General features: G+C 37.0%; 120 protein-coding genes and 1 other annotated feature (2 of these 121 cut by a window edge). Of the genes, 4 read left to right on the plus strand and 116 right to left on the minus strand.

From position 1 onward, the window contains the following. From ACIQX2_RS00570 to ACIQX2_RS00935, 74 genes are all read right to left on the minus strand, one after another. On the minus strand, positions 1-696 hold the 5' portion of the coding sequence (locus ACIQX2_RS00570; RefSeq protein WP_402845906.1) for an undecaprenyl pyrophosphate synthase. 99 nt of this gene lie to the left of the window's left edge; the window shows 696 of its 795 coding nt (coding positions 1-696); it begins with the start codon at positions 694-696; its stop codon lies beyond the left edge, outside the window. Between the two features lie 191 nt (positions 697-887). Next, positions 888-1,445, minus strand: coding sequence for a ribosome recycling factor (gene frr / locus ACIQX2_RS00575; protein WP_093060160.1), 558 nt, complete (start codon positions 1,443-1,445; stop codon positions 888-890). Next, a complete protein-coding gene (pyrH, locus tag ACIQX2_RS00580) occupies positions 1,445-2,170 on the minus strand; it encodes a UMP kinase (RefSeq protein ID WP_402845908.1) in 726 nt (241 codons plus the stop codon). The genes frr and pyrH overlap by 1 nt, the downstream gene beginning before the upstream one ends. A 233-nt stretch (positions 2,171-2,403) precedes the next feature. Further along, positions 2,404-3,288, minus strand: coding sequence for a translation elongation factor Ts (tsf, locus tag ACIQX2_RS00585; protein ID WP_402845910.1), 885 nt, complete (start codon positions 3,286-3,288; stop codon positions 2,404-2,406). 102 nt (positions 3,289-3,390) lie between these two features. Beyond that, positions 3,391-4,113 carry a 30S ribosomal protein S2 gene (gene rpsB / locus ACIQX2_RS00590; protein WP_093060154.1) on the minus strand — a complete coding sequence of 241 codons (723 nt, stop codon included), beginning with the start codon at positions 4,111-4,113 and terminating at the stop codon, positions 3,391-3,393. Positions 4,114-4,264: 151 nt separating this feature from the next. Beyond that, entirely contained in the window at positions 4,265-4,741 is a 477-nt protein-coding gene (locus ACIQX2_RS00595) for a DUF6115 domain-containing protein (protein ID WP_402845913.1), read from the minus strand. Between the two features lie 8 nt (positions 4,742-4,749). Beyond that, complete coding sequence (locus ACIQX2_RS00600) at positions 4,750-5,049, minus strand: RNA polymerase subunit sigma (RefSeq protein WP_402845915.1); 300 nt, start codon at positions 5,047-5,049, stop codon at positions 4,750-4,752. Between the two features lie 266 nt (positions 5,050-5,315). Beyond that, the gene (locus tag ACIQX2_RS00605) at positions 5,316-6,089 is read right to left on the minus strand and encodes a FliA/WhiG family RNA polymerase sigma factor (RefSeq protein WP_402845916.1); all 774 of its coding nucleotides are present in this window, start codon (positions 6,087-6,089) and stop codon (positions 5,316-5,318) included. A 112-nt stretch (positions 6,090-6,201) separates the two neighbouring features. Continuing rightward, positions 6,202-6,513, minus strand: coding sequence for a hypothetical protein (locus ACIQX2_RS00610; protein WP_402845918.1), 312 nt, complete (start codon positions 6,511-6,513; stop codon positions 6,202-6,204). After that, the gene (locus tag ACIQX2_RS00615; protein ID WP_402845920.1) at positions 6,510-7,007 is read right to left on the minus strand and encodes a chemotaxis protein CheD; all 498 of its coding nucleotides are present in this window, start codon (positions 7,005-7,007) and stop codon (positions 6,510-6,512) included. The genes ACIQX2_RS00610 and ACIQX2_RS00615 overlap by 4 nt, the downstream gene beginning before the upstream one ends. Position 7,008: 1 nt before the next feature. Further along, positions 7,009-7,638, minus strand: coding sequence for a chemotaxis protein CheC (locus ACIQX2_RS00620; protein ID WP_402845922.1), 630 nt, complete (start codon positions 7,636-7,638; stop codon positions 7,009-7,011). A gap of 3 nt (positions 7,639-7,641) precedes the next feature. After that, positions 7,642-8,097, minus strand: coding sequence for a chemotaxis protein CheW (locus ACIQX2_RS00625; protein ID WP_402845924.1), 456 nt, complete (start codon positions 8,095-8,097; stop codon positions 7,642-7,644). A 33-nt stretch (positions 8,098-8,130) separates the two neighbouring features. Beyond that, a complete protein-coding gene (locus ACIQX2_RS00630) occupies positions 8,131-10,191 on the minus strand; it encodes a chemotaxis protein CheW (protein ID WP_402845926.1) in 2,061 nt (686 codons plus the stop codon). A gap of 14 nt (positions 10,192-10,205) precedes the next feature. Next, positions 10,206-11,303: a protein-glutamate methylesterase/protein-glutamine glutaminase gene (locus ACIQX2_RS00635; RefSeq protein ID WP_402847459.1), complete on the minus strand. Its 1,098-nt coding sequence runs from the start codon at positions 11,301-11,303 to the stop codon at positions 10,206-10,208. After that, positions 11,303-12,175 (minus strand): MinD/ParA family protein, encoded by an 873-nt coding sequence (locus tag ACIQX2_RS00640; RefSeq protein WP_402845928.1) that lies wholly within the window; start codon positions 12,173-12,175, stop codon positions 11,303-11,305. The genes ACIQX2_RS00635 and ACIQX2_RS00640 overlap by 1 nt, the downstream gene beginning before the upstream one ends. Further along, complete coding sequence (gene flhF, locus ACIQX2_RS00645) at positions 12,159-13,274, minus strand: flagellar biosynthesis GTPase FlhF (RefSeq protein ID WP_402845930.1); 1,116 nt, start codon at positions 13,272-13,274, stop codon at positions 12,159-12,161. Before flhF ends, ACIQX2_RS00640 begins: the two co-directional genes overlap by 17 nt. Continuing rightward, positions 13,271-15,304 carry a flagellar biosynthesis protein FlhA gene (flhA, locus tag ACIQX2_RS00650; protein ID WP_402845931.1) on the minus strand — a complete coding sequence of 678 codons (2,034 nt, stop codon included), beginning with the start codon at positions 15,302-15,304 and terminating at the stop codon, positions 13,271-13,273. Before flhA ends, flhF begins: the two co-directional genes overlap by 4 nt. A 25-nt stretch (positions 15,305-15,329) precedes the next feature. Further along, the gene (flhB, locus tag ACIQX2_RS00655; RefSeq protein ID WP_402845933.1) at positions 15,330-16,415 is read right to left on the minus strand and encodes a flagellar biosynthesis protein FlhB; all 1,086 of its coding nucleotides are present in this window, start codon (positions 16,413-16,415) and stop codon (positions 15,330-15,332) included. 1 nt (position 16,416) lies between these two features. Continuing rightward, positions 16,417-17,193: a flagellar biosynthetic protein FliR gene (fliR, locus tag ACIQX2_RS00660; protein ID WP_402845935.1), complete on the minus strand. Its 777-nt coding sequence runs from the start codon at positions 17,191-17,193 to the stop codon at positions 16,417-16,419. A gap of 4 nt (positions 17,194-17,197) precedes the next feature. Beyond that, on the minus strand, positions 17,198-17,467 hold the full coding sequence (gene fliQ, locus ACIQX2_RS00665; RefSeq protein ID WP_402845937.1) for a flagellar biosynthesis protein FliQ: 270 nt from the start codon (positions 17,465-17,467) through the stop codon (positions 17,198-17,200). A gap of 12 nt (positions 17,468-17,479) precedes the next feature. Beyond that, positions 17,480-18,145 (minus strand): flagellar type III secretion system pore protein FliP, encoded by a 666-nt coding sequence (gene fliP / locus ACIQX2_RS00670; RefSeq protein WP_093060126.1) that lies wholly within the window; start codon positions 18,143-18,145, stop codon positions 17,480-17,482. Further along, positions 18,138-18,788, minus strand: a complete 651-nt coding sequence (locus ACIQX2_RS00675; RefSeq protein ID WP_402845939.1) for a flagellar biosynthetic protein FliO — start codon at positions 18,786-18,788, stop codon at positions 18,138-18,140. The genes fliP and ACIQX2_RS00675 overlap by 8 nt, the downstream gene beginning before the upstream one ends. Before the next feature lie 43 nt (positions 18,789-18,831). Further along, positions 18,832-19,194, minus strand: coding sequence for a response regulator (locus ACIQX2_RS00680; RefSeq protein ID WP_093060122.1), 363 nt, complete (start codon positions 19,192-19,194; stop codon positions 18,832-18,834). A gap of 19 nt (positions 19,195-19,213) precedes the next feature. After that, the gene (fliY, locus tag ACIQX2_RS00685) at positions 19,214-20,380 is read right to left on the minus strand and encodes a flagellar motor switch phosphatase FliY (RefSeq protein WP_402847460.1); all 1,167 of its coding nucleotides are present in this window, start codon (positions 20,378-20,380) and stop codon (positions 19,214-19,216) included. After that, on the minus strand, positions 20,373-21,371 hold the full coding sequence (gene fliM, locus ACIQX2_RS00690) for a flagellar motor switch protein FliM (RefSeq protein ID WP_402845942.1): 999 nt from the start codon (positions 21,369-21,371) through the stop codon (positions 20,373-20,375). The genes fliY and fliM overlap by 8 nt, the downstream gene beginning before the upstream one ends. A gap of 30 nt (positions 21,372-21,401) precedes the next feature. Next, positions 21,402-21,833, minus strand: a complete 432-nt coding sequence (gene fliL / locus ACIQX2_RS00695) for a flagellar basal body-associated protein FliL (RefSeq protein WP_402845943.1) — start codon at positions 21,831-21,833, stop codon at positions 21,402-21,404. Beyond that, a complete protein-coding gene (locus tag ACIQX2_RS00700; RefSeq protein WP_093060115.1) occupies positions 21,823-22,044 on the minus strand; it encodes a flagellar FlbD family protein in 222 nt (73 codons plus the stop codon). The genes fliL and ACIQX2_RS00700 overlap by 11 nt, the downstream gene beginning before the upstream one ends. A 295-nt stretch (positions 22,045-22,339) precedes the next feature. Beyond that, positions 22,340-23,260 (minus strand): flagellar basal body rod protein FlgG, encoded by a 921-nt coding sequence (gene flgG / locus ACIQX2_RS00705; RefSeq protein ID WP_402845945.1) that lies wholly within the window; start codon positions 23,258-23,260, stop codon positions 22,340-22,342. An 84-nt stretch (positions 23,261-23,344) separates the two neighbouring features. Beyond that, entirely contained in the window at positions 23,345-23,725 is a 381-nt protein-coding gene (locus tag ACIQX2_RS00710) for a TIGR02530 family flagellar biosynthesis protein (RefSeq protein ID WP_402845947.1), read from the minus strand. A 15-nt stretch (positions 23,726-23,740) separates the two neighbouring features. Beyond that, positions 23,741-24,400 carry a flagellar hook assembly protein FlgD gene (flgD, locus tag ACIQX2_RS00715; protein ID WP_402847461.1) on the minus strand — a complete coding sequence of 220 codons (660 nt, stop codon included), beginning with the start codon at positions 24,398-24,400 and terminating at the stop codon, positions 23,741-23,743. Positions 24,401-24,412: 12 nt separating this feature from the next. Next, positions 24,413-25,603: a flagellar hook-length control protein FliK gene (locus tag ACIQX2_RS00720; protein ID WP_402847463.1), complete on the minus strand. Its 1,191-nt coding sequence runs from the start codon at positions 25,601-25,603 to the stop codon at positions 24,413-24,415. Positions 25,604-25,639: 36 nt separating this feature from the next. Then, positions 25,640-26,239 carry a MotE family protein gene (locus ACIQX2_RS00725; RefSeq protein ID WP_402845949.1) on the minus strand — a complete coding sequence of 200 codons (600 nt, stop codon included), beginning with the start codon at positions 26,237-26,239 and terminating at the stop codon, positions 25,640-25,642. A gap of 8 nt (positions 26,240-26,247) precedes the next feature. Next, a complete protein-coding gene (gene fliJ / locus ACIQX2_RS00730; protein WP_402845952.1) occupies positions 26,248-26,697 on the minus strand; it encodes a flagellar export protein FliJ in 450 nt (149 codons plus the stop codon). Continuing rightward, complete coding sequence (gene fliI, locus ACIQX2_RS00735; RefSeq protein WP_402845954.1) at positions 26,698-28,020, minus strand: flagellar protein export ATPase FliI; 1,323 nt, start codon at positions 28,018-28,020, stop codon at positions 26,698-26,700. Positions 28,021-28,025: 5 nt separating this feature from the next. Then, entirely contained in the window at positions 28,026-28,805 is a 780-nt protein-coding gene (fliH, locus tag ACIQX2_RS00740) for a flagellar assembly protein FliH (RefSeq protein WP_402845956.1), read from the minus strand. Beyond that, a complete protein-coding gene (gene fliG / locus ACIQX2_RS00745) occupies positions 28,789-29,802 on the minus strand; it encodes a flagellar motor switch protein FliG (protein ID WP_090562587.1) in 1,014 nt (337 codons plus the stop codon). Before fliG ends, fliH begins: the two co-directional genes overlap by 17 nt. A 119-nt stretch (positions 29,803-29,921) precedes the next feature. After that, positions 29,922-31,511, minus strand: coding sequence for a flagellar basal-body MS-ring/collar protein FliF (gene fliF, locus ACIQX2_RS00750; protein WP_402845959.1), 1,590 nt, complete (start codon positions 31,509-31,511; stop codon positions 29,922-29,924). Between the two features lie 59 nt (positions 31,512-31,570). Further along, positions 31,571-31,837: a flagellar hook-basal body complex protein FliE gene (gene fliE, locus ACIQX2_RS00755; protein ID WP_483880196.1), complete on the minus strand. Its 267-nt coding sequence runs from the start codon at positions 31,835-31,837 to the stop codon at positions 31,571-31,573. 59 nt (positions 31,838-31,896) lie between these two features. Then, positions 31,897-32,358 (minus strand): flagellar basal body rod protein FlgC, encoded by a 462-nt coding sequence (flgC, locus tag ACIQX2_RS00760; RefSeq protein ID WP_402845962.1) that lies wholly within the window; start codon positions 32,356-32,358, stop codon positions 31,897-31,899. Between the two features lie 2 nt (positions 32,359-32,360). Continuing rightward, a complete protein-coding gene (gene flgB / locus ACIQX2_RS00765; RefSeq protein ID WP_402845964.1) occupies positions 32,361-32,753 on the minus strand; it encodes a flagellar basal body rod protein FlgB in 393 nt (130 codons plus the stop codon). A 293-nt stretch (positions 32,754-33,046) separates the two neighbouring features. After that, complete coding sequence (gene codY / locus ACIQX2_RS00770) at positions 33,047-33,826, minus strand: GTP-sensing pleiotropic transcriptional regulator CodY (RefSeq protein WP_402845966.1); 780 nt, start codon at positions 33,824-33,826, stop codon at positions 33,047-33,049. Positions 33,827-33,910: 84 nt separating this feature from the next. Continuing rightward, positions 33,911-35,302, minus strand: coding sequence for an ATP-dependent protease ATPase subunit HslU (gene hslU, locus ACIQX2_RS00775; RefSeq protein ID WP_402845968.1), 1,392 nt, complete (start codon positions 35,300-35,302; stop codon positions 33,911-33,913). Beyond that, a complete protein-coding gene (gene hslV / locus ACIQX2_RS00780; protein ID WP_093060085.1) occupies positions 35,299-35,847 on the minus strand; it encodes an ATP-dependent protease subunit HslV in 549 nt (182 codons plus the stop codon). Before hslV ends, hslU begins: the two co-directional genes overlap by 4 nt. An 18-nt stretch (positions 35,848-35,865) precedes the next feature. Further along, entirely contained in the window at positions 35,866-36,765 is a 900-nt protein-coding gene (gene xerC / locus ACIQX2_RS00785) for a tyrosine recombinase XerC (RefSeq protein ID WP_402847464.1), read from the minus strand. Positions 36,766-36,836: 71 nt separating this feature from the next. Beyond that, positions 36,837-38,147: an FADH(2)-oxidizing methylenetetrahydrofolate--tRNA-(uracil(54)-C(5))-methyltransferase TrmFO gene (gene trmFO / locus ACIQX2_RS00790; protein WP_402845971.1), complete on the minus strand. Its 1,311-nt coding sequence runs from the start codon at positions 38,145-38,147 to the stop codon at positions 36,837-36,839. Positions 38,148-38,162: 15 nt separating this feature from the next. After that, positions 38,163-40,238 (minus strand): type I DNA topoisomerase, encoded by a 2,076-nt coding sequence (gene topA / locus ACIQX2_RS00795; RefSeq protein ID WP_402845972.1) that lies wholly within the window; start codon positions 40,236-40,238, stop codon positions 38,163-38,165. A gap of 110 nt (positions 40,239-40,348) precedes the next feature. Continuing rightward, the gene (gene dprA, locus ACIQX2_RS00800; RefSeq protein ID WP_402845974.1) at positions 40,349-41,230 is read right to left on the minus strand and encodes a DNA-processing protein DprA; all 882 of its coding nucleotides are present in this window, start codon (positions 41,228-41,230) and stop codon (positions 40,349-40,351) included. Between the two features lie 301 nt (positions 41,231-41,531). Continuing rightward, positions 41,532-42,434, minus strand: a complete 903-nt coding sequence (gene sucD, locus ACIQX2_RS00805) for a succinate--CoA ligase subunit alpha (RefSeq protein ID WP_093060077.1) — start codon at positions 42,432-42,434, stop codon at positions 41,532-41,534. Positions 42,435-42,452: 18 nt separating this feature from the next. Beyond that, positions 42,453-43,613, minus strand: a complete 1,161-nt coding sequence (sucC, locus tag ACIQX2_RS00810) for an ADP-forming succinate--CoA ligase subunit beta (protein WP_093060075.1) — start codon at positions 43,611-43,613, stop codon at positions 42,453-42,455. A gap of 130 nt (positions 43,614-43,743) precedes the next feature. Next, positions 43,744-44,028: an EscU/YscU/HrcU family type III secretion system export apparatus switch protein gene (locus ACIQX2_RS00815; RefSeq protein WP_402845976.1), complete on the minus strand. Its 285-nt coding sequence runs from the start codon at positions 44,026-44,028 to the stop codon at positions 43,744-43,746. After that, a complete protein-coding gene (locus tag ACIQX2_RS00820) occupies positions 44,025-45,872 on the minus strand; it encodes a hypothetical protein (RefSeq protein ID WP_402845978.1) in 1,848 nt (615 codons plus the stop codon). The genes ACIQX2_RS00815 and ACIQX2_RS00820 overlap by 4 nt, the downstream gene beginning before the upstream one ends. A 4-nt stretch (positions 45,873-45,876) precedes the next feature. Further along, positions 45,877-46,647, minus strand: a complete 771-nt coding sequence (locus ACIQX2_RS00825; RefSeq protein ID WP_402847465.1) for a ribonuclease HII — start codon at positions 46,645-46,647, stop codon at positions 45,877-45,879. A gap of 128 nt (positions 46,648-46,775) precedes the next feature. Beyond that, positions 46,776-47,627: a ribosome biogenesis GTPase YlqF gene (gene ylqF, locus ACIQX2_RS00830; protein ID WP_402845980.1), complete on the minus strand. Its 852-nt coding sequence runs from the start codon at positions 47,625-47,627 to the stop codon at positions 46,776-46,778. A gap of 14 nt (positions 47,628-47,641) precedes the next feature. Then, positions 47,642-48,205: a signal peptidase I gene (lepB, locus tag ACIQX2_RS00835; RefSeq protein WP_402845981.1), complete on the minus strand. Its 564-nt coding sequence runs from the start codon at positions 48,203-48,205 to the stop codon at positions 47,642-47,644. Between the two features lie 761 nt (positions 48,206-48,966). Further along, a complete protein-coding gene (rplS, locus tag ACIQX2_RS00840; RefSeq protein WP_090562635.1) occupies positions 48,967-49,311 on the minus strand; it encodes a 50S ribosomal protein L19 in 345 nt (114 codons plus the stop codon). A gap of 276 nt (positions 49,312-49,587) precedes the next feature. Next, positions 49,588-50,316: a tRNA (guanosine(37)-N1)-methyltransferase TrmD gene (trmD, locus tag ACIQX2_RS00845; RefSeq protein WP_402847466.1), complete on the minus strand. Its 729-nt coding sequence runs from the start codon at positions 50,314-50,316 to the stop codon at positions 49,588-49,590. Then, the gene (rimM, locus tag ACIQX2_RS00850; RefSeq protein ID WP_402845983.1) at positions 50,316-50,834 is read right to left on the minus strand and encodes a ribosome maturation factor RimM; all 519 of its coding nucleotides are present in this window, start codon (positions 50,832-50,834) and stop codon (positions 50,316-50,318) included. The genes trmD and rimM overlap by 1 nt, the downstream gene beginning before the upstream one ends. Before the next feature lie 305 nt (positions 50,835-51,139). Continuing rightward, on the minus strand, positions 51,140-51,373 hold the full coding sequence (locus ACIQX2_RS00855; protein WP_402845984.1) for a KH domain-containing protein: 234 nt from the start codon (positions 51,371-51,373) through the stop codon (positions 51,140-51,142). A 14-nt stretch (positions 51,374-51,387) separates the two neighbouring features. Continuing rightward, complete coding sequence (gene rpsP / locus ACIQX2_RS00860) at positions 51,388-51,660, minus strand: 30S ribosomal protein S16 (protein WP_093060059.1); 273 nt, start codon at positions 51,658-51,660, stop codon at positions 51,388-51,390. 104 nt (positions 51,661-51,764) lie between these two features. Then, positions 51,765-53,120 carry a signal recognition particle protein gene (gene ffh / locus ACIQX2_RS00865; RefSeq protein ID WP_402845987.1) on the minus strand — a complete coding sequence of 452 codons (1,356 nt, stop codon included), beginning with the start codon at positions 53,118-53,120 and terminating at the stop codon, positions 51,765-51,767. A gap of 13 nt (positions 53,121-53,133) precedes the next feature. Beyond that, entirely contained in the window at positions 53,134-53,463 is a 330-nt protein-coding gene (locus tag ACIQX2_RS00870; protein ID WP_402845989.1) for a putative DNA-binding protein, read from the minus strand. Between the two features lie 71 nt (positions 53,464-53,534). After that, on the minus strand, positions 53,535-54,557 hold the full coding sequence (gene ftsY / locus ACIQX2_RS00875; RefSeq protein ID WP_402845991.1) for a signal recognition particle-docking protein FtsY: 1,023 nt from the start codon (positions 54,555-54,557) through the stop codon (positions 53,535-53,537). A 14-nt stretch (positions 54,558-54,571) separates the two neighbouring features. After that, the gene (gene smc, locus ACIQX2_RS00880; protein ID WP_402845993.1) at positions 54,572-58,126 is read right to left on the minus strand and encodes a chromosome segregation protein SMC; all 3,555 of its coding nucleotides are present in this window, start codon (positions 58,124-58,126) and stop codon (positions 54,572-54,574) included. A 3-nt stretch (positions 58,127-58,129) separates the two neighbouring features. Then, a complete protein-coding gene (rnc, locus tag ACIQX2_RS00885; protein ID WP_402845994.1) occupies positions 58,130-58,888 on the minus strand; it encodes a ribonuclease III in 759 nt (252 codons plus the stop codon). Positions 58,889-59,015: 127 nt separating this feature from the next. Next, positions 59,016-59,252: an acyl carrier protein gene (gene acpP / locus ACIQX2_RS00890; RefSeq protein ID WP_090562659.1), complete on the minus strand. Its 237-nt coding sequence runs from the start codon at positions 59,250-59,252 to the stop codon at positions 59,016-59,018. A 685-nt stretch (positions 59,253-59,937) separates the two neighbouring features. Beyond that, on the minus strand, positions 59,938-60,684 hold the full coding sequence (fabG, locus tag ACIQX2_RS00895) for a 3-oxoacyl-[acyl-carrier-protein] reductase (RefSeq protein ID WP_402845996.1): 747 nt from the start codon (positions 60,682-60,684) through the stop codon (positions 59,938-59,940). Further along, complete coding sequence (fabD, locus tag ACIQX2_RS00900) at positions 60,677-61,627, minus strand: ACP S-malonyltransferase (protein WP_402845998.1); 951 nt, start codon at positions 61,625-61,627, stop codon at positions 60,677-60,679. The genes fabG and fabD overlap by 8 nt, the downstream gene beginning before the upstream one ends. Next, a complete protein-coding gene (gene plsX / locus ACIQX2_RS00905; protein WP_402846000.1) occupies positions 61,620-62,615 on the minus strand; it encodes a phosphate acyltransferase PlsX in 996 nt (331 codons plus the stop codon). The genes fabD and plsX overlap by 8 nt, the downstream gene beginning before the upstream one ends. Positions 62,616-62,630: 15 nt before the next feature. Next, positions 62,631-63,197, minus strand: coding sequence for a transcription factor FapR (gene fapR / locus ACIQX2_RS00910; RefSeq protein ID WP_402846002.1), 567 nt, complete (start codon positions 63,195-63,197; stop codon positions 62,631-62,633). Between the two features lie 96 nt (positions 63,198-63,293). Continuing rightward, complete coding sequence (recG, locus tag ACIQX2_RS00915) at positions 63,294-65,336, minus strand: ATP-dependent DNA helicase RecG (protein ID WP_402847467.1); 2,043 nt, start codon at positions 65,334-65,336, stop codon at positions 63,294-63,296. Further along, positions 65,332-66,231, minus strand: a complete 900-nt coding sequence (gene sdaAA / locus ACIQX2_RS00920; protein ID WP_402846004.1) for an L-serine ammonia-lyase, iron-sulfur-dependent, subunit alpha — start codon at positions 66,229-66,231, stop codon at positions 65,332-65,334. The genes recG and sdaAA overlap by 5 nt, the downstream gene beginning before the upstream one ends. A gap of 12 nt (positions 66,232-66,243) precedes the next feature. Continuing rightward, the gene (sdaAB, locus tag ACIQX2_RS00925; protein ID WP_402846006.1) at positions 66,244-66,906 is read right to left on the minus strand and encodes an L-serine ammonia-lyase, iron-sulfur-dependent subunit beta; all 663 of its coding nucleotides are present in this window, start codon (positions 66,904-66,906) and stop codon (positions 66,244-66,246) included. Positions 66,907-67,085: 179 nt separating this feature from the next. Then, positions 67,086-68,741 carry a DAK2 domain-containing protein gene (locus ACIQX2_RS00930; RefSeq protein WP_402846008.1) on the minus strand — a complete coding sequence of 552 codons (1,656 nt, stop codon included), beginning with the start codon at positions 68,739-68,741 and terminating at the stop codon, positions 67,086-67,088. 16 nt (positions 68,742-68,757) lie between these two features. Beyond that, a complete protein-coding gene (locus ACIQX2_RS00935) occupies positions 68,758-69,120 on the minus strand; it encodes an Asp23/Gls24 family envelope stress response protein (protein WP_093060031.1) in 363 nt (120 codons plus the stop codon). A gap of 1,177 nt (positions 69,121-70,297) precedes the next feature. On the opposite strand from ACIQX2_RS00935, the gene rpmB reads away from it, so the two are divergent. Beyond that, positions 70,298-70,486: a 50S ribosomal protein L28 gene (rpmB, locus tag ACIQX2_RS00940; RefSeq protein ID WP_093060029.1), complete on the plus strand. Its 189-nt coding sequence runs from the start codon at positions 70,298-70,300 to the stop codon at positions 70,484-70,486. A 49-nt stretch (positions 70,487-70,535) separates the two neighbouring features. Here the strand turns inward: rpmB and spoVM are convergent, their stop codons facing one another. The 13 genes from spoVM to gmk form a co-directional block, all read right to left on the minus strand. Beyond that, positions 70,536-70,670 (minus strand): stage V sporulation protein SpoVM, encoded by a 135-nt coding sequence (gene spoVM, locus ACIQX2_RS00945; protein ID WP_235753847.1) that lies wholly within the window; start codon positions 70,668-70,670, stop codon positions 70,536-70,538. Beyond that, positions 70,643-71,299 carry a thiamine diphosphokinase gene (locus ACIQX2_RS00950; protein ID WP_402846012.1) on the minus strand — a complete coding sequence of 219 codons (657 nt, stop codon included), beginning with the start codon at positions 71,297-71,299 and terminating at the stop codon, positions 70,643-70,645. The genes spoVM and ACIQX2_RS00950 overlap by 28 nt, the downstream gene beginning before the upstream one ends. Beyond that, positions 71,296-71,964 carry a ribulose-phosphate 3-epimerase gene (gene rpe, locus ACIQX2_RS00955; protein WP_093060025.1) on the minus strand — a complete coding sequence of 223 codons (669 nt, stop codon included), beginning with the start codon at positions 71,962-71,964 and terminating at the stop codon, positions 71,296-71,298. Before rpe ends, ACIQX2_RS00950 begins: the two co-directional genes overlap by 4 nt. Before the next feature lie 3 nt (positions 71,965-71,967). Continuing rightward, the gene (gene rsgA, locus ACIQX2_RS00960) at positions 71,968-72,849 is read right to left on the minus strand and encodes a ribosome small subunit-dependent GTPase A (protein ID WP_402846015.1); all 882 of its coding nucleotides are present in this window, start codon (positions 72,847-72,849) and stop codon (positions 71,968-71,970) included. A 23-nt stretch (positions 72,850-72,872) separates the two neighbouring features. Beyond that, the gene (gene pknB / locus ACIQX2_RS00965; protein ID WP_402846017.1) at positions 72,873-74,858 is read right to left on the minus strand and encodes a Stk1 family PASTA domain-containing Ser/Thr kinase; all 1,986 of its coding nucleotides are present in this window, start codon (positions 74,856-74,858) and stop codon (positions 72,873-72,875) included. Positions 74,859-74,860: 2 nt separating this feature from the next. Beyond that, positions 74,861-75,598 (minus strand): Stp1/IreP family PP2C-type Ser/Thr phosphatase, encoded by a 738-nt coding sequence (locus ACIQX2_RS00970; RefSeq protein ID WP_402846019.1) that lies wholly within the window; start codon positions 75,596-75,598, stop codon positions 74,861-74,863. A gap of 40 nt (positions 75,599-75,638) precedes the next feature. Further along, positions 75,639-76,991, minus strand: a complete 1,353-nt coding sequence (rsmB, locus tag ACIQX2_RS00975; RefSeq protein ID WP_402846021.1) for a 16S rRNA (cytosine(967)-C(5))-methyltransferase RsmB — start codon at positions 76,989-76,991, stop codon at positions 75,639-75,641. Beyond that, positions 76,988-77,929 (minus strand): methionyl-tRNA formyltransferase, encoded by a 942-nt coding sequence (gene fmt / locus ACIQX2_RS00980; protein WP_402846023.1) that lies wholly within the window; start codon positions 77,927-77,929, stop codon positions 76,988-76,990. The genes rsmB and fmt overlap by 4 nt, the downstream gene beginning before the upstream one ends. Continuing rightward, positions 77,926-78,414: a peptide deformylase gene (gene def, locus ACIQX2_RS00985; RefSeq protein ID WP_402846025.1), complete on the minus strand. Its 489-nt coding sequence runs from the start codon at positions 78,412-78,414 to the stop codon at positions 77,926-77,928. Before def ends, fmt begins: the two co-directional genes overlap by 4 nt. A 23-nt stretch (positions 78,415-78,437) precedes the next feature. Beyond that, positions 78,438-80,849 carry a primosomal protein N' gene (priA, locus tag ACIQX2_RS00990; RefSeq protein WP_402846027.1) on the minus strand — a complete coding sequence of 804 codons (2,412 nt, stop codon included), beginning with the start codon at positions 80,847-80,849 and terminating at the stop codon, positions 78,438-78,440. After that, positions 80,846-82,051 (minus strand): bifunctional phosphopantothenoylcysteine decarboxylase/phosphopantothenate--cysteine ligase CoaBC, encoded by a 1,206-nt coding sequence (gene coaBC / locus ACIQX2_RS00995; protein WP_402846029.1) that lies wholly within the window; start codon positions 82,049-82,051, stop codon positions 80,846-80,848. Before coaBC ends, priA begins: the two co-directional genes overlap by 4 nt. A 109-nt stretch (positions 82,052-82,160) precedes the next feature. Next, complete coding sequence (rpoZ, locus tag ACIQX2_RS01000; protein WP_402846031.1) at positions 82,161-82,385, minus strand: DNA-directed RNA polymerase subunit omega; 225 nt, start codon at positions 82,383-82,385, stop codon at positions 82,161-82,163. Beyond that, positions 82,386-83,006 carry a guanylate kinase gene (gene gmk / locus ACIQX2_RS01005; RefSeq protein ID WP_402847468.1) on the minus strand — a complete coding sequence of 207 codons (621 nt, stop codon included), beginning with the start codon at positions 83,004-83,006 and terminating at the stop codon, positions 82,386-82,388. 167 nt (positions 83,007-83,173) lie between these two features. On the opposite strand from gmk, the gene ACIQX2_RS01010 reads away from it, so the two are divergent. Further along, positions 83,174-84,859: an Rqc2 family fibronectin-binding protein gene (locus ACIQX2_RS01010; protein ID WP_402846033.1), complete on the plus strand. Its 1,686-nt coding sequence runs from the start codon at positions 83,174-83,176 to the stop codon at positions 84,857-84,859. A 70-nt stretch (positions 84,860-84,929) separates the two neighbouring features. On the opposite strand, the gene ACIQX2_RS01015 is transcribed toward ACIQX2_RS01010, so the two are convergent. Beyond that, on the minus strand, positions 84,930-85,295 hold the full coding sequence (locus ACIQX2_RS01015; RefSeq protein WP_402846035.1) for a hypothetical protein: 366 nt from the start codon (positions 85,293-85,295) through the stop codon (positions 84,930-84,932). A 291-nt stretch (positions 85,296-85,586) separates the two neighbouring features. On the opposite strand from ACIQX2_RS01015, the gene ACIQX2_RS01020 reads away from it, so the two are divergent. Together ACIQX2_RS01020 and ACIQX2_RS01025 are read left to right on the plus strand one after the other, a co-directional pair. After that, positions 85,587-85,859 carry an alpha/beta-type small acid-soluble spore protein gene (locus ACIQX2_RS01020; protein ID WP_402846037.1) on the plus strand — a complete coding sequence of 91 codons (273 nt, stop codon included), beginning with the start codon at positions 85,587-85,589 and terminating at the stop codon, positions 85,857-85,859. Between the two features lie 256 nt (positions 85,860-86,115). Further along, positions 86,116-86,961 (plus strand): hypothetical protein, encoded by an 846-nt coding sequence (locus tag ACIQX2_RS01025; RefSeq protein WP_402846039.1) that lies wholly within the window; start codon positions 86,116-86,118, stop codon positions 86,959-86,961. Positions 86,962-87,152: 191 nt separating this feature from the next. Here ACIQX2_RS01025 and psiE read toward each other — a convergent pair whose 3' ends face one another. The 28 genes from psiE to ACIQX2_RS01165 all read right to left on the minus strand — a co-directional run. Further along, positions 87,153-87,605, minus strand: coding sequence for a phosphate-starvation-inducible protein PsiE (gene psiE, locus ACIQX2_RS01030; RefSeq protein ID WP_402846041.1), 453 nt, complete (start codon positions 87,603-87,605; stop codon positions 87,153-87,155). 245 nt (positions 87,606-87,850) lie between these two features. Continuing rightward, positions 87,851-88,765, minus strand: coding sequence for an HPr(Ser) kinase/phosphatase (hprK, locus tag ACIQX2_RS01035; protein WP_402846043.1), 915 nt, complete (start codon positions 88,763-88,765; stop codon positions 87,851-87,853). Positions 88,766-89,519: 754 nt separating this feature from the next. Continuing rightward, a complete protein-coding gene (pyrE, locus tag ACIQX2_RS01040) occupies positions 89,520-90,152 on the minus strand; it encodes an orotate phosphoribosyltransferase (protein ID WP_402846045.1) in 633 nt (210 codons plus the stop codon). After that, complete coding sequence (pyrF, locus tag ACIQX2_RS01045; protein ID WP_402846046.1) at positions 90,149-90,859, minus strand: orotidine-5'-phosphate decarboxylase; 711 nt, start codon at positions 90,857-90,859, stop codon at positions 90,149-90,151. Before pyrF ends, pyrE begins: the two co-directional genes overlap by 4 nt. Further along, entirely contained in the window at positions 90,856-91,770 is a 915-nt protein-coding gene (locus ACIQX2_RS01050; RefSeq protein WP_402846048.1) for a dihydroorotate dehydrogenase, read from the minus strand. Before ACIQX2_RS01050 ends, pyrF begins: the two co-directional genes overlap by 4 nt. Beyond that, on the minus strand, positions 91,767-92,543 hold the full coding sequence (locus ACIQX2_RS01055; RefSeq protein WP_402846050.1) for a dihydroorotate dehydrogenase electron transfer subunit: 777 nt from the start codon (positions 92,541-92,543) through the stop codon (positions 91,767-91,769). Before ACIQX2_RS01055 ends, ACIQX2_RS01050 begins: the two co-directional genes overlap by 4 nt. After that, a complete protein-coding gene (gene carB / locus ACIQX2_RS01060; RefSeq protein WP_402846051.1) occupies positions 92,540-95,737 on the minus strand; it encodes a carbamoyl-phosphate synthase large subunit in 3,198 nt (1,065 codons plus the stop codon). Before carB ends, ACIQX2_RS01055 begins: the two co-directional genes overlap by 4 nt. Continuing rightward, entirely contained in the window at positions 95,730-96,830 is a 1,101-nt protein-coding gene (locus ACIQX2_RS01065; RefSeq protein ID WP_402846053.1) for a carbamoyl phosphate synthase small subunit, read from the minus strand. Before ACIQX2_RS01065 ends, carB begins: the two co-directional genes overlap by 8 nt. Further along, positions 96,827-98,107 carry a dihydroorotase gene (locus tag ACIQX2_RS01070; protein ID WP_402846055.1) on the minus strand — a complete coding sequence of 427 codons (1,281 nt, stop codon included), beginning with the start codon at positions 98,105-98,107 and terminating at the stop codon, positions 96,827-96,829. The genes ACIQX2_RS01065 and ACIQX2_RS01070 overlap by 4 nt, the downstream gene beginning before the upstream one ends. 1 nt (position 98,108) lies before the next feature. Next, on the minus strand, positions 98,109-98,987 hold the full coding sequence (locus tag ACIQX2_RS01075) for an aspartate carbamoyltransferase catalytic subunit (RefSeq protein WP_402846057.1): 879 nt from the start codon (positions 98,985-98,987) through the stop codon (positions 98,109-98,111). Positions 98,988-99,136: 149 nt separating this feature from the next. Next, complete coding sequence (locus ACIQX2_RS01080) at positions 99,137-100,456, minus strand: uracil-xanthine permease family protein (protein WP_402846059.1); 1,320 nt, start codon at positions 100,454-100,456, stop codon at positions 99,137-99,139. Between the two features lie 29 nt (positions 100,457-100,485). Beyond that, positions 100,486-101,025, minus strand: coding sequence for a bifunctional pyr operon transcriptional regulator/uracil phosphoribosyltransferase PyrR (gene pyrR, locus ACIQX2_RS01085; RefSeq protein WP_402846061.1), 540 nt, complete (start codon positions 101,023-101,025; stop codon positions 100,486-100,488). A gap of 206 nt (positions 101,026-101,231) precedes the next feature. Next, entirely contained in the window at positions 101,232-102,158 is a 927-nt protein-coding gene (locus ACIQX2_RS01090; protein WP_402846062.1) for an RluA family pseudouridine synthase, read from the minus strand. Then, a complete protein-coding gene (lspA, locus tag ACIQX2_RS01095) occupies positions 102,158-102,634 on the minus strand; it encodes a signal peptidase II (RefSeq protein WP_402846064.1) in 477 nt (158 codons plus the stop codon). Before lspA ends, ACIQX2_RS01090 begins: the two co-directional genes overlap by 1 nt. Positions 102,635-103,300: 666 nt before the next feature. Then, positions 103,301-106,057, minus strand: a complete 2,757-nt coding sequence (gene ileS, locus ACIQX2_RS01100) for an isoleucine--tRNA ligase (RefSeq protein WP_402846066.1) — start codon at positions 106,055-106,057, stop codon at positions 103,301-103,303. Between the two features lie 62 nt (positions 106,058-106,119). Continuing rightward, positions 106,120-106,342, minus strand: a binding site (T-box leader). A gap of 49 nt (positions 106,343-106,391) precedes the next feature. Then, positions 106,392-106,901 carry a DivIVA domain-containing protein gene (locus ACIQX2_RS01105; RefSeq protein ID WP_402846068.1) on the minus strand — a complete coding sequence of 170 codons (510 nt, stop codon included), beginning with the start codon at positions 106,899-106,901 and terminating at the stop codon, positions 106,392-106,394. Between the two features lie 98 nt (positions 106,902-106,999). Continuing rightward, complete coding sequence (locus tag ACIQX2_RS01110) at positions 107,000-107,788, minus strand: YlmH family RNA-binding protein (RefSeq protein WP_402846070.1); 789 nt, start codon at positions 107,786-107,788, stop codon at positions 107,000-107,002. A gap of 47 nt (positions 107,789-107,835) precedes the next feature. Continuing rightward, positions 107,836-108,099, minus strand: a complete 264-nt coding sequence (locus ACIQX2_RS01115) for a YggT family protein (RefSeq protein WP_402846072.1) — start codon at positions 108,097-108,099, stop codon at positions 107,836-107,838. An 18-nt stretch (positions 108,100-108,117) separates the two neighbouring features. Continuing rightward, positions 108,118-108,594: a cell division protein SepF gene (locus ACIQX2_RS01120; RefSeq protein ID WP_402846074.1), complete on the minus strand. Its 477-nt coding sequence runs from the start codon at positions 108,592-108,594 to the stop codon at positions 108,118-108,120. After that, positions 108,591-109,283 (minus strand): YggS family pyridoxal phosphate-dependent enzyme, encoded by a 693-nt coding sequence (locus ACIQX2_RS01125; RefSeq protein WP_402846076.1) that lies wholly within the window; start codon positions 109,281-109,283, stop codon positions 108,591-108,593. The genes ACIQX2_RS01120 and ACIQX2_RS01125 overlap by 4 nt, the downstream gene beginning before the upstream one ends. A gap of 79 nt (positions 109,284-109,362) precedes the next feature. Then, entirely contained in the window at positions 109,363-109,596 is a 234-nt protein-coding gene (locus ACIQX2_RS01130; RefSeq protein ID WP_402846078.1) for a YlmC/YmxH family sporulation protein, read from the minus strand. Between the two features lie 80 nt (positions 109,597-109,676). After that, complete coding sequence (gene sigG, locus ACIQX2_RS01135) at positions 109,677-110,456, minus strand: RNA polymerase sporulation sigma factor SigG (protein WP_402846080.1); 780 nt, start codon at positions 110,454-110,456, stop codon at positions 109,677-109,679. An 89-nt stretch (positions 110,457-110,545) separates the two neighbouring features. After that, entirely contained in the window at positions 110,546-111,253 is a 708-nt protein-coding gene (gene sigE, locus ACIQX2_RS01140; RefSeq protein ID WP_093059952.1) for an RNA polymerase sporulation sigma factor SigE, read from the minus strand. Further along, a complete protein-coding gene (locus ACIQX2_RS01145; RefSeq protein WP_402846083.1) occupies positions 111,253-112,095 on the minus strand; it encodes a sigma-E processing peptidase SpoIIGA in 843 nt (280 codons plus the stop codon). The genes sigE and ACIQX2_RS01145 overlap by 1 nt, the downstream gene beginning before the upstream one ends. A 268-nt stretch (positions 112,096-112,363) precedes the next feature. Next, entirely contained in the window at positions 112,364-113,521 is a 1,158-nt protein-coding gene (gene ftsZ, locus ACIQX2_RS01150) for a cell division protein FtsZ (RefSeq protein ID WP_402846085.1), read from the minus strand. 42 nt (positions 113,522-113,563) lie between these two features. Then, positions 113,564-114,853: a cell division protein FtsA gene (ftsA, locus tag ACIQX2_RS01155; protein WP_402846087.1), complete on the minus strand. Its 1,290-nt coding sequence runs from the start codon at positions 114,851-114,853 to the stop codon at positions 113,564-113,566. A 99-nt stretch (positions 114,854-114,952) separates the two neighbouring features. After that, positions 114,953-115,303 carry a small basic family protein gene (locus ACIQX2_RS01160; RefSeq protein ID WP_093059944.1) on the minus strand — a complete coding sequence of 117 codons (351 nt, stop codon included), beginning with the start codon at positions 115,301-115,303 and terminating at the stop codon, positions 114,953-114,955. A 1-nt stretch (position 115,304) separates the two neighbouring features. Further along, positions 115,305-115,343, minus strand: the 3' portion of a protein-coding gene (locus ACIQX2_RS01165) for a DUF881 domain-containing protein (RefSeq protein ID WP_402846090.1). The gene runs 684 nt beyond the window's last position; the window shows 39 of its 723 coding nt (coding positions 685-723); its start codon lies beyond the right edge, outside the window — the gene reads right to left on this strand; its stop codon occupies positions 115,305-115,307.

A 115,343-nucleotide genomic window follows, 5' to 3' on the forward strand; every position in this document is an offset into this window, starting at 1 on the left:
TAGTGTATCAGTAAACCAAAACTCAGTGTAAGCAAGCTGCCAAAGCATGAAATTACTCAATCGAACCTCGCCACTCGTTCGAATAAGTAGATCTGGTTCAGACAAATCTTTCGTCATTAAATGATCTGTCAGTAATTGTTCAGAAATTTCTTCCTCAGAAATTTCATTTTGCTGTACTTGCTGGGCAATTCGCTTAACTGCCTGCACAATCTCGTCTCTGCTACCATAATTTAAAGCAAAATTAAGTATAAGTCCGTCATTTTTTGCTGTTTCAACCATTGCTTTGTTAATAGCTCTTTTTGTATGCTCTGGAAGCACATCTAAATTACCCATCATCCGTACTTGAACATTTTGCTCGATTAACTCTGGTAAATACGTACCTAAAAACTCTTCAGGAAGTCGCATTAAAAATTCTACTTCCATTTTTGGACGTTTCCAATTTTCTGTAGAAAAAGCATACAAGGTTAATGTATCTATTCCGACTTCATTTGCAAAACGAGTTATTTTCTTTACAGTCTTCATACCTTCATGATGACCAGCAATACGGGGAAGTGACCTCTTTTTAGCCCATCTTCCATTACCATCCATTATAATTGCAATATGGCTGGGCAATTGTTCCTTTTGGGCATTTTCTTTTCGTTCATCTAAATGAATATCGATCATTTTATCATTTTTACGAATTAGTTTTTTAAACATTTAGAAACCCCCAATCTACCAAGTCGAACGTCTATATCTATCATATCAAATAACCGAACATATAAAAAGACGTCCCTTTCAAAGGACGCCTTTTTTAAATAAAGGTTCAGAAATACTTAACCTAGACAACTCATTTGAAGAAGATGTTGGTACTCATGGAATTATTAACCCTAACCATCTCTTCTTAAAGGTTAAACGTCTAAAATTTCTTTTTCTTTTTCTTTTGTAATTGCATCGATTTTTTCAATGCTAGAGTCTGTAAGCTTTTGAATTTCATCTGTATAATTTCTTAACTCGTCTTCTGTAATTTCACCAGATTTTTCAAGTTTTTTCAGATCATCATTGCCATCGCGGCGAACATTACGAACATTTACTTTCGCTTCTTCCGCTTCTTTTTTTACTTGTTTAACTAATTCTTTACGACGTTCTTCCGTCAAAGCTGGAATGGCAATACGAATTAACGTTCCATCATTAGTCGGAGTAATCCCTAAATCAGATTTTAAAATGGCTTTCTCAATATCTCCAAGAATTGTCTTGTCATATGGAAGGATCGTTATTAAGCGAGCCTCAGGTACTGATATACCAGCCATTTGATTGATGGGAGTAGGTGCACCGTAATAATCTACTGATATTTTATCAAGCAAAGCAGCACTAGCACGTCCAGCACGGATAGTAGATAATTCTCTACTAAAAACGGATATCGTTTTTGCCATTTTATCGTTTGTTTGCTCTATCACTTTTTTCGGCATTAAGAATTCCTCCTAACGACTGTACCAATGGTCTCCCCTAACACAGCCTTTTTAATATTACCTTTTTCCATTATAGAGAATACAATAAGTGATATATCATTGTCCATACATAAAGTAGATGCAGTAGAATCCATTACTTGAAGTCCTTGTTGAATAACTTCGATAAATGAAAGATTATCATATTTTACTGCAGAAGTATCCGTTTTAGGATCTGCGGAGTAAACACCATCTACATTATTTTTAGCCATTAATATAACATCCGCTTCTATTTCAGCTGCTCTTAAAGCTGCTGTTGTATCTGTTGAGAAGTATGGATTTCCTGTCCCTGCTGCAAAAATAACAACTCGTTTTTTTTCTAAATGTCGAATAGCTCTTCTACGTATGTAAGGCTCTGCAACTTGTCGCATTTCGATAGATGTTTGGACGCGTGTTTCGACACCTGCTTTTTCAAGAGAATCTTGTAGTGCAAGTGAATTCATAACTGTAGCAAGCATACCCATATAGTCAGCAGTAGCACGATCCATGCCCATTTCACTACCAACTTTTCCTCGCCATATATTTCCTCCACCAACAACTACTGCAACCTCTACGCCCAGATCTACAACTTCTTTCACTTGATCGGCTACAGATTTAATAATATCAGGAGATAAACCGAAACCTTGTTCTCCAGCTAATGCCTCGCCACTTAATTTTAAAACGATTCTTTCGTATTGTGGTTTGCTCATAGGTATCCTCCATCTCTTTCTTGAAAAATAGGGAACACAAATTGCGTGCTCCCCAGTTGTTATTGTATGTTAGTTCTAGCAAAGATGCACTTAAGCACATGCGCTTTTCTTATTGTCCAGCTCCAGACGCCAGCTGCTCGAACGCTTCAGCCTTGTAGAAAAGGCAAAGTGCACCTTTTCCCTCAAGTCTTCCAGCGCTTTTCACAGCTAACCGGCGTCTTCCGCTTTTCTTATTAGTTCCCTTTTACTTGGCTCATAACTTCTTCAGCGAAGTTGTCTTCACGTTTTTCGATTCCCTCACCAACAGCATAGCGAGTGAATGAAACTAGTTTACCACCAGTTGACTCAACAAATACTTTAACTTTTTGGTCTGGGTTTTTAACAAATGATTGTTCTAAAACACAAACTTCTTCAAAGTATTTACTTAGGCGACCTTCTACCATTTTAGCAACGATATTTTCAGGTTTACCTTCGTTTAGAGCTTGTTCTGTTAAAATTTTGCGCTCGTGTTCTACTTCATCAGCAGAAACCTCATCGCGTGAAATATAAGTAGGGTTTAAAGCCGCAATGTGCATTGCAACATCTTTAGCTGCTTGCACATCTGTTGAACCTTCTAATACAGTAAGAACCCCGATACGTCCTCCCATGTGTAGGTATGGACCAAATGCATCTGCATCTGTTTTTGTTTCAATAACAAAACGACGAAGTGTAATTTTTTCTCCAATTTTAGCAACTGCGTTAGAGATTAGGTTTTCTACTGTTACTCCTTCTTCAACATTTGAAGCTAATGCTTCTTCTACTGAAGCTGGTTGTGTAGCTAATAAATGAGAAGCTACTGTTTGTACTAATTGTTGGAAAGATTCGTTTTTAGAAACGAAGTCAGTTTCCGCATTCATTTCTAACAATACAGCTTTGTTTCCTTCCACTTGAATGAAAGTAGTACCTTCTGCTGCGATACGATCAGCTTTTTTAGCTGCAGAAGATAGACCTTTTTCACGTAAAAAGTCGATTGCTGCTTCTAAATCACCATTTGTTTCTACTAAAGCTTTTTTACAGTCCATCATACCTGCACCAGTTTTTTCACGCAATTCTTTTACCATTTGTGCTGTAACTGCCATTATAAATTCCTCCTAGTACAATTAGTGTCGTTTTCTCAAAAAAAGGTGATAAGAGGGTTGGCCGCTTATCACCTGTTAATTACAATTCGTATTACTCAGGTCTTACTCAGCTGCAACTTCAACAGAAGCTACTTCTTCGTCTTCACCTTGTCTTGCTTCAAGTAATGCATCCGCCATTTTAGCTGTTAATAATTTAACTGCGCGAATTGCATCATCATTTGCAGGAATTACATAGTCGATTTCATCTGGATCACAGTTTGTATCAACGATTCCTACTAACGGAATGTTCAATTTGCGAGCTTCTGCTACAGCAATACGCTCTTTACGTGGATCTACAACGAACATCACATCTGGAATAGCTTTCATATCACGGATACCGCCTAAGAATTTAACTAGACGTTCGTGTTGTTTTTTAAGTTGAACAACTTCTTTTTTAGGAAGTACTTCAAAAGTACCGTCTTCTTCCATTTTTTCAATCGCTTTTAAACGAGCTACACGCTTTTGAATAGTACCGAAGTTTGTTAAAGTACCACCTAACCAACGTTGGTTGATGTAGTAGTTACCTGAACGTTCAGCTTCTTCTTTAATAGCTTCTTGTGCTTGTTTTTTAGTTCCTACGAAAAGAACTTTTCCACCGTCTTGACCTACTTGACGCATGAAATCATAAGCTTCTTCTAATTTTTTCACCGTTTTTTGAAGATCGATGATGTAAATTCCGTTACGTTCAACAAAAATGTATTTTTTCATTTTTGGATTCCAACGGCGAGTTTGGTGACCGAAGTGTACACCAGCCTCTAATAATTGCTTCATTGAGATTACTGACATGATTTATTTCCTCCTGGTTTGGTTTAGTCTTCCGCATCCTTCATTTTTCATTAGCTACTCTATAAATAGAGCACCTGCTAAGTCCATCAGAAATGCGTGTGTATTCATACCGTTTTCTAATATAACATATGAATTTTATACTTTCAACTATTTAGTCGTTAAATTTTAGGAAAAGTTCCACTTCTGTCTTTCCTATTTGTAACATTTTAGCTATTTCGTCAGAAGTTTTTCCTTCTTCAAAATGAAATATCACTTTTTCTCTCACCGTTTCAGGGACTTTTTTTGTAGTCGATTGAGCCGTTTTCATATAGCTGCTTGCAGCAATTTGTTTAGATACAAAAGAAAAAGGAGGTTCAAAGACTTCAGCTTCTTTTTCTGACGGCTTTACTTGATTTTTCAAAAGTACTTTCTTAGGTACCTCTGTATTTTTCAACTCCTGTATAAGCCGATTATTTTCATCTGTAATTTCAGCAATATACGCACTAAAAGAATTTTCAATATCCATTAATACTTGCTGTTGCTTTTGTTCCATATTATCAAATCTTGAAATCTTGGCATTCAATAGAGCAATAAAGTAAAAACTTATAACTTGCATTAAGAATAATATTATTAAAATAGTCGTTATCATAACTGCTCCTAACCACTAAAATCTACAAAGTTCCCTTTAAATGGATGCTTTGTTTCTTTTGCTTCCCGTTCTTTCTTTTCTCTATTCTTTCGTTCTTGCTCTTGTCGTTCTCTATCTTCTTTAGAAGTAGTCTCTGACGTTTCATTAGATTTTGTAACAGTCTCTCTGGTTTTTTCTAGTTGCTTTTCTGATGCTGCTTGAGCGTTAGCTTGACTGATCGCACTTTGTTGTTGGATTTGATCAGCTACTTTTCCTGCATCAAACGTTTTAGGAATAGCTATTTGAAGTTCTGCTAATTTTAAGCTCATCGTAATATCCCCTTTTGCTATACTAAAGCAAATTAAAATGGCGAAATCTAAATGACTCTGATTTCTGCTCCAGGTGGACGCTTTCCGCGGGCACGGCTCGAGCCTGTAGTCTCTCGCTCGCGCTGTTCCCTCTGGTGTCGCTGCATCCGCTTTAATGTACAGAATTAACTTGTATAACGAGAAAGAAGTTAGTTCGCGTTTCAAAGTTAAATAAGTAACATCTTATAGTTATGTCTTATATTAAAATAAATAGCTATAAAATAAACTCAGACATTCATCATTTCATTCATTAATAATTTTCTCAGTTTAAAAAGGGCTTTCGAATGAATTTGAGATATTCTAGAAGTAGACAGACCTAGCATCTCTCCAATAACTGTGAGTGTCAATTCTTCTGTATAAAACAAACTTAACACTAATTGTTCATTTTCATTTAATTGTTGAATTTGCTCGGCTAAGTCCCCTATGAGTTCACTTTTGACCATTTGTTGTTCAGGTGTTTTCTGAGAATCATCTCTAATGACATATGATTTGTTCTCTGTTTCTTCGCTTTCTTGCAGTTGCTCATCTATTGATAGGACATTCGAAAAAAAGTGCTCCTGGACTGTATGATATACGTCCTCGACAGGCATTTCGACATAATCTGCTATTTCTTCAGCTGATGCATGCCTCATTAACTTTTGCTCTAATTCTTCAATTTTAGTTTCCAGTTTCTTCGCTTTTTCTCGCGATGAGCGTGGTAGCCAATCTTCTTTTCTCAATCCATCAATGATAGCACCTCTTACGCGAAAAGATGCATAAGTGTCAAATTTCAGCTCTCTACTATAGTCAAATTTATTTAAAGCATCAAATAGACCCATCATTCCTAAACTCTTAAGCTCTTCTCTAGATATATTTTTAGGGATACCTGCACCGATTCTTTGCACATGATAGTTTACTAAAGGTAAATATTTTCTCAAGAGTAAATCCCCGGCTTGAGGATCTTTGCTTTCAGTCCAATTCTTCCAAAGAAGCTGCTCATCAGTCGAATCTTGATATGCCAAATTTATCCCCCTTTCCAATATATCTCTTCATTATGGTTATTATAACAAAATTCTCACTAAAAAGGGGAGCCGAAACTATCGACTCCCCCGTTTTTCCATTCATTTATGTCTATTAGTTAATCTGTGAGCTAGTCTGCTCATCTTCCTTTAACATAATCTTTACGAGTTCCGCATAATCCTCTGGAGAAATTTCGGATTTCAAAATTTCCGCATCCTCCTCTGTAGGATTTCCTTCAATTCGATTACTTATTATATAACTAATAATGGCTCTAGCAAAAAATGTTACAAGAAAAAATATAATCGCAACTATTAGTGCATCAAGAATAATTCCCTTACCTTCTATAAACGGGAACGAAAGCAAAAAATAAACACTAAAAGCAATAAGCGCTACCCAAAAATTTGAAAGAATAGTTCCTACCATCATATATCTCTCACTCCTTGGTTCACTGTTCGAATATTTAATAGTTTGGTAGTCGGATCAAACTCAATCGTTCTACCACTATTTCCCCCTGTATCTTCTGCAACAATAGGAATAGAATACTTATCCAAATATTCTTTTACTGCCTCAATATTGCGTGGTCCAATTCGCATAGTATCTTTACTCGAAGTAAACTGAAACATTTGAGCTCCTCCAGCTATTTTAGCTTTTAACTTATACGGCTGGATTCCCTCTAATTTTAACTGCTCCACCATGGCTGTAATTCCTGTATCTGCAAATTTGGCAAGATTTATGTTATTTGTTCTTCCAAGACTAGAATCTGGAAGCATAACATGTACCATACCTACCGTAGTAGATCTCTCGTCATATAGAACAACGCCCACACATGAACCGAGTCCAGAAGTACGTATTTTGTCTGGGGCCTTTGCAATATTCATATCTGCAATACCTACTTTTACTATTTGACCTTGTGCGTTCATATTAGTTAACTCCTAGAGCTTTAAAAATAGCATCAAATGATTCTGGATCTGGCAACAAAAAGAAATGTCCTTTCACACTTTCCTCATTTGGAACATCCTCTTCATTAATAGCTGTATCAATCACAATTACATAATCACTTATATGAGATAACTCTACCAATCCGAAACTAATGATAGCTCCAACCATGTCTACACTAAGTGCTGGTACAGTAGGGTATATTTTTAACTTTGTAAAATCTGATAGGGCAGACAGGTATGAACCAGAAAGTATATTACCAAGCTCCTGCATTGCAGAGACACCAATTTCAGATACTTCACCTGATTGAAAGTCAAAAGTCTCATCCTGTACCAGTCTTTGTATGAATCGATTGGCTTGCACTACTGGTAAGACAAAAAACATACTGCCAGTTACATCACCTTCAATACGAAGGTAAATGCCAGCAACTACACTTTCTGGCCCCCCTGCTAAATCCATCATATCGTCAAATGATACCATTTCCACTTTCGGTACTTTCATATCAATTTTCTTGCTTAGCAATGTCGATAAAGCTGTCGCAGCATGCGCAGCACCAATATTCCCAATTTCCTTTAAAACGTCTAGATGGAGGGAGGTAATTTTACTGTCATACATAAGTTAAACTCCTGACTTAATAGGATTTAAAACGTGGTTTAAGTGAAGCAGGATTAACAGACGGCTATCGATTTTCACTACTCCAGCTATAAAGTCTTGCTCCATACCTCCAACAACCTCGGGCTGTGGTTCAATTGAATTGACCGGAATATCTAATACATCATTAGCCGAGTCTACAATTACTCCGACATCCATATCATCCAGCGTGATGATAATAATACGAGTTGACTCACTCAGCTCACTTTCGCCAAGTCCAAAGCGATTTTTCAAATCTATAATAGGAGTAACTACTCCACGTAAGTTGATAACACCTTTCACAAATGAAGGAGTTTTAGGGACACGCGTAATATATATGAGCTTTTCAATACCTTGAACCTGGCTTACAGGTATAACATATTCCTTATCTGCCAATTGAAAAACTACTACTTTCAAATTTTGTAAATCCACTGCTTCTACCATTATGCTCTCTCATCCTTTCTTATAGATGCTAATTTAGCTGATTAATGCATTACAATCGACAATTAGTGCTACTTTACCATTTCCTAAAATAGTTGCACCTGAAATTGCAAATACACTTGATAAATAGGCACCAAGTGATTTTAAAACGATCTCTTGTTGACCAATGAACGAATCTACTACAAGACCAGCCATTTTATCTCCTTTGCGAACAAGAACAACAGAATGAAATTCATCATCAGAACTTTCTCTAGGAACATCAAAAACATTTTCTAAAAATACTAATGGAACAACCTTTCCACGGAAATCAATCACTTTTTGGTTATGTGCATTTAATATATCCGAAGCTCGAATGATTGCAGTCTCGATGATCGAAGAAAGTGGTATAGCGTAAATTTCCTCACCAAGCTCCACTAACATGACAGAAATAATGGAAAGTGTTAATGGTAATTGAATAGAGAATAATGACCCTTTCCCTTCCGTGGACGAAATATCAATAGTACCACCAAGTGATTCAATTGTCGTTTTTACTACATCTAATCCAACACCTCTGCCGGAAACGTCTGAAATGACATCTGCTGTAGAGAACCCGGAAGAAAGAATTAACTCTGCCACTTGTTTGTCGTTTAACGTTTGAGCCACTTCATTTGAAACTATTCCTTTGGATATAGCTTTTTTCAGTACTTTTTCACGGTTGATCCCAGCACCATCATCTTCAATCTCAATAAACACATGATTGCCGCTATGGTATGCACGAAGTACGACTGTGCCTTCCTCTGGTTTACCATTAGCTAAACGGATTTCAGGGCTTTCTACTCCATGATCTAAGGAATTTCTTATTAAATGTACAAGTGGATCTCCAATCTCATCAATAACTGTTCGGTCTAATTCCGTTTCAGCACCGACCACTTCTAAATTAATTTTTTTGTTTAAATCTCTCGCTAACTGACGTACCATTCGCGGGAATCTATTAAATACTGTGTCAACAGGAACCATACGCATATTTAGTATAATATTTTGTAAATCACCAGTTATACGTGACATGCGCTCTACTGTTTCATCTAATTCGCTATTATGTAAATCTTCTGAAATAGACTGCAAGCGACCGCGGTCAATTACTAACTCTTCAAATAAGTTCATCAATATATCTAATCGCTCAATGTTCACTCGAATGGTTTTACTAGATTGAGCTTGGTTGTTTTTAGATGAAGTTGATTTTTCAGCAGATTTTACTTCCTCTGTCTGTTGTTTCTGCTCTACTAGGACAACTGAATTTTCAATGACTGGAGTCTCTTCTACATTGTTCAACTCTAAATTATTACGTTTTTTAAGCTGTTCTATTGTCACTGACTTCACGAGTACTTCTGTTACTTCGGAGACTTTCATTAATTTCTTTTGTACATCTTCTGAAGGCTCATTTGTAACTAAAGCTACATAGAAGATTTCATCAAAATCTTCAGCCTCAAGCTTTTCTACAGATGGAGAGGATTTTATAACGTCTCCCATTTTCTCTAACAATTCAAAAACCATATATACCCTTGCAGCTTTTAATAAGCAATCTTCACGCAGCTTGACAGAAATTTCATACGTATAGAAATCCTGTTCAACTGATTGTTCAATGACTGTCATTTCATAATCGTCATAGGATAACCAGTTATCTTGAGCAACCTCATTTATAACAGCGGGTTCTGCCGTAGTAGCAGCAACTGGGATTTCTTCACCAGTTTCTATTTTATGTAATTTTTGAACAGTATCAGTTACATCCAGCTTACCTTTTCCACCTGCCGCGATATCTAATACCATTGCTTCCAGCTGATCGACTGCAACGAAAACAACGTCTAATAATTCTGCTGTTACATGTAAACGGCTATTTCTAATTTCATCTAAAACATTTTCCATCTTATGCGTTAAATTTGCGATATCTTCATAGCCCATAGTTGCAGACATACCTTTTAAAGTATGAGCAGAGCGGAATACTTCATTAACAATTGCTATGTTTTCAGGATTTTTTTCTAATTCTAATAAATGTTCATTACAAGCTTGTAAATGTTCCTTACTTTCTTCTATAAACATCTCCAAATATTGATTTGTATCCATGGTTAAACACCCCTTTAAGGTAGATATTGTATGATGGTTTTTGCAATTTGATCTAAATCCACTACTTCATTTACTAATTTTGTTTCCACTGCCGCCTTAGGCATCCCGTAAACAATACATGTACTCGCCGCTTCTGCAATTGCCACGACATTTCCGCTCTTTTTTAATTGTTTTAAACCAAGAGACCCATCAGATCCCATTCCTGTCATAATAACAGCAATTTTATCGAAATCATTAAACTGGCTATTATCCTCAAAAAGAACATCGACAGCTGGTCTATGGCCCGCTCGTGGGGCCACTTTGTCATCTAGTACAATATAATAAGAGGAAATTCTTTTCTGGATGCGCATATGAAAGCCTCCAGGTGCAATATAGGCATGTCCATTTTGAAGTAAATCACCATCCTCGGCTTCTTTCACCTCAAGTTCGGATAACTGATTAAGCCTTTGTGCCAATGATTTTGTAAACCCAGCGGGCATATGTTGAACGATTAAAACTGGTGCCTGCATATCACCTGGCAGTTTTGTTATTACTTCTTGAAGAGCTCGTGGACCACCTGTTGAAGTTCCTATTAGGACCATTTTCTTATTCGCCATGTCCCATTTGATAGCATTAGAAGTGTTTGATATGCTTTTTACTTCCATACTTTTCGGTGTACTATTAATTAAAGGTATTGGTGAATGTTTCTTCATTTTATGGATGGATACTTGCGCTGCATTTTCTACTTTTTCCACTAATTCCTCTTTAATCTTATGTAAATCTAATGAAATGGTCCCACTTGGCTTTGCGATAAAATCAACTGCTCCATATTCCATCGCTTGCATAGTACTTTCCGCTCCACTTTTTGTTGTACTTGATAGCATAACAACAGGAACTGGCGTATCTGTCATTATTCTGCGTAGTGCCTCTAAACCATTCATCACGGGCATTTCAACGTCCAGTGTGAGAACATCCGGCTGTAGCGCTTTTATCTTTTCTATTGCGTCCTGGCCATTCCTAGCGATTCCAATAACTTCTATCAATTTGCTATCAGTAAAGAAATCACTAATAAGCTTTCGCATGAATGCAGAATCATCTACTATTAATAGCTTCTTTTTTAATGCAACGTTCATCATCTCACGCCCTTCTGAGAAAAAAGACTTTTTAATCGAGATATGAATTTATTGTGCTTCGGAATAGATTCTTCCGTATATTCAAAATCAGTAAATGCAGCTGCAATTTGTTTTAGTTTTTTAGTAATTTCAGCTTGGGGATATAAAATAGAAAATGGTATTTGCTCCCTTACAGCTTTTCGAACAATTGTATCCTCTGGCAGGACACCAAGTACAGTAATCTCTTTGGAAAGAAACTTGGACATTGCCTGCTTTAATCGTTCAGTTGTTTCTACTCCCTCCTCATCAGTAAATGCCCTATTGCAAATAAGGAAGAAGTTTTTATCAGAATCTTTATAGTAAATAAATTTCATCATAGAATAGGCATCAGTGATAGATGTTGGTTCTGCCGTTGTTATTACAATAATATCGTCAACAGAAACTAACAAATTCAATGTCTGACTTGTCGCACCCGCTCCCATGTCAAAAACAATATAATCGAAGGTTTTCTGTAAGTATTCAAATGCCTCGATTAAACGCTCAAACATTTCGTCGGTCCATTCCATTACGCCATTTAACCCTGACCCACCTGATATATATTGTAGGTCGTTTGGTCCTTCAAAGATTACTGATTCTAATGGCTGATCTCCGACTAAGTAATCTTTTAAATTAGTAGGAACAGATTTTCCGAGTAATATATGAATATTTCCCATACCAATATCCATATCAATTAGCACAACTTTTTTTCCTTGCCCACTTAATGTTGTAGTAAAATTTATCGAAAAATTACTTTTCCCCACTCCACCTTTACCACTAACTACCGCTATTGATCGTCCAAGCTTATTTTGGTTTCTTAGCATTTTCATTCTAAGTTCTTCAGCTTGATCTCTCATGACGAATCCCCTTTAAAAATAATGTGAGTAATTCTTCGTGACTAGCTTCCATGATATCTTCCGGGACTTCTTGACCATCTGTATAGTAAGCAAGTCCTTTATTATATTTAACCATTAAATTGATAAGAGAACCAATAGTATTTGTTTCATCTACTTTAGTAAATATAAATTTTTCAATAGGAAATTCACTAAATTGTTCGATGATTACTTCCATGTCCTTTTGTTTAGAGGTCGACGAGAGTACTAAGAAGGTTTCTGTATCCACTTCAAACTCTATTAATTTTTGCAAATCTCTTACAAATTTAGTTTCTTTATAGTTTCTTCCTGCAGTATCTATAAATACAATATCTAACTTTTCAAACTTTACCATTGCTTCTTGTAAATCCTTTTCACTATAGACAATTTCAATAGGAGCTTGAAGTAAACCTGCATAAGTTTTAAGTTGTTCAATTGCAGCTATCCGGTATGTATCCGTTGTAATAAAGCCAACTTTTTTCTTTTTTTCTAAAACTGCTCTTGCAGCCATCTTTGCGATCGTCGTCGTTTTACCTACACCTGTCGGTCCGAGTACATTAATGTACTTTTTCGTATACGATATTCCACCGAATGGTAGATGCTCCAATTGAGTTTTTAGAAAGTTTTTGATTACGGCAATTTGAGTTTCCATTTCAAAGTCTGCCGAATTTCTTTTCCAATGTACAAAAAGCTCATCACTAACAGGTGTGATAAGCTCCTCTGACAATTCTTGCTCTTGTAAAAAATCCATAAGAGTTTTCATTTCTGTTGGATATGGACTTAACATTTCAGGACGCCCTATATTTTTTACTAATTGTTTTAAGTCTTCTAGTTCTTTTTTTATCTCTACAGAAACATTTTGAGATTCTTGAGGCACAATAGCAGGCACCTCAAATGTATTATTTGACTGTTCTAATGTATCCATCCCAGCTAATACTTCAATCGATTTTTTCTTAAACAAACCTATAAACCCTTTCGAAAAGACAACCTTTGAACTTAATATTACTGCCTCATCCCCTAGTTCTTTTCGGATTAACTTCATAGCTTCTGGCATTGTACTAGCTGTATATTTTTTCATCTTCAATCTACATTCACCACCCCGACACTTTGTACCTCAATTGAGGATTCTAGTTCATTATAAGAAAGAATTGGTACATGTGGGAAATATCTTTCTGTCATTTGTCTAACATACATTCTTACAGCAGGCGAACAAAGAATAATTGGTGACTGCTCCATCATAGAAGCACGTTCTATTTCTTTTGCCATAGACTCTAAAATTGCCTGAGAATCACTTGGATCTATAGATAAATAATTACCATGTTCCGTTTGCTGAATGCTGTCCGCAATTAGTTTTTCTACTCTCCCAGATACCGTTAACACTTTTAGCACATTACTCGAACCAGCGTATTGTGCTGTAATTTGCTTCGCTAAAGATTGTCGAGAGTATTCAGTTAATACATCGGCATCCGAGGTCATTTTTGAATAGTCTGCAAGGGTTTCAAATATAATTGGCAAATTTCGAATAGATACATGCTCTCTTAGAAGATTGCTCAATATTTTTTGAATTTCTCCTACTGTCAATGGCGTTGGTGTTAATTCGTCTACTAGTATTGGGTAAGTCTCTCTTATATGATCGATTAATTGTTTTGTTTCTTGGCGACCTAATAATTCATGAGCATTATTTCGAATAATTTCAGTCATATGAGTTGAAACAACGCTAGGAGGATCGACAACTGTATATCCAAGTATTTCCGCTTCTTCCTTCACTGACTCCGTAATCCATTTCGCAGGTAATCCAAAGGAAGGTTCTACAGTATCTATCCCTTCGATCGTATCATCGTCACCAGGACTCATAGCCAAGTAATGATCTAAAAGGAGCTCTCCTCTTGCCATTTCATTGCCTTTAATCTTAATACGATATTCGTTTGGTTGAAGCTGTATATTATCACGTATTCGAACTACGGGAATAACTACCCCTAATTCCAGTGCAAGCTGTCTTCGGATCATTACCACACGATCTAATAGATCTCCACCCTGTGCAGCATCCACTAGTGGTATTAATCCATAACCAAACTCGAATTCGATTGGATCCACATTTAATAGATTGATAACATTTTCTGGACTCTTCATACTATCTGTTGTTACTTCCTCTTCAAATACTTCTATATCATCTAGATCTTCTTTATTTGCCTTACTTATCATAAATGCTCCTACCGCGAGTACTATTGCAATAGGCAATGTTAGAACTAAGCCAATCGGCGTAACGATACCTAGTAGTGTAATTGTCGCAGCAGCAACATACAGAAGTTTAGGCTGATTAAATAGCTGATCTGTAATATCCCCGCCAAGATTACCTTTAGATGCTGCTCGCGTAACGACAATCCCAGTAGCAGTGGATATTAATAATGCTGGAATTTGTGAAACGAGCCCGTCACCGACTGTGAGTGTTGAAAATAGTACAGCAGCTTCACCAAAAGGTAGACCGAATTGTACAACCCCGATAATTATACCGAATAGCAAGTTGATAATAACAATGATGATCCCTGCAATAGCATCTCCTTTTACAAACTTAGTAGCCCCATCCATTGCACCGTAAAAGTCTGCTTCACCACTAACCTTTTCACGTCTTTCACGAGCTTCTTTCTCGGAAATCATTCCAGCGTTTAAATCTGCATCGATACTCATTTGTTTACCCGGCATCGCATCTAATGTGAAACGAGCGGCAACCTCAGAAACACGCTCAGCACCTTTTGTAATTACGATAAAGTTTATTATTACTAAAATAGCAAATACAACTAAACCAACGAGCATATTCCCACCCGTAACAAATGTACCGAAGGTTTCAACTACTTTACCCGCATCACCCTCTGCTAAGATTGCTCTTGTGGTGGAAATATTCAATGCAAGTCTAAACAATGTAACGAGTAAAACGATCGTTGGAAATACAGAGAACTCTAAAGCCTCTTTCATATTCATAGCAGTCATCAATATTAATAAGGCAATCGTAATATTTATAATAATAAGAAAACTTATTAACCAATGAGGAAGAGGTATTACGAGCATCGCCACAATAGATATTACAGCTGCCAATACGGTTATATCGCGGACTTGCATATACTTCCACCTCTATCTTTACCATTTAAATTTTTTGTTTAATACGATATACGTAAGCTAAAACTTCCGCCACTGCTTTGAAAAATTCGTCTGGAATCCGTTGACCAACTTCTACTTGGTCATACATCGAACGAGCAAGAGGTCTATTTTCCACCATGACGACATTATTTTCCTTTGCAATTAACTTGATCTTTTGTGCTACAAAATCTGCACCCTTCGCTACTACCGTTGGAGCATCCATCGATTCATCATCGTATTTTAAAGCTATTGCAAAGTGAGTAGGATTCGTTATGACCACATCGGCTGTCGGTATTTCTTGCATCATACGACGCATTGCCATCTCTCTTTGCCTTTGCCTAATACGCGATTTAATAATTGGATCTCCATCCGAGTTTTTATGTTCATCTTTAATATCTTGCTTAGACATCTTAAGATTTTTTTCATAGTCAAACTTTTGATAAAAGAAATCCAAAATGGAAATAAATAATAAAACACAAGAAGCAGTGATACCCATCATTCCAGTTAACCAACCAACAGTGGCCAGTGTATCCCAAGCTGATTTGAATGATAGAGATAAGACCTTTTCCAAATTAGTCCACAATATTAAAGTAGTTACAGAACCAATAAATGATATTTTCAAAATCGATTTTAATAGCTCTATAATTGCTTTAAGCGAAAAGATTCTTTTAAGACCTTTTATAGGATCAATCTTCTTCAAATCGAACTTCAATGGCTCAGTAGTAAACAGTAAACCAAACTGAAAAAAGTTTGCAGCTACTGCAGCTACCACAGCTACCAACATTATTGGCAATAAAATTACCGCCATTTCAAGAAGCATATCCTTATAAATGATTATGGCTGTATCAATTGTCAACGTTTCTATTAACATATACTTCGTAAACGTTACACTGAAGAATGAAAAAATCTCAGTTCTTAAAAAACTAGCAAAGAAAAATAAAAATACGAAAACAGTGAGTAATACAATCGCACTAGTCACATCAGGACTTTTTAATACTTGTCCTTTTTTACGAGAATCCTGCCTCTTTTTAGGAGTAGCTTTTTCTGTTTTTTCTCCCGCAAAATACTGGAGATCTAAGCGCAGATTAATCATATTAGCCACCACCTAAAATTATCATTAAGTCCCGCATAGCAATAACCAAAATTTCAAAAACCTTCTGTACAACAGCCAATAGCACTCCCATCATCACGAGAAGAACTAAAAACCCTACTCCAATTTTTATCGGAAATCCTATAACAAAGATATTCAACTGAGGTACAGTCCTAGCGGTAATACCAAGGGCTATATCCACAAGAAATATTGTTGCGACTATTGGTATGGACATTTGAAATGCTACAGCAAAAACCCCTGCAAAAGTTTTCATAATGAATTCTACATAATTTTCCTGGCCAAATGCTGGCCAAGTCATTTCCATCGGCATAAATTGATAGCTATAGAAAATACCATCTAACAATAAATGATGTCCATTTAAAGCCAATAATAGCAACAATGCTAAAGTATTTAAAAATTGACCAATTAACGGACTTTGAGCACCTGTCTGTGGATCAATTACATTGGCCATCGCAAATCCCATCTGAAAGTCGATAAATCCACCTGCAATTTGAACAGCTGACATAATGATATAAGCAAGCAAACCAATAAATAATCCGAAAATAACTTCTTTAATAATTAATAGAATATAGTCTCCATTTACCTCAAACGGCTCTACATCAAGGGTATAATACATCATCCAGGAGAGCACTACAGCAAAGGCTATCCTATGACTTGCGGGTATTGTTCGATGCGAGAAAAGTGGTAATACGACAAAAAATGCAGAAACACGAGCAATAATAAGTAATAATACAGTTAAATTTGGTAAGATGGCATCCATTGAATCAACCAATGTATCGAATTAAATTCTCAAAAATATCTGCTGCATACGTGGTTACTTGGGAAAGCATCCAGGGACCAAAGAAAACAAGAGCGACAAGTACAGCTATAATTTTCGGAACAAATGCAAGTGTTTGTTCTTGAATTTGTGTAGTTGCCTGAAAAATACTCACTGCAAGACCTGTAATTAAAGCAACTAAAAGAAGAGGACCTGATGCAAGAAGAATGACCCAAATTGCTCGTTCTGCAATTGAAATTACCATTTCATTATTCAATACTTTCAGCTCCTAAAAACTTTGTAATATAGACTTCATAACTAAATACCAACCATCCACCAAAACGAATAATAATATTTTAAAAGGTAGAGAAATCATAACTGGCGGTAACATCATCATACCCATTGACATCAGTACACTCGCCACGATCATATCAATTACTAAAAAAGGGATAAAAATCATAAAACCAATTTGAAATGCTGTTTTAATTTCACTTAGTGCGAAAGCAGGTACCATAACAGTTAAAGGGATATCCTCAAGCGTTTCAGGTCTTTCAGCTTCTGAATATCGTAAGAAAAGTTCTAAATCTTTTTGCCTAGTGTGCTTACTCATAAATTCTTTGAAAGGTCCACTAGCATTTTCATATGCTTGTTCTAACGTAATATCTTCATCGAACAAAGGTGTTAATGCTTGTTCATTTACTTGTTGTAACGTTGGTGCCATGATAAAAAAAGTTAAAAATAAGGCTAAACCTACAATTACTTGGTTCGGCGGCATCTGATTAGTAGCCAGTGCTGTTCGAACAAATGATAGAATAATAACTATTCTAGCAAAGGACGTCATCAATATTAAAATACTTGGAGCTAAAGATAAAACCGTCAGCAATAGCATTAATTTTATAGAAGTGGAGAGATTTGATGGGTCGCTGTCCGAGAAAAACTGGACAAATTCATTCATTGTTATCGCGCTCCTTCGTCTTCCAATCCTTTAATACATTACTACGGTCTTTTTGAATTTCTTGTAATCTTTTCTGAAAGGTCTCGTCAAACGAAGGTTCCTTACTCTCTCTCTTCGTATTGGTAGTTCCTTTCTCTCTCAAGCGACCTATAAGTTCAGATATATATGGAATACTATTTCCAATATCTACTTTTTCTTCGTATATTTTATTTAGATTTTCTATTTCTGCTGGATCAGTTATTTCTTTTAACAAAGTAATATCTTCTCCAATGCCTACTAAGTAGATGTAATTACCTACTTTCATTAGCTGTAGTGATTTCCCTTGTCCAACTCCAACACCACCTAGATTTTGAATCAGCTGATTGGTTTGAAAGGTTTTATTTCTGCTATTTACAAAACGAAGTAATCCATATAACAAAGCTATAACAAATAAAAGTGCAAAAATCATTTTAATATAATCCCAGGCTGTAACAGAAACACCCACAGAAACGGGTTCATCGGTCGTTTCTGGAGCTTCTTCTAGATTTGATTTAGACTCTTTTTCATTATTTTCATCCTTGTTCAAATTCTTTAAGTATTCATCTATACTCTCATTCGAATCTGACACTGCTCTTACATCTAGCTGATTTGCGAATGTTAACAAAAAAAGAACACTTAATATTAAGGAAAATTTCCTCATCATTTCATTACCCTAATGCTTTGGAAATTGCTTCAATTACACGATCAGCTTGGAATGGTTTTACGATGAAATCTTTTGCCCCAGCCTGGATTGCATCAATTACCATAGCTTGCTGCCCCATTGCAGAGCACATAATGATTGTAGCAGATGGATTTTTTGCTTTAATCTCTTTTAAAGCCGCAATTCCGTCCATTTCCGGCATTGTAATATCCATTGTTACTAAATCCGGTTTAAGCTCATTGTACTTTTCGATTGCTTGAACACCATCAGCTGCTTCTCCTACAACTTCAAAGCCATTTTTACTTAAAATATCTTTAATCATCATTCTCATAAATGCTGCATCATCTACTATTAAAATTCTTTTCGACATAGTATGTCTCCTCCAGTGCTTATCTTAAATTATTTATACGTTCTGCCTGACTTAAAATATCTGTAATTCGAACGCCAAAATTCTCATCTATAACAACGACTTCTCCTTTAGCTATATGTCGATTATTAACTAAAATATCTACTGGCTCACCAGCTAGTTTGTCGAGTTCAATAATAGATCCACTTGTTAGTTCCAAAATATCTTTAACAGTTCTCTTAGTACGACCTAATTCTACTGTTACTTGAAGAGGAATATCAAGTAGCAAATTCAAATTTCTTGACTCATTTTGCGTCAAACTTGGTGCGTCAAAGCTTGCAAACTGAGCTTGCTGTACTTCCACTGGTGGTGCTTGTGGTCGTGATGGCTGCTGAGTAAATTGCATAGGAGCTTGCGGCGACATTGCTGTCACTTGCTGTGCTTGGGTAGTAGGCTGCTGTTGTTCAGGCGCTTGATATACTTTTTCTTCTGTAATTGTAGCAGCGACCTCTGGTTCCTCTTCACCTAATAATGATTTCACTAAGTTAAGTCCAAACTCTAAAGGCAACAGCTGCATAATATTTGAATCTATTAACTCCCCAATCTTAAGACGGAAGGATACTTTAATCAGCATTTCATCTGCTGGAATTGCTTCCGTTCCTTCATCTTGCATAAGGTTCATAAGGTCGATAGTAGGTGGCGAAATATCCACTTTCTTATTGAAAACAGTGGACATGGACGTAGCGGCTGAACCCATCATTTGGTTCATAGCTTCCTGAACTGCGCTTAACTGAATTTCACTTAGCTCGGGTCTTGGAGCTAAACCATCTCCACCAAGCATTAGGTCAGCTATAATAGCAGCGTCTGACTGCTTTATAACGAGAAGATTCATACCGATTAGTCCAGTAGTATATTGTACCTGGACTGCAACATATGGATGTGGAAATTCTTCTTTCAATTTTCTTCGGTTAATCATACTAAGATTAGGTGTCGTGATATCTACTTTTTGTCCTAAAAGAGAAGAAAGGGCTGTAGCGGAACTACCAAAGGAAATATTACCGATTTCTCCTAGTGTATCTTGAGCAAATGAATCTAAGTAATCGTCTATTTTAATATCTTCTGTACCATTTTCTTTTGTAGCTTCCTCATTTATATTTGTTCCTCTAAGGAGGGCCTCAATTTCTTCTTGGGAGAGCATATCATCACTCATCATCATCCTCTCCTCCTTTCACAGTTTCAATGACTTGTACAGCCATTCGTTTTTTTAGTTTACCAGGTTGACCAATAAATTTAGGCATACCGCCAACTTTAACAGTTAGTGGGTCATCAATTTTAGTGTTTAATTGAATTACGTCACCTAATTGTAAGTACAATAGATCTTCTATCGAAATATCAGTTGTGCCAATCTCTGCAACAATAGGAATTTCTGCTGCTTTTACACGTTTTTGCAGAACAGCTAGCTGTTCGGGTGATACTTCTTTTTTATTTGTTTGCATCCAGTAACGTACAGATAGATTAGGAACAATTGGTTCAAGTACTACGTGTGGGATACATATATTAATCATTCCACTAGTTTCTCCGATAATAGTGTTAAATGAAATTACAACAACTGTTTCATTTGGAGAAATCATTTGTAAAAATTGAGGATTTACTTCTAACTCTGTAAGAATGGGATCTATATCTGCAATATTTATCCATGCTTCTCGTAAATTATCAAACGAACGCTCAAACAAGTTCGTCATTATTTTCGTTTCTATTTCCGTTAAATTATCCACTTTTGTATGTGCTTGTCCTTTTCCACCCATCATTAGATCAAGCATGGAATATGCAATATTAGGATTAATCTCCATCAATATATTCCCTTCAAGTGGTGGAACTTCAAACACATTGATCAATGTCATATGTGGAACCGAGCGGATAAACTCTTCGAACGGAATTTGATCGACTGAAACGACCGAAATTTGCACATATGATCTTAACTGGGCAGAAAAAAATGTAGTTAATAGACGAGCAAAGTTTTCATGGATTCTCGTCAAGCTTCGAATCTGATCTTTTGAAAAGCGAAGTGCTCTTTTAAAATCGTACGTTCTTACTTTCTTTGCTTCTTGCTCACTTTTCATTTCATCTGCTGTCATTTCACCTGTTGAGAGTGCACTTAACAACGCATCTATTTCTGATTGAGATAAAATATCTCCTGCCAATCTGCCCACCTCCATCTTAAAAAAATTGCTTTATTGAATAATATAAGAAGTTATATAAACTTGTTGAATTTCTCCACTATCCATTAGCTCACCTATTTTTGTTTTTAAAGCAGATTCAAACATCGCTTTACCCTCTTTACCACTTAAGTCTTCAGGAGTCATTTCTGAAAGCTCTGTAATAACAATATTTTTCACTTGGAAATCTCTTTTCGTTAACTCTTCTGCAGCCTCTACACTATCCGTTTGAACCTTTAGGGAAATACGGATAAATTTATTGGCAGCTAGATTCGTAGTTATTTCCGGTATATCTACAGAGGATTCGATAATTTCGTCAATGGTAGGTTCCTTGGAATCCTCTGTTTTGTTTAACTGCATTACGATTAGTAAAGCGACTACACCTACTAATGTGATCGAAACTAAAATAATAAGCATAATGGTTAATAGTTTGTTTTTACTCTTCATCTTGTTCACCTCTTATATGGGGGTTCGATAATATATGTATTTCTTTGTAAAACTGAGAAATTTTGAAGTATACTTCTTCCCTAGATTCCAACGCAACATATTTATGACCATTTGTGAGTGTAATCGTCGTATCTGGGAAAGACTCCACAGTCTCTATGTACAGAGCATTTAACGAAAACTCCTTGCCGTTTAAACGAGTCAGATTAATCATTATGAAGGGCCGGGCCTTTTAAGGAACGGCCCAACCCTCCCTTGCAATAAGTTTAAAGTTTAATAGATTGAATCAATTTCATATAATGTTCAATAGTGTACCCTTTTGCAGCTGATTTCCGTTCTAGGAGGACGCTTTCCGCGGGCACGGCTCGAGCCTGTAGCCTCTCGCTCGTGTACCTGTCGCTTCGCTATCGGGACAGAAAACATTTGCTGTTCCCGCTGGAGTCGCCGCCTACCGCTCCAATCAACTGCGTCAACTTTATTTAAAAAAAGTGATCGAAAATTGACTCATTTTAACGTTTTAGGTTAATAAGCTCTTCTAAAATCGAATCAGAAGTTGTGATAATACGAGTGTTCGCTTGGAATCCACGCTGCGCAACAATCATGTCTGTGAATTCTTCAGATAGATCAACGTTAGACATTTCTAGGAAACCAGAGTTTATCGTACCAGCACCATTTTCTGATGCAAATGTGTACAATGCTGTTCCAGAATTACTACTTGGAGTATAGTAGTTACTGCCAGATTTCTCTAAACCTCCTGGATTAGGAAACTTAGCAGTCACTAATTTACCAGCGTTTTGAAGATTATTATTTGCATCTACAAAAGTTACAGTACCATCTTGAGATACAGACATACTCTTAGCATTTGTTGGAATACGAATTGGACCTACTCCATTTGTTGGTAAAGTCCCACCAGTTGGAACTGAGTATGTTGGCGGACCTGTTACTGGAGTTGATGTCGCACCAGTATTGGCGCTATTTTCAGTGAAGCCATACACATATTTCCCATCCCCATTAACTAAATAACCATTCGCATCCATATAGAAGTTCCCAGCCCGGGTATATTGTAAATTATCTAGAGTAACGTTAGTTCCCGGTGCTGGTTTTGCTGAAGATTCACCAACTATAAAAAAACCATCTCCCGATAAAGCAAGGTCAAGAGTATTACCTGTTGATTGTAAAGAACCTCCGGTATGAATTGTATCAATAGAAGCTAATTGAGACCCTAATCCTACTTGTTTTGGATTTACCCCACCTTGATTAGCAGAGGCACCAGATGCTCCAGATGTCGTCTGTGAAATAAGATCTTTAAAAACCGTACGACCTTTTTTAAATCCATATGTGTTTACGTTAGAGATGTTGTTCCCTATTACATCCAATTTTGTTTGGAAGTTTTTTAAGCCTGAAATACCTGAGTACATTGAGCGAATCATTAATTTTTTCTCCCTTCAATTTGTGTGCTAGCTTCAATCAGTCGGCTGCACATAGCATCCTTTACAGGTCCTGCTATAATTTTTTTAGTTTAGTACGATTGTACCGTCAATATTTGTGAATAATTGGTCTTTCGCTTCCGTGCGATTCATTGCGGTAATGACAGTGGAGTTCTTCGCACTGACGATTAATGCTGCTTGATCCATCAAAACTAGTGAGTCGTTCACACCTTTAGAGCGCGCTTCTGAAACTTTTTCGCTTACTATTTTCCACTCGGCTTCTGAAATATATATATTTCTTTCCTGCAAGCGCTGATTTGCATGCTTGCTTACCTTTAGCTCAGTGTTGACAGATGCTTCATGTAAATGCTGTAAGAAAGATTGTTTTTGTGAAGCTACTTGGCTTGATGTGATTGGTTGACGGATATTTGTATGCAGCGGAACACGATTTACAGAAATGTTGTCCATTGCATGTCTCCGTTCTTATTTACTTATGGATGTTATTTGATCTGCCGTTATGGATGTACCATTACTTAAGTTATAAACGATATTTCCACTTTTTTTGCTCACTGATTCAACAGTTGCGGAAGTTTCACTTGGTGTTTCTGTATCTGTGCCAGCAGGAGTATAACTTATTATTTTACCAATTAACAGGCTAGCGTCAACTAAACTATTAGAATTAGAGTTTAAACCACCAGAAAGTACTTCGGATATATTACCCGGGTTAATAACTTTCCCGCCTACCAAAGTGAATTCAACTTTTCCGTTTATAAATCTAATACCTGTAATCGCCCCAGTACCCTCACTTGTAATCGGATTACCATTTTCATCTTTTTTGTCTGTCAGTTCATGCCATTTTACGTTTTTACCAACAAAGCTACTGAATTCAATCATTTGACTTTGCTCTTGCACAGCAGCGAATTCCTTAAATGCTTCCGTTAAATTTGTCATTTGTTCTAATGAAGAAAATTGCGCCATCTGAGCAATGAATTGTGAATCATCCATTGGTTTCGTTGGATCTTGGTTTTGAAGCTGTGTCATTAGAATTTTTAAAAATGCATCCTTTCCTAATGTACTATTTCCAGTCGTAGTAGTTTTTTTCACCTGATTGGATAAATACATACTGTCGGTAATTTTAGTCATTTCAGCCACTTTCTAGACCTCCATTTCTTCTAAGAATTCTTGGAATGAAAACTGTTCTTCTATTTCTTCTTTACTATTTTCTTGTCGTTCTTGCTGTTGATTGAATGATTGTTGGAAATCTTGGTTCTTTTCTTGCCTTGTAGAATCTTGTAAAGCTTGTGTTATTTCTAGCTTCTCTAATTGTATATTTTGACCAGCAAAACCTTGTCGCAATTGACTTGAATTTGAATCTAACATTTCTTTGCCAAGTGCTGTTGAAGCTAATATTTTTGCAGTAAGCATTCCGTCTTTTTGAATCAACTCAATACGAATGGTACCAAGCTGCTCTGGAAATAGTTTTAAAACTAGTCTGTTAGCTCCACCTGCAAATCCAAATTGCACACGGTTCATCACTTTTTGTAATTCTTTTATGAATTCTTCTGACTGTGCGGCCTTATCCGTTGGTAATGTTAGGGAAACTGTTTCAACTTTCGTTTGAATAACTGTAGTAGTACTACCTTGTATATTTGTTGTAATTTCTTTCACTTCTGTTACTAGCTCTGGTTGAGCAGAGTTAGCAGTCGGTTTAACTACCATTTGCGTTTGAATAATCGGCTGTTTTAATAATTGTGGTATTAAAGCTGTATCATTTGTTGGTATTTTGCTTATGGTTTCTTTCATATTTACAAGTAGTTGCTTGAGATCAAAAAGTGTAGATTCTTCTTTGATGCCTAAATCTGATTTGTTTCCGATTAATTGAACCGTTTTTAATAGCTCCACTGCTTGTCTAGCTTCAGTTTCACTGCTCGGTCCTTGTCCCTTCAGAGAAGAAATGAGCGCATCTATAATTTTAGTTGCTTGTTCATTTATTCCAGCAAGTAAATCCCAGACATTTGACTCTATTTCACCATTAGAATCAGTATTATTATCTACATCAAGAATTTTATCTAAGAGCCCTTTTAATTCCTTATGGCTAACAGTTAATTCATCTGTACCTAGTAATGATTTAAGCTCTTCAATCGAATTTACATTAAGGATTGGCAGCATATCCTGCAGATCATTTCCTTCAACGTTTGCTTGTGGTGTAGAAATTGGTTGAATCTGTGAATTGGATAAGATTTGTCCAAATACAGAACCAAATTTCTGACTGCTATTCATATTAGTTTGCAGCTTGCTACCTACTTGAGTATTTGCATTTATAGTTGGGTTAACGATCAATGGCATTTTCACGTTTTTTCACCTCCCCTCAATGGATTATTATTACTGTTTCGACATCAATTCTGTATACTTGGCAGCATCTTCTGGCGTCATTTTCTCGTATATACTCGCCACTGTATCTGGTTTAAGACTTGTTAAAATTCGTAAAGCCTCTGCGTCACTCATTTTTGTAATTACAGGAGCGGCAGTTTTTGCTGACATTTTTTCAAAAGTTGAAACGATTTCTGCATAATCTCGCTTTGCACTCTCTTGGTCTCTAGTTAATTTTGCAATTTCATTTAATAATCGTTCTTGTTCTATTAAGAGGGCTTCTTTCTCATTTGCAGAATTCTGTAATTCTGTTTGAACTTTGTCAATTTGTGCTTCTTTTTGTTGAATCTCTGCTTGTAGGGTAACAACCCGCTCTTCTAGTACTTCTGTCTTTTTGTCTTCAGTTAAAACTTGTTCTTCACTAAAACCAGTGATCTCTTTTGCTTTTTCAAAAACATTAATATTAGCTATTTGAGCAATTACTAGTATGAGAAGTAAAGCAAATAAAAAAGGAATGATAAACAAATAAAAAAACATTTTTATTTTACTTATACCTTTTGTTTCGCCACTATTTTGTTCAATGCTTTTATTTGGTTTGTTCCGTTTAGCCATGCTTCTACTCACCTAATCTCTTTGTTTTGAAACTTCAAAGAAGATATTTCATCTAATTGAATGGTTTCTAGTCTTTGTTGCTCTTGTTGGAACTGTTCATGGTCTTTTTCTTGTATCTTTTCGAACTTTCTCACTTCTAATGATTTTTCGAGAAGTCTCTCTTCCATCCAATTCATTTTTGATCTTGCTTGGATAACTTCCTTTTGAACAATGTCTATTCTTTTTTGAAGTCCAACAATATAATTGGAATAATGATGGATACTGTCAACGGAAAGTCCTGAAGTCAGAAGGTTATTCTGATTGTCTACTGTATCTTCTTTTTTTTTCAACAAATTATAAAGTTCAGATGCAACTTTTTCAAAAGCCGATACCGATTCTTTGTAAGCTAACTCGGTTTCAGATTTTTCTTGTTCACGAATTGTTAAAACCTTTGCAAATTTAAACTGATAGGCAACCATTTATGAAACACCACCTGATAATTTCACTAATTCATCTACGGAGGATTCTAAAGACACTTTATCCAAATATCCTTGTTTTAGAAAAGATGTTATTAAAGGTTCATACTGTATCGCTTCATCAATTTCACGAGAAGTACCACGTTTATAGGCACCGATATTGATTAGATCTTCTGATTTATTGTACGTAAAATACAAGTCTCTCAACCTCTCTGCAGCCTTCACATGATCTTCATCTGAAATATGATTCATCAATCGACTGATGCTTTTCAAAACATTGATCGCAGGATACTGTCCTTTATTGGCTAGGGACCGATCTAACACAATATGACCGTCTAAAATACCACGGACTGTATCGGCTATTGGTTCATTCATATCATCACCATCAACCAATACTGTGTAAAACGCAGTGATCGTTCCATTTTCATTTGTGCCTGTGCGTTCTAGCAGCTTAGGTAAAATAGAAAATACGGAAGGTGTATAACCTCTTGTAGCTGGCGGCTCTCCAACCGCAAGACCTACTTCACGCTGTGCCATTGCTACACGAGTAACGGAATCCATCATGAGCATGACGTTTAATCCTTTGTCACGGAAATACTCTGCAATTGCTGTAGCAGTAAAAGCTCCTTTAATGCGCATCAAAGCTGGTTGGTCAGAGGTAGCAGCTACAACGATGGATTTTTCCAATCCTTCTTTTCCTAAATCTCTTTCGATAAACTCTCTAACTTCTCTGCCTCGTTCACCGATTAGCGCGATGACATTTAAGTCTGCATTAGTATTTCTAGCGATCATGCCCAGTAATGTACTTTTTCCTACTCCAGATCCAGCGAAAATACCTACCCTTTGACCTTTTCCGACCGTTAGCATACCATCTATCGCCTTTACACCCACTTCGATTTGTTCTTCTATAGGCGGTCTTGTTAACGGATTAGGGGAATCTTTCTCGGTTCCCACTGTCATTAACCCTTTAGGCAATACAGATCCATCTATTGGGTTTCCCATCGAATCTAATACTTTTCCAATTAGTTCCGGACCGACCTTAATCTCTAATGGATTATTTGTTCCTTCGACTAAACAACCTGTAGAAATTTCTCTAATATTTGTGTAAGGCATTAATACGACTATTTCTTCCTTAAATCCGACCACTTCAGCAAGAATTACGGAGGCTCCTGATTTCGTTGAGTTAATGTGAATTTTACAAACATCTCCAACTGAACTTTCAGGACCTTGTGACTCAATCATTAACCCAACTACTCGACTAACTCGACCATATTTTTTAAAGGTAGGTACGTTCGAAATTTGTTGAATCAAATCTACAGCCTTCATCACATTCACTCCATACTATCTAGAATATCTACTAGCTTACTTCGCAATTCTTGAACTTGCTCATCAATACTGACGACAATTCTTCCATGATTCGTTTCAATATAACAATCCGTATCATTCATATCTTCATCAACAAATATCATAAAAGGAACATCTATCGGAAAAATGGAGGAAAGTTCTTCCCTATTATTAGAAACAAGTTCAAAGTAAACTGGAGAAACATATAGTTTAATCTCTTTCATTTCTCTTGCTTCTTTTAAGCCTCTTTTAACAATGGATAAAAACAATTCATCATTTTCATCTAACTTCGTTGCAATAATTCTCTCTGCAGTTCGTATCGCTAGTTCTAGAATGACATGCTCTTGCTGCTGTAAGTAATTTGCAGCATTTTCATGTGCAGTTTTCATTGCATCATTAGCTAATTTCAATGAATTTTGCATATCTGCTTGCGCTTTTAAGCGACCTTCTTCTATACCTTGCATAAAGCCTTCATCATACGCTTGTTGTTGATAAGATACCTTCTCTTGCTCCCAATCATTTAACTGACTTTCGATATATAATTTAGTCTCTTCTATGTCTTTAGTTAAGAAAGATCTTTTCTCAGCGATCTCTTCGTTTACTTCTTCCATCATTTTATTTCGTTCTTGTGTAAGAACATCTAGAGTCAATGGCTCGTCTGTTTTCATCATTTCTTGAACTCGTAAATTCCTTATTTGAATGGGCTTTGAGTTTTCTTTTGTTTCATCCAAATATACATTTCGGAAAATTTTAGACAATGATGTCATCTCCTCCGCCACGAGCAATTATTATTTCGCCTGCGTCTTCCAACCTTCTAATTACAGTAACAATACGAGATTGAGCTTCTTCAACATCACGAAGGCGAACAGGTCCCATAATTTCCATTTCCTCTTTGAACGTTTCGGCCATACGTACCGACATATTTCGGAATATTACATCTTTAACCTCTTCACTAGAAACCTTCATAGAAAGAAGTAAATCTTCGTTTTCACAGTCACGAATAACTCGTTGAATAGAGCGATTATCAAGCGTAACGATATCTTCGAATACGAACATTCTTTTCTTGATCTCTTCGGCAAGCTCTGGATCCTGAATTTCTAATGCATCCAATATTGTTTTCTCTGTTGTTCGGTCTACACCGTTCAGTACTTCGACTACTGCATCGATACCGCCAGTTTCTGTGTAATCCTGCGTTACAGTTGAAGATAGCTTTCTTTCCAGTACAGACTCTATTTCACTAATTACTTCAGGCGAGGTGGAATCCATTGTAGCTATTCTTTTTGCAATATCCGCTTGTACTTCCTGCGGCAATGAAGAAAGAATGATTCCAGCCTGCTGCGCCTCTAAATAAGAAAGGATCAAGGCAATCGTTTGCGGATGTTCATTTTGTATAAAATTAAACAGCTGAGCTGGCTCTGCACGTCTGGCAAAATCAAATGGTCGAACTTGCAAGGAAGAAGTAAGACGATTAATAATAGCCTGTGCATGATCTGTACCTAAAGCTTTTTCTAGAACTGTTTTCGCGTAACCAATCCCACCCTGCGAAATATAGTCCTGCGCTAATGCAATATTGTGAAATTCTTCTATTATATCTTCTTTAATTTCAGGCTCTACTTTTTTTACACCTGAAATTTCAAGAGTTAAACGCTCAATTTCTTCTTCATTCAAATGCTTATAAATAGAAGCAGACACTTCTGGTCCGAGAGAAATTAATAAGAGCGCGGCTTTTTGTTTCCCACTTAAATCTTTTTCTTTCTTATTCATAGCCGTCCTCCCAATTAATTACGACACGGCGTAATCGTATCCAGATGTTGTAACCAGCGAGCCTGGTCTAAAATCTGTGACACCCGCCCGAGGCTTTAACATAATATTGAAAATAATAGTTAATCCTCTGCTATCCAAGTACGTAATAACTTTGCAAATTCTTCTGGCTTATCTTTCGCCATTTTCTCTAATTGTTTTCGTCTTAAAGTAGATTCAGTTTCTTTTTCTGTATTAATATCATCTACTTTTAGCTCTTCACGTTGCTCTTCTAGAATAAACATTTCTTCCTCATCGGTTTTTCTAGAGCGAAGTAAAGATACTACTAGAAGTATTATGGCAACAAGTAAAATTCCTCCGATTACATAGATCCACCAAGGAATTGTAGATTGTGTACTTGCAACAGTAGTTGCTTTTCCATTAAACGGTTGTACCGATACGACAATTTTTTCCTGCAATAATTCCTCTGTCAAATCTCCACCAGCTTCTTCATCAATAGAAGTCCGGATAATTGTTGCAAGAATTTGCTCTATATCTTGCTCTACACCGTCCGGCATAGTTGTTACATCCTCAGGATTAGGAGGTTCTACCATCACTTGAATCCCTATATCTCTAATTTTATATGGACTTTCTACTATTTCTTTTCGGATACGATTTACTTCACTATTAATCGTATCTTCATTTCGCTCATAATCACCGTTTGATGTGGAACCTTCAACATAGTTAGTAAAGTTATCAGTAGCATCTTCTGTTGTTGGAGTACCACCTGCTACAGGATTTTCACCTGTAAAGGTTTCAGAAATACGCTGCGCACTAATTTCAATTCCCACCATATTTTCTTCGTCAACAGGTTCTACTAAATTTTCTTCTCTATTTTCCTGTTTGAAGTCAATATCCGTAGTAACAGAGACAACTACTTTATCCTGCCCCATTAAAGTACCTAACATTGTTTGTACCTGACGTTGCAAATCACGTTCAATCGTTTTCTTGATCGACATTTGATCGCTGACGTTTGCACCTGCTGTGTTTGTATTTGCTTGTTCTAAGTCAAAGTACTCTAAGTATTGGTTTCTAATACTAATTTCCTCGGTAGGAAGATTCGGAATTGACTTCGAAACTAGGTTATACAAGGATAGAATCTGTGAATCCGTAAATTTGTACCCAGGCTCTGTGTTCAAAACAATCGCTGCACTTGCAGTTTCATTGCTTTGTGAAAGGAATACTCCCTCTTCCGGCAGAGTAATCATTACTTGGGCATCCTTTACCCCTTCCACACCTTTAATCAATTTTGCAAGCTCTGTTTGCATGGAAGCTAGCTTCAATACATTAAACTCGTTATCTGTCATACCAAATCCAGCATTTTGAGAAAAGAAGCTATAATCTATCATTCCCGACTGTGGATAGCCTTCTGCTGCTAATTGGACTAACAATGCATCAACCTGCTCTGCTGGTACTAAGATGGAGGTTCCGCCCGGTGCAATTTCATTTGGCACTCCTTGAGCATCTAACGTTTCTTTAATTCGTCCAATTTCAGATGGTGATACGTCTGTATATAGTGGAACAAAGTTAGTTCTATTCATCATAAATGTAATAATAATAGCTAGAATAATAATCGCTAACAAACTTCCAATCATTGTTCCTTTTTGCATTTTAGTGCGACTCTTCCAAAATGTTGTTACATCGCTCGTCATTTTTTTTATACGTTCATTCATTATTATCCTCCGGCTATGGTGAATATTTTTGCTCGATATTTAGCGATAACCGAGAGAGGTTACACTTGCATACGCATTATTTCTTGATAAGCTTCTACTACTTTGTTTCTAATTTCTAATGTTGCATTTAGTGTAATACTAGCTTTCTGTGAAGCAATCATAACATCGTGTAACTCAATATTCCCACCATTTATAAGTTTTTCAGTAGCTACATCGGAGGCTTTTTGATTTTCATTTACTGATTGAATTGCAGTCTTTAAAAAATCTCCAAAATCAGCTTGTGCTTCTGCTGGACTAACCTTTGAGGTTGTCGAAATTGGAGTTATTTGTGAAGGATTAAATAACGAAATGGATTCTATTGGCAATTTAAACTACACCCTCTTTCTTATTTTCCTATTTCTAATGCCTTAGACAACATAGCTTTGTTCGCATTAAAAACTGTTACATTCGCCTCATAAGATCTAGTTGCAGATATTAAATCAACCATTTCTCTTAGGGGATCAACATTTGGCATTTCTACATACCCATTTTCATCTGCATCAATATGTGTCGGATCATACACTAGTTTAAATGGCGTTTTTGTATCCTCTTTTATATCACTAACTTTCACACCATTACCGACACTTTTTTTATCAGAAGAACCAATAGCGACATTTAAAAAATTTGAAAAATTACCTTCTAGCGGCTTAAATGTTACTGATTTTCTTCTATATGCTTGCCATTCACCATTTACTTGCTTTGCTCTGGTTGTATCTACATTCGCCATATTGGAAGATATTACGTCCATTCTAAGTCTTTGAGCTGTTAATGCTGAAGCTGTTGTATTCATCCCGTGAAATATGGACATAATTAACCTCCTCCTTTTATAACTGTTTGTAGAGTATTTAACTTACCGCTCATTCTATCGATTAACGCGTTATAGTAAATTTGATTGGTTGCAAGATTCGCTTGCTCTTTATCCATGTCTACCCCATTGCCATTATGGTTATATCTAAGGTTGGAATAATCGAATACACCAGAAGAACTAGTTTTTGTTTCGAAATTTATATGTTTTTCTTGCGTTCTATGTGCTGAAATAGTGGATTGTTTAGCATTGGACAAATATTCCCCAAAGCTTACACTTTTCGCTTTATAGTTTGGCGTGTCGATATTTGCTATATTTTGCGCAATTGCCTTTTGTTTTGCCGCCGAGAAATCTAATCCTTTTTCTAAACTTGAAATTGCTCCACCAAATATACTCATTCTTTCACCTCATTACGTAAATAAATATTCGACATTTTTTTATTAATTATCTTTGAATATCACAATAATTTCATTGTAATGTTTATGTAACATTGTGTCTATTGAATTTTCACTATTTTAATAGGACTATATTCCTTTTAATTTGATAAGTATCGACATTTTGTGTCAATACTGGTCAATAATTAGAATTCTCTAAACTTTCTAGTAAAAAACAACTAGTATGAAGTAATTTTTTTCTCCTATAAAAAAAATCTCTTCCACTATAAGCGGAAGAGATTTTTTAAGTAATTTACTTACTTCATTTTAAGTTGAGCTAACTCTGCAAGAAATTTATCATTTAATACTTTAATATATGTCCCCTTCATCCCAAGAGATCTTGACTCAATTACACCAGCACTTTCTAGTTTGCGAAGCGCATTAACGATTACAGATCTTGTAATTCCGACGCGATCAGCAATTTTAGATGCTACGAGAAGACCTTCACTGCCATCTAACTCTTCAAAGATATGTTCAATTGCTTCTAATTCACTGTAAGACAATGAATTGATAGCCATTTGTACAACTGCTTTGCTACGAGCTTCCTCTTCGATTTCTTCCGATTTTTCACGTAGTATTTCCATACCAACAACTGTTGCACCATATTCGCCTAGTATTAAATCATCATCCTCGAACTCTTGTTTAAGACGTCCAAGGATTAATGTGCCTAAACGTTCTCCGCCACCAATAATTGGTACTATTGTTGTTAAACCATCTTTAAACAAATCACGGTTCTCTTCTGGGAACACAGAGTGCTCACTAAAAACATCTAAATTAGACGATGTTTCATCAACATGGAAAAGGTTCTTCGTATATTGTTCAGGGAATTGACGTTCTTCCATCATTTTAATCATACGATCATTTTCAATTTGTTGATGCACTTCAAAACCTAATAATTTCCCTTTTCTCGAAACGATGAAAGCATTACACTCGATTACTTCACTTAATGTAGCTGCCATTTCTTTAAAGTTTACTGGTTTACCAGCAGATGCTTGTAACATCGAGTTAATCTTTCTTGTTTTAGTTAATAAATTCATGAATAAAGTCCTCCAGTTAATTTTCTTAGTTATTTTAATATTCTAAAGGTTTTTAATTGTTTTAGATACTAATTTGATTTAGATTTATAAAATAAATTGAGATAAATCTCTATTTTTCACAATTTTGTCAAGTTTTCCGTCAATATATGCAGGTGTAATTTGAATATGAGCTGGCGAAATGTCAGAAGCTTCGTAAGAAAGGTCCTCTAATATTTTTTCTAAAATTGTGTGTAAACGTCTCGCTCCTATATTATCTGTCTCCTGATTGACTTCATAAGCAATTTCACCAATTAATTCAATAGATTCTTCTGTGAACGTAATTGTTACTCCTTCTGTTTCCAAAAGAGCTTCATATTGTTTTATAAGCGATTGGCGCGGCTCTTTTAAAATACGGACAAAATCTTCTTTTGTCAATTTTTCTAATTCTACACGAATTGGGAAACGCCCTTGTAACTCAGGTATCAAATCCGAAGGCTTTGCCATATGAAAAGCTCCCGCTGCAATAAACAATATATAATCCGTTTTTACAGCACCATACTTTGTCGTAACAGTAGATCCTTCTACAATTGGAAGAATATCTCGTTGAACACCTTCTCGTGAAACATCCGCAGAAGAACTAGCACTATTTTTACTTGCTATTTTGTCCATTTCATCGATAAATATGATACCAGTTTGTTCTGTTTTTTCAATTGCTATTTGAGAAAGTTCGTCTTTGTCTATCAGTTTGTTCGCTTCTTCTTGCATTAATACTTTTCGTGCATCTTTTACTTTCATTTTACGTTTTTTCTTTTTCTTCGGCATTAGATTTGATAAGGCGTCCTGCATATTCATACCCATACTCTCCATACCCGCTGGTTGTAGAGCATCAAACAATGAAGGTGATTGTTCTACTACCTCCACAGTGATAAACTCATCTTCTAATTTCCCGTCTCTTAAATCCTCGGCAATTTGCGAGCGTTTTAAACGTACATCTGTATCTTCTACATCTGTAGTCTCTTCTTCTTTCCCTCCAAATAATGCTTCAAATGGATTGGAACTAGCATTCTTTTTCTTCAAGGAAGGAACGAGTAATTTAACGATCGCATCGTTTGCCAAACGAATCGCTTGATCTTTTACTTCTTCCATCTTCTCCTCTCGAACAATTCGAATTGCTGCTTCTACTAAGTCTCTTACCATCGACTCTACATCTCTACCGACATAACCTACTTCGGTAAATTTTGTTGCCTCTACTTTTATAAAGGGAGCCTTCGTTAGTTTAGCAATCCTTCTAGCAATTTCTGTCTTTCCAACACCTGTAGGTCCAATCATTAAAATATTCTTCGGAATTACTTCGTTTTTCATCTCGTCATCCAGTAATTGTCGACGATATCGATTCCGAAGTGCAACGGCTACTGCTTTTTTGGCAGCGTCTTGACCAACGATATATTTATTTAAATGCTCTGTAATTTGTTTTGGGGTTAAGTTAGCTTCCTTCATTCACCTAATACCTCCACAATAATTTGATGGTTTGTAAATACACATATATCTGCAGCGGTAGTAAGCGCCGCTTTTGCAATTTCCTGTGCTGTCATATTCTCACCTGCATATTGCTTTAGAGCTCTACCAGCAGCTAATGCATAATTTCCACCAGAACCGATAGCTAGTATACCATCATCTGGCTCAATTACTTCTCCCGTTCCGGAAACAAGTAGCAAACTATTTTTGTCCATCACGAGTAGCATTGCCTCTAATTGACGTAGCATTTTATCTCCTCGCCATTGCTTAGCAAGCTCCACTGCTGCTCTTTGTAAATTCCCGTTATATTCTAAAAGCTTTCCTTCAAACATTTCAAAAAGTGTAAAAGCATCAGCAACGGAGCCTGCAAACCCTGCCACAACTTGACCGTTAAAAAGTCTTCTAACTTTTTTCGCGGTGTGCTTCATCACTACTTGGTTACCTAATGTCACCTGGCCATCCCCTGACATTGCCTGGCTTCCATTGTGACTAACTGCGAAAATCGTGGTTGCATGAATATTACCCATTTTTTATACCTCCAATATTTACGCACGCGGATGCGCATTCATATAAGTTTTACGTAAATGCTCTTTTGTAACATGTGTATAGATTTGAGTGGAAGACAAGCTGGAATGCCCCAGTAGCTCCTGCACACTTCTAAGATCTGCTCCATTATTCAGCAAATGAGTAGCGAATGTATGTCTGAGCATATGTGGATAAATAGTGGAATTAATAGAGGCTTTTTTCAACATTTGGTTTAAAATATACCTTATCCCATCAGTTGTTATATGTTCTCCTCTGCTATTGACGAATAAAAAAGTATGCGCAGTATTCTTCATTAGCTTCGGTCTACTATTTTGCAAATAATCGTCTATCGCTGCCAATGCAAAATCGCCTACTGGAATATATCGCTCTTTTCTTCCTTTCCCCATCACTCTTACAACTCCATAGCTCTCATCTATATGACGTAGTTCAATGGCTGTAAGTTCACTTACACGCATACCAGTCGCGTATAGTAATTCTAATATAGCTATATTTCGGATTGATAATGCATCAGTTCCTCTGTTTCCTTCAAACAACTGCTTTATTTCCTCTTCATAGAAAAAATGGGGAAGTTTTTTTTCTTTTTTAGGATGAAACAAAGATTGAAATGCATCATCTCGAATACTATATTCTTGATGTAGAAATTTATAATAAGAGCGAACGGAGGATATCTTCCTAGAAATCGAAGTTCTTGCAAGTTTCTGATCATATAATTTCGTTACGTACAATCTAGCATGAATATACTCAACCTCATTTAAATGAGTGACTCCCTCAATTTCTAGAAAAGACAGAAACTGCTTTATATCATTTTCGTACTCCTGAACTGTATGATTCGAATAATTTCTTTCTAATAGTATGTATTCCATAAAAGCATGAAGTTCTTCTAACCCTATAATGATTATCAACTCCACTCCAATATTTCTCCATTGTAAAAGCCTCTAAAAGTATACAACTTTTTTGAGGCTTTTAGCAATTATAACGCTGTACTTTTCATAAAATTTTGAATTGTCGACAACGCACGATTTGCTAATTGTTCGACTTTCGCTTTTTTATCTCTTACTTTTGGTTGCAATTCAGGGAATAAACCAAAGTTAATATTCATAGGTTGGAAGTTTTTTGGATTCGCTTCTGTAATATATCTCGCCATGCTTCCAAGTGCTGTTTCAGCTGGAAAAACGACTAATTCTTCCCCTTTGGCTAGCCTTGCTGCATTAATGCCAGCTAATAATCCACTGCCTGCTGACTCCACATACCCTTCAACACCCGTCATTTGACCGGCAAAGAAAATTTGTTTATTAGCTTTTAGCTGATAAGTTGGTTCTAATACATATGGCGAATTAATGAACGTGTTACGATGCATGACACCATAACGCACAATTTCCACATTTTCAAGACCAGGTATTAGCTTCAATACCTCTTTTTGTGGTCCCCATTTTAAATGTGTCTGGAAACCAACAATATTATAAAGTGTCCCAGCACCATCGTCCTGTCTTAGCTGAACTACGGCATATGGGCGTTTGCCTGTTTTAGGATCTTCTAGTCCCACAGGTTTCATCGGGCCAAATAGTAATGTCTTACGCCCACGCTCAGCCATTACCTCAACTGGCATACAGCCTTCAAAGTAAATTTCTTTTTCAAATTCTTTTAGTGGCACTACTTCCGCAGCTATCAATGCATCGTAAAAGCGATTAAACTCATCCTCAGTCATTGGACAATTTAGATAAGCAGCTTCCCCTTTATCATATCTTGATTTTAGATAAACTTTATCCATATCAATGCTATCTTTTTCTACAATAGGAGCTGCTGCATCATAGAAATACAAATAGTCTTGCCCAGTCATTTCTTTCACTTTTTCAGCAAGAGCTGGAGAAGTTAATGGACCAGTGGCGATAACAGTAATTCCTTCTGGGATTTCTGTTACTTCTTCATTAACAATTTCTATTAACGGATGATTGCGTATAGCTTCTGTAACTCTACCAGAGAAATCATGCCTGTCAACAGCAAGCGCGCCACCGGCAGGTACACTACTATTATCTGCAGATTGTATAATAAGCGAGTCCAGCATACGCATTTCTTCTTTAATAACGCCTACAGCATTCGTTAAGTTGTTTGCTCTAAGCGAATTGGAGCACACCAATTCAGCAAATTTGTCCGTATGATGCGCTGGCGTTTGTTTAACAGGTCGCATTTCATAAAGACGTACTTTTATACCTCTTTTAGCTATTTGCCACGCTGCCTCACTTCCTGCAAGTCCTGCGCCAATAACGTTTACTATTTCAGTCATGTCGTATCCTTCTTTCTAACTTTGCGGATCTTCTTTATAATCACACGCAACACATTGTATTTGTATACCTTTTTTTAATTTCTTTTCGACTAACATTTCATTACATTTCGGACATGGTCGGCTGATCGGCTTGTCCCATGAAACAAAATCACATGTTGGATATTGGTTACATCCATAAAACAAACGCTTTGTTTTACTTTTTCGTTCCACAATTTGACCTTCTCCACACGCTCGACAAGGGACACCTATTTCCTTAATGATTGCCTTTGTATTACGACATTCCGGAAAATTACTGCAGGCCATAAATTTACCATATCGCCCTAGTTTATATACCATTGGTGAACCACAGTTTTCACAATCTTCCCCTGTTGGTTCATCTTTAATAACGATTTTCTCCATCTCAGCATCTGCATACACAACCCGCTTCTCAAAATCTTGATAGAAGCCATCAATAACTTCCACCCATTTTACCTGTCCCTCTTCAACACTATCCAAATCTCTTTCCATCTGGGCAGTGAACTCTATATCTAAAATTTCTGGGAAGAATTCTAATACGAGGTGATGGACAATTGTTCCAAGTTCAGTAGGAACAAAACGCTTCGTCTCTAAAGCAACATACCCACGTTTTTGTATAGTATCTAAAGTTGGAGCATAAGTAGAAGGTCTACCTATCCCTAACTCTTCTAAAGTCTTTACAAGTCTTGCCTCCGAGTATCTTGGAGGGGGTTGAGTAAAATGTTGCTTCGGATCAATGGACAACGCATTAACTTTATCTCCAACTTCTAGAACTGGTAATAACTTATCCTTATCGTCTGTTTGATCATCAGAACCTTCTACGTACACCTTCATAAATCCAGGGAATTTGACTTGTGAACCATTTGCTCTAAAGTAAACTTCTCCATTTTTAAGGTCAACAGCTACTGTGTCTAGTATAGCAGATGCCATTTGGCTTGCTATAAAACGTTCCCATATTAGCTTGTATAATTTTAGTTGGTCACGAGATAGAATAGCTTTTAGCTCATTAGGAGTTCTTAGGACACTTGTAGGTCTGACAGCTTCGTGGGCATCTTGTGCCTTTTTCGATTGCTTTTCCACCTTCTTCGTAGAAATGTAATCAGAACCAAATTCATTTTTGATATATTCTTGCGCCTCAGCTTTAGCACTATCCGAAATTCTTGTTGAATCTGTTCTCATATAGGTAATCAACCCGATCGTCCCTTGTTTTTTACCTAAGTCGATTCCCTCATATAATTGCTGTGCTAGCATCATTGTTTTTCTAGCTCTGAAATTTAGTTTTCTTGCTGCTTCCTGTTGAAGGGAAGATGTCGTAAAGGAAGGTGCTGGATTACGTTTTCGTTCTTTTTTCACAACATTTGCAACTTCAAACTTCTTGCCCTTCATTAACTTCAGTACTTCTTTTACTTCTTCTTCATTAGAAAGTTTTCTTTTTTCTTTCTCACTTCCATAATAAAGTGCATCAAAGGCTTTCTTATTTTTATCAAATTGTCCTTCAATTGTCCAATACTCTTCTGGTGTGAAATTATTAATTTCATTTTCTCGATCAATGATCAAACGAAGAGCTACAGATTGCACTCGGCCTGCTGAAAGGCCTTTTTTCACTTTCTTCCATAAAATAGGACTTATATTGTATCCTACAAGTCTGTCTAAAATTCTTCTTGCTTGTTGAGCATCTACTAGATCCATATTTATTGGTCTAGGATGTTTAAACGATTCTAAAATCGCTTCTTTAGTAATCTCATTAAATACTACGCGGCAATCTGATTCAATATCAACATTTAATGAGTTTGCCAAGTGCCATGCTATTGCTTCTCCTTCTCTGTCGGGGTCAGCCGCGAGATAAATTTTCTTCGCTTTTTTTGCTGCTGTTTTTAATTCTTGTAGTACCGGGCCTTTACCCCTGATTGTTATATACTTTGGTTCGTAATTATTTTCCGTATCGACACCCATTTGACTTCTAGGTAAATCACGAACGTGACCAATCGATGCTTTGACTTTATATTTTTTTCCAAGATATTTTTCTATTGTTTTTGCCTTTGCTGGCGATTCAACAATTACCAAATAATCCGACATAAATCTGCCTCCTTATAGAAGGTAACTCGCTTTAATCTTCAAAACAAATACCTGTTGCAAAATGTATACCAGTTTTCTCATAAAAGCAAGACTTTTCATTTTTTTGTTTTTTATTTATTTAACTCTTCTAGTATTTGATGACCATTCCACACTGGTTTTGCGCCTTCTAATATTAGCAAATGCGGGCCAATAGAAAGTGGCGAGTGTATAGATCCCGGAATCGCAAAAATCTCCTTACCATTTTCTAATGCGTGCTCCATTGTGGAAACTGTACCACTCTTTTTTGTCGCTTCTGTAATAATGACTCCTTTGGAAAGCCCACTAATAATTCGATTTCTCATTGGAAAATTCCACTTTTGGGGTGTTATATAGGGAGGGTACTCTGTTAATAATAGCTGATTTTTCTCCATTTCGTTAGCTAATTTAAGATTTTGTTTAGGATATACATGAAATAATCCGGTTCCGAGGACTGCAATCGTATTTCCACCTAAGCTCATCGTTATTTGATGGGCCAATGTATCTGCACCCTTGGCCAGACCACTAATAATTACATACTCTTCGTTTATTAAGGGAGGTAGTATTACCTTAATACTTTCAGCGGAATAACTAGTCGCCTCTCTTGAACCTATAATTGCTATTTTTTTAGAGTTCGCAAGTAATTCTAACCTACCCTTTACGTATATTACGGTGGGAGGATCATATAAATCTAGTAAACTTTTAGGATAGTTGGGATCAGAAAACAGAATGGGGGTAATCGAATGTTTTTCATACATTTGACGCATCGGAGTTTCGACAAATTCTCGAAACATTTTTTGGAGTTTAATCGCGCGTTCGAGGGAAATTTTAAATAATTTCGACAAAAAATGAGGGGATATTTCTTCTAAATCAGCTAGTTTGGGGTCATATTCAAGTAAAGGTTGTAGCTTATTTAAAGGTACTGGAAAAACATAATGTAAAGCTAAAAGTCGGTTAATAAATTGATTATTATTCATTGGTTTCCTCCTTTATTTATATAACTAGTTTAGTATTGTTTGTCCTTCCAAGCGTAGGATTTTTTTAAGAAAAACCGAGCAAAATAGACGCCCGGTCCTTTAATAACCTAGATATGCCATTGATTTCTGCTCCGGGCGGACACTTTCCGCCGGCATGGCTTTACCTGCGTCCACCTGAAACGAAAATCAGTAGGATTCTTCATTCTCGAAAGACCCATGAATCCAGTGTTTACGTTACACTTTTATATATTTTTTCTTTTAAAAAAATACGGCAACATCAGAGATGTGCCGTACTTTTCTATTAATGTGTTTTACAAGAATCGTAAATACCTGCTTCTTTAATTGCTTCGATTAAAGTTTCACCAATAACAGATGGAGTTGCTGCAACCTTCATGCCTGCTGCTTCCATTGCTTTGATTTTACCTTCTGCAGTACCTTGACCACCGGAAATAATAGCTCCTGCATGACCCATACGTTTACCAGGAGGTGCAGTTTGACCACCGATGAATCCAATGACAGGTTTTGTCATATTTGCTTTGATCCACTCCGCTGCCTCTTCTTCTGCAGTTCCACCAATTTCCCCGATCATTACTGCTGCATATGTGTCTGGGTCATCGTTGAATTCTTTTAGAACATCGATGAAGTTAGTTCCGTTAACAGGATCTCCACCAATTCCTACAGAAGTAGATTGTCCAATACCTGCGTCAGATAATTGAAGAACTGCTTCATATGTTAGTGTTCCTGAACGTGAAACAACTCCTACATGACCTTTAGTGTTAATGTAGCCTGGCATAATACCAATTTTACATTCATCTGCAGTAATTACACCTGGGCAGTTCGGTCCGACTAGACGAGTTTTCTTACCTTCCATGTAACGTTTTACGTTAACCATGTCTAGTACTGGGATATGCTCTGTAATACAAATAGTCATATCTAAGTCTGCATCAACAGCTTCTAAAATTGCATCTGCAGCAAATGGTGCTGGAACGTAAATTACTGAAACGTTTGCGCCAGTAGCTTTAACAGCATCTTCAACTGTATTGAAAACTGGAACTCCTTCTACTTCTGTTCCACCTTTACCAGGTGTTACCCCAGCAACGATTTTAGTTCCATATTCTAACATTTGTTTTGTATGGAAAAGAGCAGTTGAGCCCGTAATTCCTTGTACAATTACTTTAGTATCTTTATTAATATATACGCTCACTTTTTGTCCCTGCCTTTCTTATCCTACAAGATTAACGATTTTTTGAGCACCGTCTGCCATTGAGTCTGCTGCAACGATATTTAAGCCTGATTCATTTAATAATTTTTTACCTAAATCTACATTAGTACCTTCTAAACGAACTACAAGTGGCACTTCTAAACCTAATTCTTTCGCTGCAATAATAACACCTTCAGCGATAATGTCACACTTCATAATTCCACCGAAGATATTAACAAAAATACCTTTTACGTTTTTATCAGAAAGGATGATTTTGAATGCTTCTGTAACTTTTTCAGCAGTCGCGCCGCCCCCAACGTCAAGGAAGTTTGCGGGTGATCCGCCGTAATAGCTAATTGTATCCATTGTTGCCATAGCTAGTCCAGCTCCATTAACCATACAACCAATATTTCCATCTAAAGAAATATAGCTAAGGTCATATTTTGAAGCTTCGATTTCTTTTGGATCCTCTTCATCATAATCACGCATTTCTAAAATGTCTTTATGACGATATAATGCGTTACCATCGAAATTGAATTTTGCATCAAGCGCTAAAACATTGTCATCAGCAGTTACTACTAATGGATTAATTTCAACAATTGAAGCATCTTTTTCTTTATAAACTTGATATAATCCAAGCATAAATTTAGCTGCTTTGTTCACAAGTTTAGCTGGAATATTCATATTAAATGCCATACGACGTGCTTGGAAGCCTGTTAAGCCTACAACTGGATCGATCTCTTCATAGAAAAGTTTTTCAGGAGTATTTGCAGCCACTTCTTCAATGTCCATACCGCCTTCTTCAGAGCCCATTAATGTTACACGTGAAGTTGAACGATCTAGAACTAGACCTACATAATATTCCTTCTTAATGTCGCTTCCTTCTTCGATAAGTAAACGTTTAATCTCTTTACCTTCAGGACCAGTTTGGTGAGTAACAAGTACTTTACCTAATAGTTCCTTCGCGTATTCACGTACCTCATCTAGATTTTTTGCGATTTTTACTCCACCAGCTTTACCACGTCCACCTGCGTGGATTTGAGCTTTAACAACAATAACGCTTGATCCTAATTCTTTTGCTGCTTTCACTGCCTCTTCAGGTGAGAAAGCTACAATTCCGTTAGAAACTGCTACGCCATATTGTCTAAGGAGTTGTTTACCTTGATATTCATGGATATTCATCTTTCATCCTCCAATCAAACTTATGTCAAGTAATTTACTACCGTTCTCATTGTATTAAAAGTGTCACATCTTGTCCACAAAAGTATGATATTTACCTAAAACAGCTAATATTCAGATAATGTGTCGCAGTTTAAAATTTACTACCTTTTTCCTTATCAATTTTATAAATATACGCAAAGACTTCTGCTACCGCTTGGTACAACTCCTCAGGTATCGATTGATTGATATCTAATTGTCCAAGAAGTTCAACTAAACTTGGATCCTCTTGAACTGGCACATTATGTTGCTGTGCTTTCGCCAAAATATTTTCTGCTATTTTCCCTTTTCCTTTAGCAACTATTTTAGGCGCATCGTTATTCCCAGGATTATATGTGAGAGCTACCGCTTCTTTTCGAGTGTATCTTTCTTCCTTCATATTCGAATGTCTACTCCTTGTACATCAAAGGTGTTAGCTTTTGCATTTAATGCAGAGCCCAATTTTTGTTCCTCGAAAGTTTTGACGAATATACCTGATAATTGATAGCCTACCGAGGATAGTCCTACCTTTAATGTTTCTTTAAACTTTTCAGATAGTGATCCCAATTGCGTATCATTATTATATAAAGTTATGGAAACCACTCTATTTTGTACCTGCATATCTACGACAGTTTCCTTTAAAGTATCTAATTGCAAATAAAACATGATTCTAGCAAAATCAGAGTCAATTTTACCATCCTCTTTCATTCTTCCGTTCCACTCGAGTGTCGCATCCATTTTTTTACCTAAAAACTCTAAGGGAACCTGCATTAGCAACTGATGCTGAGGACCATTTTCACTCGATAGAATTTGTAATCCATTCATTCGTACTAATACCGCTTCTGCACTTTCTTTTACCGCTGTAGAAATGCTTTGATTTTGTAATAACTCTACTATTTGTGGTTTTAACTGGGAAGCTAATTGTCTTATTTCGTCGCTATTATTTGCTAACTTCGCTTCATAACCAAATCCAAGTGATTTTAAGACTTCTTTCATTGCATGTTCGAACGCTTTTCCATCTAGCTGTTGGATTACTTGTTGTTCCGCTTGAATTATCGAATTATTACTTGTGGAACTACTAGCTATATTCATTATTTGCTGCAACGTCTGAGCAACTGTTTCCATGGTAGATCCTTTACCTAATAATGACACTAAATGGTCCTTGGGGGTCAGCCCATTCAAATCCTTCGAGAAGATTGCTTGCTGACTTTGCTCTGCAAATACTTTTGTCAAAGCATTGTTAAGTACTTGGAGTTGATTAGGCTGATTATCATTTTTGAGTAAAGCTAAAATCTCACTTTTTTGGTTTGTCGTTAAAGAAGGCTGTTGATTTATCCAGCTACGTAATTGATCTAACATTTGACCTTTTTCTAGTGGATCAGCTTGACCAAACTTTAATAATAAGTCTCCTGCTGAATTTACCATCGCTGACTGACCAGTAATAGGAATTGGATTAGTAGGGCTTGCAGTAGCTGGTAAAACATTGGCACCCTTCAAAGTTTGTAGCATTAGTATTCGTGATGCTAGTGGTTGTTGTCCGTTTTGTAGAACATCTATCTGTTTTCCAAGTATCGCTCCAGCAACTGGCCCATTAAATGGTTCTGCTATTTTTTGCAGATTTTGAAGGATATTATTTTTTAAGATTGGTACTACAGTTTGATCCTGCTGTAATTGCAATTGGAAATTTTGTAAAACAGAATGCAATCCATCAGTTGATTTACCACTCATCACTGTCTGCAACATCGTAGCTGTTAAAGGCAGTTTCATTTCCACTATTTTTTGAATAGCCTCAAGTGCAGCTTTTATCGTTATATCTTTTGGAAGCTGTTTTAATAGTTGTTCTACTTGCATCAGTGTATCTTTAGAAACGGGTAATTGTTGTTTAATAAAATACTGGATAGCTGCTTGCATTTCAGTTGTTTTTGGTAAATTCATCGCCTGTAATAATTGCTGTCCTTGCTGTGCCAATGATTTCCCTTCTGTAAGTGGTCCTGTTACTATTTTTAACTGTAGTTCAGGAGCCATTTTTTCTACTTGAAAAAAATGAGAATCTCCAGCTTTTAAAGGAGTCTCTAATTTTGCGATTACTTTTTGATTTCCTATTTGTACTTCTGCTGTTTGGTTCGGGTACAATTTTTTAATTGTACCGTGAACCACTTGTCCTTCCCTTAGTGGTGCTTGTTTTAAAGAAGCTGTTCCAGAAGCATTTTGTGTTTGGATGGTAGAAAAAGTAGTGGATGTCAAGTTATCACCTCATTCTTAAGATAGATTTGATCGGTTCGAATGTTTTTCGGTGATGCTCAATCGGGCCATATTGCTCAATCATTTCGATATGCAGCTTTGTGCCATAGCCTGCATGTTTGTTAAACAAATACATGGGGAATTGCTCGTGTAACTGATCCATATATTCGTCTCGAGCCGTCTTTGCTAATATGGATGCCGCTGCAATTGCCAAGCTTTTTGCGTCACCTTTTATGATGGAATGCGTTTCGATGTCAATCGGTAGTTTCATGGCATCTGCCAATACTACATTTGGTCTTACTTTTAAGTTTAAAACGACCTCAGTCATTGATTGTCTCGTTGCTTCATAAATATTCAGTTCATCTATTTTTTCGACAGATTGAAAGTGGATACTGTATGCGATAGCATGCTTTTTAATCATTATTGCTAGTTCATCTCGTTTATTTCTAGACAATTGTTTTGAATCATTTAAGCCAACTAGTTCTTTTATATAATTTGGTAGGATTACAGCGGCTGTCACTACTGGCCCAGCAAGCGGGCCTCTACCAGCTTCATCCACCCCGGCCACTAAATCATTGGTCCGAGAGCAATAACTACTATCAAATTTTATTTTTTCTTCATGTGCTTCAAGCTCTAATAACGCCAGCTGTTGTTTTCTTTTCCAGCTTGTCCATAGCTTTCGAGCTCCTACCCGCTCATCTTTTTCTAACTCTGTAATCCAAGATTCTGCCCCTGTTGATTGCTCTAGTTTTTCTTTTATCTCTTTTAAACTTAACATTTTATTCACATTATCTTTCTATAACTTAATCTATGTATCGGCAAATATGTATTTAATTGAATAATTTCACATGCTTTAGAAAGGATAAAACCCTTTTTACCGGTTGGCAAAAAGGGTATCATGACTGTTTAATATTCTTCCACAAAATCAAATGTTAATCTACCTAAATTTAAATTCCGGACGTCTCTAACTATAAGTTCTGAAACTTGATCATAATCGATTTCGGTACCGTTTGTATAACATCTTCTTAGCTTTCCAATATGGTCAAATGTTACTACTAAATCTTCGCTGACCTCTTTTAATTGATACCGTTCTTCCATCCGTTTTGGATAGTGGTCCTGCAAAAAGTTTAAGCCGTACACTGCTAAATCTTCCATATTGATTACTGCATCCTTAATAGCACCAGTTAGGGCAAGCTTGTAGCCGACTTGCTGATCCTCGAATTTTGGCCACAGAATACCAGGTGTGTCTAACAATTCAATTTCTCTTTCGACTTTGATCCATTGCTGTTTTTTCGTAACACCCGGCGTATTACCCGTTCTCGCAATGTTTTTCTTTGCAAATCGGTTAATCAAAGTTGATTTGCCCACATTCGGTATTCCAACAATCATTGCACGTATCGCTCTAGGTTTTATGCCTCTGTCCTTCATGCGGTCCCATTTAGGCTTTAAAAGCTCTTTTGCCGCCTTAAATACAGTTTGGAGCCCTTTTCCTTCTAAAGAGTTAATCGCTACTGCAGGATGCCCTTTTTTCTCAAAATAAGCAATCCACTTTTTCGTTTGTGATTCATCTGCCATATCCATTTTATTGAGTATGAGTAGTCTCGTTTTCTGATGTATTACATCATCAATCATTGGATTTCTAGAAGATAGCGGTAAACGTGCATCGATTAATTCGAAAACAATATCCACTAATTTTAAGTTTTCAGTTACTTCTCTTCTTGCTTTGGCCATATGACCAGGAAACCATTGAATTGTCATATTGCACCTCCTTATTATTTAACAAAACCAATTTCTTTCAGAGGCCAAAAAACAATATTTGTATTTCCAATAACTTCATCAATAGCAACAAGTCCAATATGTCGACTGTCTTTACTAAATCTTCGGTTATCTCCCATTACAAAAATATAACCTTCAGGGATTTCATTGAGTTGTGCAGGAGTCTCTTCTAAAGTGAAATCATCTGTAAGAGTTCCTTCACTAATTTGACTTTTGTACTGTTCTAAATATGGTTCTGGCAATACTTTTCCATTGATAAGTAATTGGTCATTATTGAACTCTACATGATCACCAGGGAGCCCTATTACACGCTTTATGTAATTTTTTTGTTCTGGTGCATGAAATACTACTATATCAAAGCGGTCTGGTTCTCCAACCATATAGCCGATTTTGTTAACAACCATTCGATCCCCATTTTTTAAAGTGGGCATCATTGATTCTCCATCTACTACGATTGGTGTAAATAAAAAGAAGCGAATTATTGCTGCTAGCCCAAAAGCAATTAATAGAGCTTTTGACCACTCCCATAATTCATTCTTTTCTTTTTTTACTTGTTCCATCCATTTGCCCCCTTTGGTTATTGTCTTTATTGTACAAGGAAAACTCTTTTCAAGCAAAAACTATTGTCCACTTTTCTCGTTGTTTGTGTTTTTCGTAAAATAAAAAATCCTTTTAATGAATCTATTATGTGCACTTAATATAAATTCCATTAATTTAAAATGTTTTAGATATATAGTCAAAATAAGAAAAACAGGGTAAAAGATGCCTGTTCCTTTAAAAACCAAAAACTAGGTATGCCGTTGATTTTCACTCCGTGCGGACGCTTACCTTGCTCTTACGCAAGCTCATCCCAAAAGCTTTTCACTATGCTCAGCCCAGAGTCTTCAGCTCATGTACAGTCGTTTCGCTATCGGTACAGAAAAATTTGGCTAATCCGGCAGGAGTCACCGCCCTGCGATCCAATCAACAATAGCCACTTAATATAGGGAAAGTTGAATAGAATATCACAAAAATAAATAGTCTTTCTCTAGCTTCATCGTATAAATTATATTTTGCTTTCTTCATCTATCATTGGATAACATTTATAATTTAAAAAGGATAAGTAATTTTAGATAATCATAAAAGTTTGGCCAATCTTTTTATCTTAGCGAGCCTTTTTTCAAAAGACTGAAGCAACTCATACAGGTTAGGCGCTGGAGTCTGGACGGAGAATCACTTGTAGAAAGTTATCCACATACCAAAGATTTTATTGTTTCCTATAGCATAAAAAAATGTCGTAGCAAAAGTGGAAACACTTTCGCTACGACATTTGCTTTTACTATTAACGACGCTCTTTAATACGAGCTGCTTTACCACGTAGGTCACGTAAGTAGTACAATTTAGCACGACGAACTTTACCACGACGGATAACTTCTAAGTTTGCAATTTTTGGTGTGTGTACAGGGAATGTACGTTCAACACCAACACCGGATGAAATTTTACGAACTGTGAAAGTTTCGCTAATTCCGCCACCACGACGTTTAATTACAACTCCTTCGTACATTTGGATACGTTCGCGAGTTCCCTCAACAACCTTAACGTGAACACGAACTGTGTCACCAGGACGGAAAGTAGGAAGGTCTGAACGTAATTGTTCTTTAGTGATTTCTGAAATAATGTTTTGCATCATTTTCTCTCCTTCTGTAGAATGCTCTTACACACAGTTGCTGTTGCAGCGGAACACCCAAAATCAGTACTTTTCATAAAAGTACATAGTAAAATATAACACAACTAATGAGTGGTTGCAATAATTATTATGAATTTACTATCCTAAATAATTTCATAAAAGCATATTACATGGACGCATACCGCGGGCACGACTTGAGTCTGTAGTCTCTCACAAAAAGCTATGATATGCGTATACATACGTGTTTTAAAATTGAAAAATAATAATGAAATTGACTTACTCTTTTATTTCTTTTAACAAACGTTCCTCATCCGAAGTTAATACGATCTGCTCCAATAAATCTGGTCTGCGCGTAATTGTTCTTTTTAAAGACTGCTCTTTGCGCCATTTCTCAATTGCAGCATGGTTTCCAGACATTAATACTTCTGGAACTTTAAAACCTCGAAATTCAACTGGACGAGTATAATGAGGATGCTCCAGCAGGCCTGTAGAAAAAGAATCTTTTTCATGCGATTCTGCATTACCTAATACATTAGGTAATAATCTGACAACACTATCCACAACCGTCATAGCTGCTAGTTCTCCACCTGTTAAAACAAAATCTCCAATGGAAATTTCATCCGTCACTAAATGCTCTCGAATTCGTTCATCATAGCCCTCATAATGACCACAAATAAAAACAAGTTCTTCTTCCTGTGCAAGTTCCTCCGCTTTTTTCTGCGTAAATCGCTCTCCCTGAGGACATAACAGAATAATACGTCTTGTTGCACCCTGACTCGGTGGAAGAGCTTCAACGGCACTAAAAATAGGCTCTGGCTTTAATACCATACCTGCACCTCCACCGTAAGGGTAGTCATCTACCTGATGATGTTTATTACCTGCGTAATCTCGAAAATTCACAACATTTATACCTACTTCATTCTTCTCTTGCGCCTTTTTCAAAATGGATGAGTTAAATACACCCGAAAACATTTCAGGAAAAAGAGACAGAATGTGAATATTCATCATGATAACAAACCATCCAATACTTCAATTGTAATTTTCTTGTTTTCAATATCAACAGATTTCACTACGTCCTCGATATATGGAATATAGTGATCTTTTTTGCCTTTTTCCGGTCGTACTGTCCAAACGTCATTAGCACCTGTTTGAATAATTTCTGTTATCGTTCCAATCATTTCACCTTCAGTAGAAACTACTGTACAACCTATTATTTCGTGAAAATAGAATTCATTTTCTTCTAAATCGGAAAGATTTTTTTCAGAAACCTTTAAAATTGCATTTCGAAATGCTTCTACATCCTTCAGCAAGGAGTATCCCTCAAAGGTTAATAAATCAAAGTTCTTATGCTGACGATGACTTGCTACTTTAACCATTACTGGTTTAGAACCATCCGCTTTATGTAAAGCTAGCTCACTTCCAACCTCGTAGCGTTCGTCTGCAAAGTCTGTAGTGGAGATTACACGAACCTCTCCCCAAATACCATGTGTATTTACAATTTTTCCTACATTAAACCATTCCAATAAGATTACCTCCTATTCTAGATACGCTATTGAATTCCTCTTCGGGCGGACGCTCCCCCCCGCGGTGGCCAACATGATGTTGGTCACGAAGGCGTTGCCACAGGAGGTGGCGCACTTAGCCTTCGTTCCTTTGACTCCACCTATTTCTGCATCGCTAAGCTAGCTTCGAAACATGAAAGGGCGTTGTAACGGAAATCACAGAATTATTCATCCTAACAAGTCCCTTAAACAAGTCTGGAGCTATTCAAATACTAAGTATAATATTTTCTGTTCTATCAAAAAAGGAAGAACAAATTGTTCTTCCTTTAATCTAATATGTCGACATATGTTTTTTTCTTTTGGTGACTGCCTGCTGCTGAGTAAACAATTGTACGAATTGCTTTCGCGACACGCCCTTGTTTGCCAATTACTTTTCCCATATCTTCAGGATGAACAGAAAGTTTATAAACTATACGGTTTACACTCTCCTCTTTTTCAACCCTAACATTTTCTGGATAATCAACTATCGGTTTAACGATTGCTTCGATCAGCTGCTTCACATTGTCCCCTCCGATTATTTGCCGAGTTTTGCGTTATGGAATTTTTCCATAATTCCTTGTTCTGAGAACAAGTTACGTACTGTATCAGATGGTTTTGCACCGTCTTGAAGCCATTTTAACGCTAATTCTTCGTTAATTTTAACTTCAGCTGGTTTAGTAAGTGGGTTATAAGTACCTACTGTTTCAATTTGACGACCATCACGTGGTGAGCGAGCGTCTGCTACTACAATACGATAGAAAGGAGCTTTTTTTGCTCCGATACGTTTTAAACGAATTTTAACTGCCATTTTCATTGCACCTCCGAATAGTTTCACACAAGATAATATATTATCAAGCTTTTATTTGTTTGTAAAGTATTTTTTCTTAACACCTTATATTTTTTAGTGAATAATTACTTAAACAATGAATCGAGACCAGGCATTTTCATCTTTTTCTTGCCTTTTTGTTGCATATTGGTCATTTGTTTCATCATTTTTTTCATGTCTTCGAATTGTTTTAGTAATCTGTTTATATCTTGAATAGATGTACCTGAACCTTTAGCAATTCTCTTTTTTCTTGGTCCATTTATAATATCAGGAGTTGTTTTTTCTTGCGTAGTCATGGAATAAATGATGGCTTCTACACGATCCATCTGTTTTTCATCAACCTTTGCATTTTCCAACCCTTTGATTTTACCTGCACCTGGAAGCATCTTTAGAATTTCGTCTAATGGACCCATTTGTTTCACTTGGCCGATTTGCTCTAAGAAATCATCGAATGTAAAACTCTGCGTGCGGAATTTTTCTTCTAATTCCTTCGCACGTTCTTCATCAACATTTGACTGGGCTTTTTCGATCAGTGACATCATATCGCCCATACCTAAAATTCGAGAAGCCATTCGTTCCGGGTGGAAAGGCTCCAACGCATCCATTTTTTCTCCCATCCCGACAAATTTAATCGGTTTTTGAGTAACGGAGCGAATAGATAGTGCAGCACCACCGCGTGTATCTCCATCTAACTTCGTTAATACGACGCCAGTAATGCCTATAGCCTCATTAAAATTATTCGCTACATTGACTGCATCCTGACCAGTCATTGCATCTACAACTAAAAACACCTCATCAGGCTCTTTAATCGCACGAATATCCTTTAACTCCTGCATAAGTGTTTCATCAATATGAAGACGTCCTGCAGTATCTATTATAACTACATCATGATGTTCTTCCTTTGCTTGCTCCATCGCCTGTTTGACAATTTCAACAGGTGAAATTTCTGTTCCTAATGCAAACACAGGTAAAGAAAGCTGTTTCCCTATAGTTTGCAACTGTTGAACAGCTGCAGGTCTATAGATATCTGCAGCAACTAATAATGGCTTTTTATTATATTTTTTACGCAGAATATTAGCCAATTTCCCAGTTGTTGTTGTTTTACCTGCACCTTGCAAACCGACCATCATAATAACCGTAGGGGGCCTAGTAGAGAACGAAATTTGGCTTTGTTCTCCACCCATTAACTCGGTCAATTCATCTTTTACGATTTTAACGACCTGTTGACCAGGTGTTAAACTCTTCATCACGTCTTGCCCAACAGCACGATCCGATACATTTTTGACGAATTCTTTTACTACTTTTAAGTTAACGTCTGCTTCTAGAAGTGCATATCGAACTTCTCTCATCATTTCTTTTACATCGGCTTCAGAAACTTTACCTTTACCTTTGATTTTCTGAAGTGTACCTTGGAGTCGCTCAGCTAATCCTTCAAATGCCATGCTCGCTCTCCTCCTAATCCCATTCTTTTAATTGATTAATGAGTTGAATCAGTTCTTTTTCAGCTGTTTGATCTTTCACAAGTGACAGCAGTTGCTCCACCGTTTCTTTTCTATGTTGAAATTTAGAAAATAGACTAAGCTTTTCCTCATATTCTTCTAACATAGCCTCAGTTCGCCGTATATTATCATAAACAGCCTGCCTAGAAATAGTATATTCCTCTGCAATTTCTCCAAGAGATAAATCATCTAAATAATAAAGTTGCATATAGCTTCTTTGCTTATCTGTCAATAAAGCCTGGTAAAAATCGAAGAGAAAATTCATGCGAGTTGTTTTTTCAATCATTCCCATCTCTCCTTACCATTTCACTTATCATATTATATTTTAGTAATAGACTAGATATCTGTCAAGTAAAATTACTTGTCTAACTCTTCCTCATCTTCTAAATGCAATCCTTCTGCAAACAGTCCGTATACATACTTCTCAGCATCAAAGGGTTGCAAATCATCCATCTGTTCACCTAGACCAACAAATTTGACTGGAATATGCAATTTATTTCGTATCGCAAGCACAATACCACCTTTTGCAGTACCATCTAGCTTAGTTAATACAATTCCGGTCACATTTGTTACTTCTTTAAAAGTTTGTGCTTGCACAAGTGCATTTTGACCAGTAGTTGCATCAAGAGCAAGTAGCACTTCATGTGGAGCATCTGGAATTTCACGAGAAATTACCCGGTGTATTTTTTCAAGCTCGTTCATCAAGTTCACTTTGTTTTGCAATCTCCCTGCAGTATCACAGATTAACACATCTACACCACGAGATTTCGCTGCTCTTACAGCATCATACATAACAGCTGCTGGATCAGAGCCTTCAGATTGTTTAATCACTTCGACTCCTACTCTATCTCCCCAAACCTGAAGCTGATCAATTGCCCCAGCGCGGAAAGTATCCCCTGCTGCAAGCATAACATTTTTGCCTTCTCCTTTTAAACGATGAGCAAGCTTGCCAATTGTCGTCGTTTTACCAACACCATTAACACCGACAAATAATATAACAGACAATCCACTTTCTTCTAACTGAAGCTCTGTAATATCGTCCTCTCCAGCATTATAAATGTCTACCAATTTCTCTGAGATAACCGATTGAATCCCCGAAGTATCTTTAATATTTTTACGTTGCACTTCAAAGCGTAAAGAATCCATCAATTCTGTAACAGTTTCAAAGCCTACATCTGCTTGAAGTAAAATTTCCTCCAGTTCTTCAAAAAAGTCCTCGTCTACTTTACGATATTTAGCCACTAAATCATTTACCTTTGAAGTAAACTGGTTCCTTGTTTTAGAAAGACCTTCTTTAAACTTGTTAGTAATCGAAACTGTTTCTTCCGCTTCTGGTGTAGCCCCTAACATTTTCTCTTTGAATTTTTTAAAAAAGCTCATATATAAAACTCCTTTTAAGTTACTAATTCCTCTTCTAATTTAACTGAAACTAATTTAGAAATACCAGACTCCTGCATCGTAATACCGTATAGGACGTCTGCACCTTCCATTGTTCCCTTACGATGTGTGATAACGATAAACTGGGTATCATCGCTGAATTTTTTCAAATAATCACTATAACGAGTTACATTAGCCTCATCTAGTGCAGCTTCCACTTCATCCAAAATACAAAATGGAACTGGACGTGTCCGTAAAATAGAAAATAGTAACGCAATGGCCGTAAGTGCACGTTCCCCTCCCGATAATAAAGAAAGGTTTTGTAATTTTTTCCCTGGAGGCTGAGCCAGAATATCGATACCTGTCTCTAGTAACGAGGTAGGATCCGTTAGTACTAAATCTGCTTGACCACCACCAAATAATTCCCGGAACACAACTTTAAAATGTCTTTGAATTTCATTGAACGTTGTTTCGAAACGAATGGTCATCTCTTCATCCATTTCTTTAATAACCTCATGTAATGTTTCTTGAGCTGATAATAGGTCTTCTCTTTGTTCAGTCAAGAAAGAATGTCGTTCATTTACTTGTTCAAATTCTTGAATTGAACTCAAGTTTATCGGACCTAGTTCTTCAATAGAGCGTTTCAATAGCCTCACTTTTTTCCGAGCTAAATCCTCGTCCATCTCAAATGGATAATCCTGTTCTGCTTCTTCTAATGTCAATTCGTATGTTTCTTCTAAATGGTGATATAACGTTTTCATTTCTACTTCTAATTTACTTTGCTTTATCTCTAATGTACGTTCTTCTGTAACCTGTATATTCGCTTGTTGTTGCAAATCTTTCAATGCAATTTCTGCTTGTAAAATTGTTTGTGCAAGGTCCGTTCGCTTCGTTTTACCTGATTGAATTTGGACAACCAAATGCTCTTTTGTCCTTTTATGCTGTCCTATAAGTTTCAATAACTCCTCAGGAGATGTTCCATTCTGATCATCATTTTCATACCAGGCGATTTCCTTTTTAATGGTTTCCACTTTTTGTATACTCATCACACTAGATTGATCCAAAAGAACATTTTCCTTTTCTAACTGTGAAATTTGTTCATTGATCACAGCGATAAGAGATAGCAATTCACCCAATTCGTTTTGGAATTTATCTTTTTGCTGTAGAGATTGTTGTTTCAATAGTTGCAATTCGTCAATCGTTTTCTGAATAGAAGTCAGTGATTCGTTAATTTCTAAACTCCTAGAAGCAGTTTGCTCCTTTTTTCGAACTAAGTCTTCATGAAGGTGGTTTTTTTCTGTTTTTTCCTCATCGAATTCCAACAACTGACTCGTTAATCTAGAAATTATGGCAGCACATTCTCTGGATTCTGAGAGTAATTTGTGTTCCGATTCTCTTAATTGCTCCCCAATGAGTCTAGTTTCTTCTAAATCTTTTTTCATTTGTTGCACTTCTAGTTTTCTTTTTGATACAGAAACCTCAGCTTCTAATACTGACTTTTCGAGTTCTATCAGTTTTACATTCAGCTGTTCTAGCTCTGCTTTACGAGTAAATAAAGAAGATTGCTGTTTAACAGAGCCTCCTGTTAAAGATCCTCCAGCATTTACTACATCACCATCTAAAGTAACAAAACGGTATTTGTATTGTAGACGAGCAGCCATTTCGTTGGCTCCTTTTAAATCCTTGGCAATAATAATATTACCGAGTAGATTTTCTACAATAATTTGATATCCATCCAAATAATTCACAAGTTTGTCCGCTGTATTCACAAAAGAAGGATGTTCTTTAATAGAATTCAGAGTGTATTCGTTCACTTTTCTGGATTTCATAACCTGTAAAGGCAGGAATGTTGCTCTACCAACTCTTTTTTTCTTTAACCAATCTATTGCAATTCTTGCATCCTGGCTGCTATCTGTAATGATATGTTGTGATTGGGGGCCAATAGCAGTATCGATTGCGGCCATATACAATTCTGGTATTTGAATCAATTCCGCAACTGCTCCATGTATTCCTCTTAGTTCCTTTTTGTCTCTTGCAATTAGAACTTCTTTAACTCCTTGGAAAAAACCTGAAAACTCGGATTCTAACTCTTTCAGAGAATCTCTTCTTGCCTGCATCTGATGTTTCATTTGATAGGCTTTTTGAAGCATTGTTTGTTGTTCCTCGAATGAGCCTTCGAGTCGTTCGGAAACTTCACGCTTGGATTTATAATCCGCAAGCTTTTGCTGTAGCTCCTTTTGACAATTTGTCAATAATGGATCTAGTTCATTTTTGCGAATCGTTAGTTTCTCTAATTCGTCTTTGATTTCCTGATAGTCCGCAATCATTTTCTCAGAAGAAACTAATTCAAAGTGAAGTTGCTGCTCCATATGCTTCATCTCATTTTTCATCGTTGCTTCTTCATTTAATAAATCGATATATGTACTTTTCAAATCTTCAATTTCCTCTTCCACTTCGGAGGCGGACTTACTTAATACATGATCGATTTGGACTTTCTTTGCACGAAGCTCTTTTAGCTGAGCTAATTTTTCTGATTTTGCTTTGCTATTAGTATTCAATTGTACTTCTAATGTTTGGACTTTAAGTTGTTCCTCTTCCAGCGCTTTTTTAAGTTGTGATATTTGCTGACTAGCATTTTGCTGTTTCTCTGCCAACAACAGCTTTCGACCCTCTAAACGTTCTAACTCAGAGCTTGACTCCACTAATTCACTTTGCTCTGTATCTAACTTTTCATCAATGCCAGACATCACTTTTCTATGCTGCTGAATATTTCTTTCCAATTCATCAATTTGTGATTGTAGTGATAGCTTTATTTGTTTAAGTTCTTCTAGTTTTGTTTGTAACTCTAGATTTTCTTGAACAAAATGCCTTAAATCATGAGCGATAACAGCAATTTCAATATCTTTAAGCTCTGCAGACATCATTAAATAATCAGACGCCAAAGAAGACTGGATTTGCAAAGGCTCCATTCGGTCATCCAATTCATGCAAAATATCTAACACACGGTTTAAGTTATCGTCTGTTTCAATCAATTTAAATTCAGCTTTCTTTTTACGTTGCTTATACTTTAGAACACCAGCAGTTTCCTCAAAAATCGAACGACGATCTTCTGGTCGACTATTTAATATTTCATCGACTCGTCCTTGAGAAATAATAGAAAAAGCTTCTTTCCCAAGCCCTGAATCCATAAATAGGTCAGTAATATCCTTTAATCTGCATGTTTGCTTATTTAACAAATATTCACTGTCTCCAGAGCGAAATACTCTTCTAGTCACACTAATTTCCGCAAAATCAAGAGCAACACGCTGATCTGCGTTATCTAATATCAAAGTCACTTCCGCAAAGTTCAAAGCTTTTCTAGAATCACTTCCCGCAAAAATGACATCTTCCATTTTTGCACCTCGAAGGGATTTAGCAGACTGCTCTCCTAACACCCATCTAATTGCGTCTGTAACATTACTTTTTCCACTACCATTTGGTCCTACTACTGCAGTTACTCCAGGAACAAAATCAATTCCTATACGGTCTGCAAATGACTTAAATCCAACAATTTCTAATCTTTTAAGGAACAATGATTATTCCTCCTGTTCTGAATCCCTTAATGCGAGTATAGCAAGTCTTGCAGCTTGTTGTTCTGCCTCTTTTTTTGAACGACCATTTCCGATACCCAGTTCTTTAGTGTTTAAAATAACCCGAGAAACAAAAGTTCGATTATGAGCCGGACCTTTTTCCTCTACAATTTCATAGCTTAATGTACCATTATTTTGTTGTTGAATAATTTCTTGTAATTGACTTTTATAATCCATCACATGCGAAAAAGCACCGAGTTCGATTTTAGGGAAAACAATTTTTTCTAAAAATTCTATAACTGGTTCTAATCCCTGATCTAAATATAATGCACCGATAAATGCTTCAAAAACGTCTGCTAGAAGCGCTGGTCTTTCACGACCACCTGTCTGTTCTTCCCCTTTTCCTAACAATACATATTTACCGAAGTTTAACTCATTTGCAAATAATACAAGTGATGGCTCACAAACGATTGCAGCTCTAAGTTTAGTTAACTCTCCTTCACTCATACCTGTATATTGTTGAAACAAATATTGAGAAACTGACAATTCCAATACAGCGTCCCCAAGGAATTCTAGACGTTCGTTATCGGTAAAAAATTTCCGTCGATGCTCATTCACATAAGATGAATGGGTAAAGGCTTGATACAATAATGCTGGGTTATGAAACCTAATCTGGAAATGGTCCTGAAACTGTTCAAATTGGTTTTTAACAGTTTCTGAAAAAACGGTTTTACGTGTACTATTTTTTTTATGATTTACTTTCATGAATTATCTGCCTTTCTCACTTATCATATGTCCCTCTAAGTTTACCCGTTTCTATACTAATGTGCAAAAAGAAATAGAGACGTTCTGTACTATTCACATGGAATAAGTAGAACGTCTCTGCTAAAATTTAACCTTGTTTGCTTTCAATATACTTAACTGCACTACCTACAGTTGAAATTTGCTCAGCATCTTCATCTGAAATTTCCATATCGAATTCGTCTTCTAATTCCATTACTAATTCTACCACATCTAGAGAATCTGCACCTAAATCCTCACGAAAAGATGCTTCTAATTTTACTTCGCTCTCATCTACTCCTAGACGATCTACGATTACTTTAGTTACGCGTTCTAAAACAGTTGACACATTAGTCACCTCCCCTCAATGATTATACAAAAAACTACTTTCTAATGAAAGAATTATTGTAATTTATACATAAAACTGTTGAATTCAGTTCTGCAAGTGAAATCAGTCTTAAAAAATATCGGTTAAAAATACTCCTGGTACTTAAAGAACAGAAACGTAGATATGGCGTTGACTTCCGCTCTGAGCGGACGCTTTCCGTGGGCACGGCTTCAATCTCCTCGTCACTACGAAAACATATGCTCCTGCGGTTACTCGTCGCAAAGACATTGGCCAAACAAAGTTCGGCCAACGTCTTTCCTGCGGGGCTTTCAGCTCGGGCTGTTCCCACCGGAGTCGCCGCTCTGCGCTACAATAAACTAGATCCACTCTTTATATAATCGTACACCTAATTCAAGAGACGATTTTATCCGACTAGGAACTTTGAATATGCTTATCATCTAAGCGAGAGGCTATGCTCAATCTATAAGTGGAGTACTACTCACTTAATTGATTGTAGTGAAATGTGGCAACTCCAGCGGGATAAGCGAGAAGGTCTAGACCCCGCAGGAAGCGTAGCGAACGAGGAGGCTCAGCCTCGCCTGCGGAAAGCGTCCACATGTAACGGAAATCAGTAGTATCTTTATTCTTAAAAGTTCTGTAAAACTCAGTGTTCATGCTATATTTTTATTTACTTAAGATTAAAACCTTACATGTACATTCCGCCATTTACATGAAGTGTCTGGCCTGTAATATAATTTGCGTCATCCGAAGCCAAAAATGCGACAGCCTTTGCTATGTCCTCTGGATTTCCAAACTTTGCAAGAGGAATTTGACTAAGCATTTGGTTCTTAATATCCTCTGGCAGAGCATCTGTCATATCTGTTGTGATAAATCCTGGAGCAACTGAGTTCACAGTTATATTGCGACTAGCTAATTCTTTAGCGGATGATTTAGTTAACCCTATAACCCCTGCTTTTGCAGCAACATAATTGGCTTGACCCGCATTCCCAGATACGCCGACAATGGAGGTAATATTAATAATGCGACCCGCACGTTGTTTCATCATTTGTCGTGTAACAGCTTTTGTACAAAGGAAAACACCTTTTAAATTTGTATTGAGCACGTCATCCCATTCTTGCTCCTTCATACGCATCAAAAGATTATCTCTTGTAATACCTGCATTATTTACTAAAATATCTACCGAACCGAATTGTTCTAAAGTTGAGCTTATTAGATTTTGAACATCATCTGCTTGGTCAACATTCGCTTGAATCGCAAATGCCTCTCCACCAGCTGCCTTAATTTCTTCTACAACTGCTTCTGCTCTATCTTTACTACCACTGTAGTTTACGGCAACTTTTGCTCCTTCTTTTGCTAGAAATAGAGCAATATCTTTCCCAATTCCTCGAGATGCACCGGTTACAATTGCAGATTTCCCGTCCAATTTACCCATTTTGCCCAACTCCTAACTCTGTAATTACTTGCTGTAACGTCTCTTCATCATACACACTATAAGTTGTAACAGAACGATCGATTTTTTTTACTAAGCCGCTTAATACCTTTCCAGGACCACATTCCACAAATATAGTCGTTCCTAGCTCTATCATTTGTCGAATCGATTCTTCCCAACGCACAGGTGAATACAATTGTTCTACTAGTAAGTTTTTAATATGGCTAGCTTCTGTAACCGGTTCAGCAGTTACATTTGAAATGACAGGTATAGAAGCTTGCTGTAGTTCTATCGCTGAAATAGCAGCATCTAATTGCTGAGCAGCAGGTCTCATTAATTCGGAATGGAATGGTCCGCTAACCACTAAAGGAATCGCTCTTTTAGCACCAGCTTCCTTTGCTTTACTAGAAGCCTCTTCTACCCCAGCAGCGGTTCCTGAAATAACAATTTGCCCTGGGCAATTTAAGTTAGCTATTTGAACAGTCTCACCATTTTCCGAAACAGTAGCTGTCACAGCTTCCAATTCGTCTTTACCTAATCCAAGTATTGCAGCCATTGCCCCTTCTCCAGCAGGCACTGCTTCGTTCATATACAACCCTCGTTGATAGACCAATAAAACTGCCTCTTCAAAGCTTAAAACATCGGAAGCAACAAGGGCAGAATATTCGCCTAAGCTATGACCTGCTGTAAAATGGGGAATGATTCCAGCATTCTTTAATTTGTAGGCAACCATTGTACTCGTAGTAAGCAACGCTGGCTGCGCATTATAAGTTTTAGTCAGTTCTTCCGCAGGTCCATTCATCATTAGTTCACTAAGAGAAAATCCTAATACTTCATTTGCCTGCTCATAAAATCTACGGCAATCCACATTATTTTCTACTAATTGTTGTCCCATTCCTACCGATTGAGATCCTTGTCCAGGAAAGATAAACGCAATTTTAGTCATTGGATGATTCCTTTCGTAATGTAGTTGAAATGATATCTGCAACATTATGCTCTACCATTGTTCGAGCCTGTCTAATTGCATGATAGATTGCACGACCGTTTGACGACCCATGTGCTTTAATAACAGGAGCCTTCAGTCCAAATAATCCTGCCCCACCATACTCGGAGTAGTCTAGTGTATTTTTTAACCCTTTAAGCTCGCTTTTTACTAATAGTGCTGAAATTTTCGTTTTAGCGGAAGTATTAAAAGCTTGCTTCAATAAGGTAAATATACCAGAAGCCGTACCTTCAATTGTTTTGAGTACCATATTACCAGTAAAACCATCTGTAACAACAACGTCTGCTACTGCAGTAAGTAAATCTCTAGATTCCACATTTCCTATGAAATTAATCGGTGCCTCTTTTAAGAGTGTAAAGGCCGCTTTGGTTAGTTCGTTTCCTTTAATATCTTCCGTTCCGATGTTCAAAAGCCCAACACGGGGATTCGAAATGCCTCGGACTTTTTCAGCATACACGCTACCCATTACCGCAAACTGCTCTAAGTGCTCTGGTTTTGCATCGGCATTAGCTCCTAAATCCAACATAACAAACCCTTTACCATCAAGCGTAGGTAACGTCGGTGCTAGAGCAGGACGATCTACTTGGTCGATACGACCAACTATAAATAGTCCCGCAGCCATTAAAGCACCAGTATTCCCTGCCGACACACACGCATCAGAATTTCCACTTTTCACAGATTCTGCCATTTTAACTAGGGAAGAGTTTTTCTTTCTTCTAATTGCACGAACGGGCTCATCCGTTCCTTCAATTACTTCATCTGTATGTATAATCGTTAAACGTTCATGTTGTTTAATCAAAGGAGCAAGCTTTTCCTCATCACCGAATAGTTGAATTTCTATATCCGTGAATGATTCTAAAGCTTCGTAGACTCCTTTTACAATTTCATGTGGGGCATTGTCTCCACCCATTGCATCTATTGAAATTTTCATTATTAATCACCTTTTTTATGACATCGTTACTCTGTACATGCTAAATTGACCAACGAAAACTGTCTCATTTTCAACCTTGCTGGTAACCTCTATTAATGTGCTATTCTTTTCGACATCGCTATTTGTTACTACCGCTTTTGCGATTACCCGATCACCAGCTTTTACTGGTTTGACGAATGTAAGGTTAGACTTTCGAGTAAGTGCTAATTCATCATTGATAACCGCAACAGCCAATGAATTAGCCTGAGCAAATAAATGATGTCCTCTTGCTATACCATTTCTAGCAAAAACATGATCCTTTGTAATATCTAATATCGATATTGCTTGCTTATCAAGATCTATATCAATAATCTCTCCAATTACTTCGTCGATTGGGAGAGCCTTGACCTCTTCTTCGAAATTGTGAGCAGCTACTGATTTAATACGCTCCCGTAGTTCCGGTATTGATAATTCCATTCTATCCAACCGGATCGTTTGAACACTCACGTGAAAAGTAGAAGCTAAATTTTCATCCGTTATAAATGGATTTTTCTCGAGCGTTTCCAGAAGTAATTTCTGCCTATCCTTTTTGGAGTATTTCATATCTTCACCACCATTTTAGCACTTGGTACTAATATCAGTATATAAATATTAAAAAAAGAATGCAAGAATTGATTCAAAATCATTCTTACATTCTCTTTAATCGATTCGTTCTCCATCCATAGCTTTTGAATTTATAAGCACTTCTCGAAGTCCAGCCATTTCATCCGAATCCCAAAATTCTTTTGAATCTAATAGCCTTTCAGCATCAACTTTAGCAGTATTTAAAGCACGATAATCATGAACAAGATCTGCCACTTTAAATTCTGGAAGTCCACTTTGTTTCTTTCCAAAAAAGTCTCCAGGACCTCGAAGCTCCAAATCTTTTTCCGCTAGTATAAATCCATCATTTGTCTCAGTCATGGAAGTCATACGCTCTTTACCTTCCTCGGATTTTGGATCAGCAAGCAGTATACAATACGATTGATGCTCTCCTCGACCAACTCGACCACGTAATTGATGAAGCTGGGCTAATCCGAAACGCTCTGCATCGAAAATAATCATAAATGTTGCATTCGGTACATTTACTCCCACTTCAACAACAGTTGTAGAAACTAATACATCTATATTGCCTTCGGAAAAATCCCTCATTACTTGTTCTTTTTCATCCGAATGTAGCCTTCCATGCATTAAACCAACTGTAGAGCTGCCCTTCAATTCCACTGCCATCATATTATACACATCTACCGCATTTTGCACATCGAGCTTTTCAGACTCCTCGATTAATGGGCATATAATATAAGCTTGTCTACCAGTAGCCAATTCATTTTTCAATCGTGCTATCAATTTATGCAGCTGATCTGGCTTCATCCAATGCGTTTCAATTCTCTTACGACCGGCAGGCATCTCATCAATAATCGAAACATCCATTTCACCAAAAGCCGTAATCGCTAAAGTACGAGGAATTGGAGTCGCTGTCATAAATAATACGTCGGGTTTTTCCCCTTTATCCTTTAGTACTCTCCGTTGCTCCACGCCAAATCGATGCTGCTCATCTGTTATCACAAGTCCTAATTTTTTAAATGTAACATCCGGTTGGATTAATGCATGCGTCCCTATCAAAAGGTCTATATTGCCTGCCTCTAAGTTTTCTAATACAGCTCTTCTTGCTTTAGCTTTAGTAGAGCCTGTTAGAAGAGCAATTCTGACACCTATAGGAGCTAACCATTCATCAAGCGAACTAGCATGCTGTTCAGCTAATATTTCTGTTGGAGCCATTAGTGCACCTTGAAAACCTGCTGTAATTACTGCATACAGACAAATCGCGGCAACTATTGTCTTACCAGAACCAACATCTCCCTGTAGAAGGCGATTCATACGATGAGGTTCACGTAAATCTCGACATATTTCATTGACTACTCGTTTTTGTGCATCCGTCAGTTCATATGGCAAGGTTTCGATTAGTTTCTTTACTAAATCATTATGAAAGGCAATCCCATTACCAACGTTTTGTTCTTTTCGAACCTTTTTAATAGCTTGCATTTTTAGTTGAAATACTAGTAACTCCTCATAAACAAAGCGTCTTCTTGCATCTTTGGAATGTTCCGCATCCTGTGGAAAATGAATCCCTTCTAATGCATCTGATATTCCTGGCAAACGATATGGAACTCGAATTGACGCTGGTAATGGATCTACGAGGGATTCCTTCAATTGATTTAAAGCTTGTCTCATAAATTTACGAAATGTTTTTTGATTGATCGAACCCTTTAAAGAATATACTGGTTCAAAATCCTGTAAGTCTGTTTTGGGACCAATCGAAAAAGTGGAGACATTAATAACCTGTCTCCCTCGATCCCATTTACCGGAAACCGTAACGATGGAACCCGGAATAATCTTTTCTTTTAAATAGGCTTGGTTAAAAAATATGGCCTTTATTAAATGCTGTCCTGCTAATATACGAACTTGCATTCTAGATTTGTTCTTCCCTAAAAAAAGAAGAGAAGGCTCACTTTCGATCCTTCCTTCAACTGTAACTCGTTCATTATGTGCTGTTTCCGCTAAATTTTTCAGGCGGAAATCCTCATGTCTATAAGGGAAGGTCATAACTAGATCCGTTAATGTAGCGATACCAAGCTCCTGCAACGCTTTAGCTGTTCCACTCCCGACTCCTTTTAAAGAAGTAACTAAATCATTGTTACTAATTTCCACTTCCCACTACTGCCCCACCAAAAATTTTAGATTCTAACCACTTGCCAGTTGGAGTTGCAGCGAGACCGCCTTGACCCGTTTCTCTTAAGGAAGATGGCATCGTTTGCCCAATTTTATACATTGCATCAATTACTTCATCACAAGGAATTCGACTCGTCACACCAGCAAGTGCCATATCTGCTGCCACTAATGAATTGGAAGCACCCATCGCATTTCTTTTCACGCAAGGTACTTCTACAAGCCCAGCTACAGGATCACAAACTAAACCAAGCATATTTTTTAAAGTTATCGCGAAAGCTTCGGCACATTGAGCAGGAGATCCTCCAGCCATTTCTACGATTGCCGCCGCAGCCATTCCAGCAGCAGAACCAACTTCTGCCTGACAACCACCTGCTGCACCTGAAATAGAAGCATTATTAGCCACTACAAATCCAAAGGCTCCAGAAGTGAACAAGTAGCGTATCATTTGTTCTCTTGTAGGATTCAATTTGTTTTTTACCGCAAATAATGTACCAGGAACTACTCCCGCTGAACCCGCTGTTGGCGTTGCACATATCGTACCCATAGCAGCATTAACTTCGTTAGTGGCAACCGCCTTGCTTACAGCATCCATCATAAGCTCTCCAGTTAACGTATTACCCTTTTTTAGATAGTTTTGTAGTAGAACAGCGTCTCCACCAGTCAGACCTGAAGTGGATTGAACCCCTCGCAATCCTTTTTCTACAGCCTCTTCCATAACAGTCAAATTACGATCCATCTGAGTCATTATTTCTTCTCTAGAACGATCTGTAATCATTATTTCTTGTTCAATCATTATTTCGGAGATAAGTTTATTTTCCTTTGTTGCTCGCTCTACTAATTCACGAACATTGCGAAATAGAACTTCCATTTGTATTCCTCCTTAATCAGCAATTCTAGTTACTTGTGTAATATTAGGTAAATCGCCAATTTCTTTTAATATTTGCGCATTCACATTTTGATCGACTTCAATAACCATTAATGCCATATTCCCTTTTTCTTTACGGGAAACTTCCATATGACCAATATTAATATCGTATTTTGCTAAACAGTTCGACACATTAGCAATGCATCCAGAACGATCATCGTGAACTACTAAAATAGCAGCTAAATCACCAGAAAGACGAAGCGGGAAACCATTTAGTTCTGTTATTTCTGTCTTCCCTCCACCTATAGAGATTCCTACCATGGACATTTCACTATTTTCGTCACCGATGACAATGCGTGCGGTATTCGGATGTTCAGTATGTGCAGTTTCTGGTATAAATTCATATGTTAATCCAGCTTGTTTTGCATCCTCAAAAGCTGTTTTTATACGTTCATCAAATGTATCGTAATCTAACAATCCACCAATAATTGCTACGTCTGTTCCGTGCCCTTTATAGGTTTCTGCAAAAGATCCATATAAATGAATTTTCGCCCATGTAGGCTGTTTTCCAAATAAGTCTCTAGCCACTCTACCAATACGAGCCGCCCCAGCAGTATGTGAGGAGGATGGACCGATCATGACTGGTCCGATAATATCAAAAACAGATTTAAATTTCACTGAGTATACCCCCACAATATGTTTTAGTAATCCCATTTTACACTTTCAGCGCGAATTAAACAAAGAATGTATATGGTATAGAAAAAATTTCGGTTCTGTCCCTAAAGAACGATTTATATGTTTGCTGCTTTTCTTTTAAAAAAACCATGTGAAGAAATCGTCTCCACATGGTTTATTAATTATTCGACAGATAAAATATATGGGTATAACGGTTGTTTACCATTATATACTTCTACTTCTACATCCTCGTATTTAGCTTCGATAAAAGCAGCAAATTCATTTGCTTCTTCTTCCTTTACATCTTCCCCATAAATAACAGTTACTATTTCAGCTTCTTCGTCCACTAATGTTTGAATCAAGCTAGTAGCCACTTCTTTTATAGAAGGATTAGAAAGTACAATTTTCCCTTCGGCAAGCGCCATGAAATCATCTTTTTTAATGTCGACTCCATCTATAGATGTATCACGAACAGCGAATGTTACTTGTCCAGTTTTAACATGCGCATAAGCTTCCGTCATATTACTTTTATTTTCCTCCACTGTTGCTTGTGGATTAAAAGCTAAGATTGCAGCCATTCCTTGAGGAATCGTTTTAGTAGGAACTACAGCTGCTTCAATGCCTAGTATTTCTGCAGCTTGTTCAGCAGCCATAACAATGTTTTTGTTATTCGGTAAGATTAATACACGCTCAGCTCCAACCGCTTCTACAGCTTTTACGATATCCTCTGTAGATGGATTCATTGTTTGGCCGCCCTCAATAACTGCTGATGCACCTAGGCTCTTTAACAGCTCTGAAACTCCTGATCCCATCGCTACAGTTACAATTGCATAAGGATGAATTTCGGCTTTTTTCGTTGGTGCTACCGTTGAGTGTCCCTCTCCAACGATTTCAGTATGCTGCTGACGCATATTTTCAATTTTAATCTTGATAAGGTCACCGTATTGTTGACCGTATGTTAAAACCTCACCTGGAGTTTCTGAGTGAATATGAATTTTAGCAATCTCATCGTCAGAAATAACTAGCAAAGAATCACCATATTCACTTAAGTCATTACGGAAATTCGTTTCATCAAAAGCTTTTTTACCTTCTTCAAAACGAACCATAAATTCTGTACAAAAGCCAAATTCAATATCTGCTGTATCCATAAATCCTTGAACACTCATATGGTGCTCAGCACTTACTAAGTCATCCATTGAAGAACCTACTGTTTTACTAGGAAGCGCTTCACCTTTTAAGCTTGCTAAAAATCCTTCATATACAAAAACTAACCCTTGTCCACCACTATCAACTACTCCAACTTCTTTTAATACAGGTAATAGGTCGGGTGTTCTGTCTAAAGATTTTTTTGCTTCTTCTACTATTGCTGCCATTAGCTCACGAATATCTTCCACATCTTCGCTAACCTCTACAGCCTTTCTAGCAGAATCTTTTGCAACTGTTAAGATAGTTCCTTCTACCGGCTTCATCACTGCTTTATATGCTGTTTCCACCCCGTAGTTAAGCGCGTCTGCAAATTGTTTTGCACTTAAAACATCTAGTTGTTCGATGGACTTACCAAAGCCACGGAACAATTGCGATAAGATAACGCCTGAGTTTCCACGAGCTCCCATAAGTAAACCTTTAGAAAGTGCCGCAGCTGTTTTACCAATATGTTCATTTGCATGTGCAGCTGTTTCTTTCGCTCCTGAGGTCATTGATAGATTCATATTAGTTCCTGTGTCACCATCTGGAACAGGAAATACATTTAATGCATCTACATAATCTGCATTTTGGAAAAGATGATGTGCTCCCATCTGAACCATGTCTGCAAATTGGATACCATTGATTGATTTCATTATTTTCTCTCCTTATTTACACGTTTGCCACGCGAACTCCTTGAACATACACATTAACGGATTTCACTGACATACCAAGAGACTTGTTTAGTGTGTATTTGACTTTTGACTGTACTTGATAGGCTATTTCTGAAATTTTTGTACCATAGCTAACAATGATGTACATATCAATATGTAAATCTTCTTTGTCTTGTCTCACTAAAACACCTTTAGTGAAATTTTCTTTTCTTAGTATATCTGTTAACCCATCTCGAATTTGATGCTTAGATGCCATTCCAACTATCCCATAGCATTCAATAGCGGCTCCACCAGCAATTTGAGCAATTGTATCTTGTGATATATCAATTAGTCCGAATTCATTTTTCAATTCAATCGACATGATAAGACCTCCCAAGTCTTTTTGACTACCCTTTATTGTACTACACCCATTAAAATTATAAAAGAGACGTTTGCTTTCGTCCACTTTTTCAACGATATAGATTTTATATCAAAAAGTATTAGGAAAAAATTGCAGTACCCTAAACAATGCAGATTTTCGCTCTTGGCGGACTCTTTCCGCGAGCACGGCTCGAGCCTGTAGTCTCTCGCTCTTGCTGTTCCCGCTAGAGTCGTCGCCTGTCACTCCAATCAGTTTAATCCACTTTTTTTTAAAAGCCAAAATTTAGTATAGAAAAGGAATCATCAATGTTATAAAAGTTTTATAAAATTATTAATGAATTTACTTTTATAAAAGTTAAGCTACTTTTTTAACCTCTTTACAGAAGTGTATCTCTTATTCAAAGTTTGATTTTCTCTTGTTAATTTTGACTAATATTATCGTTTAAGCGATATGCTGTACCCGATTTTATTATGGAGTACCTCTCACTTATTTGATTGTAGTGGAAGATGGCGACTCCGGCGGGATGAGTGAGACAGATGAGACATCAAAGCGAAGTAATTGCGTCGGTGGTGGCTCATTGCTCCCCCGCGGAACTTGTCCCTTGAAATGGAAATCAGTAGTATTATTCATTTTTTAACCAGTCTTCTAGTGCTTTTTACTGCTAAACGGCGTCTTACGATTTTCTATGCTGTCCAGCTCCAGACGCCAGCAGCTCGATCACTTCAGACTTGTAGAAAAGGCAAAATGCGCCTTTTACTATAAGTCTTCCAGTGCTTTTCGCTGCTAAACGGCGTCTTACGCTTTTCTATACTGTCCAGCTCCAGCGCCTAGCCCCTTGAGTCGCTTCAGGATTTCAGCAAAGGCAAAATACGCCTTTACGTGAAATCCTTCCAGCGCTTGTCGGGGCTTTCGTAGGCGCATACGCTTTTCTATACTGTCCAGCTCCAGACGCCAGCAGCTCGATCACTTCAGACTTGTAGAAAAGGCAAAATGCGCCTTTTGCTACATAGTCTTCCAGTGCTTTTCGCTGCTAAACGGCGTCTTACGCTTTTCTATACTGTAAAGGTTTTTTTCTTGATAAGTCTTGCACTTCATTAAGGTCTGTGGTAAATTATTAAAGTATGTGAAATATCGAACTGAAAAATCTTTCAGCTTCTTTTTTAAAGGAGGAAATATAATGCCAAAAGTATGTGCTATCTCTGGGCGTAAAGCTCGTTCGGGTAATGCTCGTTCTCACGCAATGAACTCTACTAAACGTACATGGGGAGCTAACCTTCAAAAAGTACGCATTCTTGTAGATGGTAAACCAAAACGTGTATGGGTTTCTGCGAGAGCTTTAAAATCAGGAAAAATTGAGCGCGTTTAATCGCCCTCGTAATTAATGCCAGGCCGACTAAAGTCGACCTGGCATTTTTTCATTTCTTCTTCTCTTCTTTTTTAAATAGCCGAATACAAACCTTCACAAAACTACTCACGGATTTAGGCAATCTAAATGTGTAGACCTTCACACAATTCCTCCCTTTTAGTCGCTGCTTCTTATCATTAAACATATGCCAGCAGTAAAAGAGATAGTACCTGTTTGAGATTTAAGTTCATTGCTTGTAAATTTAGCATTGCCAACTTGAATATATTCATCTTCTACATTGTACAAAAATCCTTGTAATTTCATATTCTTTACATGTTCTCCAAAAGAGAAAAAAGAAACATACTTATAATGGCTATCAAAATTAATCGTATGGGTTCCCGACGTTAAAAACTGAATGATGTTTTGATTGTTTTGTATGGCAAACGTAATAGTTGGATTTTCTAATTGAAAATGACATATATCGTGTAATGCAGCCTCGTAATGATCTAGGCGTCCACCGGTTACTCCTGTGACGATTACTTCATCAGGTTTATAATCTAAAGCAGTTAGAATTGCAATATGAGTATCGGTTTCATCTTTATCCATTTGTAATTCGATTACTTTTTTTATTTTTTTCTTCATAAAGTTTTGCTCTTCCAATGTAAGTGAGTCAAAATCGCCTATAGCTTCATTTGGCAATATTCCTGCTTCTAACAACCATAAAGCGCCTCGATCTGCACCTATAAAAATAGCTTCATCTGAATGAAAAGAAAGTTGTTTAAAATCAACAACTTCCTTAGACGGTCCACCTGAACAAACTACTACTCGCTTCATTTTGGAACTACACTTAAACCCGCTTCTTTAATCGCCTGCAGAGCTTTTGCTTTGTCAGGAGCGTTATAAATTGCAGATCCCGCAACTAAAATAGTAGCTCCTGCTTCTACACAAGGTTTAATCGTTTCTTCATTGATACCACCATCAATCTCAATTTCAATAGATAAATTTTGTTTTTTGATAATATCCGATAATTGTTTTACTTTAGGAACAACAGAGTGGATAAACTTTTGTCCTCCAAATCCAGGGTTAACCGTCATAAAAAGAACCATATCTATATCCTCTAATACATGCTGGATTGTTTCTATCGGGGTATGTGGGTTTAATACAACGCCCGGTTTTACACCAAATGAACGAATTAATTGAATTGTTCTATGCAGATGCGGACAAGCTTCTACGTGAACAGTAATGTAATCTGCTCCTGCCTTAGCAAAAGACTCAATATATTGATCAGCATTTTCAATCATTAAATGAACATCTAAAGGTAATTTTGTAAGTGGGCGTAATGCCTCTACAACAATAGGACCCATTGTGATATTAGGGACAAAATGACCGTCCATTACATCAATATGAATCAGCTCTGCTCCTGCTTTTTCTACTTCTAATACTTCTTCTCCTAGCTTTGAAAAGTCGGCTGCTAGTATTGACGGAGCTATTTTCACCATAATTTAGTACCTCGGCTTTCTATCCATAATTTCTTCTAAGAATTGTAAGTAATGCTTGTAGCGATATGCTTTAATTTCACCGGAATCTACCGCTTCTTTTACAGCACATTTTGGTTCCTTCACATGCATACATTCTCGAAACTTACAGTCATTTTGCTTTGCCACAAACTCGGGGAAACAACGGTAAAGTTCTTCTTTTTCCATTAAATCAAACTCAAACGAACTAAAACCAGGTGTATCCGCAAGTAGACCTCCGCATACCTCAATAAGTTCTACATGTCTAGTAGTGTGTTTTCCTCTACCTAAAGCATTGGAAATAATACCTGTTTTTAAATCTAAAGAAGGTAGGATCGTATTTAACAGAGTAGATTTACCGACCCCCGATTGGCCTGCCAAAACAGTTGTTTTACCCTCTAATAAAGGAGTAATTTTCTCGTCAAACGCAGGGTCATCTTTATATGTCATAAATAACTGATAACCTATTTTTTCGTAATCTTTTATATATTCCATAATTTGAACTTCAAGCGCCTCATCCATCAAATCACTTTTCGTTAAACAAATAATCGGTTCAATATGAAATGATTCTAATACTACTAAAAAACGATCCAACAAGATTGTATTAAAATCTGGTTCCTTTATGGAAAAAACCAAAATAGCTTGGTCGATATTTGCAATAGGCGGCCGAACTAAATTATTTTTTCGTTCATGAATGACGGTAATTGTTCCATCATTGTTTCCTTCTACCGTGTAATCGACATAGTCTCCTACTAAAGGTGATTCACCTCTGTTTCTGAATACACCTCTTCCACGACATTGAATTATTTCTCCATTATCATAGACATAATAAAATCCACTTAATGCTTTTCTAATTTGACCTGTTGGCATCCGACGCCTCCTTATTCTACATCTTAATATGGAATTGTTTCTTCTAAAATTACTTTTGAGTTTACCTCAATACGATATGCTGCTTTTTCGCCTTCACTAATTTCTAATTTCAACTGTTTGACAACTGTTTCAGTTAAGACAAATTCTTCGACAGGCTCCAACATCGTACGAGTCTTATCTTGAATGTAAATTCGAACTACTTGCTTCTCTACAACAGGTTGCTCGTTGTTGTTCTCTCCCTCCTCATTACCATCTTCCCCTTCTCCTTCATCCACTACAGGAGGTTCATAGGGAATCGTAACAGATTTCACTACAAATTTAGTATTCTTGGCCTTTGGACCATCCGAAAGAGTTACATCAATTGTGCTTCCAGGACTTACTTTTGCATTTGGTTTTGGTGATTGCTCTATCACGTTACCTTTTGGTATCGAGTCGGAATTTCGTCTATTCGCCACCCTAATTTTAAATCCAGATGATTTTTCATAATCACTTAAAGCTTTTTCGTTCCAATCAGTCAAATCACTAACAGTGCGTAAGTCTGGACCCTTACTGACAGTTAAAAGAATATCTGTCTCATCTGGAATAACCTCTTCGCCAACAGGCGGTGTTTGGCCGATTATAGTTCCTTTTGGCTGATCATCAAATTTTTCCTCTGTCTGGATATTGAAATTTTGTAACAATATTTTTACTTGATCAATATCTTTGCCAATATAATTTTCAAGGACATAGGATTCTTTTCCGGACGATACAAATAAATGAATTTCACTATTTTTATCACGTAATTTACCCGCTTCTGGAGTCGTCCGAATTATTTTATTTTCTTCTACTTCGTCTGAAACCTCTAAAGTCTTATCGCCTATCGTAAATCCTTCTGACTCTAATTGTTCAATAGCCTCTTCTAGTTCTAAGTTAGATACATCAGGAACTGGAATCTTATCTGCTTTAAACAAACCTGGAAATAGGATGAAAATTAACAGTATTAAAAGGATAATTCCAGCTAATATCCCACCTACTATTTTCCACTTTTTGTTCTTACTTTTTGGCTTTACCGGTTTTGCAACCTTTTTCGATGGCGTCATTTTTTTCGTGTCTGAAACCTCATTAAACGATACAGGCTCTTTTATAACTGGTAAGACCTTCGTTGCATCATCATCAATAGCAACTACGAATTTTTCTTCTCCAGCTCTTTCTGGTGACAGGGCAGTCGCTAAATCTGCTTCCATTTCCTCGGCGGAACGATATCTGTCTTTTGGATTCTTCGCCGTAGCTTTCAAAACAACATTTTCAATGCTTTGAGGAATAGAAGGAATAATTTTCCGTATGGACGGTGTTTCTGTTTGTAAATGCTTTAATGCAATAGATACAGCAGACTCTCCTGAAAACGGAAGTTGTCCAGTTAGTAGCTCAAACAAAACAATTCCTAAGGCATATACATCTGACTGCTTAGTTGCAGTGCCTCCGCGGGCTTGTTCGGGTGAAAGATAATGTACTGTACCTAATACAGAATTTGTCTGCGTATAGGAGGTTGCACTAAGTGCCATTGCAATACCAAAATCAGTTACCTTTACATTTTCCTCTTCATCCAACAAGATATTTTGAGGCTTTATGTCCCGATGGATAATATGATTATTATGCGCTGTAGAAATAGCTGAAGTAAGCTGCTTCATAAGCATTACGGATTTCATAGGTGAAACCGGTGCATTCAGCAATATGTATTCTTTTAACGTTTTACCCTTTACAAATTCCATGACAATATAGTGAATATCCTCATCTTCTCCTACATCATAAATATTCACAATATTTGGATGTGTAAGGCTAGTTGCAGAAAGGGCCTCACGCTGGAATCTGCGGTGTAATTCTTCTTCATTAGCAAAATCATAACGTAACACTTTAATCGCTACGTCACGATCTAAAATCATATCATGTGCCAAATAAACATTGGACATGCCGCCTCCACCTATCATTTCAAGCAATTTATATCTTCCACTTATTCGTTTACCTATCAGCATCCTTACACCTCCTCGTCATTGTTTGATAATAGGATTAGAGAAATATTATCTTCTCCACCTAATCTATTTGCTTCCTCCACTAAATCCTGTCCTTTTTCTTCCATCGTCTTATTGGAGTATAAAAGTGTTTTCATAAATGATTCACTAATCTTATTGCTTAGGCCGTCTGTACAAAAAAGTAAATAAGAGTTTGGCAGTAAGACTATTTCATAAAAGTCTGGCTGTATTGTTTGTTCCGTACCAATTGCTTTCATTAATACGTTTTTATTGGGATGGGTCTTTGCTTGTTCCTCACTTATTTCTCCAGAATCGATGAGAACATTAACATACGAATGATCGCGTGTTATTTGAAAAACTTGCTCAGGTGATATTAAATAGACGCGACTATCCCCTACATGAGCAATAATTCCTTGATGTTTCTCAAACAAACCCGCAATAAGCGTAGTTCCCATACCAGCAAATTCCGCGCTCATTTTAGATTTTCTGCTTACGGTTTGATTGATTGATTGAAATGTATAAGTTAACCAATCTCTCGCTTTGACGATAAATGGATTGAAAGCAGCAAAATACTTTTTAAACTCTGTAACCGCAAGCTCACTTGCAACATCACCGGCGTTATGACCACCCATGCCATCTGCAATAACAGCCAATAACCTACCGTCCTCTCGCAAAAAAACCTCTGCCCTATCTTCATTCACCGTTCTTTTCATACCTACATCCGTCTTTACAACAAACTTCATCTTATCATTCACCTCTTTTGAATTTGGCAAAGAGTGATCTCTATTTCTTTTTTTGAAATAGAGCTACATAAAATCCATCACTGCGTAAATCTTGTGGGAAAATTTGAAGTGTTCCTTCTTTTTCCTGTTTTTTTATACGTTTAATAACGTCTGGAAAATGTTGAAGTTCCATATCTGGATGTGCATCTAAAAATAGCTGAGTTGTTCCTTCGTTTTCTTCTATATCTACTGTACAAGTACTATAGACCATTAATCCGTCTGGTTTTAAAAGTTTATATGCTTCTTCAAGTAAATTCATTTGAATTGGTTTAAGGGAATCAAAATCTTTTTCCTGTTTTGTATACTTAATATCCGGCTTACGTTTCATGACACCCAGTCCACTACAAGGTGCATCTACTAGTATTCGATCAAATGATTGTTCTGCATAATTTTCGCTTGCTTTTCTGCCATCCATCTCCACCGTTTCGATAAAACTAAAGCCTAAACGCTCTGCATTTTCTCTTACTAGCTTTAATTTATGCTGATGAATATCCATTGCCACAAGTTTTCCTGTGTTTTTCATCTTTTCGGCAATATGAGTTGTTTTACCACCGGGTGCTGAGCACATATCAAGAACAGTCATTCCCGGTTCTGGCTGGAGTACATAAGCAGGAATCATTGAACTTTCATCTTGAATTGTTACAAAGCCTTCCTGATATGCTGTTGTTTTAGCTGCCTGTCCATTAAACAAATAAATACACTCTGGTATAATTTCGCTTTTAGCTACAATATGTCCTTCTTGAGTCATTAGATGCATTACTTGATCAACCGTACGCTTAAATAAGTTAACTCGAAGCGTTGTTACAGGCGGCTCATTATTTTCCTTCAGCATTTTCTCAGTTGTTTCAAAACCATATTGTGATATGAAACGCTTTACCATCCAAAGAGGGTGACTTGTTTCGACGGACAGTCGCTCTTCTCTGTCTTTAATTTCTTCAGTTGAACGAACACCCTCTCTTAAAATAGACCGTAAAATTCCGTTTACTGCAGAGGCGATTCCTTTATGTCCTCTTCTTTTCGCGATTTCCACCGCTTCGTTTACAGCAGCATGATCTGGAATACGCGATAAATAATGGATCTGATAAAGAGATAGACGTAGTAATTGTTTCACCCAATCATCTAATTTTCCTTTTATAAACGGTTGTAAATAGTAATCTAGCGTCATTTTATATTGAAGCGTGCCATATGTTAGTTCCGTAAGTAAAGCACGGTCTTTTGGGTCAATCGTATATTTTTCAATCGTTTGATGTAACAGTAGGTTACTATATGCTTGTTGCTTTTCAACAGCCATTAATATAGTAAGTGCAGCATCTCGAACATTACCTGTCCAAATCTTTTCGCTTTTTTTTGTCATTCAAACATATCTCCTATTCGCAATTTCGAACCTACGCCGCGCAAATAATCTTCTGCAGACATTTTCTTTTTGCCGGCTGGTTGTAACTCATTAATGCGAATTGCTTCTGACTGTCCAGTTTGTACAACGAAATAATCTGACTCAATTTTCACAACTGTTCCAGGTTTTTTAGTTGTATGAATGGGAGTCGTATCCGCTTTCCAAATCTTCACGACTTGTCCATCTAAAGTTGTATACGCTACTGGCCAAGGATGAAGCCCACGAATTTGATTGTGCAATTGCAATGCTGAATTACTCCAATCTATTCTCTCTTGTTCACGTGAAATATTTTTAGCAAAAGTTACTTGTCTGTCATCCTGTTTAGTACGATTATTTGTTTTAGCAATAATCGAAGGCAATGTCTCTTTAAGTAACTGTGACCCAACTGCACTCAGTTTTTCAAATAACAATCCTGTATCATCTGTATGTGCAATAGAAATCTCGCTCTGAGATATTATATCGCCAGCGTCTAATTTCTCTTCCATATACATGATAGTTACACCTGTTTTACTTTGACCATCTATTATTGCTTGATGAATAGGCGCACCGCCACGGTAAGCAGGTAGTAAAGATGCATGAACATTTATACAGCCAAGCTCAGGGACTTCTAAAAGTTCCTTTGGTAGTATTTGACCGAACGCAGCCGTAATGATTAAATCTGGCTTTAAAGCGATAATTTGATCAAGCTCATCCGAACCCTTTAATTTATTTGGTTGGATAACTGGTAAACCTAGTTGAATTGCTTCTTCTTTTACAGGAGGTGAGGTTAATACTTTCTTCCTACCTACTGGACGATCTGGCTGAGTAACGACAGCCATTACTTGATAGCCTTCTTCTACTAACATTCTTAGTATAGGTGCAGAGAATGCTGGTGTCCCCATGAAGATAATAGATGTCATACTTCTTCCACCTCGTTTTCAAGTTCATCCAATTCTACATATCGAACAATCTTGGACGTAAACAAAACACCATGTAAATGATCTATTTCATGTAAAATAGCTCTGGCTTCATAATCCTCTGCTTGCAGCTCATATAAAGCTCCTGATCTATCCTGTGCTTCTACTTTTACATAAAATGGACGCTCTACTTCTCCATAAACATCAGGAAAACTTAAGCATCCTTCCACTTCTATTTCGGAACCACCAATTTCCACTACCTCCGGATTGATTAGTTCAATAATATCCTGACCTTCTCCTAAGTCAACGATTGCCGCTTGAATTGTTTCTCCGATCTGTGGTGCAGCTATTCCGATTCCATCAGAAGCGACCATTGTATCGTACATATCGTCTAAGAGCTCAGCCAGCTTGTTATCAAATTTAGTAACTTCTTCACATTTCTTTAATAGTACATCATTTGGATGTGTAATAATTGAGCGTATCGCCATTTCTTTTCCTCTTTTCAAACACCTTATAAAATGGTGGATGGATCCAAATCAATTGTTAAGATGACTCCTTTTTTTATCCACTCGGTTCGGTATATTTTTATTAATTGCTGAAGTTTTTCCACAAGTATTGGTTCTTTTTTGTATTTTATCAAACATTGGTAACGATATCTATTTTGTATTTTACTGATTGCACTTGAAGTTGGTCCAATCACCATTGTTGTGGAAGACAAATTTGCTCGTAACCAATCAGTCGCTAGTTTTGCATATTCCGAGGCTAACATGACGTTTTCATGCGTTACCTGAACAAGTGTTAAATAGTAGAAAGGTGGATATTCAAACTGTTTTCTAACGAGCATTTCTTTTTGATAAAAAGGCTCGTACAACTGTGATTTTGAGAATTCAATCGCATAATGCTCAGGTGTATAAGTTTGAATGTACACCTGTCCTTCTTTATCATGTCTACCAGCTCTTCCACTAACCTGTGTCATAAGCTGAAATGTTTTTTCAGCTGCTCTAAAATCAGCTAGGTGCAAAGTGGTATCCGCATTTAACACTCCAACGAGCGTAATATTTGGAAAATCTAGTCCTTTTGCAATCATCTGAGTTCCAAGTAAAATATCTGCTTCTCCATCTCCGAATTGTTTTAAAATTCGTTCATGGGAGCCTTTTGTTCTAGTAGTATCTACATCCATTCGGAGAACTCGTGCATAAGGGAATAATTTAGTGATCTCCTCTTCCACTTTTTGCGTACCTGTTCCGAAAAAGCGAATATGCTCGCTAGCACATTCCGGACATTGCTTCGGCACGGGCTCTTCATGTCCACAATAATGACACTTTAGCTGCTCCCCTTCACGATGATACGTAAGTGAAATATCACAATTATCACATTCAACTACTGTTCCACAGTCTCTGCAAAGTACAAAGGATGAAAACCCTCTCTTATTTAAGAATAGAACAATTTGTTCCTTCTTCTCTAACTTTTCTCTGACTGCATCCGCAAGTTCTACACTGAACATAGAACGATTTCCACTTTTTAACTCTGCTCGCATATCTACAACACTTACGACTGGCAAAGATTGTTCTTTCGCACGCATATTTAATGTCAATAAACTGTAAACACCCTTAGAAGCCCGTGCATAGGATTCAAGAGAAGGCGTTGCACTTCCTAAAACAACTGGACACCCGTGAAAGTTACTTCTCCAAATTGCTACATCTCTCGCATGATACCTCGGCGTATCTTCTTGCTTATACGTAGACTCATGCTCCTCGTCTAAAATGATTAAACCTAGATTTTTAAAAGGTGCGAATATTGCAGATCTTGCTCCTACAACAACCTTGACCTCCCCACGCCAAATTTTACGCCATTCATCAAACTTTTCGCCGACGGATAATCCACTATGCATTACAGCTACTTGATCGTCAAAGCGCAATTTAAATCTTCTGGTCATTTGCGGGGTCAATGATATTTCAGGTACAAGCATAATTGCTTGTTTGCCTTCATTGATTGATTTTTCAATAGCATTCAGATAAATCTCTGTTTTCCCACTTCCGGTAATGCCGTGTAAAAGAAAAGTAGTTGGCTGGTTATTATCCTGCGCATCATTTATTTTTGTTAGAGCTTCCTGTTGTTCATTTGTCAAATTAAATCTATGATCATGATCGTTATACTCTAGGCTACTTATTTCCCGGTATATTTCTTTATGTGCTTTTTCTAAAATTCCTTTATCGATTAATGCATTAACCGTATGATTATTTGTTTGTGCTAAATCTTTAAGTTCTGCCATAGTAAAGGAAGCTTGCTCTTGCATTAATAGCCATTCGATTAACTCTCTTTGTTTAGCCGCATTTTTCGGAAGTTCACTTAGTTTCGTAAGAACTAATTCTTTATTCTCTACGATACGGTATTTGGATATTGTTTTTACTTTGCCCTGTTGTTTAATAACCGTATCTAATTGATAGTTACCTTGATCTAAATACTTTTTCATCTGTCTCAACAAGCCGGCTTTTTCAAAAATATCGTATGAAATAGTTTCTTTAGAACCAAATAATGCTAAAGATTCTATATCCACTCCATCCGGCTCTACAAGCCGAATTTCTTTTTTATACGAAGCACGAAGAGCAGCAGGAAGCATCACTTGTAGTGCATCTATTTCATAGCATAAAGTCCTATTGGTCATCCATTTAGAAAGCTGTAATAATTCCTCTGTTATGACAGGTTCTACGTCGATTATAGAAATTATTTCTTTTAGTTTGGACACATCTAAATCAGAATGGTCTTTTATATTTGTTATAAATCCCTGAACTTTTCTATTACCAAAAGGTACATGTACACGACTTCCACGTTCTATCACTGTCTCTAATACTTCAGGAACTATATAGTCAAAAGGACGATCAATAGGATAAGCTGCTACATCTACGATTACTTCTACTATCATTTAGCATCATCTTTCTCCAATTGAATAATTGTTTGCAGCAATTGTAATGCAAGTTCCTTCTTGCTCAGATGTGGAAAATACTGTTCCATGTTTTTACCAACTAACGTAACCGCATTTGTATCTGTTCCAAAACCTGAACCTGCTTCCGTCACATCATTGGCAATAATATAATCTGCATTTTTCTTTTGCAGTTTGCCTTTAGCATAATGGATCACATCATTTGTTTCTGCTGCAAAGCCTATTAACAATTGATCTTTTTTCCGTTTACCTAGTTCCATAAGAATATCAGAAGTTCTTTCTAGTGCGATAACTGAATCGCCAGGTTTCTTTTTCATCTTTTGAGCATGTACCTCTTTTGGTTTATAATCTGCCACAGCTGCAGTTTTAATAACCATAGAAGCTGTATCAAAATGAAGCAACACAGCATCTAGCATTTCCTGTGCACTTTCGACATTAACAAGCTTTACATTTGCTGGAGCACTTAAACTGACAGGACCAGATATCAAAATAGTTTCTGCTCCTAGAGTTGCTGCAGCCTCAGCCATAGCGTATCCCATTTTTCCACTAGAAAAATTAGTCAAAAATCGAACAGGGTCTATTTTCTCTCTAGTTGGTCCTGCTGTTACGACAACTTTTTTTCCTTTTAAAGGTTGTTCTTTCGGTATAAAATACGCCTCGACTAACTGAACTATTTTTTCCGGTTCTTCTAATCGACCTTTTCCAACATATCCACATGCTAAAAAACCTTCAGAAGGCTCGATAAAATGATAACCGTCACTTGAAAGCTGAGTAATATTGCGAATTACAGCAGCATTATCATACATATGTACATTCATAGCAGGTGCTATCCATACTTCTGCAGTTGTTGCAAGTAAAGTAGTCGTAACCATATCATCAGCAATACCATTTGCTAACTTACCAATTACGTTAGCCGTTGCTGGTGCCACGATTACAAGATCAGCCCAGTCAGCTAAATCGATATGTGCAATAACGCTTGAATCCTTTTCATCAAACGTATCAAAATATACATCATTTCTAGACATTGCCTGAAAGCTTAACGGTCGCACAAATTCCATCGCTGATTTTGTCATCATTACTTTTACACTTGCTCCTGCTTGTGACAGTTTACTTACTAATGCAACCGCTTTATAAACCGCAATCCCACCAGTAACACATACAAGAACTTTTTTAGAAGTTAACATCATGAATTCCCCTCTCTAAACAACAACCTCCCAAAGAAACGTATATTCTTTGGGAGGTTGTTGTTTAATCCGCAGCTTATCGAGACATCTACTTGCGTATTGTTTGTTTTTATACTTCGTCATCATAAACTACAGAATCACTTGATGATAATATAGTTAGTTCGCCAGCTGCAACTTCCTCTAACGCTCTTCCTACTTTTTTATAGGACACATATGAAGTTAGACGTTCTCCGCCTTCTTCTTGTAACTGTCGAGCCCGTTTAGATGCGACCGTCACTAAAGAATATTTTGAATCGATTTGAGTTTTTAATGAATCTACTGATGGATATAACATTTAAATTTCTCCTTCCAGCATAGCTGAATATCTTTTTTCTACACGTTCGCGCCGGCAATGTTCGGCTACTACAATTGCGTTAATCTTCGCGCATGCTTTAGGGACTTCATCGTTTTCTACAACATAATCATACAAATGCATCATTTCAAGCTCTTGTCGTGCGGCGCTAATCCTTGAATTGATGACATCTTCAGTTTCCGTTCCTCTACCAATAAGCCTTTGCTCAAGCTCAGATAAGCTTGGAGGAGCAAGAAATATAAACAAAGCTTCTGGAGCTTTTTCCCGAACAAGTGCTGCTCCTTGGACTTCAATTTCTAAAAACACATCTCGTCCAGAATCTAATGTAGCATTCACATAGTCGATTGGTGTCCCATAGTAATTTCCTACATACGATGCATACTCTAACAATTTACCTTCTTCAATCAGCTGTTCAAACTCAGCTTTTTGTTTAAAGAAATAATCTACCCCATCCACTTCACCTTCACGTGGACTTCTAGTGGTCATAGATATAGAATACTCATAGTTTGTACCCGGTTCTGAAAATAATTCTTTTCTCACAGTCCCTTTACCAACTCCAGATGGACCTGATAAAACGATCAATATACCTTTTTCTCTTCGCATAACGTCTCCTTCAAATACAGTCATACTACTTCGACATCTTCCAATTACATACTTAACTGATTATAACACAATTCCTGTTGAAAATGATAAGATATATATGAAAAGTGCAAGCGTATAATAGACAACAGTCGATAAATACAAAATAATGTTTTGAAAGAGGATTACTTATGGCTTTTGATGGTTTATTTACAATATCAATGACAACTGAATTACAGCAACTCGTGACAGGTCGTATTTCTAAAATACACCAACCTAACGCTCAAGAAATATTAATGCATATAAGAGCACAAGGTAAAAATTACAAACTATTGTTCTCTGTACATTCATCCTATTCACGTGTACAAATTACAAATGAAACAATCGATAATCCAGCTCAACCACCGCTTTTTTGCATGGTGCTACGTAAGCATTTAGAGGGCGGAATTATTACAGGCATACATCAACATGAAAGCGATCGAATTATTATTTTCCAAATACAGAGTAAAAATGAAATTGGTGATGATATCACTCGTGAAATCCATATGGAAGTTATGGGACGTCACAGCAATTTACTTTTAATTGACCCAACTCGAAATCTGATCTTGGAAAGTATTAAACATTTATCACCATCCATGAATAGTTATCGTACCATTTTACCTGGTCAGCCATATATCGCACCACCTTCCCAAAATAAGCTCGATCCACTTGAAATCTCAGATAGCTTAGTTGGAATTCTACAATCAGCCAATGATCCTAAAGAAATTATGGATCAAATTTCTGGATTTTCTCCACTACACGCTAAGGAATTAATATATAGATTTCAAATTTCTAATAATAGAGTAGAAATCTATAAAGAATTTATTCAGGAGTTTAAGCACGGCGGCTCTTCAAAGCAAATTGTAGAAGTAAACGGGAAGACCTTCTACTCACCAAATGCATTAACACATTTAGAAGGTGACAAATTTAATGAAGAAAGCCTAGGTAATTTACTAGACCGCGTATATTTTGCTAAGGCAGAACGCGACCGTGTGAAGCAACAGGCTGGAGATTTAGAAAGATGGCTACAAAATGAATTAAATAAATTGAAATTAAAAATGAAAAAACTGCAAAAAGACTTCGAGCAAGCTGAGAACCTAGATACCTATCAACTATTTGGTGAGCTATTAATGGCAAATGCCTATTCAATAGAAAAAGGATTAAAAGAGGTAGAGCTTGTAAATTATTATGATGAAAATGAAAAAACGGTTGTTATACCACTAGATAATAGAAAAACAGCTACTCAAAATGCACAAAAATATTATAGTCGTTACACAAAAGCCAAAAATGCACTATTAAAGATAGAGCAGCAATTTAAAATAACCAATGAGGATATAGCCTATTTCGAATTGTTACATCAACAAGTAATGCAAGCCTCTCCAACAGATATTGAAGAGATCCGAGAAGAATTAATGGAGCAAGGCTTACTTAAAATGCGTTCATCGAAAAAGAAGAAAAAACCGGTAAAACCAACACCAGAAAAATATATTGCATCCGATGGTACCGAGATTTCGGTCGGCAAAAACAATAAACAGAATGATTTTGTAACATTTAAATTGGCTCGTAAAACGGATACATGGCTTCATACGAAGGATATACCAGGTTCGCATGTAGTTATTCATTCAGAATCCCCTTCGGAAACTGCACTTTTAGAAGCGGCGAATCTTGCTGCATATTTTAGCAAGGCACGTGAATCAGCTTCTGTACCTGTAGATTATACGGTAGTTAAACAAGTGAAAAAACCGAATGGAGCAAAACCAGGGTTTGTTATTTATTTTGAACAGACTACTCTTTTTGTCACTCCGGATGAAGAGAAGATTAGACATATGAAGAGATAGTAATTCCATAGTGATAGGTGATTTAGCTTTGGAATGACTTTCTGCTACAGGTCAGATGGAAGTAACTTCGTTACTTCCATCTGACCTGTTCTTTCTTTACATGCACTAATTTTAATGATTTTCGAATAACCATAATTCCTCTTTCAAATAAATTTGTGTTTTCTACAACCTCAATGATAATCGCTTCTAACAAAGCGATACTGAATACAATAAGAAGTATAATGATAGCAATCTTATCGAAAATGTTATCGAAAGAAATAGGGTTATAAGAACTGTAGTTTAGTTTAATATAAAAAAAGATTACTCCTGAACCCAAAGAAAAAACAGGTATATATTTTATAAAGTTGTTGGATACCTTTTTACCTAAATAATAGGTAATACAAGAAATTAGACACATTAAACTAAAACAAACAAGCAACGCAATCTTAAAGCTCATTTGAGCACCTCTTTCATAATATTAGACCCCAAAGAATTATTACATTACTATATTCTTGTAATTTGATATATAACACATTAAATTCCTATGCATCTAGAATAATACAAGTTTAACCAATTTAATAAAGGTTTAGTCTATGTAGCACAGTTTAAGTATCTTCAACTTTAAAATACTGCTTAAATCGACGAAAACAGAATTTTAACAAATCCATTAACGCTATGTGATTTTGTTGTAAATAGTGGAGTAATGTTTTATTTTGCGGAAAGACTATGCATAGAAGGAGTGAAAAAAATGGTCAATAAAAATAAAATTTTAGTACCTTCCGCTCGTGAAGAATTAGACAAATTAAAGGTACGGGTGATGAAGGAGCAAGGTTATGTGGTAAAAAGTAATAATCCGGATGATGTAAAATACGAAATTGCAGAGGAATTAAGTATTCCTTTGACAAAGGGGTATAATGGAAAACTCACATCAGAGCAAGCAGGAAAAATTGGCGGGCCGATAGGCGGCAGTATGGTGAAAGAAATGATTAGAATGGCTCAAGAACAAATGACGAAAAAATAATTATTCGGCTAAATTACTATTGAAGAATTCCCATATATAAGCGCAATAGTAACCCAAAATGACACGAATATAAAACGATTGATTGGGGATTATAAACCTGAAATGGCTGAACATGAGGATTATATTTTTTGTTTTCAGGGGATTCCCCTTTGCACCAATAATTTACTATTAGTCTACAATTTACCCCATTGTCTTCCATTCATCCTTTGTAGTATTCCCCACAGCAAGAATAATATTGATCAGGAGGTTCTAACAGATGTCACATAACCAAGAAAATTTAAGTCCTAGAACTGCTTACGCCCGCTTCATGTTAGGCTCAGTTATGACCGCATACGGTACTATACAACTTTTACGTGAACCAAAAAGCAGAACCGGGAAGATGCTTATTTTATTGGGTTCCATGAAAGCTGCGGAAGGCGCAACTAAGTTTTGCCCAAGGAAATCCATGAGTACAATTCTGGAAAATTTGATGAGTCAAAACGCAACTCCAGGTACACAGTTAATGTCCAGTATTGCAATGAATAGCGGAACTCAATCCGGACAAAATGCTTCAAGTAATAGCGCTGGACAAACGAACGGAAACATTATGCAAATGGTGGGAAATATTGCACAAAAACTAACTGGCGGGAATTCGGCTCAAAGTATGGGAAATAATCAAAATAGCAGCGGTGCTGGACAAAATGCTATGGGTACCAATGCTCAAACAATCGGCAGCATCGCAAAAACGCTTGCACCACAAGTGGGTCAAATAGTAAAGGACGTAGCAGGTTTGGCCGGTTCACAAAATGCCTCTGGTACTAATAATGTCGCGAAACAGAATACTGCGACGAGCGGACCACCCAAAAATAATGCAGAAACAAATGGAAATGCCAATAAGAAAGTTGCCTCTGCAAATAATGAAAATACGAAATCCGCTTCAAATACGAATAACAAGAACAAGAACAAGCAAGATAATTCTGCAAAAGGGAACAACATGGCAAACTCAGGTACAAAACCTATGCTAGACGGTACAGCTAATGATTCAAATTTAGATCCATCCGCAATAGCTGCAATATCTAAATCTGGTCAAAAAAATACATCTTCAACTAATATTCTCCACTGACATTAAGATATGCCGTTGCAAAAAAGCGCTGGCATAAAAGGAACACGTAATAGAAACGTGCTGCATACTAGTCGATTAATTTTCGATTAGTCAGCAGCACGTTTTTTATTTTTCAAACAGCACTGAAGTAACAATTTCAATAAAACCAGATGCCTCTGAGGAAGGCTTCTTTATTACTTTAATTCACTGTATTATTCCTTACTTCGTTTAAAAAAATAGTGACGATTTGGTCTTTCAAGCGGTGTAATGTTCATAATGAAATAGCCGACAATTAATATAAGAATAACTAGTGAATAAATTAATGTATCTATGGGATGATCATGCTCGACGATAATTAGGCGAATCATTGCAGTAATTCCTACATATAAAAAATACCTGAGTGGAAAATGATAGTCTTCCTTAAAATATTTAACAATCATCGTAATGAACTCAAAATATAAAAAGAAAATGAGGATATTTGCGAGGAATTGTTGATAATCACCAGCTCCAACAGTTACCAAAATTTTAAAAAATACAGTTAACTCTTTAATAAGCAAAAAGGATAAAATAAACGCTAACAGTACTAGACAGAAATTCAGAAACATTTGCAACACCTTAGGGATAATCGTTAAAACTACAGAAAATTCTTTTCCAAACTTATCCATTTAAATCCCCCATTTCGAATATTCACTTCCATGTAGCACTTACCCTATCTACTAAAATAGGTTCCTCCTATCGATCTTTTTAATAATCTATAGTATCGTTTAGAAAATCATAAACTGGAAAACGCTTCCAAGTCTAGACCTTTTGTTTAAAAATAAAAAATAATCAAAACAAGACGCAGACAAAAAAAGACCCGCCATAAATATAAACATGGTGGGTACTTTTGCATTATTTACTATTAGTTTTCTTATTCCATTTCTTCCTCTAATCGTTTCACAAATTCTTCAGCAGCACTATACCCCTGTTGTTTTAAATACCAGTTATTTGCAGCTGCTTCTATTAAGCCAGCAACATCTCGACCTGGTTGTAATTGGATTTGGATATGGGGAATTTGCACTCCCATATAATCTTTAAATTTTGTTTCTAATTCAAGTTCATTATTCAACGTGTTGCTTTCCCATTTAGTCAATTCGATATCCAATGCGATACGTGTCTCCTCTTGAAAAGCTGAGCGACCATAAAGACGAACGACATTTAAAAGTCCGATACTCCGTAAAGCCAAAAATTCTTTATTCTTTTCATTATGGGTTCCGAGAAGTGTTTGCGGACTTAGCTTTTTTAATACGACGATATCATCTGCTATTAATCTATGACCGCGTCCTATTAATGTATGAGCTGTTTCACTTTTACCAACACCCGATTTTCCACGCAACAAGATTCCCATACCGGAGACATTTACACAAACACCATGTATCGAAATTTCTGGAGCCATAGCTTTTACAACAAATGCATCAAGTTTTGCACTCACTTCGCTTGTAGAATCATTTGTACGCAAAACAGGTATTCCGTTTTCTAAGCAATATTGAAGTAGACCGTTTGGCTCTTTTTGATTGGAGGTAATAATAATACATGGCGGATCGTACGAAAGGATATGCCCAATACGCAATTTACACTCTTCTTCGTCCAAAGTATATAAATAATTTATTTCGTTTTTTCCTAATATATGAATATATTCAGGGGTAATAAAATCAAACATCCCCATGAACTCCAATCCTGGTCTACGCACTTTACTTTGCTTCAATTCCCTATGCAGCTGATCCTCACCTGATAGCAACTCAAATGAAAACCTTTTTACTATATCTTTAACAGTTATTTTTTCCATCTATTTTTCTCTCGCCTTCTAAAATAAAGCATTGTTCCAACAGTTCTTAACAGGTAATTATTTTTAATATAGTACCATATTTTATCAATGATAAGTTAAAATTTGAGCACAAATTCACATATTTTCCTCATATCATCGAAATAGAATAATCTTCCACATCATCTTGTATAAGATCATCCACACAAAAAGACATAATGGTCCTTAAAGGTTAAAACCTGTTACTATCAGTTTCGAAGGGTTTTAGATTGACGTTCACCAGAAGATTTCCGAGTGAATTTTTAGGGATATTGGTTGTGACTTCCGTCAGTATCAATATCTTTTTTTTCGGTAATCTTATTGTGTTTTTCTATCCGTCGCCCTCTTGAAACTTTTAGAATCAGGTAAGTGCGTTTGAGAATAACTAGTAATAAATACTTTCCTATTGATAAAGCAAGCTAACGAAGATACAATTTCGTTCGCTATTTGTCTTCATTATTTAGGACTATGCTTCATCACAGAGTTGAGTACTACTCCCTTTATTGTTTGCAGTGAAAGGAATCGACTCCAGCGGGAATGCGTTAGGCGAAGACATTGGCCGAACTTTATTTGAGCATAGTTTTCGCGACGAGTAACCGCAAGAGCATATGTTTTCGAGCGAGGAGGCTTGTTCTCTAAAATATTATATATTTTATTCTTTGAAAAAGAATATTCATTGTTAATGATTACACCAATAAAGGCGCTCACCCAATTCATAGGGAGCGCCTTATTATATACGTTATTTCAATAACCCTTGTTTTAAATCATTATGCCATTTAGAAAGCATTGGAACATCCTCTTCCGTTACTGTTCCAGCTTCTTTTGCAGCAGTTGTTAATGCATTATAGTTTGTTAAACTAACAAAGGTAATACCTGCTTCTTCAAAGGCTTGTTCAGCTTTTGGCAGTCCATAAGTAAAAATACTAACTACACCTAGTACTTCTAATCCTTCTTTACGAAGGGCTTCCACTGCAACTAGACTGCTCCCACCTGTGGAGATTAAATCTTCAATTACTACTACTTTTTGTCCCGCGACTACTTTACCTTCAATTTGATTGCCTCGGCCATGCTCTTTTGCTTTTGACCGAACATACATCATCGGAAGTTCCAGTACATCACTCACCCATGCAGCATGAGGAATACCTGCAGTAGCCGTACCTGCTACTGCTTCTGTACCAGGAAAATTTTGTTCGATTGCTTCTGCTAAGCCTTGTGCAATTTCTTTTCTAACGGCAGGTGATGACATAGTTATTCGGTTATCACAGTAGATTGGGGATTTGATGCCAGATGCCCATGTGAATTGGTCGGTAGGTTTTAATTCAACTGCACCAACCTCAAGAAGCGCCTTGGCAATTTTGTTTTCTAAACTCATGCATTTTCCTCCCACATTTTCAAAATAGTTTCATATATTTGTACAGGATTTTCAGCTCTTGTTATAGCTCTTCCTACAACAATATGAGAAGAACCAAGGATTCGTGCTTTTGCTGGAGTGGCAACACGAACCTGATCATGCGCTTCACCTTCAGCTAAACGAATACCAGGGGTAACACGTAGAAATTCTGGTCCACATGCATCTGTGATTTTTTTTGCTTCCAAAACGGAGCAAACGACTCCATCTAGTGCAGCTGATTTAGCTAGTTCTGAATAATGAACAACGGACTCCTCAATCGTCGTTTGAATCATCTGTTCCTGCTGCATTTGCTGTTCAGAAGTTGAAGTTAGCTGAGTTACCGCAATAATGGAAGGTCTATTGTTGCCTGCTGCTGTCCCTGCATCTAATCCTTCACGTGCAGCAATCATCATATCCGCTCCACCAGCGGCATGCACATTTACTAAATCTGCTCCTAAACGAGCGAGACCTTTCATCGCTTGACCCACAGTATTCGGAATATCATGTAATTTTAAATCCAAGAAAACATCATGACCCATTTCTTTCAATTTATAAACGATAGCAGGTCCTTCTTGTAAATATAGTTCCATTCCTACTTTGACAAATAATGATTGCTCAAATGGAGTTAGAAATTCGTATGCTTCTTCTGCAGAGGCAAAGTCTAATGCAATAATTGGACTGCTTTTCATAGTCGATGACTCCTTCCAACAAGATCCGATACTCTCTCAAATCCAAGTTCATCTAATTTTTCTGGAAGCTGCTCGATTAGATTCGGACATATAAATGGATCTACAAAATTTGCTGTTCCGACGGCAACCGCACTCGCACCTGCTGACATGAAATCAATGACATCATCGATAGTAGAAACTCCTCCCATCCCGATAATTGGAATGGATACTTGCTTTGCTACCTCATATACCATGCGAAGTGCTACTGGTTTAATAGCTGGACCAGATAAACCACCTGTAACGTTTGCAATTACCGGACGACCATTTTTTGTGTCTAAGCGCATACCAAGTAACGTATTAATCATTGTAATACCATCAGCTCCACCAGCTTCTACCGCTTTTGCAATTTCTCCAATATCAGTTACATTCGGAGATAACTTCACATACACTGGGACAGAAGATACTGCTTTTACCGCTTTGGTCAATTCTTCCGCAACAAAAGGATTTGTACCAAATGTAATTCCGCCTTGTTTAACATTAGGACAAGAAATATTCAGTTCCAGTGCTTGCACATTTGGCGCCTTTGAAATTGCTTCTGCTACTGTGACATAATCCTCTGTTGTGTAGCCTGCTACGTTTGCTATAATCGGCACTTCATATTGCTCAAGCCAAGTCAGTTCATTTTCCAACACTTTTTTTAATCCAGGGTTTTGCAGACCAATTGCATTTAACATTCCTGCCGGTGTTTCTGCCACACGGGGTGTAGGATTACCTAATCTCGTTTCTGGCGTTGTTGCCTTAATCATAATTGCACCTAGCTTAGACAAATCATATAATTTTGCATATTCTTTTCCGAACCCAAAGCAACCAGAGGCTGGCATGATTGGGTTTTTCAAAGAAAGCCCTGGTAGTTCAATAGCTAATCTATTCATACTCGAACAACTCCTGACGGGAACACTGGACCATCTGAACAAACTTTTACATAATCAGCATCCATTTTCTCTGTTGTATCGCAAACACACGCGAAGCATGCACCAATTCCACAGCCCATCCGTTGCTCAAAAGATAAATAACCTTCTTTATCTGGGTACATTTTTTCAAGTGCAGCAAGCATCGGTGTTGGACCACAACTATAGTAGACCGCAAAATCGTCCTGTAATGTCTCTAATACATTCGTTACAAAGCCCGTATGACCATGGCTGCCATCCGCAGTTACAATATAGGTTTCTCCTAGTTCTTGAAATTGTTTTTCATAAAAAACAACATCTTCCGACTGAAATCCTAACACATGGATAGGTTGTACGCCTTTTTCTACAAGTCTTTGGGATAGTTCATATAGAGGTGGTACACCAATTCCTCCACCTACTAGCAAAGCCTTTTGACCGGCTTCTACTTTATCAATCGGAAAACCATTTCCAAGAGGTCCAAGTACATCGATTTGGTCCCCTTGTTTTTTCTTAGAAAGAAGTGTAGTTCCTCTTCCATCTGCTCGGTAAATCATCGTAAACTCTAATTTCTCTTTATTTATTGAGGAGACACTTATCGGTCTTCTTAACAATGGCTCCATTTGATCAGACACTCGAAGATGAACAAATTTGCCTGGCTCTTTCATATCCAGTACAAGCTGTCCAGTCAATGTGAGTTCAAAAATGTTCGTCGCAATTGTTCTTTGTTTTACGACTTGCATTTGTTCTTGTCTAATCATGCTTTAACCTCCTGGTGTTTCATAGTCTCCGTTGAGAATGTCATCGATTCAATTACACGTAGCATTGCTTCAGCGGTATCTAAGGAAGTTAAACATGGAATACCATTTTCTACAGACTCTCTACGAATACGGAATCCATCACGTTCTGGCTGCATTCCTTTTGTTAACGTGTTGATGATAAATTGCGCTTCCCCTTTTTGAATTACATCTAGTAAGGTAGTTCCTTTTGCACCGATTTTATCGACAATGTCTACAGGAATTCCAGCATTTTTAATTGCTTCTGCAGTTCCTTGCGTTGCCATAATTCGGAATCCTATTGCGTAAAACCTTTTCGCAATTTCTGTGCCTTCTTCTTTATCTTTATCCGAAATTGTCATTAGTACTGTTCCATGGTCTTTAATTTCCATGCCTGCTGCTGCTAATCCTTTATATAATGCTTTTTCAAGTGTAATGTCTTTACCCATTACTTCCCCAGTAGATTTCATCTCAGGTCCAAGCGTAATGTCTACACGACGAAGTTTCGCAAAGCTGAACACTGGTACTTTTACATATACTCCTGGGCTATTTGGTGCAAGTCCTGGTGTATATCCTTGTTCAATAATCGTTTGGCCTAAAATCGCTTTTGTTGCAATATTTGCCATTGGAATGGAAGTAATTTTACTTAAGAATGGTACTGTACGACTAGAACGTGGATTTACTTCAATTACGTAAACCTCATCTTTTGAGATGACATATTGAATATTCATCAATCCTACAATTTTCAATCCTTTTGCAAGTCTTGTTGTGTAATCAACTAGAGTATCAATTTGGTTTTGTGAAAGCTTTTGTGGCGGATATACAGCAATTGAGTCACCTGAATGTACTCCTGCACGCTCTATATGTTCCATTATTCCTGGTATTAATACATTTTCACCATCACAAATTGCATCTACTTCAATTTCTGTTCCTGTTAAGTATCGATCAATCAGTACAGGTTTTTCAGGGCTTGCTTCCACCGCATTCTCCATATAATGTTTGATCTCATCTTCGCTATATACAATTTGCATCGCACGTCCACCAAGTACGTAAGAAGGTCTAACTAGTACTGGATATCCTATTTCATTAGCAATACTTGTAGCTTCTTCAACTGAAACGGCAGTTTTTCCAAGCGGCTGCGGAATATCGATTTCATGAAGAGCAGCTTCAAATTTGTTACGGTTTTCTGCACGATCAATGTCTTCAAGTGTTGTACCTAGAATTTTAACGCCTCTCTCTTCTAGTCCAGCTGCTAAATTGATTGCTGTTTGTCCACCGAACTGTACGACTACACCCTTTGGTTGCTCTAAGTCAACGATATGCATTACATCCTCAAGTGTTAGTGGTTCAAAGTATAATTTATCCGAGATAGAGAAGTCGGTTGAAACTGTTTCAGGGTTATTATTAATAATAATTGCTTCATAGCCTGCTTCTTTTATTGCCCATACAGAATGGACAGTTGCGTAGTCAAACTCAACCCCTTGACCGATGCGAATCGGACCTGACCCTAGTACAATTACGCTTTCTTTTTCCGTACGAATGGATTCATTTTCCTCTTCGTACGTTCCGTAGAAGTAAGGTGTTTCCGACTCAAATTCCCCTGCGCAAGTATCAACCATTTTGTAGACTGGTACAATTCCGTTTTCTTTTTTAAAGTTATATACTTCTAATTCTTTTACATTCCAATATTTCGCAATAGTTTTATCTGCAAAGCCCATACGTTTTGCTTTATATAATACTTCTTGATCGAAAGGGTTAGCTTGGATTACTTGTTCGTACTTCACGATATTTTGAAGTTTGTTAAGGAAGAATAAATCAATTTGGCTCCACTCGTGAATTGTTTCTACAGTTATTCCACGACGAAGTGCTTCTCCTATGAAGAAAAGTCTCTCATCTCCTGCACGACGAATTCGTTTTTCCATCCATGCATCTGTAATAGACTCACTGTTTTTCATTTCGATATGGAAATGACCTGTTTCAAGTGAACGAATGGATTTAAGGATCGCTTCTTCAAATGTACGTCCAAGTGACATTACTTCCCCAGTTGCTTTCATTTGTGTGCCAAGATTACGTTTAGCCGATTCAAATTTATCGAAGGGCCATCTTGGAATTTTCGCTACAATATAATCCAATGCAGGCTCGAAGCAAGCGTACGTTTTTTGAGTAACTGGATTCATCATTTCATCCAGTGTAAGACCTACTGCGATTTTTGCTGCAAGTTTAGCGATAGGATACCCAGTTGCTTTTGAAGCAAGCGCAGAAGAACGACTTACACGTGGGTTAACCTCGATAATATAGTAATTGAAGCTATGTGGATCAAGTGCTAACTGTACGTTACACCCACCTTCAATTTTCAGTGCACGAATTATTTTCAGAGAAACATTACGAAGCATTTGATTTTCACGATCGGATAATGTTTGTGTTGGGGCAACTACAATTGAATCCCCTGTATGAATCCCAACAGCATCGAAGTTTTCCATATTACATACAACAATTGCGTTATCCGCAGAATCACGCATTACTTCATACTCTATCTCTTTATATCCAGCAATTGATTTTTCAAGTAGACATTGAGTCACAGGGCTGTATTTTAAACCACTCGTCACAATTTCAGCTAAATCAGCATCATTGTAACAAATACCTCCCCCTGTTCCACCTAATGTAAATGCTGGACGAACGATAACTGGATAACCAATACGTTCTACGAATGTTTTCGCTTCTTCAAGATTATGGATAATATCACTATCTGGAACTGGTTCATTTAATTCATTCATCAGTGAACGGAATAGATCACGGTCTTCTGCTTTGTGAATTGCTTCTAGTTTTGTACCTAATATTTCGATTCCTAGCTCATCTAAAATACCAGATTTATCGAGCTCAATTGCCATATTCAATCCAGTTTGTCCACCAAGTGTAGGTAAAATTGCATCTGGACGTTCTTTACGAATGATTTTGCTTACAAATGGTAATGTAAGGGGTTCAATATAAACCTTATCCGCAATTTCTGTATCCGTCATAATAGTTGCAGGATTGGAGTTTACTAAAATAACGCTATACCCTTCTTCTCTTAGTGAAATACACGCTTGTGTACCAGCGTAGTCAAATTCAGCAGCTTGACCGATAACGATTGGACCTGAACCTATTACTAGTATTGTTTTTATATCTTTACGTTTAGGCATGTGAATTCTCCTTTTTGCTTTCAGCATTCATTAATTCGATAAACTCATCAAATAGATGTTTTGAATCTTCTGGTCCTGATGATCCTTCTGGGTGGAACTGAACACAAAATACCGGGAATTTAGTATGTCTTACCCCTTCTACTGTTCCATCATTTAACGCTATATGTGTTATTTCTAAATCTGTTTGTGAGATCGAATCTGCATCTATTGCATATCCATGATTTTGAGAAGTCAATTCTGTTCTTCCGGTTCTTAAATCTTTTACTGGATGATTCCCACCACGATGACCAAATTTCAACTTAAAGGATGTTGCCCCACTTGCAAGTGAAATAAGTTGATGTCCTAGACATACTCCGAAAATCGGCACTTTTCCGATAATGCCTTTTACCATTTCAACTGCTTCTGGAATATCAGTGGGATCGCCAGGGCCATTAGATAACATGACACCATCTGGGTACATACCTAGAATATCAGCTGCAGAAGTGTTATAAGGGACAACAATAATATCGCAATCTCGTTTGTTTAGCTCTCTTAAAATGCCGTGTTTCATGCCAAAGTCCACAAGTACGACTCTTTTACCGCGTCCGGGACTTGGATATGGTCGAGTTATGGAAACCTGTTCTACTACATTTCTTGGGATTTCTGTAGCTTGAAGTTCTTTTACTACTTCTTCTACGTTCACTTCTTCATCAGCATTAGTAAGTCTTCCTTTTAAAGAACCATGCATTCGAATAATGCGTGTTAGCTTTCTAGTATCAATTCCTTCAATTCCAGGAACGTTTTTCGCATGTAAAAATTCACTTAAAGAAGCAGTAATTCTAAAATTCGATGGTTGTTCAGCAAGCTCTCTTACAACAACTCCGGAAAGCCCTATTTTAATAGCTTCAAAATCATCTGGATTAATACCATAGTTACCAACCATTGGATACGTAAATGTTAATATTTGCCCACAGTTAGAAGGATCAGATATGGATTCCTGATAGCCAGTCATTGCAGTTGTAAAAATTACTTCACCAATTGTTCCTTCTTCACTTCCAAATGCATTCCCTTTAAATACCGTACCATCTTCTAATATTAAGTATCTTGTTTTCATGCTTGTTCCTCCTGCCATACGATTTCTCCGTTAAACATTGTAAGTTGTGGCCAACCAGTGCAAGCCCAGCCGTTAAATGGTGTATTTTTTCCTTTGGATACAAAAGCTTCTTTATCAATTTTTTGTTCTTTCTCTAAATCTAATAAAACCAAATCGGCTGGTGCTCCTACTTCGAGCTTTCCGAACTCAAACCCAAATACTTGCGCTGGTTTGATAGTTAGATAATCCAAAAGTTGTTTAAGTGTCCAGTGACCAGTTTTTACAAAGTGAGTATATAATAGTGGGAATGCTGTTTCTAATCCGACAATTCCGAACGGTGCTTTTTCAAATCCAAATGACTTCTCTTCCTCTGTGTGAGGAGCGTGATCGGTTGCTATAAAATCTAGCGTTCCGTCTTCTAATCCCTCGCGCAGTGCCATCATATCCTCTTTAGCTCTAAGTGGAGGATTCATCTTCCAAGCTGCATCATTGGAAGGAATATCGTCCTCACAAAGTAATAGATGATGCGGACTTACTTCTGCTGTCACATGGATACCTGCTTTTTTTGCGTCTCTTATTATCCGAACTGACTCTTTTGTACTTACATGACATACATGATAATGAGCTCCTGCTGCTTCTGCGAGTAAAATGTCCCTCGCAATATGTACTGATTCAGAAACAGATGGTATACCTTTTAATCCAAGCTCGTTACTGCGTTTTCCTTTATGCATAACACCACCGTATATAAGCGTATTATCTTCACAATGAGCGATAATTGGGATATTAAGTTTCGCTGCTTCCTCCATTGCTTCAAGCATTGTTCCAGCAGCTTGAACACCGACACCGTCATCTGTTAATGCAAAAGCTCCAAGTTTTTTTAAAGCCTCGATATCTGTTCTTTCTTTACCTGCTTGTCGAATGGTAATCGAACCATATGGTAAGACACGAACAAGTGCATTTTTTTCAACTAAATCTAAAACATGTGAGAAATTTTCTTCTGTATCAGGTACTGGTCTCGTATTTGGCATTGCGCAAATGGTTGTATAACCACCTTTTGCTGCAGCTCTCGTACCAGTTTCAATCGTTTCCTTCTGTTCTCCACCTGGTTCACGTAAATGAACATGAACATCGATGAAGCCTGCTGAAAGTAAAAGACCATTGCCATCTATTTGTTGAGCATTATCTGATGTAATTTCAGCTCCAATTGCTGCAATTCTACCATCCTGAACTAAAACTGCAGTCGCCTCTAATTCTCCTTCATTGCTAACTATTTGAACGTTTTGAATAATTTTTGTCATGTTATTCTCTCCCTTTCAAAATCATCTCAATGACAGCCATGCGGACATTTACACCATTTTCCATTTGCTTAAAAATCCTCGAACGATTACATTCCACTAGTTCACTGGCTATTTCCACACCTCTGTTAAATGGAGCTGGATGCATGATTATGGCAGATTCTTTCATTTTTTGTTCTCGTTCTATTGTTAAACCATACATTTGATGATACTGTTCTTTAGCAAATGGGTTCTTACCGTCATGTCTTTCGTGCTGGACTCGAAGCATCATAAGAACATCACTATCTTCTATTACTTCATCAAATTCATGAAATGCTTCGAACTCACCTTTCCATTCACTTGGACATACAAATTGGACTTTTGCACCTAATCTTGCGAATGCATCCGCATTAGATCTTGCCACACGGCTATGGTTTATATCTCCTACAATCGTAATCTTCTTATCCTGTAATGTGCCAAATTCTTGCCAAATTGTATAAATATCGAGAAGACTTTGCGTCGGATGGTTTCCTGTACCGTCTCCTCCGTTGATTATTGCAGGTTTAACTTTTCCAACTAGTTCTTCAAAATAATTATTTTGTTCATGCCTGATTACCAATGCGTCTAATCCAATGGATTCAAGAACCCTTACTGTGTCATAAAGTGTTTCACCTTTTAATGTGCTAGAGAAGCCAGCTTCGAAAGGCAGTACTTCTAAATTAAGCTTTCTTTCAGCCATTTCAAAGCTCATCTTCGTTCGAGTGCTTGGCTCAAAAAACAGATTCGATACCGTATATTTATTCTTCAGTGCGGAGGTGTTACCATCACGAAATGCTTGTGCTTGGTTTAATATTTCATGTATTTGATCTATCGATAGGTCTTTCATTGATACTAAATTTTTCATGAATATCCACCTTTTTTATAAAGTAAAACCTCCTCGAAAAATCTCGAGAAGGTTCGTTTTTGCATAGACAAGTAGAAGGGTCATGTTCCATGCCCCAACTTGCTACCGAACCTTTTGCTGACTCACTGTTCAGCTTCTTAAAAGGTCTATTATTTAATTTGTTGTAAATCTGTACTTTCTGCTTGCTTCCTACCAGGTAGGATAAGATTTAATATAACCCCGATAATTGCTGCTAAAGCCATACCTTCAATGCTTAGCGCTTCTGTAACGATGAACTTTGCTCCTCCGATTCCTATTACTAGGATTACAGAAGCAATAACTAAATTACGACTATTGCCGAAATCCACTTTTGCATCCACTAACATTCGCAGCCCACTTGCAGCGATGATCCCAAATAATAGGATAGATACGCCACCCAAAACTGCCGTCGGTATTGTAGAAATGACTGCCATTGCTTTTCCGAAGAATGATAGGAGGATAGCCACTACAGCTGCTCCTAAAATCACGTATACACTATAAACACGAGTGATGGCTAGTACACCAATATTTTCACCATATGTCGTTTTTGGTGGGCCACCTAAAAGTGCACTGACAAAGGTTCCTAAACCATCACCTAGTAATGATCTATGTAGCCCTGGTTCTTTTATATAATCTCTATCTACAACTTTGCCAAGTACAAGCTGATGCCCAATATGCTCGGAAATAGTTACAATAACAATTGGAACCATCACTAGCAGAATATTAGTTGTTATGACAAACTCATAATGCACTCCAGGGATTAAAAAGTCAGGTAAAGCGAATATTTTTGCTTCTTTTATTGGGGCAAAGTCGACTATCCCGATGATGATGGAATATATGTAACCAACCACTAATCCAACTAATATTGGCATTGTACTAATAATATTTTTGAAATACACTGTACAGATTATCGCAGTAAACAATGTAACTAATGCAGCTGAGAAATGCAGGAAGCTATATTCCTTTAAGCCTGTTTCTGCATTTGTTATATTCATCGCCATATCAACTGCTACACCAGAAAGTCCCAATCCAATGACCATGATAACCGGGCCAACGACGATGGCTGGTAATAGTTTCATAATCCATTGATAACCACTTTTCCAAATTACAAGAGATACTATCCCATAAACTAGTCCCACGAAAACCGCACCGATCATCGCATTGCCAGGATTGATTGCTTGTCCAGATTCATCTAATCCATTTACTGCAATAATTATTGGTGCGATGAATGCGAAAGATGAACCTAAATATGCTGGAACTTGGAATTTAGTTACTAGTAAGAATATTATTGTTGCAATCCCACTTGTTAACAATGCAATGGCAGGACTTAAACCTACTAGTTGCGGTACTAATATTGTCGATCCGAACATTGCAAACATATGTTGAAAACTTAAGGTGATGAGTTGTCCACCAGAAGGCTTGTCATTTACATCTAATACGGCTTTTGACATGTAGTATTCCTACCTTTAAATAAGATTTTTTATTCGAATATGGTTACTGCGTCTATTTCGTCTGTTTCTGTTACCTTTACAACGATTCTTTCGTTGCTCGACGTAGGTATGTTTTTCCCTACATAATCTGCTCGAATTGGTAGCTCACGGTGCCCTCTATCGATTAAAACTGCTAGCTGAATTTGAGATGGTCTTCCTAAATCCATGACTGCATCCATAGCTGCTCGAACTGTTCGTCCTGTATACAGAACATCATCCACCAGAATTACTTTTTTATCCTTCACATCATGTGTTATATCAACTTGCTGTACTAATGGCTCAGCTGTGTCATTCAGTAAGGTTAAATCATCTCGATATAGCGTTATATCTAGTTCACCCGTTTTGATTGGCTTGCCTTCGATACGTTCAATCCTATCTGCTAGACGCTTTGCTAAAAAAGCTCCTCTAGTTTTAATCCCTACTAGAATACACTCCTCAATCCCTTTGTTGCGCTCAATAATTTCATGTGCAATTCTTGTAAGTGCCCGATTAATCGCTTGCTCATCTAGAATATTTGCTTTTTCCCCCATCAATTTCCATCCCCTCTGAACAAAATAAAAAACCTTCTAAGCTTTGAGAGCCTAGAAGGTTGTATATGCGTAATAAATTAGAGTGATTCCTAAAAATCCGCAGATTGATAGTGAGTCACGTTCACATGTACCTTCTCAGCCTCTCTGGACTGTTATTAAAGGTGAAGCTATATAATTTTTATTATTTCTTTCATTAGTATAGAGTACTATTCCTCATTAATCAATGATTGATTTCTTAAATCTTGTATTAAGTTAGTGAAATCTTCAGGAAGTGGATATGAGAACTCCAAGTATTCCCCTGTTTTAGGGTGATTAAAACCTAATAATCCTGCGTGTAAAACTTGTCCGTCAAAACTAATCGTTTTTTTCGGGCCGTACTTCGGATCTCCAGCAAGTGGATAACCGATATATTTCATATGCACACGAATTTGGTGCGTACGTCCTGTTTCTAATTGGCATTCAACTAACGAAAATTTATCAAATCTTTCAATTACACGGAAATGTGTAACCGCATGCTTGCCGTTATCCACTACAGCCATGTTTTGTCTTTCTTTTTTATCACGAGCAATAGGAGCATCAATGGTCCCTTTATCATGCGCAATACGACCATGCACAATTGCAGTGTATTTACGAGTAACTGTTTTCTTTACTAACTGATCCACTAAAGAAACATGCGCTACGTCATTTTTAGCAACCATGAGTAAACCTGTCGTATCTTTATCAATACGATGGACAATCCCTGGACGCATTACGCCATTAATGCCTGACAAATCTTTAATCTGATACATAAGTCCATTAACAAGTGTTCCAGTGGTATGTCCTGGTGCAGGGTGAACAACCATTCCACGAGGTTTATAGACAACTACTACATCCCCATCTTCATAGATGATCTCTAAATTCAAGTTCTCTGCAACAATATCAAGGGGTACAGCGTCTGGAGGTGTAACAACAATAACATCTCCTGCTTTTACTTTGTAACTTGTTTTGGCTGTTTCACCATTCACTGTTACAAATCCATCTTTTATAAAATTTTGGATCTGTGTACGTGACCAATCTGACTCAAAAGATGCAATTGCTTTATCAATACGCTCTTTCGCTTGTTCATTTTCAATAATAAATGTTAAATCTTCCATTACTTCACCTTTTTCTTTTCAGCTCGTTCTTCTTGAAATACGAATACTATTATAATTACAACACCAACAGTAAGTGCAGCATCCGCCACATTAAAGATAGGAAAATCATAATTGATAATAGGTAATAAAATATCGACGAAATCTACTACTTCGCCTCTCCAAAGTCGGTCAATAAAGTTCCCTATTGCTCCACCAAGTAGCGTCATTAAACCAATTTGAAATAATGGTTTACCTTTTGCTTCTTTATGAAAATAGTAAAGAATTCCAATGATGACGATGACTGTAACAATTGTAAAGAATCCTATTTTTCCTTGTAAAATGCCCCAGGCTGCTCCTCTATTTCTATGAGAAAGTAACGCTAAGTATGGGTCCCACATAATAATTCGTTCACCAAGTGCCATATTTTTAACGACAAGCCATTTTGTCCATTGATCTAACGCAATGACAAAAGCCGCCAGTCCATAAAATTTCCACACATTATTTCCCCCACATAACAAATTCTTTTCAGTAAAATTGAACACTCTCCACCTAGTTTAACACAGAACCCCACCATTCGTAAAAGAGACAGGTATGAGATATCAGAAATACTATAGATTTCCGTTTCGAGCGGACGCTTTCCGTGGGGTAAGCGATGAACCATCACCGCCCCTGCGGGTACGTTGTGATGTTTCACCTTTCTCACTCATCCCACTGGAGTCGCCGCTCTCCACTTCAATCAAAATTATGAGTATAACTCTAAATAAAGTTTTGGCAAATTTTACTGCTAATGCAAAAGAATTGGGTAAAGTTATGTAAGGAAAATAAGCATTTATATATTCTTATACTAACTTTTGTGGTTGAAAGAAGTTGGTGAGTCTATTATTGAAGCTTTTATAAAAAATCACAGAACTAATAAAATGAGAATTTGATCTTAACCTTCATCTTATATTGCTTTAACATAAGTATTTATTTAATCTTCCTATTGAGACTACATATCCGATTGATTGGAGTGCGAAGCGAGGAGGCTGAGGCAACGCCCACGGAAAGCGTTCGCCTGAAACGGAAATCATCAGCCTCATTTTTTTACCAATATCTAATATTCTTATCCTTGACTGAAAAAAATGTGATCCAACTAGAAGTCGGATCACATTTTCTATACTTATTTATAATGTCACTACAACATCTGCGCAACGTGCACATAAAGTTGGGTGTGCTTCGCTCGTTCCAACTGTTTCGGAAATTGTCCAGCAACGCTCACATTTTTCACCGTCTGCTTTTTCTACTACAACTGATGCACATTCTAATGCCAAGCTGTTTGCAGGCGCTTCAGATGGAGCACCACCTAATTCAAACTTAGAAACGATGAACAATTGAGCAAAGTCAATCGCATCCGTATCAAACAATGCTTTATAATCATCATTTACATATAAAGCTACTTTTGCTTCTAATGATTTACCAATTGTTTTTGCATTACGTGCTTCTTCTAATGCTTTTAGTACATCATCACGTAATTCCATAATTTTATCCCACTTAGCTGCTAATTCTTTGAATTCCGGATAATCTACTGCTTCAGGCATATCTGTTAATTGTACACTTTCCGCCGTTTCATGTGCTAAATGAGCCCAAAGCTCATCTGTTGTATGTGGCAGAATAGGCGTTAGTAATTTTAATAATGCTAAAAGTGTATCATACATAACTGTTTGCATAGCACGACGATCTGGGTGATCTTCCCCATAAATATAGACTACATCTTTTGCGATATCTAAGTAGAATGAACTTAGCTCACTTGAAACAAAATTATTAACTGTATGATATACACTTGCAAAATCATAGCGATCGTATGCAGCTCTTACAGTAGTAATTACCTCTTGAAGTTTCATGTACATATATTGATCCACTTCACGAAGATCTTTAAATTCCACACGATTATTAACAGGGTGGAAATCGCTAATATTACCATGTAAGAATCGGAATGTATTACGGATTTTACGATAAACCTCGGATACTTGTTTAAAGATTGCATCAGAAACACGTACATCCGCAGTATAATCAACAGAAGCTACCCATAAACGTACAATATCTGCTCCTAACTGATTCATTACCTTAGAAGGAACAATAACGTTACCTAAAGATTTACTCATTTTACGGCCATTTCCATCCAATGTGAAACCATGGCTTAACAAACCTTTATAAGGAGCGTGGCCATGCATTGCAGTACTTGTGATTAATGAAGAGTTAAACCAACCACGATACTGATCCGATCCCTCTAGGTATAGGTCAGCTGGGAATACCAAATCATCACGTTCTTCTAGAACACCATGATGAGATGAGCCCGAATCAAACCAAACATCCATAATATCTGTTTCTTTCGTAAAGATACCGTTCGGGCTACCGATATGTGTAAATCCTTCTGGCAGTAATTCCTTCGCTTCTCTTTCAAACCATACATTGGAACCGTGCTCACGGAATAATTTAGAAACATGAGAAATTGTCTCTTCTGTCAGAATAGGTTCTCCATCTTCCCCATAAAATACTGGAATTGGAACACCCCATACACGTTGGCGTGAAATACACCAGTCTCCACGGTCACGAATCATGTTAAATAGACGAGTCTCTCCCCAAGCAGGAGTGAAATTTGTATCACGAATTGCTTGAAGTAATTCATCTCTGAATGCCTCAATGGAAGCAAACCATTGTGCAGTAGCACGATAAATAACTGGTTTTTTCGTACGCCAGTCATGTGGATATGAATGTGTAAAGAATGTAAGTTTTTCAAGTGCACCTGCAGCCTCTAACGCTTCAGTAATTGCTTTGTTAGCTGTGTCATAAAATAACCCTTCAAACCCAGGTGCTTCATCTGTCATTACACCGCGGTCATCAACTGGACAAAGAACATCTAATCCGTAAGCTTTCCCTACGTAAAAGTCATCTTCCCCGTGACCAGGAGCTGTATGAACACATCCAGTACCAGACTCAGTAGTTACGTGCTCCCCTAAGATGATTAAAGAATCACGATCGTATAATGGATGTTTGGCAACTAAACGATCCATTTGCTTACCTTCTAGCGTACGCTCTACTGTATATTCTTCCCAGCCTAATTCTTCGGCTACAGATTTTACAAGATCTAATGCGACCACATACTTATTGCCTTTCGTTTGAACTACTGCATACTCAACTTTTGGGTGTAAAGAAATAGCTAGGTTTGCAGGAATTGTCCAAGGAGTTGTAGTCCAAATGATAAATTTCGTACCTTCTTCAAGTACACCTTTACCTTCTGTCACATCAAAGCTTACATAAATAGATGGTGATTTTTTATCTTGATATTCAATTTCGGCTTCTGCTAATGCAGATTCACTTGAAGGTGACCAATATACTGGCTTCAACCCTTTATAAATATATCCTTTTTTAGCCATAGCCCCGAACACTTCAATTTGGCGTGATTCAAACTCCGGAGTTAATGTAACATATGGATTTTCCCAGTCACCACGAACACCTAAGCGTTTAAATTGAGAGCGTTGATTGTCAATTTGTTGGTATGCATATTCTTCACAAAGCTTTCTAAACTCGGCTAAAGACATTTCTTTACGTTTTACACCTTTATTCGTTAGTGCTTGCTCGATAGGAAGACCATGAGTATCCCAGCCTGGAACATAAGGTGCATGATAGCCAGTCATCGATTTGTGACGGACAATCATATCCTTTAGAACTTTATTTAATGCATGACCCATGTGAAGATCGCCGTTTGCATACGGTGGTCCATCATGTAACACAAAAAACGGTCGACCTTTTGTATGATCCTGTACTTTTTTATAAATGTCCTGCTCTGCCCATTTTGCTTGGATTTCTAATTCTTTCACTGGTAAATTTCCACGCATAGGGAAATCAGTTTTTGGCATTAATAACGTATCTTTGTATTCCATCTTATAACCTCCTATTTATTAAAAGCATTCATTCTTTGAAAACAAAAAAACCCCTCATCCCAAAAAGGGACGAGAAGTTATGCTCGCGGTACCACCCTACTTGCGATTTTCTTTCAAAATCGCCGCTTAGAATGCCGTAACGGGACATTAACCGAAGACACCTACTAGAAGTTCAGTGTCTTTGCTCCAAAGTGATATTCTAAAAAAGTTTCTCATCCTGAGCTCTCACCGCCCTCAAGTCGCTTTATCGGAATCAAATTTAGACGTCTTTTTCTACGCATATTATATGATATGAAATTATTATAGGTAAAGTATGGTGATGAGTCAAGAAATGTTAATCTTCTGTTGCAGAAATACGCTTGATTGCTTCCGTATCTACATCATACTCCATTAAATGATTCCAGTCATCAGTGTTGATCAAGTCAAGCTGAGCTTCAATTAACATTTTAAAACGATTTCGGAAAACCTTCGATTGTTTTTTCAAGTCCTCGATTTCCAATGCAATTTTTCTAGCTTTTGTTAGTGCTTCATTGACTATTCGATCGGCATTTTTCTCTGCCTCTTTCACAATAAGCTTTGCTTCTTTTTGTGAATTGCGACGAACTTCTTCTGCTGCTTCTTGTGCAACAACAATTGACTTATGTAATGTCTCTTCAATCGAAGTAAAATGACCAACCTTTTCGCTAGAAGTTTTAAGCTTTGTTTCTAATTCCTTCTTTTCTTTCATTAAAATTTCAAGGTCTTTCATTATTTGGTCAAGGAATTCATTTACTTCGTCTTCATTGTAACCTCTAAATCCTTTACCAAATTCCTTGTTATGTATATCAAGTGGTGTTAGTGGCATTTTAACATCTCCTTCACTTTACGATTCTTATATTCTTTCTACTATTATACATTTCTAAAGAGCCGATTACATCTAAATTTGAAATATTCTTATTAAAATCAGCTTTTTAGTTCTAACCTACCTATTTGTAGTCGGATTTTATCTTTTTTTGTTCTTCCTTCAATCATTAGTAATTTTACTCTACCAAGTCCTCTTATTGAGAGTAAATCTAGTTCTTGTAACTCAAGGGATACTTGATTCTTTTCAGACCAGTTAACTTTGACCTTACCACTTTGAATGAGGGTGGCTGATTTTTGACGAGAAATATTAAAGATGGAGGCAATCACCGTATCTAATCGTAGGGAGCTAACCGTTAAAGTTTCGGATATCCATTCTTCTTGTTGCGTAAAATAATCGATTGGATTTTCTATTTCATTTATTTGAACCTTCACTTTCCCAATGGATGTGAAATTAGCACGGACATAATCCATTACCTCTTCAGCAACAACAAATTGGATAGCACCATCCTGAACGCGAATATCACCAAATTTACTCCGATCAATCCCTAGTGACATCATCGAACCAAGAACATCCTTATGCTTTAACGTTACAAATTTAGTAGGATAATGGACTTCCACTACTCTCATGGAGAAATCATTATTCGATGGAGTATAATACGATGGAAACAGAAGAACTCTTTTCCTCTCTGCATCCTCTAGGGTACCTTCAGCCTTAGAACTAATATCCTCATGCTGCCTACGAATTGAGTCTACGATAAATTGCTGTCTAGGATCAAGAAAATCCGTTAGTTTAGGAGCATATCGATCCTCTACATCCCTCAGAATACTCACAATCTGTTCAATAAAAGGCTGCTCTTCTTTTCTAAAATGTTGCAATACATTCTCCATGATAAAATTCCCTTTCAACTATAGTAAAAAACCCCACGGAAGTGAGGTTAGATAATTGTATAAGCTAAATAATATATACCGTTCATTGCAAGTCTAAGTACAAATATTGCCACAATAGGTGAGATATCAATCATACCTAGTGGAGGAATAATCTTTCTAAATGGTTGTAAGTATGGTTCACAAATTCTTGATAGAAACCTACCAAAACTCGAATGTTGAATGCTCGGTACCCATGACATTAAAATATAAGCAATTAATGCATATGTATAAATTTGAACACCCAAACTTAATAATGATAAAACGAATGCCATAATTTTTTTACTCCTCTGTTAATCTAGGTCGTTATAGTAATAATCCGATATTGCACCATCAACTTCTACTGAATCTGGAGCACATAGGAATATATCCGTACCTATTCTTTGTATATCTCCGCCTAAAGCGTACACGGTTCCACTTAAAAAGTCGATAATACGGATTCCCTGCTCTTTATCAATGCGTTGCAGATTGACAATTACAGCTTTTTTGCCTTTTAAGTGTTCCGATATATCTTGTGCTTCTGCATACACTCTTGGCTCTATCAAAATTACTTTTGATGACTTTTGAACGTTTTGAATACTTACGAGATTAGGTGAATTTATTTCCTTAGGAATCGTATTGAATTTGCGTTCTTTAGGTGCTGTTTTAACTGATTGCTGTTTTATATTATCTACCGGCTTTTGTTGTTGAGGTCTTGACTGCTGCGTTTCTGATGTTTCCTCATCTTCTTCCAAGTAGAAGAAATTTTTCATCCAGTTTTTCATGCTCACTCAATTGCCTCCTTCTCTTTTCCTACCAATGCTGTTCCGATTCTTATAAATGTAGCACCTTCTTCTATCGCTATTTCAAAATCTCCAGACATTCCCATGGAAAGTTCTGTACACGGTGCGTTAGCTATTTGTTTTGCTGCAATTTTACTTTGAAGTTGTTTCAATCTACGAAAAACATCACGAATGGTGGCTTCATCCTCCGTATTGGGGGCCATTGTCATTAAACCAACAATACGAATACGTTCATGGTTTTTAAGTTGATCTATGAATGCTTCGACTTCATCGATAGCAAGACCATGTTTTGATTCTTCCTGTGAGACATTTACTTGCACAAAGCAATCCTTTGTAAAAGTAGCTCTTTTTTCAATTTCATCCGCTAAGCTCATCCGGTCCAATGAATGAAGGAATTGAATATCGTTAATAACCGATTTAACTTTTCTAGTTTGTAATGTACCTATGTAATGCCACTTTACATCATTAGAAATGGCATCTAATTTTTTTTTAAACCCTTCTGGTCTATTTTCTCCAAAGTGTAAAATACCAGTCTCAATTACTTCATTAGTTCGATTAACCGAAACTTCTTTCGTAACGGCAATCAATGTAACATCTTCTAATTTTCTATTTGCACGTTCGCTAGCTTTTTGAATACGTTGTGAAATATGTTCTAAATTTTGTTGTACGTTTGTCATTCGAAACCCAACTTTTCATCATTTGTTTTGTTTATTGTATCAATGAAAAGCCGTTTTATCAATGATGAACATTGGAAGTCTATGTTTTTGTTACAATTATAACATCTTTTCCAATTATCGCTATATTTTGTACGGCTATTTTCCTCGTGTCTCTTTTTTTGTTGAAAAAAGATGGGTAAGCTCCATTTTCTTCCACTAAAAAGGAAATAATGTATCCCGTGTCTTTATCGATTTCCGCATCCACAATATATCCTAATAATTGCCCACTTTTCGCTTCTATCACTTCTTTTTGCTGTGCATCTGAAAATTTCATCATAGTCCCCCTTTATACATTATATGAATGAAAATGAAAAAAACGCTTTTTTCTAGAAAGAAAAAAGCGTTTTTATAACCTTAGGGATTTAATTGACTTTGAATAGTTGATAAAGCACTCTTTTCTAATCGCGAAATCTGTGCTTGTGATAACCCTAAATCCATTGCAATTTCAGTTTGTGTAGCTCCATAGTAAATTCTTTTCGTTAGTATTTTCTTTTGCCTTGTATCTAGCTTTTGAAAACTTTCTTTCACAGTAAAATAAGTGACCCATTGATCTTCAGATACATCATTATCGCATAATTGGTCCATCATATATATAGCGTCCCCACCGTCACTGAATATTGGCTCTTGTAACGATACAGGATCCTGAATAGCATCTAAAGCAATCAATATATCCTCCACTGGTATATCTAGCTCTTTAGATAGGTCATCCAATGTAGGCTCTTGTAAATGCTCGTTGATAAACTGTTCCTTCGCTTTCATAGCTTTATATGCAATATCTCTTAACGATCTTGATACTCTCACTGAGTGGTGATCACGTAAATGTCTTTTTATTTCTCCAATTATCATCGGAACTGCATACGTAGAAAAACGGACGTTATGCTTTAGATCGAAATTCTCAATTGACTTGATTAGCCCAATGCAACCAACTTGAAACAAATCATCTGCTTGCTCTCCGCGATATGCAAATCTTTGAACTAGGCTTAAAACTAACCTTAAATTACACATAACTAGTTCATCTTTAACAGAGTCTTCACCAGCTTGTAATCGAATAAACAAATCTTTCATTTCTTCATGCTTAAGTAAAGGAAGCTTAGATGTATCAATGCCGCATAATTCAACTTTTGTTCTCGTCATAGATCTTCCTCCGGACTTTTTAATTGTTCTAAGTCAGTTTGTCCGGGAAAGAAAAGATTATTCTTTTCGATTCTATCCAATTTCAACCATTAGGCAATTGGTTCGTTTAATAGCTCCTTTAAATCTAAAATGATTTTCTTTTCTAAGCGAGAAATATATGATTGCGAAATACCTAGATGATCGGCTACTTCCTTTTGTGTCATTTCTTCTTTACCATTCAACCCAAATCGACATTGCATAATATACTTTTCTCTATTACCTAGAAGATTTATCGCTTCAAATACATGTTGACGCTCCAGCTTTTTTTCCACATCTTCAATGATTAAATCTTCGCTCGTTCCTAATATATCTGAAAGCAATAGTTCATTCCCATCAGAATCTGAATTTAAAGGTTCATCAAAAGAGACTTCAGACTTCATCCGATTAGTTTTTCGTAGGTGCATTAAAATTTCGTTCTCTATACATCTAGAAGCATAAGTTGCAAGCTTAATACCTTTTTCAAGATTAAATGTCTCTACAGCCTTGATAAGCCCGATAGAACCTATACTGATAAGATCCTCTATATTCGTGTTTGTTTGATCAAATCTTCTCGCAATATAGACAACCAACCTTAAATTTCGTTCGATTAATACATCTCTAGCATGTTCATCGCCGTCCATAAATGCCAGCAGCATTTCTCGCTCTTCTTCTCTCGATAATGGCTTTGGCAAAGATTCATTGCCACCTATATAATGTACACTTTTTCGCCTAAAAGAAAGAACCCAATAGTAAATCTTACGCATCCATTTCATCAGCATTACCCTACACTCCTTTTCTTCAAATGAAAATATGAGGAACTATGCAATATTCCATCTGCTTCATGTGGAAACTTTTCTTTTGCTCTCGTCATTACAATATAACCTTTAGGTAAAGCCTGATCGCCAATTATCCATTGGTCATACTTAATACCAACAACCCAAGTTTTGTGTTTGTGAATCGTAGCAAGTGGGATTAATCGAACCTTAGTTGCATATTCTTTAGGAATCTTATCTAGTCCGGTCATTCCATCAAACTCCCAATCCCTAATTGCTTCAAATAGCGCTGGTGGCAAAACTTCTTGCAGCATTTCTGCAGCCACAAAGTGGACAGGATCATTTGATAACGGTTCCGTACACACATTTCCAGAGTCTATAAAAAGAGTTAGTTCCTTAGAAACGCCAAATAGCGTAATATTCGATGGATACAAAAGCTCCCTTTCTGATTGAGCGATATTCAAATGAAGTACATGCTTGGCCAAAAAATATAAACCGCCAGTTGCGATTAAAGCAAAGTTGATGATCATAAACAAGTTACTACTATTGACGTATAAAGGAGCAATAGCTGTTAGCAAACCGCCAGCAAAAACACTAGCTAGCAATGTTAAAATAATTGCTTTTATTATTTGTGAACGTTTTTTCCAAAAAGCAATAAGAATCATTGCAAAAAAAGACAAAAATACAGTACTCATAGAATGAGAGAAAACAACTGTGATTACTCCTGCAGTTAGAGCAGAAAGGAATAAATACCTTTTCTGATTTTCAATCCATCCAATTTTATTGGCAAATGCCAAAACGGTATAGTTGAAAAAAGTATTGGTTACAATCATTACTTCCGCGTACATAATTTCCCTCCTTTTGACTAAAGCTTAGCATCAAAAGTATAAGAAATTTGTCAAAAGAACGTTCAAAAACATTCTTTTTTTACGACATAATACTAATGGTAAGAAAAACCGGGTAAAAAATATGCCCGATTCTTTAAAAACAAAAAATCTAGATATGCATTGTTTTCCGCTCCAGTCGGACGCTTTCCGTAGGCAGTAATCTCTAAACATTTTTATACTTTCTTTCAAAAAAAAAACAACCACCGAAGTGATTGCTTTTGTATTTCTATTAGTTTCTGCGTTGACGATTTCTTAAGAATGTTGGGATGTCTAATGCATCCTCTGTCTGGTTATGAGATACATGGCGATCTTGTTGAGGAGCCTGTTGTTGCGGCACTTCTTCTTTACGTTGTTCTCGGATAGGTGCTGCTGTTGGTTGTGGTGCTCTGTTTCCACCGAACCCAGTGCTTCGTGGTTGTTTTTGATTAATAAGCTCTTCATTGAATCCAGTTGCAATTACCGTTACAACTATTTCATCCTTCAAGTTATCGTTAATAACCGAACCGAAAATCATGTTCACTTCTTCATCTGATGCAGAGGCAACGATATCGGCTGCTTCCTGAACTTCAAATAGACTTAAGTTAGAACCACCAGTAATATTCATCAAGACACCTGTTGCACCATCGATTGATGTTTCAAGCAATGGACTTGAAATAGCTTTTTTGGCAGCTTCTGCAGCACGATTTTCTCCGGCAGAAATACCAATACCCATAAGTGCCGCGCCTTTATTGGACATGATTGTTTTTACATCTGCAAAGTCAAGATTGATAAGACCAGGTACAGCGATCAAATCTGAAATACCTTGAACCCCTTGGCGTAACACATTATCTGCTTCTCTGAATGCTTCTATCATCGGCGTGTTTTTATCTACTATTTCCAACAAACGGTCATTTGGAATGACGATTAAAGTGTCTACTGACTCTTTCATCATTCCAATTCCGCCTACTGCTTGTGTAGAACGTTTGCGACCTTCGAAAGTAAATGGACGTGTTACAACACCTACTGTTAATGACCCTAAATCACGTGCAATCTGAGCAATGACTGGTGCTGCGCCAGTTCCAGTTCCGCCACCCATACCCGCTGTGACAAAGACCATATCTGCTCCTCTTAGTGCTTCCTCGATCAATTCTTTACTTTCTTCTGCAGCTTTTTTCCCTACTTCAGGGTTTGCACCCGCACCCAGTCCGCGAGTTAGTTTTCCGCCAATTTGCAGCCTTACTTCTGCTTTTGACATATTAAGAGCTTGGGCATCTGTATTAACCGCAATGAAATCTACTCCTTGAACACCATGTTCAATCATACGATTTACAGCGTTATTACCGCCCCCACCTACTCCAATAACTTTAATGATCGCTAATTGATCTTCATTTGTTTCAAATTCTAACATGCTATTGCCTCCTATGCTCTCTCCGCTATGATAAAGGGTTTGTTATTCAAAAAACTTGTCAAAAAATCTCTTTGCTTTTGTCATTGCACTATCTTTGTGTTCATTAGTCGTTTGAGCAGTTTGTTTTTGTTTTTTAGATGTCGCAACCGCTTCATTTGGAACCGAATGCGCTAACGCATGGCTAGTACCAATTTTACCATAGAAAAGGTCTTCTTTATAGGCATATCTTATAAGACCAACTGCGGTCGTATATTGTGGCTCTCGAACTCCAATATAATCTGGAGTATATAATCTTACTCTTGTTTGAAGAATATGTCTTGCCAGCTGTCCTAAGCCTTCAAGTTTAGAAACCCCACCAGTAATGACCACTCCTCCTGGTAAGTCCTGTAAACCAAGTCGATAGAATTCTTCCAGAACCAGTTCAAATAGTTCTTCAAGTCGAACCCCTATGATTTCTGCAATATATCGCTGAGAGTATTGTTCTTTCATATCTGCACCTATTACAGGTACTTCAAATAATTCATCATCGGAAGCATCATCATAGAACGCATGTCCATATTTTAATTTAATCATTTCAGCTTGTTCAGTTGGTGTTTTCAATACAATCGATAAATCTTTTGTAATATGATCTCCACCTACTGGAATTACTGAAGTATTTATTAAGTGACCTTCATTGAAAATGGCAATTGTCGTGGATCCTCCGCCTATATCAATATAGGCTGTTCCATGATTCTTTTCATCCTCTGTTAATGCAAAATAACCGCCTGCTAAAGGCTGTAGATAAATCTCTCTTATTTGGAGACCAGCTCGTTCCACACATCTTAACACGTTATGTAAAATTGTTTTGGATGTAGTCATCATAATACCGTCTAGTTCCAAACGGGTGCCGATCATTCCACGCGGATCTTTAATTTCCTCTAAATGATCAACGATGAATTGTTTAGTTGCTATGTTAATAAGCTCTCTCTCAGGAGGAATAGACATCACTTGTGCAGACTCAATAACGCGCTCTAAGTCACCGTCTGTAATTTCTCTGTCCTCTCGATTAACAGCTACTACACCTTTAACATTTTGTATGTTTGCCATATTTGCAGGAATGCCTAAAACTATTTCATTAATAGACATGCCGATCATTCTTTCGGCTTCACTTACGGCTTTTTTGATAGATTGTACAGTTGCGTCTATATCAACAATGGTGCCTTTTCTTATTCCGTTTGATTTTACATTTCCTACACCTATTACATGCAGCGAGTCATCATTCATTTCTCCGATTAAAACTTTGATAGAAGATGACCCAATATCTAGTGATACGTATAATTCTGATTGATTCAACCCGTGGCACCTCCTAATAACTATTTATTTATTATTCTAGTGTAAAAACAGTATAAAGTCTAAAATTTTCTAAAGAAATAATCAATTTCTTCATAAAAACTATTGATTTTTTCTTTCTGACCATTTTGTTAGCAAAATCCGACGAATTACTGCAATATTTTGAAATAACCGCACTCCAAAAGCAAATATCGCTGCTAAGTATAAATCTATTCCTAAGTGTACACCTAAAAACGCTAGAGCTGCTGCAAGACCTATGTTGAAGAAAAATCCTGAAACAAACACTTTGTCATCATAGACATGCTGGAGATGAGCACGTATTCCTCCAAATAGCGTATCGAGTGCTGCCAATACCGCTATAGATAAATAGCTTTCATATATTTCTGGTATCTGTATTTCAGTTAACAAACCGAGGGAAATCCCAAGTATCAGTCCTAATAATGGCAACCACATTTCATGACTTCCCTTCTGGTACTTCTTTTAAAAATTCGTT

This window comes from Psychrobacillus sp. NPDC096623 (assembly GCF_044762655.1).
Classification (GTDB): domain Bacteria; phylum Bacillota; class Bacilli; order Bacillales_A; family Planococcaceae; genus Psychrobacillus.

Coding starts and splice junctions, on each gene's coding strand:
- priA (WP_402846027.1), bottom strand. CDS start 80,849: ATGATAGTAGAAGTAATCGTAGATGTAGCAGCTTATCCTATTGATCGT.
- rplS (WP_090562635.1), bottom strand. CDS start 49,311: ATGCAAAACATTATTTCAGAAATCACTAAAGAACAATTACGTTCAGAC.
- trmFO (WP_402845971.1), bottom strand. CDS start 38,147: ATGACTGAAATAGTAAACGTTATTGGCGCAGGACTTGCAGGAAGTGAG.
- ACIQX2_RS00600 (WP_402845915.1), bottom strand. CDS start 5,049: ATGAGCTTAAAATTAGCAGAACTTCAAATAGCTATTCCTAAAACGTTT.
- rnc (WP_402845994.1), bottom strand. CDS start 58,888: ATGAAAGTAAATCATAAAAAAAATAGTACACGTAAAACCGTTTTTTCA.
- ACIQX2_RS01105 (WP_402846068.1), bottom strand. CDS start 106,901: ATGCCACTAACACCACTTGATATACATAACAAGGAATTTGGTAAAGGA.
- ACIQX2_RS00610 (WP_402845918.1), bottom strand. CDS start 6,513: ATGATGGTAGGAACTATTCTTTCAAATTTTTGGGTAGCGCTTATTGCT.
- ACIQX2_RS00635 (WP_402847459.1), bottom strand. CDS start 11,303: ATGAACGTTGCATTAAAAAAGAAGCTATTAATAGTAGATGATTCTGCA.
- def (WP_402846025.1), bottom strand. CDS start 78,414: ATGGCGATACGCTCAATTATTACACATCCAAATGATGTACTATTAAAG.
- pyrE (WP_402846045.1), bottom strand. CDS start 90,152: ATGAGTTTAGAAAACAAAATTGCCAAGGCGCTTCTTGAGGTTGGTGCA.
- gmk (WP_402847468.1), bottom strand. CDS start 83,006: ATGCGAAGAGAAAAAGGTATATTGATCGTTTTATCAGGTCCATCTGGA.
- ACIQX2_RS01145 (WP_402846083.1), bottom strand. CDS start 112,095: ATGTACGCGGAAGTAATGATTGTAACCAATACTTTTTTCAACTATACC.
- rsgA (WP_402846015.1), bottom strand. CDS start 72,849: ATGCCAACAGGTCAAATTAGAAAAGCATTAAGTGGATTTTATTATGTC.
- ACIQX2_RS00680 (WP_093060122.1), bottom strand. CDS start 19,194: ATGTCGAAAAGAATTTTAATAGTAGATGATGCAGCATTTATGAGAATG.
- ACIQX2_RS00620 (WP_402845922.1), bottom strand. CDS start 7,638: ATGTATGACAGTAAAATTACCTCCCTCCATCTAGACGTTTTAAAGGAA.
- ACIQX2_RS01090 (WP_402846062.1), bottom strand. CDS start 102,158: ATGGAAGATTTAACATTTATTATTGAAAATGAACAAGCGAAAGAGCGT.
- ACIQX2_RS01130 (WP_402846078.1), bottom strand. CDS start 109,596: ATGAAATTTTCAGATGCACAGCAAAAAGAAGTGATAGAAGCGAAAAGT.
- pyrR (WP_402846061.1), bottom strand. CDS start 101,025: ATGGGGGAAAAAGCAAATATTCTAGATGAGCAAGCGATTAATCGGGCA.
- fapR (WP_402846002.1), bottom strand. CDS start 63,197: ATGAAATACTCCAAAAAGGATAGGCAGAAATTACTTCTGGAAACGCTC.
- ACIQX2_RS01070 (WP_402846055.1), bottom strand. CDS start 98,107: ATGACAAAAATTATTCAAAACGTTCAAATAGTTAGCAATGAAGGAGAA.
- ACIQX2_RS00970 (WP_402846019.1), bottom strand. CDS start 75,598: ATGAAGTTTGTTGTAAAGACGGATGTAGGTATGAAAAGAACGGTGAAT.
- codY (WP_402845966.1), bottom strand. CDS start 33,826: ATGAATTTATTAACTAAAACAAGAAAGATTAACTCGATGTTACAAGCA.
- ACIQX2_RS01125 (WP_402846076.1), bottom strand. CDS start 109,283: ATGACAAACGTACAACAAAATTTAGAACATATTTCACAACGTATTCAA.
- ACIQX2_RS01160 (WP_093059944.1), bottom strand. CDS start 115,303: ATGTGGTTGCCATTATTAGGACTGATACTTGGGATTTCCCTCGGTTTG.
- spoVM (WP_235753847.1), bottom strand. CDS start 70,670: ATGTTTAATGATAAGAAGCAGCGACTAAAAGGGAGGAATTGTGTGAAG.
- ylqF (WP_402845980.1), bottom strand. CDS start 47,627: ATGACAATTCAATGGTTTCCTGGTCATATGGCCAAAGCAAGAAGAGAA.
- ffh (WP_402845987.1), bottom strand. CDS start 53,120: ATGGCATTTGAAGGATTAGCTGAGCGACTCCAAGGTACACTTCAGAAA.
- rsmB (WP_402846021.1), bottom strand. CDS start 76,991: ATGACAAAAAAAAGCGAAAAGATTTGGACAGGTAATGTTCGAGATGCT.
- fliF (WP_402845959.1), bottom strand. CDS start 31,511: ATGAATGAACGTATAAAAAAAATGACGAGCGATGTAACAACATTTTGG.
- fmt (WP_402846023.1), bottom strand. CDS start 77,929: ATGACATCTATTATCTTCATGGGGACACCAGCATTCTCTGCACCTATA.
- ACIQX2_RS01020 (WP_402846037.1), top strand. CDS start 85,587: ATGGTCAATAAAAATAAAATTTTAGTACCTTCCGCTCGTGAAGAATTA.
- fliL (WP_402845943.1), bottom strand. CDS start 21,833: ATGAAGAGTAAAAACAAACTATTAACCATTATGCTTATTATTTTAGTT.
- flgB (WP_402845964.1), bottom strand. CDS start 32,753: ATGAGTATATTTGGTGGAGCAATTTCAAGTTTAGAAAAAGGATTAGAT.
- ACIQX2_RS01010 (WP_402846033.1), top strand. CDS start 83,174: ATGGCTTTTGATGGTTTATTTACAATATCAATGACAACTGAATTACAG.
- fliJ (WP_402845952.1), bottom strand. CDS start 26,697: ATGGTTGCCTATCAGTTTAAATTTGCAAAGGTTTTAACAATTCGTGAA.
- frr (WP_093060160.1), bottom strand. CDS start 1,445: ATGCCGAAAAAAGTGATAGAGCAAACAAACGATAAAATGGCAAAAACG.
- tsf (WP_402845910.1), bottom strand. CDS start 3,288: ATGGCAGTTACAGCACAAATGGTAAAAGAATTGCGTGAAAAAACTGGT.
- ACIQX2_RS01015 (WP_402846035.1), bottom strand. CDS start 85,295: ATGAGCTTTAAGATTGCGTTGCTTGTTTGTTTTAGTTTAATGTGTCTA.
- ACIQX2_RS00630 (WP_402845926.1), bottom strand. CDS start 10,191: ATGGATACAAATCAATATTTGGAGATGTTTATAGAAGAAAGTAAGGAA.
- trmD (WP_402847466.1), bottom strand. CDS start 50,316: ATGAATATTCACATTCTGTCTCTTTTTCCTGAAATGTTTTCGGGTGTA.
- ftsY (WP_402845991.1), bottom strand. CDS start 54,557: ATGAGCTTTTTTAAAAAATTCAAAGAGAAAATGTTAGGGGCTACACCA.
- ACIQX2_RS01110 (WP_402846070.1), bottom strand. CDS start 107,788: ATGGAGAATGTATTGCAACATTTTAGAAAAGAAGAGCAGCCTTTTATT.
- rpoZ (WP_402846031.1), bottom strand. CDS start 82,385: ATGTTATATCCATCAGTAGATTCATTAAAAACTCAAATCGATTCAAAA.
- ACIQX2_RS01025 (WP_402846039.1), top strand. CDS start 86,116: ATGTCACATAACCAAGAAAATTTAAGTCCTAGAACTGCTTACGCCCGC.
- flhA (WP_402845931.1), bottom strand. CDS start 15,304: ATGCAAGTCCGCGATATAACCGTATTGGCAGCTGTAATATCTATTGTG.
- pknB (WP_402846017.1), bottom strand. CDS start 74,858: ATGCTGATAGGTAAACGAATAAGTGGAAGATATAAATTGCTTGAAATG.
- sdaAA (WP_402846004.1), bottom strand. CDS start 66,231: ATGGAAGTTCTATTTCGCAATGTTCGTGAATTAGTAGAGCGAGCAACA.
- ACIQX2_RS01080 (WP_402846059.1), bottom strand. CDS start 100,456: ATGTCAAAAGCCGTATTAGATGTAAATGACAAGCCTTCTGGTGGACAA.
- fliH (WP_402845956.1), bottom strand. CDS start 28,805: ATGACATCATTGTCTAAAATTTTCCGAAATGTATATTTGGATGAAACA.
- plsX (WP_402846000.1), bottom strand. CDS start 62,615: ATGAAAATTTCAATAGATGCAATGGGTGGAGACAATGCCCCACATGAA.
- flhB (WP_402845933.1), bottom strand. CDS start 16,415: ATGATTAATCTGCGCTTAGATCTCCAGTATTTTGCGGGAGAAAAAACA.
- ACIQX2_RS00825 (WP_402847465.1), bottom strand. CDS start 46,647: ATGTTAAGTTTAAAAGAGATAAAAGAAAAACTAGAGCAATCAACAGGG.
- ACIQX2_RS00725 (WP_402845949.1), bottom strand. CDS start 26,239: ATGGCTAAACGGAACAAACCAAATAAAAGCATTGAACAAAATAGTGGC.
- topA (WP_402845972.1), bottom strand. CDS start 40,238: ATGTCGGATTATTTGGTAATTGTTGAATCGCCAGCAAAGGCAAAAACA.
- flgC (WP_402845962.1), bottom strand. CDS start 32,358: ATGTCCATATTTCACGGGATGAATACAACAGCTTCAGCATTAACAGCT.
- pyrF (WP_402846046.1), bottom strand. CDS start 90,859: ATGAAAAGCAGTCCAATTATTGCATTAGACTTTGCCTCTGCAGAAGAA.
- ACIQX2_RS00625 (WP_402845924.1), bottom strand. CDS start 8,097: ATGGTAGAAGCAGTGGATTTACAAAATTTGAAAGTAGTAGTTTTTCAA.
- ftsZ (WP_402846085.1), bottom strand. CDS start 113,521: ATGTTAGAATTTGAAACAAATGAAGATCAATTAGCGATCATTAAAGTT.
- fabD (WP_402845998.1), bottom strand. CDS start 61,627: ATGACTAAAATTGCGTTTATCTTTCCTGGACAAGGATCTCAATCGGTA.
- ACIQX2_RS00595 (WP_402845913.1), bottom strand. CDS start 4,741: ATGATAACGACTATTTTAATAATATTATTCTTAATGCAAGTTATAAGT.
- flgD (WP_402847461.1), bottom strand. CDS start 24,400: ATGACTAAAATTACCGACAGTATGTATTTATCCAATCAGGTGAAAAAA.
- flgG (WP_402845945.1), bottom strand. CDS start 23,260: ATGATTCGCTCAATGTACTCAGGTATTTCAGGCTTAAAAAACTTCCAA.
- ACIQX2_RS00615 (WP_402845920.1), bottom strand. CDS start 7,007: ATGAACGCACAAGGTCAAATAGTAAAAGTAGGTATTGCAGATATGAAT.
- ACIQX2_RS01055 (WP_402846050.1), bottom strand. CDS start 92,543: ATGATTAGACAAGAACAAATGCAAGTCGTAAAACAAAGAACAATTGCG.
- ACIQX2_RS00700 (WP_093060115.1), bottom strand. CDS start 22,044: ATGATTAATCTGACTCGTTTAAACGGCAAGGAGTTTTCGTTAAATGCT.
- ACIQX2_RS01050 (WP_402846048.1), bottom strand. CDS start 91,770: ATGAATAGATTAGCTATTGAACTACCAGGGCTTTCTTTGAAAAACCCA.
- rpe (WP_093060025.1), bottom strand. CDS start 71,964: ATGGTGAAAATAGCTCCGTCAATACTAGCAGCCGACTTTTCAAAGCTA.
- ACIQX2_RS00710 (WP_402845947.1), bottom strand. CDS start 23,725: ATGGACAACATTTCTGTAAATCGTGTTCCGCTGCATACAAATATCCGT.
- ACIQX2_RS00930 (WP_402846008.1), bottom strand. CDS start 68,741: ATGAAATCAATCAATGGTATCCAATTTGCAGACATGGTTCAGATGGGA.
- fliP (WP_093060126.1), bottom strand. CDS start 18,145: ATGAATGAATTTGTCCAGTTTTTCTCGGACAGCGACCCATCAAATCTC.
- sigG (WP_402846080.1), bottom strand. CDS start 110,456: ATGACGAGAACAAAAGTTGAATTATGCGGCATTGATACATCTAAGCTT.
- ACIQX2_RS00950 (WP_402846012.1), bottom strand. CDS start 71,299: ATGAAGCGAGTAGTAGTTTGTTCAGGTGGACCGTCTAAGGAAGTTGTT.
- ACIQX2_RS01075 (WP_402846057.1), bottom strand. CDS start 98,987: ATGAAAAATTTAGTATCAATGAAAGACCTATCGATAGATCAAATACAT.
- fliI (WP_402845954.1), bottom strand. CDS start 28,020: ATGAAGGCTGTAGATTTGATTCAACAAATTTCGAACGTACCTACCTTT.
- sigE (WP_093059952.1), bottom strand. CDS start 111,253: ATGCTGATGAAATGGATGCGTAAGATTTACTATTGGGTTCTTTCTTTT.
- ACIQX2_RS00720 (WP_402847463.1), bottom strand. CDS start 25,603: ATGCCATTGATCGTTAACCCAACTATAAATGCAAATACTCAAGTAGGT.
- ACIQX2_RS00870 (WP_402845989.1), bottom strand. CDS start 53,463: ATGATTGAAAAAACAACTCGCATGAATTTTCTCTTCGATTTTTACCAG.
- hslU (WP_402845968.1), bottom strand. CDS start 35,302: ATGAAGGAAGCTAACTTAACCCCAAAACAAATTACAGAGCATTTAAAT.
- psiE (WP_402846041.1), bottom strand. CDS start 87,605: ATGGATAAGTTTGGAAAAGAATTTTCTGTAGTTTTAACGATTATCCCT.
- hprK (WP_402846043.1), bottom strand. CDS start 88,765: ATGGAAAAAATAACTGTTAAAGATATAGTAAAAAGGTTTTCATTTGAG.
- ACIQX2_RS00815 (WP_402845976.1), bottom strand. CDS start 44,028: ATGAAGGAAGAAAGATACACTCGAAAAGAAGCGGTAGCTCTCACATAT.
- carB (WP_402846051.1), bottom strand. CDS start 95,737: ATGCCTAAACGTAAAGATATAAAAACAATACTAGTAATAGGTTCAGGT.
- fliY (WP_402847460.1), bottom strand. CDS start 20,380: ATGAGTGATGATATGCTCTCCCAAGAAGAAATTGAGGCCCTCCTTAGA.
- rpmB (WP_093060029.1), top strand. CDS start 70,298: ATGCCAAAAGTATGTGCTATCTCTGGGCGTAAAGCTCGTTCGGGTAAT.
- sucC (WP_093060075.1), bottom strand. CDS start 43,613: ATGAATATCCATGAATATCAAGGTAAACAACTCCTTAGACAATATGGC.
- rpsB (WP_093060154.1), bottom strand. CDS start 4,113: ATGTCAGTAATCTCAATGAAGCAATTATTAGAGGCTGGTGTACACTTC.
- rpsP (WP_093060059.1), bottom strand. CDS start 51,660: ATGGCAGTTAAAATTCGTTTAAAACGTATCGGAGCAAAAAAAGCTCCT.
- coaBC (WP_402846029.1), bottom strand. CDS start 82,051: ATGTTAACTTCTAAAAAAGTTCTTGTATGTGTTACTGGTGGGATTGCG.
- pyrH (WP_402845908.1), bottom strand. CDS start 2,170: ATGAGCAAACCACAATACGAAAGAATCGTTTTAAAATTAAGTGGCGAG.
- lepB (WP_402845981.1), bottom strand. CDS start 48,205: ATGGAACAAGTAAAAAAAGAAAAGAATGAATTATGGGAGTGGTCAAAA.
- dprA (WP_402845974.1), bottom strand. CDS start 41,230: ATGAATAATAATCAATTTATTAACCGACTTTTAGCTTTACATTATGTT.
- ACIQX2_RS00935 (WP_093060031.1), bottom strand. CDS start 69,120: ATGTCGATTGAATTGAAAAATGAATTCGGACTAATTGATATATCACAA.
- hslV (WP_093060085.1), bottom strand. CDS start 35,847: ATGGGTAATATTCATGCAACCACGATTTTCGCAGTTAGTCACAATGGA.
- ileS (WP_402846066.1), bottom strand. CDS start 106,057: ATGGAATACAAAGATACGTTATTAATGCCAAAAACTGATTTCCCTATG.
- ACIQX2_RS01065 (WP_402846053.1), bottom strand. CDS start 96,830: ATGAAAACAAGATACTTAATATTAGAAGATGGTACGGTATTTAAAGGG.
- ACIQX2_RS00640 (WP_402845928.1), bottom strand. CDS start 12,175: ATGAGAGATCAAGCTGAAGAACTTAGAATGAAAATGCTAAGAAACCAA.
- ACIQX2_RS01115 (WP_402846072.1), bottom strand. CDS start 108,099: ATGGCATTCGTTTTATCATTATTAAGTTTGGGTGTTCAAATTTATACA.
- fliG (WP_090562587.1), bottom strand. CDS start 29,802: ATGAATAAGAAAGAAAAAGATTTAAGTGGGAAACAAAAAGCCGCGCTC.
- fliR (WP_402845935.1), bottom strand. CDS start 17,193: ATGGATGCCATCTTACCAAATTTAACTGTATTATTACTTATTATTGCT.
- fabG (WP_402845996.1), bottom strand. CDS start 60,684: ATGGGTAAATTGGACGGGAAATCTGCAATTGTAACCGGTGCATCTCGA.